Origin of the sequence: Pseudomonas sp. UBA3153 (assembly GCF_002364635.1) — a bacterium.
In the GTDB taxonomy this organism is placed as follows: Bacteria; Pseudomonadota; Gammaproteobacteria; order Pseudomonadales; family Pseudomonadaceae; genus Pseudomonas_O; species Pseudomonas_O kuykendallii.
Window position 1 is genome coordinate 1 of record NZ_DEYR01000094.1, and the last position, 103,848, is coordinate 103,848.

Here is a 103,848-nt window from a genome sequence, read left to right on the forward strand (position 1 = left end):
GGGATTGCGGGGAGTCAGCACGTCAGAATAGGTAACGGGCAGTTCGTCGAAGCCGGTCAGGAAATCCATCTGGGTAGCGGTTTCAAGGTGGTTCTCGAAGCCGGCAGCGAACTGACCCTCAAGGGCGGTGGTAGCTGGATAAAGCTGGATGCCAGTGGCATCTGCATAAACGGCGCCACGGTGAAAATGAACTCGGGCGGCGCGCCAGGACGGGGTGCTAGCATCCGTATCCTCGGCCCGTTGCTTCCAGGTGCCGCCGCCGTATCCCAGGCCGGTGAAGTGCTGAGCAAGCCCCTGTCGAACGCGCTTGCGACAGTGCTTTTCAGCAGCCCAGTTGCAGAAGAAGAGGAGGAGGAAGAAGAGCTTGAAGAGGGCGGAATAACGCTGCGCATCGGTGTGTTCTTCGACGGCACCGGCAACAACCGGTCCAACAGTGAGAGCGTCGCGGGCTGCCACGCCAGGGATGTCGAACTTGAAGGTGCGGCGGAAGATATTCGTCGGTTCTGTGCGGCCTATGGTTACGACGGGCTGGGCCGCTCCCCGAACAATAGTTATGGCAACGACACCACTAACGTGGCGCGGCTGTATGACCTGTATGTCGACCAGAGCTACGAAGAGCTGGGGCCCGCTGCTAGGCAGGCTTCTTTCGCTGTGTACATGGAAGGGATCGGTACCAGCAGCGGCGGTGATGATTCCCTCTATAGCCAGGTGACCGGTCTGGGCGAAACGGGCGTTCTGGTGAGAGTCAAGCAGGCTCCAGATACTATCCAAGAGCGTGTGGCTCGGTTTGTCGAAAAAAATCCCGATGTTCTGATCCGTCGCATCGAGTTCGACCTGTTTGGCTTCAGCCGCGGTGCTGCGGCGGCCCGGCATTTCGCCAACGATTTGTTGAAAGGTCCGGGCAGCCTGCTTGCTTCTGCTTTGCCAGCAGACTCGCCGATGCTGGCTCCGGGGTTTGCCTGGCAGCCCAAGGTCGACTTCGGCATCACCTTCGTTGGTCTGTTCGATACGGTCGCCGGCATTTTCGATCCGCTGCACGGCGATCTCACCCCGGCCAATGCACTCAATCCCGGCCTGAATCTGCGGTTGGCTCCGGGGGATATCGGCAAGGTCGTGCAGTTCGTCGCTCGCGACGAACATCGCTACAACTTTGCCTTGATCAAGACAGATAACGACATCGTCCTTCCCGGCGCTCATTCGGATATCGGTGGCGGATACCTGCCGCAGGCCCGTGAACGGCTGCTGCTGAGCAAACCGCGCCTCAGCACGGAGAAATCCTACATTTCCAATGAGCGGTCCAAGGCTTATCTGGACACCCTCCGGGCGCTCGATGCGGATCTGCTTCCACTCCAGCGCTACGGGCTGGAACTGGAGATCGTCAGTTGGGCAGTGAACAGCGAGAACAATTATAGAAAAGCCTGGCATCAGGAAGAGAAACGCGTGTACGCCGCGGTGCGCAGCGACCGCCAGGTGGCGGGTGGGCTTTCTCTGGTGTACCTGCGAGCGATGCGTGAGGCGGCGGTGAAAGCAAAGGTGCCCTTCAAGGATATCCCTCCGAGCCCGCACTTGGCTTTCCCGGTCGAGCTGGAGTCCATATTTCAGAAACTGCAGGCACTCGTCCTCGGCGAAAGTGCCACCCCAGCGCTGAGCGAGGCTGAAGAGTCCCTTCTGTATCGGCACTACATCCATCTATCCGCGCACTGGAATGCATCCCTCAGTATCGTCTTCGCCAATCGGCCGACCGATAGCGGAGTACGGGAGGAATATCCCAATGAATGAGCTGAAGCGTCTCTGCGTGCTTTGCTTCGGCCTTGTGCTCGCCGGTTGCGTCCATGGCCTTGGTCGGCCACTGCCCTATGAGTCCTGGTGGCTAGGCTTCGGGGGGCCCAGCTACATGGAAGTGTGGATCGAAACGGCGGACGCGGTGGACATCCAGGGGCATGTGTTTCGGCGAGCGATGAGTGGCATTGCGTCGGTTCAGACCCCACCTAACTTCAAGGGTAAGCCGGAGGGGTGGCCAGCTAACCCGGGAGGGGGAAAAGGCAAGAACGTCAATGGCGCCGACCTGCCCCGCTTGATCTACGTGCGCTGGCAATCCTTGGCCGAGCCGCAGACCTACGAGGCCTACATTGAAATTCCCGAGGCGACCCGCCAGCAGATGCTCAGTAGCGAGCAAGTCTACTGCCGCGGTTTGGGTAAATGGATCACCGATTACCGCAACACCCTGACTATCGGATTGGCACCTGGTGGCGTCACCAAGACCTGGATTATGGGGGTATGCCTTCCCGCCATCGAGGTCGCTCGTGTGCAGGGGGCAGTGGTGAAGATCGGACCATTCCTGGGGAGAAGTGGTGGTCAATACGCCCTGCCGCTCGAGCCGGAGTCCAAAGCCTATATCGAAAAACTCGGGATTCCCTATGGGTCCTGGTAGGCGCTGCTCGCGCTCGTACGAGCACCCCATCAAGCCGACATCAGGCCCAGGGAGGGCCGATGGAATGAACAGATTATTGCTCTGCAGCCTGTTGGCAATGGCACTGGCTGGTTGCTCCGGAAACTACCGGTTCAACGACGATCAGTATCGGCCGCTGGGTGATCCGCAGGTGACCAATCGCGGTAACTGAAGGCAAGGAGTTACATGCCATGGAACTGGTTTTCGATATGGTCGGCACGCAGCAGTTCGCCCCCGGCCTGCTCACCAGCAAGACCTTCAAGCAGGCTGGCGGGATCATTGGGCGCGCGGACAACTGCGACTGGGTCATTCCCGACCGCAAGCGCGTGCTGTCCGGCTGTCATGCTCAAGTCAGCTATCGCGACGGCGCCTTCTATCTGACCGACACCAGCAGCAACGGCATCCAGCTCAAGGATAACGGTGCCAGCCTGGGCAAGGGTCAGCCGCAACGGATCGAACATGGCGCGGTGTACTGCCTCGGCGACTATGAAATCCGCGCGCGGCTGGTTCAGGATCCCGCCTCGTTCGAAGGCGACGTTGGCCGTCCGCAGCCCGCCGGCAGCATCATTCCCGACGATGCCTTTCTCGATCTGGACCCGCTGACCGCGCTGGATCAGCAGGAGCGCATTTACGCCGAAGTCGATGAACTCGCGGCGCTGACCCGTCCGCAACCTCCCGCAACACAGCAGCGCGATTACGCGCGGATAGACACCGAAAGCCTGCCGATCCCCGCGCTGATTCCGGCGGTGGCTGCGGTTGCTGCGCCCACAACGGCGGCGCCACCAACTTTTCCGGAGAGCTTCTGGGAGCGATATGCACGAGCCCTGGGCGTCGACCTCGGCGGGCTCGACGAGGCGCAGCGGGAGGCCCTGGTGCTCAGAACCGCACGCCTGCTTCGGCAAAGCATCGCCGGGTTGCAGCAGAGCCTGAGCACGCGCCGCGAACTGAAGAAGGAGCTGCGTCTGCCGCTGACGACGGTGCAGCCCACCGGGAACAACCCTCTCAAGAACGATCCGGACGGGCAGTCGGCGCTGGCCGCCCTGTTACGTGAGTCTGGTCCGGGCCAGCTCAGCGCCGAACAGGCGATCAACCGTGGCTTTCGCGACCTGCAGGCGCATCAGGTGGCATTGCTTGCCGCGAGCCGGACGGCGCTCAAGAGCCAGCTGGAACTGCTATCGCCCGAGCAACTGGCGCTGCGCTTCGAGCGCGAGGGCAAGTTGCTGTCCACCACCGCGGGTGCGCGGTGGCGCGCCTACGGACGCCTGCACCGGGTCATTCGGCAGGACGATGAATGGAGCGAACGGCTGTTCGCCGGCGATTTCGCCAAGGCCTACGAAGAGCAGGTCAGGCTCATCGCCACCCTCAACAATGACCTTCAAGGATGATGCCCATGATTCGTTCGCTGGCCCTGCCGGCCGCCCTGTTTGTCCTGGCCGGCTGCTCCTCGTTGTCGCCGTACTCGACGCTGACCAAGCTCGATCTCGAGCTGCGCGGCAGCGACACCCTGAACCCCGACCTCAATGGGCGGCCCTCTCCGATCGTCCTGCGCCTGCTCGAGCTTAAGCATCCCGTGGCGTTCGAGAATGCCGATTTCTTTTCCCTCTATCAGCGTCCCAAGGAAGCCCTGTCGCCGGATCTGGTCGCCCTCGAGGAGCTCGAACTGCGGCCGGGCGAAGAACGGCAGCTGAAGCTGTCCGTTCAGGAGGGCAGCCGCTACGTCGGCGTCTTGGCGGCCTATCGCGACCTGCCGGAGGCCCGCTGGCGCTACGTGATCGCGCTGCAGCCGCAGGAGCGCAAGTCCATCACGCTGCTGCTGGATGAACGCAGCATCGAGGATCCGGCGAGCGTCGTGGCCCCGGTAGGTAACCGGCCATGACGACGCAGAAGGTGGTCTGGCAAGAAGGCATGCTGCTGCGTCCGCAGCACTTCCAGCAGAACGACCGGTACTACGACTACCAGTTCAAGGTTCGCACGCAGCGCCTGGACAGCTACGCGTGGGGCTTTTTCTCGCTGGAGATCGACCGCCAGTTCCTCGGGACCGGAAAACTGGTGCTCAGTCAGGCCAGCGGCATCCTGCCCGATGGGACACTGTTCGAGATCGGCGCCGAGCGCGAGCCGCTGGCGCTGGACGTTCCTCCGAACACGGGTAATACGCCGATCTACCTGGCCCTGCCGCTGGTTTCGGGCAATCACATCGAAACCCGCCGGGTCGAGCAGAAGGACGTTCTTGCGCGTTACACCGCCATCGAAACCGAGGTGACCGATTCCAATGCGGGCGACGCCACGGCGAGCCAGGTCAATTGCGCGCGGCCGGATTTCCGCCTGCTCCTCGGCGAGCAGCAGAGCGACCAGGCCTACGTCAAACTGAAGCTCTGCGATGTGCTGGATACCACGCCGGACGCGCTGGTCAGTCTCGATCCGGAGTTCATTCCGACCTTCCTGCACTTCCAGGCCTCCGCCTATCTGCAGTCGTGCCTCAAGGAAGTGATCAGCATGCTGGCTCATCGCGGCGATACGCTCGCGGAGCGGATCAGTGCCACCGGCAAGGTGGGCGGCGCCGAAGTCGGCGACTTCATGATGCTCCAGCTGATAAATCGCTACGAGCCGCTCCTGCGCCATTACCTGGGCATCGAGCAGGTACATCCGGAGCAGATTTTTCGTGAGCTGCTCGGGCTTCTCGGTGAGCTGGCGACCTTCGCCAGCGAGAGCAAGCGCCCGCGTCTGGACCGTCGCTACCAGCACAGCGATCAGGGCCTGAGTTTTCGCCGGTTGATGGATGCGATCCGTCAGGTGCTGTCGATGGTGCTCGAACAGCACGCGATCGAGTTGCTCTTGCAGCAGCGCCAGTACGGTATCCAGGTGTCACCGTTGCATGATCACACGCTGCTTGGCGCGGCATCGTTCATCCTCGCCGCCAGTGCCCAGTGCGACTCCGAAGAACTGCGCAATCGGCTGCCGGCGCATCTCAAGGTCGGCCCGGTGGAGCGCATCCGCCAGTTGGTGAACCTCCATCTGCCCGGGATCAGGGTAAAGCCGCTGCCGGTGGCGCCGCGACAGATTCCGTTCCACGCCGGCAAGACCTACTTCGCGCTCGAACTCAACTCCCAGGAGCTGGCGCAGCTGGAGCGCTCCGGTGGTTTTGCCTTCCACCTGTCCGGTGAATTCCCCGGTCTCGAGCTGAAATTCTGGGCGATCAGGAACTGAACGACATGATCAGAGAAATGGATTACGCGCAGGACGACAGGACCGTCATCCTCAACCGCCACGGCGATGCCCCGGCGCACAGCCCGCTCACCGACTTCGCCGCGCCGCCCCGATACGAGCAACTGGAAGAGCGGATGATCTACGCCGCCCGCCTGCGTCCGGCACAGGCGTTCAACCTCAGCCTGAATCCGCTGGTGGCGGCCGCCTCGGCGCTGCTCTCGGACGTGGTGCGCCTCAAGCACAGCTTCGAGGCCGAGGATATCGGCGCGTTGCAGGCCCGCCTGGCCAGCGAGATCAAGCTGTTCGAGCACCGCGCGCTGCATGACGGCGCCGAAAGCAGCCAGGTAATGGCCGCCCGATATGTGCTCTGCACGGTGCTCGACGAAGCGGTGGTGACCACGGCCTGGGGCAACGAAAGCGAGTGGTCGCAGATGAGCCTGCTCAGCACCTTCCACAACGAAACCTTCGGCGGCGAGAAGTTCTTCCAGCTGCTGGAGCGGCTTTCGCGCAACCCGGTCAAGCACCTGCCGATGCTGGAGCTGATGTACCTGGCGTTGTCCCTCGGCTTCGAAGGCAAGTTTCGTGTCCTCCCGCGCGGCATGCTGGAGCTGGAGGCGATCCGCGACAGCCTGTATCGACAGATTCGCCAGCTGCGTGGCGATGTCCCGCGGGATGTCTCGCCTCACTGGCAGGGGCTGAAGGATTCGCGACGACGCCTGGTGCGCATCGTTTCAGGGTGGATGGTGGCGCTGTTCACGCTGATTTGCCTGGCGATCACCTATGGCGGTTTTGCCTGGGCGCTCGAGGCGCAGCGCGAAGCCGTACTGCAGTCCTACCGACTGCCCGACCCGGTCGCCACCGACCGTCAGTGAATCGAGGATGGAAGAAATGAAAGGATTCTTCGCCAAACTCGGCGCCTTCATGCGTAGGACATGGGTCTGGACACTCTGTCTCGTGTTTCTGCTGGCGCTGCTCGTATGGTTTGCCGGACCCTTGCTGGCGGTGGGTGACGTCCGCTTCTGGGAATCCGCAGACAGCCGACTGCTGAGCATCAGCGTGCTGTTCCTGCTGTGGGGCCTCGGCATGGTATTCGCCAACTGGCGCGCGACGGCCCGCAAGAAACGCGAGGAAACGGACGAGGTGGCGCAGCAACGCAAGCGCCGCGACAGCCTGCTCAACGAGGAGCAGGGCGAGTTGCGCAGCCGTTACCGCGACGCCTTGCGCACCCTGCGTCGTTCGAGCCTCTACCGCGGACGTAGCGAGCACTGGCGCAACCAGTTGCCCTGGTACCTGCTGCTTGGCCCGCAAGGCAGCGGCAAAACCAGCCTGCTGGACTTTTCCGGCCTGGAGTTCCCCCTTAACCCACGCGAGGATCGTTTGACCCGCGAGGTATCCGGCACCCGAAACGTCGACTGGTACTTTGCCGAGCATGCGGTCCTCATCGATTGCGCCGGGCGTTACCTCACACAGCCGGATGCAGCAGTGGACGCGTCGGCCTGGCAGACATTGCTTGGCCTGCTGCGTCGGCGGCGTGCCCGTCCCCTCAACGGCGTGCTGGTGAATGTTCCGGTCGATTGTCTGCAGAACGAGAGCGAGCAGGCGCTGGAGGCGCTTGCCCGCCAGGTGCGTCAACGCCTGCACGAGCTGCACCAGCGACTCGGCGCGGAAGTGCCGGTCTACCTCGTGTTGAGCAAGGCCGACAAGGTGCCTGGTTTCGAGGAGTTCTTCGATACGCTTTCCCGAGAGGAAAGCGACCAGGTGCTCGGCACCAGTTTTCGCCAGGAACAGAACGGTACGGACGCCCAGATAGTCCGCCAGGAGTTCGAAGAGCTGCTGCGTCGCCTGAACAGTCAGGTGATCCAGCGCATGCACCAGGAGCGCGATACCCAGCGGCGCGGGCGGATTCTCGACTTTCCCCACCAGTTGGGACAGATCGGCGAACACCTGTGCCTGTTCATCGAACTGGCCTTCTCCGGAAACCGCTACCAACGCGCCAGCCAGTTACGGGGCTTCTACCTGACCAGTGCGCCGCAGGTACAGGACGAACTCGATCCGGACACGCGTGCCATAGGGCGCCAGCTGGGTTTGGCGAGCGGCGCCCTGCCGACGTTCCGGCGCGGACGTGCGTGGTTCATCCATCACCTGATGGATCAGGTGATCTTTCCCGAAGCCGAACTCGCCGGGCTCGATCAGCGGGAGCGGCGGCGCATCGACTGGGGGCAGCGCGGCCTGTATGTCGCCGCCTGCATCTGTCTGCTGGGCTTCGGCGCTTTGTGGGCCAATGGCTTTTCGGCGAACCAGAACCGCCTCGAGCAGTTGCGCGCATTGGCGCAAGGCCTCGGCTCTGGGCGTAGCGAAACGGCCCGACAGGGTGATGCCGGCTCCGTACTGAAGGCGCTCGATGACAGCTTTGCGGCCACCCAGGTGTTTCCGGACTCCGACGAGGTGTCGATCGTCGACAGGGCCGGGTTGTATCAGCGGCGCCAGGTGGAGCCCAGCGTCACGCAGAACTACCGGCGCGACCTGGAGCACATGCTGTTGCCGCGTATCGCCGGGCAACTGGCTGCGCAGGTCCGCGCCAGCCTGGGCGACCGCGAGCGTCTGCTCGGTAGCTTGCGCGCCTACCTCATGCTGAATCTCGAGGAGCGCCGCGACCCTGCGGTTCTACGTGAGCGGCTTGCCGCCGACTGGTCGCAGCGTTATTCCGGTAACGCACAGGTTCAGGAGGGGTTGAGCAAGCATCTCGAACACCTGCTCGGCGGGCCCTTCAGCTACGTGCTGGATGATCGACTGGTCGCGCAGGCGCGAGAAGTGCTTCGCCGCGAATCACTGGCCAACGTCGTTTATCGGATGCTGCGTGAACAGGCGCGCAGCCTGCCGGACTACCGCTTCGCCCAACAGCTGGGGCCGCAGGCCGCGCTGTTCGGAGGAAGCGATTTCGCTATTCCGGGGTTCTACACCCAGCGAGGCTACGGGCAATTCTTCGTCGGCCAGGGTCCAACGCTGGTGCGTGACCTGATGCGCGACAACTGGGTGCTAGGGGAGGGTGACGGGTTGAGCGGTGGCGATCTCAGTCGCCTGCTGGTGGACATCGAGCAGCTGTATTTTCGTGACTACGCCAACTACTGGTCCGAGGCGCTGGCGCAGCTTTCCCTGGAGCCGATCGGCGACCCCCGGCAGGGGGCCGAAGAGCTTGCCGGCCTGAGCGCGGCGAACTCGCCGTTGCTGCAACTGCTCGCCGAGGTGCGGGACAACACCCGTTTTCGCGGCCTCGCCGACGTGACCGACGAGGGCCCGGAACTCGCGGATGCCGCGAAGGCGCTTGGCGCGAAGCCCAGGCTCGTCAAGCTGGCCGGCGTCGCGGAACAGGCCCAGGCAAGCCTGGCGAAGGCGCTGCCGGATACCGCGCGCAAGGCCGTGGAGCGACGCTTCCTGCCATTGCACCAGTTGCTGGATGACAACGGCGGTCCCGCTCCGCTCCTGCTGACGACCTTGCAGGCCCTCGACGGGCTGCAGCAGCAGCTTGCCGGCCTGGCCAGCGCGAGTGCGCCCGAGCAGGCCGCCTTCGAGTTGGCCAAGGCGCGCATGGGGGGCCAACTCGATGCGATCAATCTGCTGCGCGGTAGCTCCGCCCGTCTGCCGCAACCGGTCGGCGCCTGGCTCGGTGGGCTTGCCGAGGACAGTTGGATGCTGGTGCTCAATGGGGCCCATGACTATCTGAACCAGCGCTATCGGAGCGAGCTGTATGCGGCCTATCAGGGCTCGCTGAACCGCCGCTATCCGTTCGACGCGAGCAGTGCCAGCGATGTGGCGCTTGCCGACTTCCGAGAGTTCTTCAAGAGCCAGGGGATCGCCGAGCGCTTCTTCGAGGCCTACCTGAGACCCTTCGTCAGCGGTGCTGCCGACCGTTATCAACTTCGTCGGGTCGATGGCCGCGGGCTGCCACTGTCACGCGAATTCCTCCTGCAAATGGCGCACGCGCAAATCATCCGCCAGAGCTTCTTCGCCGAGAACGCCAGCGAGCCGCAGGTGCTATTCACGCTGGAGCCCTATTCGCTGGACTCCAGCCTGGGGCGCGCGGATTTCAGCGTGGGGGAACAACAGCTGGAGTACCGCCACGGGCCCATCGTGCCGACCGCCTTCCACTGGCCGGCGGCAGCCAGCGACGGGCGGACCAGCCTGGTGGTCGAGGAGTTGGGCGGCCGGCGCGTGGGCATCGAGCGCAATACCGGGCCCTGGTCGCTGTTTCGCCTGATCGACCTGATGCAGACCGAGTACTACAGCGGCCGCGATGTACTGATGCTCAAGGCCGACCTGGGCGGGTTGCGAGCCAACTACCTGCTGCATAGCCAGCGTTCGCCGAACCCCTTCGACGTGGCGATGCTGCGTGACTTCAAGCTGCCGGAAACCCTGTGATGGGCGCGCTGGCCGAGCGCCTGCGCAGCGCGGCGCGGACCGACACCGGCAAGGTTCGCGCGCGCAACGAGGATGCCTTTCTCGACCTGCCGGAGCGCCGCCTGTGGGTCGTCGCCGATGGCATGGGCGGGCATCAGCGTGGCGCGCTGGCGAGCCGGCTGATCGTCGATCGACTGGCCGGGCTGCCCGATGAGCGCGATCTGCAGGTGCGTGTGCAGGGCCTTCGGCGCTGCCTGCACGAGATCAACCGGCGCCTGCATCAGCACCTTACCGTCACCGCCGAGCGGCCCGACCCGGTCATCGGTAGCACCGTGGTAGCGCTGCTGCTGGAGGGCGCGCGGGGGGCGTGCGTGTGGGCCGGGGACAGCCGCTGCTATCTCTGGCGGCGCGGCAGGCTCTATCAGTTGTCACGTGATCATTCCCTGGAGCAGCAACTGCTCGACCGTGGTGAACTCAGCCCGCAGCAGGCGGCGCGGCATCCTGCGGCCCAGGCGCTGACCCGCGCCATCGGCGTCGCCGAGCCGCTGAGTCTGGATATCCTAGAGTTCGATATCTTCCCGGACGACGTGTTTCTGCTTTGTAGCGACGGGCTCTATCGCGAGCTGTCCGTCGGTGCGCTGGGGGCGGCGCTCAGCCTGCCATCGCCGCAGCTGGCGATCCGGCGTCTGTTCGACGAGGTGCTGGACGGAGCGGCGCGGGACAACCTCAGCGCCGTGGTGGTACGCCCATGACCGATCCGGCGAATCCCCTCGCCGCGGAGGCAGTCGCCGACCCGGACCTGACCTATTTTGCCTTCGCTGCCGGCGCGCGTAGCGGGCCGCGCGTGCCACCGCTGACGCCGACATCGGCGGCATTGCCCGAGGTGCTCTGCGGGCGCTACCGGATAGAGCGGCTTCTGGGTGTCGGTGGCATGGGCGCCGTTTACCATGCGTGCGACCTGCTGCGCGAACAGTTCGGCGACCCGCAGCCGTATGTGGCGTTGAAGACCCTCGGCGAAGACTTCGCCGAATACCCGGACGCCAGCGCACTGCTCTACAGCGAGTTCGCACTGACCAGCCGCCTGCGCCACCCCAATGTCGTGCAACTGCATGCGTTCGATATCGACCCGCTGAGCCAGCGCGCCTTCATCACGCTCGAGCTGCTGAGCGGTTGCACGCTGGATCGCTTCATCGACGAGCACCCGGCCGGCGCGCCGTGGGGCGATGCGCGGGAGATAGGGCTGGCGCTGCTGGAAGCGTTGGCCCATGCGCATGCCGCCGGCGTGCTGCATGGCGACCTGAAACCGAGCAACGTGATGGTTGGCGATCAGGGTCTGCGGCTGTTCGATTTCGGGCTCGGCCAGGCCCAGGAGAACCGCCTGCCGGGGTTGCCGCAATTGTGCCGCAGCCGTTTCGCCGCCTGGACGTTGCGCTATGCCGCGCCGGAACTGCTGGATGGCGAGGCGCTGAGCGCCGCTGTCGACATCTACGCGCTGAGCTGCGTGCTCTACGAGCTATGTACGGGGCGGCATCCGTTCCGCCGCCTCAGCGGCAAGCAGGCGCGGGCGATGCAGTTGCAGGCAGAAGCCTCGGTCCTGGCGCCCTCGATTGCCCGTGCCTTGCAGGCCGGCTTGGCCTTCGACCCTGCGCGCCGGGCAGGCCTGGACGAACTGCTCGAGGCCTTCCGCGCCGCGCCGCAACCGTCGTCGCGGCTGATGCGCTGGCTGGGCCGGCGGCCGGCATGAGCGGGAATCCGGCGCAGCACCGTCGCGGCGCTGGCTGAAGAGGAAGCTTGTGCAGATGCCGTATCGAATGTCGTTTGACAGGCCTGGATCAGCGGCGCCTGTTTTACGGCGCTAGAAACCGCCCGCCAGGCGACGCTTTCCTTGATCCTCAGCGTTCCGCCATTTCCCCGCACAGGTCCAGCGCCAGCCAGCGTTGCGCCTCGACCTGGTCGAGGCCGGCGCCGAGGAGGGTGAAGAGTTTGCCGAGGGCGGCTTCGCGGGTCATGCCGCCGGCGGAGACGAGGCCGGCGTCGCGCAGTTGGCTGCCGGCGGCGTAAACGCCGAATTCGACGTGGCCCTGTGGGCATTGGCTGATGGCGGCGAGCACGACGCCGTCGGCGTGGGCTTCGCGCAGGGCGGCGAGCAGGTCGGCGTCGCCCGAGGGGCCCGTGCCGCTGCCGTAGCACTCCAGCAGCAGGCCGCGCACGCCGCTGGCGAGCAGGGCGCGGACATGGCTGGCCTGGATGCCGGGGAACAGCGGCAGTACCGCGAGATTCACCGGTTGGCACGGCTGGCGGTAGGCGAGTGCGGCCGGTAATGCGCCGGCTATCTCGCCCTCTCGCCGGCGCGGCAGCACGGTGAAGGCGTCGAAAGCATCGCTGCGCAGCTTGGTGACCCGCGCGCCGTGCATCAGGGCGCCGTCGAAGAACAAATGAACGCCGGTTTTCAGGCCGTCGTGCAGCGCTCGCATCGCGCCGAACAGATTGCTCCAGGCGTCGCTGCCCGGCGCTCCCGCCGGCTGCATGGAGCCTGTCAGTACCACGGGGGCGGGCAGGCCAAGCAACAGGAAGCTCAGCGCGGCGGCGCTGTAGGCCAGGGTGTCTGTTCCATGCAGCACCAGCACGGCATCGCAGTGTTGTTCGTCGACAGCCGTGCGGATGAGCGCGGCCATCTGCAGCCAGTGGCTCTGGCTCATGTTGGCGCTATCGAGCGGCGGCAGCAGCTCCTGAAAGACCCAGGGCGGCATGCCCGCAGGGTCTTCCAGGGCCTGTTGCGTGCGCAGCCGGGCTTCGAAGCCGGAGCCCGGTGCCAGGCCTTCCGTGGTCATTTGCATGCCGATGGTGCCGCCGGTGTAGAGCACCAGAAGTTTTGCGATAGCCGTCATCGGGCCGTTCCCCTCGGAGGGTGTGGGCGCGCTTGGGCGCAGGCGGATGCCGCCGACGCCCGCGTGAGCGCGCCTTGTGCCGGAAACTCTAGCGGTGGCCGGTAACGGTGGGCGGGACGCTCGCGGTGACCTGCGGCGGCGCCGCCGGCGACCAGGCGCTGGTGTCCAGGTCGAGGTCGGCGTATAGCCCGGCATCAAATACCGGCGATTCGATGCCGGCCCTGACCTGCGCGTCATAGTCCCGCATCAGGCGCAAACCGACCTTGAAGAGCAGGGCCAGGGCAATCAGGTTGCAGATCGCGAGCAAGCCCATGGTGACATCGGCGAAGGCGAAGACGGTGCCGAGGTCCTGCATCGAGCCCCAGAGCACCAGGGCGATGACCAGGACACGGTAGACCTGAACCGGCGTGCGCTTCTGGCTGAAGAAGCCCAGCGCGTTCTCGCCGAGATAGTAGTTGTAGATCAGCGTGGTGAAGACGAACAGCAGCAGCGCAACGCTGACGAATACCCGGCCCCATTCGCCGACGACGGCAGCGACAGCGGTCTGCGTCAGCACTACGCCGGACAGTTCGCTGCCGGGCTGATAGACGCCCGAAAGCAGGATGATCAGCGCGGTGCAGGTGCACAGGATGATGGTGTCTATGAACACGCTGAGCGACTGCACGATTCCCTGCGCCGCCGGATGCTTGACCTCGGCGACCGCCGCGACGTTCGGCGCGCTGCCCAGGCCGGCCTCGTTGGAGAACAGACCACGCTTGACCCCCATGATGATGGCTGCACCGAGGCCGCCGGCGAACGCCGGCTCCAGGCCAAAGGCGCTTTTGACAATCAGCGCCAGAGTCGCCGGGACCTCGCCGATGTTCAAGCCGATCACCAGCAGCGCCATGGCGATGTAGGAGAAGGCCATCACCGGCACCAGCACGTCGGCGAAACGGGCGATGCGCTTGATGCCGCCGAAGATGATCAGGCCGATGATGGCTGCCAGCACCAGACCGCTCATGTAGGTCGGCACGCCGAAGGTGTCATGCATCGAACTGGCCACGGTATAGGACTGCACGGCATTGAAGCCGAAGCCGAAGGTGATCAGCAGCAGGATCGACACCAGGATGCCCAGCCAGCGCTGGCCGAGGCCATGCTGGATGTAGAACGCGGGTCCGCCGCGGTAGCTGCCATCGGCTTCGCGACGCTTATACAACTGGGCCAGGGAACATTCGAAGTAACTGGTAGCCATGCCGACGAGGGCGACTATCCACATCCAGAACAGGGCCCCGGGCCCGCCGAGCATGACAGCCACCGAAACCCCGGCGATGTTGCCGGCACCGACGCGGCCGGCCACCGAAAGCATCAGCGCCTGGAACGAGCTGAGTTGACCGGGCTGGCGCTGGAAGGCTTCGGCGAAGATTCGGAACATGCTGCCGAAGTAGCGGAATTGCACGAAGCGCGAGGCGACGGTGAAGAACAGGCCAAGGCCGATCAGCATCACGATCAGCAGCTTGCTCCAGATAAGGTCATTCAGAAGATCGAGCATACGAGGGCGTCTCTATGTTGTTGTTCTGCGAAGGGTAAACCGCCGGAAACCAGGAATGGTTGGTGATCGGGAAGGGCCAGTCAATTTCGCGGGCTTCGCCTGCTTGGAGCGATCTGATGCTAAGGTAGCGCTATTCGCATCAATCGAACCCGCCAGATGTCTGAATCCATCGGTGTCAATCTCAAGCTGTTGTGTAGTCACTATCGCTCTATCTCCGAGGTTTGCCGCAAGCTCGCGATCAACCGCGCGCAATTCAACAAGTACCTGAACGGGCAGAGCCGGCCCACCGCCTACAACCTCAGGCGCATCGGCGATTTCTTCGGTGTCGAGGACTACGAACTGGGCCTGCCACCCGAACAGTTCGCCCGGCTGATCGGCGCGCGCGGCGGCGATACGCCGAGCACGCCCTCCGGCGACCCGCTGTACAGCCTGCTGCAGCCGCTGCGCGAGCAGTCCGCCAGCCTGGCGCGCTACTGTGGGTACTACTTCGAGTACTCCAACTGCATGTCCGTGCCGGGCAACATCCTGCTCTCGCTGGTGCACCTGCGTGAGGAGCGCGGCACCTTCCTGTTCGAGCGCCAGGAACGTCAGGAGCGCTCGGCGAGCAGCAACCTGCCGGCCGAGGACTGGGTGCGCTGCCGCTACCTGGGCGCGGCTTTCCACCTGCAGGACCGGGTGTTCCTCATCGACTACGAGTCGCTGACGCTCAACGAGATGAGCCAGACCATCCTCATTCCCAGCTACAAGAGCCGCATCACCCGCCTCAATGGCATCAAGACCGGCGTCTCCAGCGGCGACCGCCGCACCCCGGCCTGCACGCGCGTGGTGTGGGAATTCCTCGGCGAGGAGATCAACCGGGTCAGCGCCTATCGCCAGGTCATGCTCTACCGCCCGGACGACCCGCGCATCGACGACGACGTGCGCCAGCGGCTGGCGGTCGGGCCGGTCAGGGACGGTTTGTTCGAGAGCTCGTGAGCGCTCTGGCCGTCCGCTGTGCTTTCGCACGGGCGGTCGGCGTCTAGCTGAGGTTGCCCGGGAGCCTGAGCATGCACGCGCTGTTAAGTGAGATCCTCGACGAAGTTCGCCCGCTGATCGGCCAGGGCAAAGTGGCCGACTACATCCCCGCGCTGGGCGAGGTGCCCGCCGCGCAACTGGGAATCGCCGTGTATGGCCTGGATGGCGAGGTGTTCAGCGCCGGCGATGCGCAGACGCCGTTTTCCGTGCAGAGCATCTCCAAGGTGTTCAGCCTGGTGCAGGCCATCGAGCACTCGGGCGAGTCGATCTGGCAGCGCCTCGGTCACGAGCCTTCCGGGCAGCCGTTCAACTCGCTGGTGCAGCTGGAGTTCGAGCGCGGCCGACCGCGCAATCCCTTCATCAATGCCGGCGCGCCGGCGCTGTCCATGCGCGATTTCGTCCGGCGCCTGTCCGGCAATCGCGAGGTGGCGGTGGACCTGCACGTCGCCGAATCCGAATACCGCCACCGCGCGCGCAACGCGGCCATGGCCTACCTGATGCAGGCCTTCGGAAATTTTCACAACGACGTGGAAGCGGTGCTGCGCAGCTACTTCAGTCACTGCGCGTTGCGCATGAGCTGCGTGGACCTGGCGCGGGCCTTCTCCTTTCTCGCCAACGACGGTTTCTGCACGCACAGTGGCGCGCAGATTCTCAGCGAGCGGCAGACCCAGCAGGTCAACTCGATCATGGCCACCAGCGGGCTGTACGACGAAGCCGGCAACTTCGCCTACCGCGTCGGCCTGCCGGGCAAGAGCGGCGTGGGCGGAGGCATCGTCGCCATCGTGCCGGGGCGCTTCAGCGTGTGCGTGTGGTCGCCGGAGCTGAATGCGGCGGGCAACTCGCTGGCGGGAATGGCCGCGCTGGAGCTGCTCAGCCAGCGCATCGGGGCCTCGGTGTTCTAGTCGGCGGCGCTTGCTGCCCTCTCCCCCGACCCGGAATCCAACCCATGAAAAAAGGAGATACAGCTCGCGCTGTATCTCCCTGAGGGGCTTGGGGAGAGTGGTCCCAACCGTTGACGCGTCAGGGCTTAAACGCTCGCCTTCAGCGGCACCAGGCGCGGGGCGATCATGTTTTCCGGGCGCAGGATGTCGGCGAGCATGGCGTCGTCGAGCAGACCTTCGGCGCGCACCAGTTCGAGCACGCCGCGGCCGCTGTCCAGCGCCAGTTTGGCGATGCGCGTGGCGTTCTCGTAGCCGATGTAGGGGTTCAGCGCGGTGACCAGGCCGATCGAGTGCTCGACCAGTTCGCGGCAGCGCTCGACGTTGGCGCTGATGCCCACCACGCAATGCTCGCGGAGCATGTCCATGGCGCGCTGCAGCAGGCGGATCGAGTCGAAGATCTTGTAGGCGATCAGCGGCTCCATCACGTTGAGCTGCAGCTGGCCGCCCTCGGCCGCCATCGTCAGCGCCAGGTCGTTGCCGATGATCTCGAAGGCGACCATGTTCACCGCCTCGGGAATCACCGGGTTGACCTTGCCCGGCATGATCGAGCTACCCGGCTGGCGCGGCGGCAGGTTGATTTCGTTGATCCCGGTGCGTGGGCCGCTGGAGAGCAGCCGCAGGTCGTTGCAGATCTTCGACAGCTTCACCGCGGTGCGCTTGAGCATGCCGGAGAACAGCACAAACGCGCCCATGTCGGAGGTGGCCTCGATCAGGTCGGCGGCGGCTTTCAGCGGTTGGCCGCTGATCTCGGCGAGCCGGGAGACGGCGATCGCCTGGTAGCGCGGGTCGGCGTTGATGCCGGTGCCGATGGCGGTGCCGCCGAGGTTCACTTCGGTGAGCAGCTCGGGGGCCAGGCGGCGCAGGTGCTGGAGGTCTTCGCCGAGGGTGGTGGCGAAGGCGTGGAATTCCTGGCCGAGGGTCATGGGTACGGCATCCTGCAACTGCGTGCGGCCCATCTTCAGCACCTGGGCGAACGCCTCGCCCTTGGCGGCGAAGGCCTGGATCAGGCTTTCCAGGCTGGCCAGCAGGGTGTCGTGGCCAAGCAGCAGGCCGATGCGGATCGCCGTCGGGTAGGCATCGTTGGTCGACTGCGCCATGTTCACGTCATTATTCGGGTGCAGGTGCTGGTACTCGCCTTTCTGCTTGCCGAGCGCTTCCAGCGCCAGGTTGGCGATGACCTCGTTGGCGTTCATGTTGGTCGAGGTGCCGGCGCCGCCCTGGATCATGTCCACCACGAACTGCTCGTGGAATTCGCCGCGGATCAGCCGTGCGCACGCCTGGCTGATCGCCGCGTGCTTGTCCGCCGACAGATAACCTAGCTCGCGATTGGCGTCGGCGGCGGCCTGCTTGACCATCGCCAGGCCCACCACCAGCTTCGGGTAGTGCGCCAGCGGAACGCCGGACAGGCGGAAGTTGTTGAGCGCGCGCAAGGTCTGGATGCCGTAGTAGGCCTCGGCGGGGACTTCGAGGGTGCCAAGCAGGTCTTTTTCGATGCGAGGGGCGGCGACGCTGGACATGATGGTGAGCTGACTCTGGGAAAGGCGGACGATGCCGCGATGCCGTGCAGAGTAGGGCGACCTGCGAGGGGCCGGCCAATGCTGTTAAACGCTGGCCCATGCCGGAACGGCATATCCATTCGGGTGACCTTTTCCTCTGGCGGAGCGTGTCAGGCCGAACTATTCCCTCATTGCGGCGATTGCTGCCGTTTTTAGGTCTCTTCCAACGGCGAGCAGTGATGGATTTTGAGCCGCGTGATGCAGTAGAGGCATAATCCCTTCGCCGCCCTGCCGAGAACTGCAATGAACCTGGAAACCAAATGGCTGGAGGACTTCATCGCCCTGGCCGCCACGCACAGCTTTTCCCAGGCGGCGCAGAAGCGCTTCGTCACCCAGCCCGCCTTCAGCCGGCGCATTCGCAGCCTCGAGGAAGCGCTGGGGCTGACCCTGGTGAACCGGACGCGCACGCCGGTGGAGCTGACCGAAGCCGGGCAGTTGTTCCTGGTCAGCGCGCGCAGCGTGGTCGAACAGCTGGGCGAGGTGGCGCGCCATCTGCACCACCTCGAAGGCCAGCAGGGCGAGGTGTTGCAGATCGCCGCGGCGCATTCGCTGGCGCTGGGGTTCTTTCCGGTCTGGATCGCCGGCCTGCGCGAGCAGGGCCTGAACATCGCCAGCCGCCTGCTGGCGAGCAACGTAGGCGAGGCCGTGCACTCGCTGCGCGAGGGCGCCTGCGACCTGATCCTCGCCTACTACGACCCGGATGCCGCGCTGCAGATGGACCCGGAGATCTTTCCCTCGCTGCACCTGGGCGCCACCTCGATGCTGCCGGTGTGCGCGGTGGCGGCCGACGGCCAGCCGTTGTTCGATCTCGACAGCGGGCAGAGCGTGCCGCTGCTCGCCTACAGCGCCGGAGCCTTTCTCGGTCGCTCGGTGAACCTGCTGCTGCGCCAGCGTGCATTGCGCTCGACCACGGTCTACGAAACGGCGATGGCCGACAGCCTCAAGAGCATGGCGCTGCAGGGGCTGGGCGTGGCCTGGGTGCCGCGGCTGAGCGTGGAGGCAGAGCTGGCGCGCGGCGATCTGCGCGTGTGCGGCGGCGAACACTGGCAGGTGCCGCTGGAGATTCGCCTGTACCGCTGCGCGCTGTTGCGCAAGGCCACCGTGCGCCTGCTCTGGCGCAAGCTCGAAAGTGCGGCGAACAGTGCTAAGGAGTGAGGTTTCCGGGCTTTTTTCGATCGGCCTGGCAAGCTGGGAAAACGACCTATACTGCTGCTGCTTTTCGTGCTGCAGGACCGCTCCGCACCGTTCGCTACTAACAATAAAAAAAGAGGTGGCACATGATCTGGCAACAACTCTACGACCCCTTTGACAATGCGCTGTTATCGACGCTGATGGCCGCCGTCCCGGTGGTCGTGATGCTCGCGGCGCTGGCCTTCTTCCACGTCAAGGCACACCTGGCGGCCCTGATGGCGCTGGGCTCGGCGTTGGTCATCGCGATCTTCGCCTTCGGCATGCCCGCCGGCATGGCAGGTTCGGCGGCGCTCTACGGCGCGGCCAACGGTCTGCTGCCAATCGGCTGGATCGTCCTCAACATCATCTTCCTGCATCGCCTGACCACCGAGAACGGCTCGTTCAAGGTGCTGCAGGACTCCCTGGCGCGCATCACCGACGATCGGCGCCTGCAACTGCTGCTGATCGCCTTCTGCTTCGGTGCCTTCTTCGAGGGCGCGGCGGGCTTCGGTACGCCGGTGGCGGTGACCGGGGCGATCCTCATCGGCCTCGGCTTCTCGCCGCTGGCGGCCTCGGGCCTGGCGCTGATCGCCAACACCGCGCCGGTGGCGTTCGGCGCGCTGGGCACGCCGATCATCACCCTGGCCAAGGTCACCGGGCTGGACGAGATGGAGCTGTCGGCGATGGTCGGCCGGCAACTGCCGTTCTTCTCGGTGATCGTGCCGTTCTGGCTGATCTGGGCCTTCGCCGGCTGGCGCAAGATGATGGAAATCTGGCCGGCGATCCTGATCGCGGGGGTCACCTTCGCCGTGCCGCAGTTCATCGTCTCCAACTACCACGGCCCGATGCTGGTGGACGTGATCGCGGCGCTGATCTCGATGGCCTGCCTGACCGGCTTCCTCCGGGTCTGGAAACCGAAGACCGTCCACACCTCGGCGGCGCTGTCGGGCCGCGTCGACAATTCCAAGGTGGATGTCGATCCGGATGAGAAGCCCGGCGGCGCCGCGGCGTTCTCCGGCGACGGCCAGCGCGCCGTGCTGCGCGCCTGGATGCCGTGGATCATCCTCACCGTGTTCGTCTTCGCCTGGGGCACGCAGGGCTTCAAGTCGATGTTCGATACCCGTCCCGCGCTCGATCCGCAGACCGGCGCGGTGCTGCTCGACCCCACCGGCAAGCCGAAGACCGAGGCCAACCCGATCTTCTCGCCGGTGCTGACCTTCGACGCCATCCACCAGAAGATCGAGAAGGTCCCGCCGGTCGTGCCGCAGGCGAAAACCGAGGAGGCGCTGTACAAGTTCAACTGGTTCACCTCGACCGGCAGCGGCATCCTCTTGGCGGCGATCATCGGCGGTCTGCTGATGGGCTACTCGCCACTGGCCCTGGCCAGGCATTACGTGAAAACGATCTGGGTGGTGCGTTATTCGCTGATCACCATCGTGGCGATGCTCGCGCTCGGTTTCCTCACGCGCTACTCGGGGCTGGACGCGACCATGGGCCTGGCGTTCGCCGCGACGGGGATCTTCTATCCGCTGTTCGGCACGCTGCTCGGCTGGCTAGGGGTGGCGCTGACCGGCTCGGATACCGCCTCCAATGTGCTCTTCGGCGGGCTGCAGAAGGTTACCGCCGAGCAGCTCGGGCTGAGCCCGGTGCTGATGGCGGCGGCCAACAGCTCCGGCGGGGTGATGGGCAAGATGGTCGATGCGCAGTCGATCGTGGTCGCCTCCACCGCGACGCGCTGGTATGGGCACGAGGGTGAAATCCTGCGCTACGTGTTCTTCCACTCCATCGTGCTGGCCGTGCTGGTCGGCCTGCTGGTGACCTTGCAGGCGTACGTCTCGCCGTTCACCGCGATGGTGGTGGGCGGGCACTGACGCCGACGACGGGCCCGCAGCGCCCGTCACGACCGGCCATCCGCGCGGGATGGCCGCGAAGAGAATCGCGACCGGTCCTCGCCGGTCGCTATCGAAGTTTCCTGATAAGCATTATCATTTGAGTCATTTCGTCGCGCCGCCCCGGCGCACAGCCGTGACGCCGTCGTGCAATGACTCCCGATCGCTCTTCCCCCGAGCCGCCGCCGCTGGATTCCCAGGAGGATTTCCTTCGCGTGTTCCTGGCCAACCGGCAGCGCCTGGAGTCGCTGGTCAGCCGACAGGTCGGTTGCCGCGCCACCGCCGCCGATCTGGTCCAGGACCTGTTCCTGCGCTTCTGGCGCCGGCCGGTGCTGCAGGTCGAGGAAAGAGGTAAACCCGCGGCGGCTTCGTGTAGTGGTCATGCGATCAATTCGCATCAACGCCACTTCCTCTACAGAGAACGCACGATGAAACGTCGCCCTTTCCCGCCGCTGACTCCGCTCGCCGCCGTCTTGCTGTTCTTCGGCCTTGGCCTGCCGGCGCCTGCCCACGCGCAATCCACCGCGGAGCAGGTCGAAGGGCGCTTCCGGTTCTCCCTCGCCGCGCAGCCGCTGGCACAGTCGCTCGACCAGTTCAGCCGCATCACCGGTCTGGCGGTGGTCTATACCAGCGCCTTGCCGGCTACGCTCGGCGCGCCGGCGCTCGACGGCTCGATGAGTGCCGCGCAGGCACTGCAGCGGTTGCTGGCGGGCAGTGGCTACGCGTCCCGCAAGGTCGACGAACGAACCTTCACCGTCGAGCCACAGGCCGCGACGCAGGCGATGAACCTGGATGGCCTGACGGTGACCGCCGAGGACGCCAACCGTTACAGCTACCAGCCCAGCAGTACGCCCTCGATCACCCGCAGCGGCACCCCGCTGCTGGAAGTGCCGCAGACCGTCAACGTGGTTCCGGCGCAGGTGCTGCGCGACCAGAAACCCCGCAACCTCGACGACGCGCTGAACAACATCAGCGGCATCACCCAGGCCAACACCCTCGGCAGCACCCAGGACGCGGTGAGCAAGCGCGGCTTCGGCGACAACCGCGACGGCTCGATCATGCGCGACGGCCTGCCGTCGATCCTCGGGCGCAGCCTCAGCGCCAGCGCCGACCACGTCGAAGTGCTCAAGGGCCCGGCGTCGCTGCTCTACGGCATCCAGGACCCGGGCGGGATCGTCAACGTGGTCAGCAAGAAGCCGCAGCTGGAGCAGTACAACAACGTGACCCTGCGCGGCTCGACCTACGCCCACGGCAAGAGCGGCAGCGGCGGCGGGCTGGACAGCACCGGCGCGCTGGGTAACAGCGGGTTGGCCTACCGGATGATCGTCGACCACCAGGACGAGGATTACTGGCGCAATTTCGGCAACTTCCGCGAGACCCTGGTGGCGCCGTCGCTGGCCTGGTACGGCGAGGACACCACGGTCAACCTGAGCTACGAGCATCGCGAGTTCGAGACCCCGTTCGACCGCGGCACGGCGATCAATCCGGCAACCCTGAAGCCGCTGGACATCCCGCGCACCCGCCGACTGGACGAGGCCTTCAACGTCACCGAAGGGCGTTCGGACCTGACCCGGCTGGCCGTCGAGCACCGCCTCGACGAAACCTGGAAGGCCAACTTCGCCTACGGCTGGACCCGCGAGACCTACGACGACAACCAGGCGCGGGTGACGGGCGTCAACGGCAACGGCACCGTGACGCGGCGTATCGACGGCACCCACGGCGCGGTCAGCAGCGACAGTTTCGCCACCGCCAGCCTGAGTGGCGACCTGCAGATCGCCGGCTATCGCAACGAACTGGTGGTGGGCATCGACAGCGAGAAGCGCAAGATCTTCCGCGCCGACCTGATTCGTGGCGGCAACAGTCCGATGAACTACAACGATCCGGTCTATGGCACGGTCGATCCGTCCGACGTGGCCGATGCCGGATCGAGCGACCAGACCGACAAGCTGCGCACCGACTCGTTGTACCTGCAGGACTCGCTGCACCTGGACGAGCACTGGATCCTCGTCGCCGGCGGGCGTTACCTGATCTACGACCAGTACGCCGGGCGCGGTCGGCCGTTCCGGCCCAACACCGACATCGACGGCCAGGTCTGGGTGCCGCGCGGCGGCGTGGTCTACCGCTTCGACGATAGCTTCTCGCTGTATGCCAGCTACAGCGAGTCGTTCAAGCCGAACTCGACCATCGCGCCGTTGGCCAGCGACGCAGTGATCGATTCGTCCATCGCGCCGGAAGAGGGCAAGTCCTGGGAGCTGGGCGCCAAGCTGGACATCCCGGACCGGGTCACCGCCAACCTGGCGCTGTTCGACATCCACAAGCGCAACGTGCTGGTCACCGAGGAGGTGGGCGGCGCCACCGTCAGCCGCGCGGCCGGCAAGGTCCGCTCCTACGGCCTGGAACTGGACGTCAGCGGCCAGCTCAGCGAGCGCTGGAGCCTGATCGGCAGCTACGCCTGGCTGGATGCCGAGGTCACCGAGGACCCGCTCTACCAGGGTAACCGTCTGCAGAACGTGGCGCGGAACACGGCGTCGCTGTCGGCGGTGTACCAGGTCGGTTCGCTGTTCGGCGGCGACAACCTGCGCCTGGGCGCCGGCGCGCGGCACGTCGGCGAGCGCGCTGGCGACGCCAGCAACAGCTTCGACCTGCCGGCCTACACGGTGGCCGATGCCTTCGCCAGCTACGACACCCGGTTCGGCGGTCACGACGTCGGCTTCCAGTTCAACGTGAAGAACCTGTTCGACCGTCGCTACTACTCGTCCAGCGCCAGCCGCAACTACGTCTCGGTCGGCGAGCCGCGGCAATTCCTGGTGTCCACCACCGTCAGCTTCTAGGGCCGTCGGGCGAGCACCTGCGGGCGCCGCTTTCAGCGCGGCGGGGGCGATGCGCGGCAGGCTTCGGGGGCGCCGAACGGCGGGCTGTCGCCGCTTGCGCCTTGGGTTATACTGCGCGGCCTTCGCGGCCCGGCACGGTCGCTTCGCACACAAGCCACGCCTGGTCTCCAGCGTGGCTTGTTGGTTTCTGCGCCCGCGGGCGCCCGACGCAAGAGGCACGACGATGAGCGCACTGGTAGGCGTGATCATGGGCTCCAAGTCCGACTGGTCCACCCTCAGTCACACCGCCGAGATGCTGGAAAAACTCGGCATCCCGTTCGAGGTGAAGGTGGTCTCCGCGCACCGCACGCCGGACCTGCTGTTCCAGTACGCCGAGCAGGCCGAGGAGCGCGGTATCCAGGTGATCATCGCCGGCGCCGGCGGCGCCGCGCACCTGCCGGGCATGTGCGCGGCCAAGACCCATCTGCCGGTGCTGGGTGTGCCGGTGCAGTCGTCGATGCTGTCGGGCGTCGACTCGCTGCTGTCCATCGTGCAGATGCCCGCCGGCATTCCGGTCGCCACCCTCGCCATCGGCAAGGCCGGCGCGGTGAACGCGGCGCTGCTGGCGGCGAGCATCCTCGGCCACACGCACCCGCAGTTCCACGTCGCGCTCAAGCAGTTCCGCGACGAGCAGACCCAGACCGTACTGGACAACCCGGACCCGAGGGATCAGTGATGAAGATCGGCGTGATCGGTGGCGGCCAACTGGGCCGCATGCTGGCCCTGGCGGGAACTCCGCTGGGGATGGACTTCGCTTTCCTCGACCCCGCGCCGGATGCCTGCGCCGCCGCCCTCGGCGAGCACATCCGCGCCGATTACGGCGATCAGGGCCACCTGCGCCAGCTGGCCGACGAAGTGGACCTGGTGACCTTCGAGTTCGAGAGCGTGCCGGCGGAAACCGTGGCCTTCCTCTCGCAGTTCGTGCCCGTCTACCCGAACGCCGAATCCCTGCGCATCGCCCGTGATCGCTGGTTCGAGAAGTCGATGTTCAAGGAGCTGGGCATCCCCACGCCGGAATTCGCCGACCTCCATTCGCAGGCCGATCTCGACGCCGCGGTGGCCGCCATCGGCCTGCCGGCGGTGATGAAGACCCGTACCCTGGGCTACGACGGCAAGGGCCAGAAGGTCCTGCGCACCCCGGCGGACGTGGCCGGCGCCTTCGCCGAGCTGGGCGGCGTGCCCTGCATCCTCGAGGGTTTCGTGCCCTTCACCGGGGAAGTCTCGCTGATCGCGGTGCGCGCCCGTGACGGTGAAACGCGGTTCTACCCGTTGGTGCACAACACCCACGACAGCGGCATCCTGCGCCTCTCGGTGGCCAGCACCGCGCATCCGCTGCAGGCGCTCGCCGAGGATTACGTCGGCCGCGTGCTGAACAAACTCGACTACGTCGGCGTGCTGGCCTTCGAGTTCTTCGAAGTGGACGGCGGGCTGAAGGCCAACGAGATCGCCCCGCGCGTGCACAACTCCGGGCACTGGACCATCGAAGGTGCCGAGTGCAGCCAGTTCGAGAACCACCTGCGCGCGGTCGCCGGCCTGCCGCTGGGCTCCACCGCCGCCCTCGGCGCGAGCGCGATGCTTAACTTCATCGGCGAAGTGCCGCCCACCGAGCAGGTTGTGGCGCTCGCCGACTGCCACCTGCACCACTACGGCAAGGCCTTCAAGGCCGGACGCAAGGTCGGCCACGCCACCCTGCGCAGCGCCGATGCCGCGACGCTGAAACAGCGCATCGCCGCCGTCGAAGCGCTGATCGCCAGGGCCTAACCCGCGCGCCCGGCGCCTGGGAAGGCGCCGCGCGGCTCTCCCGCGGGCCTTGCGCAGTTTTTCGCGAACTTGCGTTTGTCCTCTCCGGTCCCATGCACAACGCGGCGCTTTGCCGCGTCTCTTTCATATTCAGGAGATTCGCATGGGCATCATCGGAACCATCTTCATCGGCCTGATCGTCGGCCTGATCGCACGCTTCCTCAAGCCTGGCGATGACAGCATGGGATGGATCATGACCATCCTGCTGGGCATCGGCGGTGCGCTGCTGGCCACATACGGCGGCCAGGCCGTGGGCATCTACCAGGCCGGCGAAGCGGCGGGCTTTATCGGCGCGGTCGTCGGTGCGATCATCCTGCTGGTGATCTACGGCCTGGTCAGCCGCAAACGCTGACCGATCGGGCCGCTTGCGGCCCACCCTTCTCTTCGACCGAATCCATGCGCCGACTCTCTCTGTTGCTGCTGTGCCTGCTGTCTTCCCTGGTTCATGCCGAGCTGCCCGAAACCGACTGGCTGGAACTGATGCCGCCGACGGACCGCAAGGCGCTCGAGCAGATGCCCGAGATCAGCCATGACACCCCCGAAGGCAAGGGCTTCAGCGCCAAGGGCGGGATCAAGCAGGAGAAGGGATTGCCGGCGGTGATGTATTCGGCGAAGACGGTGGCCAAGCTCGACGGCAAGGCGCTGCGCCTGGGCGGTTATCCGGTTCCGTTGGAGTCGGACGCCAAGGGGCGCAGCACGCTGTTCTTCCTCGTGCCGTATCCCGGCGCCTGCATCCACGTACCGCCACCACCGCCGAACCAGATCGTGCTGGTGCGCTATCCCAAGGGCATCTTGCTGTCCGACATCTACGCGCCGCTGTGGGTCGAGGGGCCGCTGAAGGTGGAGAAGGTCAGCAACGACATGGCCGACGCCGCCTATGCGCTGGACGCCACCCGGGTGCGCCCGGTCGAGGACGCGGACCTCTAGGGTGGCGATCAGCGCCGCGCTGCACCGTGCGTTTCGTGAGCGGGCGAAGCAGACCGACGGTATCGACCTTGCCGTCTATTCGCACTTCGGCAAGAACCCGCTGGAGCCGATCATCGGCCTCGGCGACCCGCACGCGCCTCTGGCATTCTTCGGCCGCGATCCTGGCCGCGAGGAGGTGCGCCACGGCGAGCCCTTCATCGGCAGCGGCGGGCAGATCGTGCGCAAGGTGCTCTACCGGCAGCTGCACGGCGAGTCGACGAGCGACTTCGAGGCGCTGCGCGGGGTGGGCCGGCCGTTCTTCTGGATCAACACCGTGCCGTACAAGCCGCTGGGCAACAAGGCCTGGTCGATGGCGGTGAAGAAGCGCTTCCATCCGTTGATGCGCGAGTTGTTGCTCAAGGGCTGGCAGGGGCGCGACTTGGTGACCCTCGGCCGCGAGGCATTCCTCTGGTTCGCCATCGACCAGCCGCGCGAGGTGCGCCAGGCGCTGGAAGCGTTCTGGCAGCGCGAAGACCGCTTCACGGCGCATATCGAGGTCGAGCTGTCCGAAGCGGGTGTCGCGCGGCGCCTGCGTCTGCACCCGTTGCCGCATCCCTCACCGCTGAACCAGGTCTGGTTCAAGCGCTTTCCCGAATTGCTGCGCGCCCGGCTGGAGGCGTTGCAGATCGGCGCGGATTTCCGCCCGGCGTAGGGTGGATGTCGCCTTCCACATCCACCCGCGAATCCCACACCGACCGCGGGAGGACATGAAAGGTACAGGTGTCCGCCTCAGCCCAGCGTCTTCTCCACGAGCCCGCGGCTCGCGGCCAGCACGTCTTCCTGGCACTGCGTGCTCGCCATCATGCGCGCCAGCACCAGGGCACCGACGCACTGGGCGATCAGTGCCCAGGCCAGTTGTGGGTCGCCGAGCACCTCGCTCCAGGCCTCCTGTAGCTGGAGCAGCCAGCGCTCGGCTTCTTCGCGTACGGCGGGTTCGGCGCGGGCGATTTCCGCGCCGAGGCTGGGGATCGCGCAGCCGCTGTCGGGCCGCCGGACATGGGCCATGCTCAGATAGCGCGCCAGGCAGCGGCGCAATTTGGCGCGGTTGACGTCGGCCCCCCCGGCCTGGGTGCCTCCAAGCAGTTTCAGACTATGGCTCAGTTCGCGGCGGACGATGGCGGCGAACAGCTCGTCCTTGGAGGAAAAGTGGCTGTAGAAGGCGCCGCCGGTGAGGCCGATGGCCTTCATCAGCCCGGCCACGCCGGAGGCCGAGAAGCCGCCATGCTTGGCGATGGCGCCGCTGCTTTCGAGCAGTTTCTCGCGGGTCTGATCCTTGTGATCGGCGGCGTAGCGCACGGGGCCTCCTGTGTCGCAGGCAACTTGACGATGCGGCGGATCGTAGCATAACGTCCGTTTAGTAAACGATCATTCAGTAAAGAGGCCATCCATGCATAACAACAAGAAGGTTGCCCTGATCATCGGTGCCGGCGATGCCACCGGCGGCGCCATCGCCCGGCGCTTCGCCCGCGAGGGATACGTCGCCTGCGTCACCCGGCGCAGTGCGGACAAGCTGCAGCCGCTGGTGGATTCGATCCGCGCCGAGGGCGGCGAGGCGCACGGTTTCGCCTCGGACGCCCGGCGCGAGGAGGCGGTACAGGCGCTGTTCGAGGAGATCGAGCGGGACATCGGCCCGGTCGAGGTGCTGGTGTTCAACATCGGCGCCAACGTGCCGTGCAGCATCCTCGAGGAAACCGCGCGCAAGTACTTCAAGATCTGGGAAATGGCCTGCTTCTCCGGCTTCCTCTGCGCCCGCGAAGCTGCGCTGCGGATGGTCGGCCGCGAGCGCGGGACCATCCTCTTCACCGGTGCCACCGCCGGGCTGCGCGGGGCCTCCGGATTCGCCGCCTTCGCCGGGGCCAAGCACGGCATCCGCGCGTTGGCGCAGAGCATGGCGCGTGAGCTTGGGCCGCGGAACCTGCATGTCGCCCACGTGGTGGTGGACGGCGCCATCGACACCGACTTCATCCGCGAGAACTTCCCGGAGAAGTATGCGACGAAAGACCAGGATGGCATTCTCGACCCCGAGCACATCGCCGAAAACTACTGGTTCCTGCACCGCCAGCCGCGCGATGCCTGGACCTTCGAGCTCGACCTGCGACCGTGGAGCGAGCGCTGGTAAGCGATGCCGCGGAAAAAAACCAACAACAAGAGAGCGAATCGATGAGTAAAACCGTGGAATTCCTGTTCGACGTCGGCAGCCCCGCGAGCTACCTGGCGTACACGCAGTTGCCGAAGCTTTGCGCGCAGGCCGGTGCAACGCTGGTCTATGTGCCGATGTTGCTGGGCGGTGTGTTCCAGGCCACCGGCAACGCCTCGCCGGCCACCGTGCCGGCCAAGGCCCGGCATTCCTATATCGACCTGCAGCGCTTCGCCGACCGTTACGGCGTGCCGCTGGCTTTTCCTGCCGGCTTCCCGATCAACACGCTGACCCTGATGCGCAGCGTCGTCGGCGTGCAGCTCCGTGAGCCGGAGCGTTTCGAGGCCTACCTGCAGGCAATCTTCCGCGCGCTGTGGGTGGACGCGCGCGAGCTCGGCGATCCGGTGGTGCTGGGCAAGACCTTGGTGGAGGCCGGCTTCAATCCGCAGGCGATGCTGGCGCTGGTCGGCGATCAGGAGGTGAAGGATGCGCTGAAGGCGAACACCGAGGCGGCGGTGCGGCGTGGCGTCTACGGCGCGCCGACGATGTTCGTCGGCGACGCGATGTTCTTCGGCCAGGATCGCCTCGACTTCGTTCGCGAGGCGCTGGCCTGAGCCGCGTGTTGGCTCAGGATGCCTGCGCCACCGGCAGGCGGGCGAGGGTGGCCTTGTCCAGGCCGAGCATGCGCGCGGCCTTGGTCTCGGCCAGCGCCTGCGGCGGGTCTTCCGGCGTCTGCGCGGCGAGCTGGGCGGCCAGGTTCATGATCAGCGCCTCGCGCGAGTAAACCCCGCTGCCGAGCTGGTAGGCAGCGCCGATCAGCTGGCGCAGGTCCAGCGGCAGTCGCCAGCGGGTGCGCATGGCGCCCCCGAAGCCGGCACTGTGGCGCTGCAGGCTGCTGTCGATGCTTAGCTCGTCCAGCGCACCCGCGGCGTTGCGCCAGTCCTGCAGCGAGCGCAGCACGGCGAGATCACCCAGGCGATGCAGCAGGCCGGCGGTGTAGCACAGCTCGGCGTCGACCTTGAGTCGCTCGGCCAGCCAGTGCGCGTAGTCGGCCGTGCGCTGCGAATACTCCCAGAAATGCCGGGCCAGCCCGGCGAGCGTCTCGTCCGCCAGGTTGGCGCTGCGTTGCAGGGCGACGCCGAGGGCGAGGTTCAGCGCATGCACCACGCCGACCCTGGGCAGCGCCTGGCCGAGGGTCTGGCAGTTGCCGCCCCGGGCACGCTGGGCCGAATTGGCGACGGCGATGAGCTGGGCGGTGAGGTGCGGGTCCTTGCCGAACAGCGCTTCCAGTTCGCCCAGGGCACAGTCGCGACTGTTCAGGCGCTGCAGCGCCTCACGCACGCCGTCGAGCAGTGGCGCGCCCTCGGCGTTTTCGCGCTGGTCGGCGAGAAAGGCGTCCAGGGTCATGCCCGGTGGCGCGGCGGGAGGCGTGTAGACGACCTCTTCGCCCGGCGCGACCAGCACCTGCTGCAGCCGTCGCAGCAGCTTCTCGGCCTCGAAGGGTTTGGTCAGGTAGGCCGTGGGGTGCAGCGGCAGCGCCGCGCGCACGCTGGCGGTGTCGGCGTTCGCGCCGATGAGGAAGAACGGCAGCAGCGGCCTGGATCGGTCGCGCCGTAGCTGACGCAGCAGTTCCAGGCCATCCAGCCCGCGCAATTGCGAACTGGCGATCACCAGGCTCGGCGGCCGGCGCTGGCATAGCTCAAGCACCTGCTGGCCGTCCTCGAAGCGCTGGATATTCGCGTCGCAGCGCGCGCTGCGGACCAGTTGCACGAGCAGATCGGCGGTCCAGCGATCGTCTTCGGCGATCAGGACGGTCGGCGGTGAGCGCTTGTCGGACATCGGTATTCCTGTGGTCGAACGGTTCCGGTGCGCCGACGCGATCGGTCGATCTGGCGGCGTCTGCCGCTACCGGAGGCTTTCTTGCGGACGTGTGCTTGTGGCGAGAGGTGCCTATCGCGGCACCGAGCGCGGGGATTTTACGGCAAAAAAAGACCCGCCGAAGCGGGTCTTTTCTACAGCGCGACTCAGACTCAGGCGAGTTCGTCGAAACACTCGGCGACGATCTCCAGGCCACGGTCCAGCTGGGCATCGGGAATGGTGACCGGCATGAGGAAGCGGATGACGTTGTAGTAGGTGCCGCAGGACAGCAGGATCAGGCCTTTATCGCGTGCGCGGGCGACGATCTTGCCGACCAGTTCGGCGGCCGGCTTGTGCACGTCGCCGCCCTCGAACAGCTCGATGGCGACCATCGAACCGAGACCGCGAACGTCACCGATCACCTTGTGCTTGGCCTGGACCTCGCGCAGCGCGGCCTTGACGCGTTCGCCGACGGCGTTGGAGCGATCCAGCAGCTTCTCTTCGTCGAACACCTTGAGCACGGCGAGCGCCGCGGCGCAGGCGATCGGGCTGCCGGCATAGGTGCCGCCGAGGCCGCCGGGGGCGATCACGTCCATGATCTCGGCCTTGCCGCAGACGCCGGAGATGGGGAAGCCGCCGCCGACCGATTTGGCGAAGGTGGTCAGGTCCGGCACCACGCCCAGTTGCTCGGTGGCGAAGAAGGTGCCGGTACGCCCGGCGCCGGTCTGCACTTCGTCGGCGATCAGCAGGATGCCGTGTTGGTCGCAGAGCGCGCGCAGGCGCTTCATGAACGCCGGCGAGTTGACGTAGAAGCCACCCTCGCCCTGCACCGGCTCGATGATGATCGCGGCGATGTCCTGCGGCTGGGCGTCGTTCTTGAAGATGCGCTCGATGCTGGCGATCGAGTCGTCCTCGCTCACGCCGTGCAGCGGGCAGGGCGCCAGGGCGCGGAAGATGCCGCCGGGCATCAGGCCCATGCCGGCCGAGTAGGGCACCACTTTGCCGGTCAGGCCGAGGGTCATCATGGTGCGGCCGTGGTAGGCCCCGGTGAAGGCGATCACACCGGCGCGGCCGGTGGCGGCCCGGGCGATCTTGACGGCGTTTTCCACCGCTTCCGAGCCGCTGGTGACCAGCAGGGTCTTCTTCGCGAAGTCGCCCGGCACGCGCTTATTGATCTCCTCGCAGAGCTCGACGTACGGCTCATAGGCCAGCACCTGGAAGCAGGTGTGGGACAGCTTGGTGAGCTGCTCCTGCACCGCGGCGACGACCTTGGGATGCAGGTGGCCGGTGTTGAGCACGGCGATGCCGCCGGCGAAGTCGATGAACTCGCGGCCTTCGACGTCGGTGACCGTGGCGTTCTCGGCCTTCTCGGCGAAGATCGGGTGGATCTGGCCGACACCGCGTGGAACGGCGGAATGGCGGCGCTGCATCAGTGATTCGTTGGTCTTGCTCATGATCTCCTCTTGGCCGCTCATCGTGCGGACCGGGTCAAGGATGAAACGCGCCCGGAGTCGCTGGCGGCAGCATACGATGATCGACTGCCACAGCGCTTCCGGGCGCCTTGGGGTATTCGCGGCGCACCCGACACCCGCCGGGCGCGTCACCTCGCGGCTTATACGCCGCCGAGGCAGAGGTATTTCAGTTCCAGGTAGTCTTCGATGCCGTACTTGGAGCCTTCGCGGCCCAGGCCGGAAGCTTTCACGCCGCCGAACGGCGCGACTTCGGTGGAGATCAGCCCGGTGTTGATGCCGACCATGCCGTACTCCAGCGCCTCGGCCACGCGGAACACGCGGGACAGGTCGCGGGCGTAGAAGTAGGACGCCAGGCCGAACTCGGTGTCGTTGGCCATGGCGATCACTTCGGCTTCGTCCTTGAAGCGGAACAGCGGCGCCAGCGGGCCGAAGGTCTCTTCCTTGGAAACCTTTGCATCCTTCGGCACGTTGACCAGGATGGTCGGCTCGAAGAAGCTGCCGCCGAGGCTGTGCGCCTTGCCGCCGCTGACCACCTGGGCGCCCTTGCTCAACGCGTCCTCGATGTGTTCCTTGACCTTGGCCACGGCCTTGTCGTCGATCAGCGGGCCGGTGGTCACGCCGTCGTCCATGCCGTTGCCGACCTTGAGCTTGGCCACCGCGACTTTCAGTTTCTCGACGAAGGCATCGTAGACGCCGTCCTGGATGTACAGGCGGTTGGCGCAGACGCAGGTCTGGCCGTTGTTGCGGTACTTGGAAATCAGCGCGCCCTCGACGGCGGCGTCCAGATCCGCATCATCGAAGACGATGAAGGGCGCGTTGCCGCCCAGCTCCAGGGAGACCTTCTTGATGTCCTTGGCGCATTCCGCCATCAGCTGGCGACCGATTTCGGTGGAGCCGGTGAACGACAGCTTGCGCACCACCGGGTTGCTGGTCAGCTCGCCGCCGATGTCGCCGGCGCTGCCGGTGACCACGCTGAGCACGCCTTTCGGTATGCCAGCGCGCTCCGCCAGCTCCATCAGCGCGAGGGCGGAGTAGGGCGTCTGCGAGGCGGGCTTGATCACCATGGTGCAACCGGCGGCGAGGGCCGGGCCAGCCTTGCGGGTGATCATCGCGGTGGGGAAGTTCCACGGCGTGATCGCAGCGGTGACGCCGATCGGCTGCTTGATGACGATGATGCGCTTGTCCGGCTGGTGGCCGGGAATGGTGTCGCCATAGATGCGCTTGGCTTCTTCGGCGAACCACTCGATGAACGAGGCGGCATAGGCGATCTCGCCCTTGGCTTCGGCCAGCGGCTTGCCTTGTTCCAGCGTCATCAGACGGCCCAGGTCGTCCTGGTTTTCCATCATCAGCTCGAACCAGCGGCGCAGCTTGATCGAACGCTCCTTGGCGGTCAGCGCACGCCAGGCCGGCAGCGCGCGTTCAGCGGCCTCGATGGCGCGACGGGTCTCCGCCTTGCCCATCTTGGGTACGCTGCCGATGACTTCGTTGGTGGCCGGGTTGTTCACCGAGATGGTCTGGCCGTTGTCCGCGTCCAGCCAGGCTCCGTCGATGTAGGCTTGCTGACGGAACAGCGTGGAGTCTTTGAGTTGCATGGCGGTCTCCTGCGGGCCGGATCGGAAGCGCTGATCCGGCATGGGTGGTAACGCTCCGTTCGGGGGCGGCGATTCGTGCGCGCGGCGCGCGAACACGATGAGCTTCCTCACCTTTCGAATTCAAGGAACAGACAGCGTTCGGCGATGGCGCCAGAGAATAAGGTGGCGCGTTTGAAATCTCAAACGAATGCTAGGGACAATCGTTGAAAAGAGCAACGGCGTTGAGGAGGCGAAGGCATAAATGCGACAGGATTCAACCGGCGATCAATTTTCTGTTTGATATATCGAACACTGCGAACTTTCTCGAAGAAATCGGGGTCAAGTGGTGGCAGGACTTGAACCTGCTTTTGCCCCTGTCTTCCTGCGCGGAAGCGGAGCGCCTGGCGATCCGATAGAGCTTCGAGAGCTGACCTTACTGGATGAAGCTTATGGATAAGTGCGTTGCGATGCCGGATATCGCCTGGTACCTGATTCAGTGCAAGCCACGGCAGGACGGACGGGCGCTCGAGCATCTGAGTCGTCAGGGCTTCGAGTGCTTCGGGCCTACCCTATCGGGGGAAAGCATCAAGGCGAACAAGCTCTGCCGTACCGAGCAGCCGCTGTTTCCAGGTTACCTGTTCGCGCGGATCGCCGCCGACGGCAACTGGACGGCGCTGCGCTCCACGCGTGGGGTGAGCCGGGTGATCGGGTTTTGCGGGCATCCGTGCCAGGTCGATGACGCGATCGTCGAGCAACTCAGGGCACGCTGTGCGGCGGATGAGGGGCAGGTGGTGTTCAGTCCTGGGGACAAGGTTCATATCAAGGCCGGTCCGCTGGCGGATATGGACGCGATTTTCCTGGCGATGGATGGGGATGAGCGGGTGGTTCTTCTGCTCAACATCCTGCATCGCGAGCAGCAGGTAAGAATGAAGCTTTCGCACCTGTCGGTGTGACGATATTTTGACTATGGGCATACATATTGCCTGATTAACGTCACTGTCATCGATCTCCTGTAGAATCGAGGCATTGATCAGGGATAAGGGCTGTCGACTTGTCCCACCCAGAAAGTGCTAGAGCCGCCGCCTCGTTCTCAAGGAAACGACGAACCTTGGGGCGGTAGCGTGCCTGACGGTCCCGTCGGCCACCTGGCTCCAGCTGTTGTCTTCTTCGCCCCCCAAGGGCGGCCCTGCACTGTAATGCTGCGTTTCCACCAGGGGACGTTCCAGTGAAGGGCAATCTCGCGGCACCTCTAATTCCAAGAAACCATGTAACAAAATTTTTTTATTGCCATGCGCTTGGTCGGCCCTGTCTTTCCCGGTCGTTTGGCGATGGGCCAAGTGCCAGTATCAACGATAAGGACGTTCTTCTATGCGCCATGCAGTGACCGTATGGGTTATGGCTTTGAGTGTTGCCGCAGCGAGCGCCTTCGCCGCGGATGAGCGCGCTACGGCGGTCGATATCGATTGCACCGCGCTCAGCGCGCAGCAGATCGGGCAGATGACTCGCGTAGGTAACCAGGTTCAGCTGCAGGCGATCGCCGCTCTGATCGAGGCCTGCCCGGCCAACGTGGACGCGATCATCGCCGCGGCAGTCGATGCTTCGCCCGAGGATGCGGAGCTGATCGTCGCCTATGTCACCGAGCAATTGCCCACGGCCGCTGGGGGGCCGGCGGCGGATAGTGGCAATTTGTTTACGCCGGGGAACTCAACCGGCCGGGATACGTCGAATTCGGTTCCATCGCCTGGTTCGGGTGGAGGCGGAAGGGTCGGGGGAAGCTCCGGCCCGGCAGCAAGTGCAAGCTGAGAGTCGGTCGAGGCGCGGGGACCGAGCTCGGTGCACGGAGCCGGTCAGTTTTGCCAGCGTGCTTCTTATAAAAACGTGTGAATGGAATCTCCAATCATGATGAAAACGCTAAAGGTCGTGGCTTTCGCCTCCGTCGCGTCGCTGTCGTTCAATGCTTCTGCCACCAACTTCGGTGGCATCAATCTTGGCCGGATCGATCTCGGTTCCAAGTTGATCGTCAGCAAGAGCTACAGCAGCCCGTGGGCAAGCCCCGTCGATAGTCATCTTGCGCTGAAAAGCCTCGCGGACCTCAACGCGCTCGCGCGTCTGACCCTCGCGGCTGCTTACGACAAGTTGAAAAATGCGCCCTCGTTGCCCTCGCACGGCAACTGGCACGGCCATCCTGGCACTACACCCGGTGGCTGCGCCCCGGGTGGCCCGGTAGCTAGCGCAAGTTGAGTGATGGCCGCGGTACCCGGGCCAAGACCCGGGACCGCGGTCCATCTGTATTCCAATCGTCCTTATTCCTTCGTGAGAACGGATTCGAGCAACTATGAAAATACCCAAGGTAATGGCTGCCACGTTCGCCGGTTCCATGTCGTTCAACGCCGCTGCCACCGAGCCTCAGAGCATCGATGTGGCGGGCTTCGACTTCACGCCGACCCTGTTCGTCAGCGAGAGCTACGACGACAACATTCGCGGACGCAAGACCGATGAGGAATCCTCCTGGATTACCAACATCAATCCGACCTTCCTTCTGAGCGCGGAAACCGGCAAAAGCGGCTACCAGCTCAAATACGAGCTGGACGACAAGAACTACCACTCGGATTCCCAGGTCAGCCATACCGATCACCACCTGACGCTCAAGAGCGTTCTGGAATTCACCGCACGCAATCGCCTGCGCTGGGACGTCGGCTATCACAAGGTCGAAGAGACCTCGGACACCGCCGAGATCGATGAAAACGACAAGTACACGCTGAAGAACGTAGGTGTCGGTTACACCTATGGCGCGCAGACCGCGCGCAACCAGCTGGACTTCGGGGCGAATTACCTGGAGCGTCGCTACCAGAACAGCGGCAATCTCAACGAGGACCAGGAATACGACTCCACCGCCCTGGTCGGCACCTGGTACCACCGCCTCGGTGCACGCACCCGCGTACTCGGCGAGCTGCGCCATGCGACCTTCGACTACCTGCAGCAGAACAGCGAGCGCGACAGCACTGACACGGCAGCCTTGGTCGGCGCGACCTGGGAAGCCACCAAGAAGACTTCCGGCGCGATCCGCTTCGGTGCCGAGCGCAAGAATTTCGATTCCAGCGACGTCAAGGACTACACCAGCCCGATGTGGGAAGTGGGTGTCGCCTACAAGCCTCGCACCTATTCAACCTTCAGCCTGGACGCCCGTCGCGCGTTCGATGAAGGCGACGATGGCGCCACCACCGTTCACGACACCACCACCACGCTGGGCTGGAAGCACGAGTGGACCTCGCGCATCGCCACCGACCTCAACTACCGCTATTCCGATCGCAAGTACGAGGCGGTCGACCGTACCGACAAGCGCAGCTCCTACGGCATCGGCGTGACCTACGCCATGCTGCGCTGGTTGGACATCGGGCTCGGCTACCGTCACCTGAAAAACGATTCCAGCCTCGATACCGAGGGTTACGTCCGCAACATTTACATGGTGAGTTTCGATGTCAGCCTCTGAAGCCCGGGTGGCACTCAACGCCGGAAACAGTCAGTTCGCCAAGGAAATCGCGCGCATGTCCATTCGCAATGTACTCAAATTCTTCAGTCTGATCCTGATGTTCGGCTATGGCGCCATCGCCAGCGCCGCCGACGCGGGTTATCGCCTCAGCTCCGGCGACGTGATCAAGGTGAACGTGTTCGGCGAGCCTGATCTGAGCTTCGCCGAAATCCGTCTGAACGACGCAGGCACCTTCTCCTATCCCTTCGTCGGCGAGGTCCAGGCCAAAGGCAAGACCACCGGCGAGATCGAGAAGCTGCTGACGCAGAAACTCAAGGACGGCTACCTGGTCGACCCGCGCGTTTCCGTCAGCGTGATCAACTACCGCGAGTTCTACATCAGCGGCGAAGTGAAACTGCCTGGCGGATATCCCTACCAGCCGGGCCTGACCCTCGACCGTGCGATCGCCCTGGCCGGCGGCCTCAGCGAGCGCGCATCGACCAAACGCATGACCATCATTCGCGGTGCCGACAGCACCCGCAAACCTGAAAAAGCGACGCTGGACACCCTGGTGAACCCGGGCGATACCATCAATATTGAGCAGGGATTCTTCTGATGATCTTGGAAAGCATTAGCCAGAAGGACCGAGCGTTGCCACATGCCTCCATGGAGGATGACAACGACTTCATCGACCTGCGGCGGATCTGGCGCGCCATCTGGTCGCGCAAGTGGGGCATCCTCACCCTGGTGCTGGTGGTCACGCTGCTGACCTCGCTGTTGATGATGAGCATCAAGCCGCTCTACAAGGCCTCGGCCACGGTGATGATCGAGCCCAAGGGCAACCAGCCGTTGACCTTCCAGCCGATCACCGACCAGAGTTCCGGCATCAGCGAATTCCTGCAGACTCAGTTGAGCCTGATCCAGAGCCGCGGCGTGGCGGAGAAGGTCGTTCGCGACCTGCGCCTCACCGAGCACCCGGATTTCGATCCGCGCCAGCAGCCGCAGCCGCTGATCAACATCGCCGGTCTGATCAAGCGCTTCAGCATCGACAGCCTGATTCCCGGTGCCGTCCCCAGTGGGGATAACGAAGACAAGCCGATGACCGATGCGGAAATCTTCGACGCCGTGACCCAGAACCTGATGCAGCGCACCGAGGTCTGGGCCGAGGGCAAGAGCCAGTTGGTCAACGTCGCGGTGGAAATGCCCGATAGGCTGACCGCCGCGATGGTCGCCAACGCCCTGGCGCAGAGCTACATCGAGAAGCAGCTCGAATCGCAGATGGAAATGTCGCTGGCTTCGACCAACTGGATGAACACCCGGTTGACCGAGCTGCGCGCCACCCTGCAGAGCGCCGAGGACAAGCTGCAGGCCTATCGCGAAGCGGAAGGCCTAGTGGATGTCGGTGGCGTGTCCACCATCAGCGCCAACACCCTGTCGGTCACGGGCGACCGCATGATCGACGCACGCCGGGCGCGCGCCGAAGCCGAGAGCCAGTACCGCCAGGTCGAAACCATGCGCAAGGCGGGGCTCGATCGCCTGACCAGCGTCCCTGCGGTACTCAGCAACCCGCTGATCCAGCAGTTCAAGGCGGAAGAGGCACGTGCGCGCGCCAAGGTCGAGGAACTGTCGCGCCGTTACGGGGAAAACCACCCGTCGATGATCGCCGCCCGTTCCGACCTCAGCGCGGCTAAAGCCAGCCTGCAGACCCAGGTCGACCAGGTCGTCGCCGGTATCGAGCGAAACTACCAGCTGGCCGTGGCCAACGAGAACTCACTGGACTCGTCGTTCAACAAGAACAAGGCGCAGATCCAGGACATTTCGCGCAAGGAATTCAAGCTGCGCGAGTTGCAGCGTGACGTCGACAGCAACCGCACCCTGTACGACACCTTCATGACCCGCATGCAGGAAACCGCAGCGACCTCGGACATGAACTCGTCGAACGCGCGCATCGTCGACACCGCCATCGCGCCGATCGAGCCCAGCGCGCCGAACAAGCGCCTGATCATCGTCATCGCGGCCTTCATGTCGCTGGTGGTCGGTATCGGCCTGGCCCTGCTGCTGGACGTGATCAACAACACCTTCAAGTCGCCGGAAGACGTCGAGACCAAGCTGAACCTGCCGGTACTCGGCATCGTTCCGCTGATCCCGAAGAAGAGCCGCGTGCAGATTGCCCACCAGTTCGAACAGAGCCAGGACAAGCGCTTCTGCGAGGCGATCCGGACGATTCGTACCAGCGTGATGCTCAGCGACATGAGCCAGCCGCACAAGGTCGTGGTGATCACCTCGTCCGTTCCCGGCGAGGGCAAGAGCGCTGTGGCCGCCAACCTGGCGTTCGCCATGGGCCAGCTGGAGCGCGTGCTGCTGATCGACGCCGACCTGCGTCGGCCGACTCTGGCCAAGAGCTTCGACTTCCCGGTCGGCGCGCCTGGCCTGGCCAACCTCATCGCCGGCACCGCGAAGGCCGAGGACTGCATCCAGACCGTCGGCAATGTCGACATGCTGCCGGCCGGTGTGGTGCCGCCGAACCCGCTCGAACTGCTGGCCTCGCCGCGCTTCGCGAAGTTCCTGGAAGTCACCAAGGAACGCTATGACCGCATCATCGTCGATTCGCCGCCGAGCCAGGCGGTCAGCGACGCCACCCTGCTGTCGACCTTCGCCAACGCGGTGATCTATGTGATCAAGTCGGAAAGCACGGCCATCCCGCTGGCGCAGAAAGGCATCGGCCAACTGCTGCAGAGCGGCGCGCCGCTCACCGGCGTTGTGCTCAACCAGGTGGACGTACAGAAGGCCGCGAAGCACGGCAGCTACAGCGGTTACTACGACCACTACGGTTACAGCAACGGCGAAGAGAAAGCGTAAGCAACCTCGGGCGATTCATCACGTAGCGCACTCATCATGATCGACCTGCACAGTCATCTGCTCCCCGGTATCGACGACGGCGCGCCAGACATGCCGACCGCCCTGACCCTCGCCCGCGTGGCGGTGGGAAATGGCATCACGCACATGGTCTGCACGCCGCACATGCATCCCGGTCGTTACGACAACGACGCCGGCAACATCCGGCAGGTCTGCAAGGCCTTCGCCGACGCGCTGAAAGGCGCCGGCATCGACTTGCGGGTGAGCGCCGCCGCCGAAGTCCGTTTCGGCAGCGAAATGATGAAGGGCGTCTGCGATGGCAGCATCCCGTTCCTCGGCGAATGGCAGGGCAAACGGGTCCTGCTGCTGGAATTCCCGCATGCGGAGATTCCGTTCGGCGCCGAGCGCATGACCGAGTGGCTGATCGGCAAGGGCATCGTTCCGCTGATCGCCCACCCGGAGCGCAACAAGGCACTGATGCATATGCCGTCGAAGCTCAAGCCGTTCCTGCTGCAGGGTTGCCTGCTGCAGCTGACCGCCGGATCGGTTGCCGGGAAATTCGGCGAACCGGCGCGGCGGCTGGCCCACGCGATCCTTGAGGAAAACCTGGCGACGATCATCGCCAGCGACGCCCACAACCTGCAGCACCGACCACCGGAACTGGCCTGCGGACGCGATCACGCGGCGCGCATAGTCGGTGACCGCAAGGCCGAGGCGCTGGTGCTGGATACGCCCTGGAGGATCGCGCAGGGCCATTTCGCTGCGCAGACCGCCGACCTGAAAGCCGAACTTTCCACCGCTTGATCAATCACATGGACCCCCACAGAGACAACGCCCATGACCGAGTCTCCTGTTCTGGCGCATGGTCGCGCCGCAAAGCGTAGGTCGCGCCGCTCCGAGCCGACCCAACATACACCGCTGTACCGTGCCATCTGCATCGGCATGCTGCCGCTCGCCGCGCTGGTGATCGGTCTGTCCTGGACGATGATGCGGGCCGGCATCGACAGCTATCGCGCCGAACGCTTCCTGCAGAGTTGGGAAGCCAAGGGCATGCCCGACGCCGAAACCCTGGCGGCGGGACGCCAGGCAGCAGAGCACGCCATCGAGCGCTTTCCGGCGCCCAACGGCGAGTACCTCGACCGGCTCGGCCGGGTGCTCAGCTGGGAAAACGCCGACGCGCCCTACGGTGCGGCCGAGGCCCAGGCTTCGCGCCAGGCGGCACTGGAGACCTACCGCGCGTCGCTGGCGGTTCGTCCGGGCTGGCCGTGGACCTGGCTGCGCCTGACCAGCACCAAGCTCAGCCAGCAGGCATTCGATGACGAGTTCGCCGATGCACTGTCGCGCTCCAGTGCCCTGGGCGCCAATCGCATCGAGATGGACCGCGACCTGGCCCGCATCGGCTTCGAAGGCTGGCCATCGCTGACCACCGAACAGCGCGTGCTGACGCTCAAGGCCGCCGCGCGCACCGTCGGCTACAGCTACCCCGAAGCACAGAATTTATATGGCCTTGCGCAACGCGCAGGGCTGAACGTCCCGCTCTGCTGGAGCTTGAGCGAGGACATCCGAGCAAAGCGGCAAATATGTAAAAAAGAGGGATCATCATGATCGCTGAACGTACCAACCCAGCCGTGAACCGGCGTGGTCTTACCTTCTGGGGTCAATGGCTATGCGGCATTACCCTGGCCAACCTGGTGCTCTATGTCATGGTCGACCAGCGTTACGACCAGATTCCGACGGAGTACCGCGTGCTGATGATCCTCACGGTCCTCGGCTCGGTGCCGGCGTACACGCTGTGGCGCGTCTACCACAAGCGTGACAGCTACCGTTCCGGCCTCGGCCGTCTCGCGGCGGGCTGGTTCACCCTGCTCAGCGGGCTGATGTTCATCGCCTTCGTCAGTGGCAGCACCGAGATGTTCTCCCGCGAGCTGGTGCTGCTGTGGGGCGTGCTCGGTCTGGCCGTGCAGTCGCTGAGCTTCATTCCGTTGCGCTACCTGGCCTCGCTGCACTCGCGCAAACTGCGCAACGAACGCACCTCGGTGATCATCGGCACCTGCCCGCTGGCGCTGACCCTGGCCGAGCGCCTGAGCGTCTCTAACCGCGTTCCGCTGATCGGCCTGATCGCGCCGGAAGCCGAAGCCGAGCCGCATCAGGAAGGTCAGTTCCCGGTGCTTTCCGGTCTCTCCGAGCTGCGCAACATCATCGATCGAAATGGCGTGCGTCGGGTCTACATTGCCCTGAACCTGGACAAGATCGCGCAGATCGAAAGCCTCTACATCGACCTGCTCGACATGAGCGTGGATGTGGTCTGGGTGCCTGACTTCGGCAGCATGATGCTGCTCAACCAGTCGATCTCGCAGATCGAGCAGCTGCCGGCGATCTACCTCAACGAAAGCCCGCTCAGTTCGCACCCGGCGGCCGTGTTCAGCAAGGAGCTGCTCGATCGCAGCCTGGCGCTGATGGCCATCGTGCTGCTCAGCCCGGTGCTGATCGCCGCGGCGATCGCGGTGAAACTGTCCTCCCCCGGCCCGGTGTTCTTCCTGCAGCCGCGGCACGGCTGGAACGGCGAAGTGATCAAGGTGTGGAAATTTCGCTCCATGTTCGTCCACCAGGACGACAAGGTGGTGCGCCAGGCCTCGCGTGACGATCCTCGCGTCACCCGTGTCGGCGCCTTCCTGCGGCGCACCTCCATCGACGAACTGCCGCAGCTGTTCAACGTGCTGCGCGGCGAGATGGCGCTGGTCGGTCCGCGGCCCCACGCGGTCACCCATAACCAGTACTACAGCGACAAGATCATGGCCTACATGGCGCGCCACCGAATCAAGCCGGGCATCACCGGTCTGGCGCAGGTTACCGGCCATCGCGGCGAAACCGAGACCGTCGAGAAAATGCAGCAGCGGGTCGAGAAAGACCTCGCTTACATCAATCACTGGTCGCTCTGGCTGGACATCAAGATCCTGATCAAGACGCCCTTCACGCTGTTCTCGCGGAACATCTACTGAGCCGCGGCGGTCCCAAAGGCCGCCTCGTCGCTTCGCGGCGCCGCTCAGCCGGCGCCTGCCACGACTACATCTTGTCTAAATCAGGGACCTCTCCATGAACATCACCGTCATCGGAACCGGCTATGTAGGCCTCGTCACCGGCGCCTGCATCGCCGAAATGGGTAACACCGTCGTCTGTGTCGACGTCGATCCGAAGAAGATCGAGAACCTCAAGAAAGGCATCCTGCCGATCTACGAGCCGGGCCTGGAGAACGTCGTCACCAGCAACTTCGAATCCGGTCGACTGCTGTTCACCACCTCGCTGGTCGAGGCGATGAAAAGTTCCGACGTGTTCTTCATCGCCGTCGGCACCCCACCTGGCGAGGATGGTTCCGCTGACCTGCGTTACGTACTGGAAGTGGCCAAGCAGATCGGTGCCAACCTGGCGCGCCCGGCCATCGTGGTGAACAAGTCCACCGTGCCGGTCGGCACCGGCGACAAGGTTCGCGCGGCGGTCGCCGAGCAGCTGCAGCAGCGCAGCGTGGAGATCGATTTCGAAGTGGTGTCCAACCCCGAGTTCCTCAAGGAAGGTGCGGCGGTGGACGACTTCATGCACCCCGACCGGATCATCATTGGCAGCAGCAGCGAGCACGCCAAGCGCGTCATGGGCGAGCTCTACGCGCCCTTCGTGCGTAACCACCCGCGGATCATGTACATGGGCATCCGCGATGCGGAAATGACCAAGTACGCCGCGAACGCCATGCTGGCGACGAAGATCTCCTTCATGAACGAAGTCGCCAGCCTCTGCGAGCGCCTGGACGTGGACGTGGAGAACGTGCGCCTGGGCATCGGCTCGGACCAGCGCATCGGCTATCACTTCATCTACGCCGGCTGCGGCTACGGCGGCTCGTGCTTCCCGAAGGACGTCAAGGCGCTGATCAGCATCGCCCACCAGAACGACTTCGAGCCCAAGCTGCTGCAGGCAGTGGAAGCGCGCAACGACCTGCAGAAGCAGTCGCTGTTCAACAAGATCGTCACCCACTATTCCGGCGACCTGGCCGGGCGCACCTTCGCGGTCTGGGGCCTGTCGTTCAAGCCGGGCACCGACGACATGCGCGAAGCGCCCAGCGTGGTGCTGATCAACAGCCTGATCGCCGCCGGCGCCAGGGTGAAGGCGTTCGACCCGATCGCCCATGAGACCGCCCGCGCGGAGTTCCCGGCGGAGCATTTCAGCAACGGCGATCTGGAAATCGTCGACGGCCAATACGAAGCGGCCATCGATGCCGACGCGCTGGTGCTGGTTACCGAGTGGAAGCCGTTCCGCCACCCGGATTTCCGTGCCCTGAAGAAGCTGCTGAAGAGCCCGCTGATCCTCGACGGACGCAACCAGTACGATCCGGTCCAGCTGCAACGCGAAGGCTTCGACTACTACGGCATGGGGCGCAAGGCCATCAATGCCGCTTGAGAACGAGCTGCTGATGACCGGCGTCGACCCCACCGGGGGCGCTGGAAAGCCGCGCGGCAAACTGCGCGGCTTCCTGCGCCAGAGCATGCGCAGCAAGCTGTTGCGCAACATCATCACGGTGGTTTCGGGAACCGCCGGCGCGCAGGCCATGACCATGGCCTTCATGCCGGTGATCACCCGCCTGTACGGCCCGGAAGCCTATGGCATCCTCGGCGCGTTCATGAGCCTCACGCTGATGATCATCCCGATCGCTGCGCTGACCTACCCGGTCGCCATCGTGTTGCCCAAGCGCGACGCCGATGCCCGCGGGCTGGTCAAGCTCTCGCTGATGATCGCCGTGGTGCTGGCGTCGCTGATGGCGCTGGTGCTCGGGTTGTTCGGTACGCCGATCGTGCACCTGATGGGGCTCGAGGAAATCTCGCCGTACCTGATGCTGCTGCCGGTGGTGATGTTCTTCGGCGCGGCGCTGGAAGTCGTTCAGCAGTGGCTGATTCGCCAGCAGCGCTTCAGCCTCACCGCCAGCATCGCCATCGCGCATTCCCTGCTGCACAACAGCATCCGGACGCTGGGCGGTTTCCTGATGGCGATACCGGCGGTGCTGGTGATCACCACGGCGCTGGGGCCGGCGCTGCAGGCGGTGATGCTGGCCATCGGCATTCGCCGCACCCGCGACAGGGCCGACGCGGTGGTCGATCTCGAACCGCCGATGAGCAGCGGCGAGCTGGCGCGTCGCTACAGCGATTTCCCGCTGTTCCGTTTCCCGCAGATGCTGATCAACACGGTTTCGCAGAACCTGCCCACGCTGGTGCTGGCGTCGGTCTTCGGGCCGGCGGCGGCGGGCTTCTTCACCGTCTGCAAGCAGGCGCTGAGCATGCCCACCAACCTGATCGGCAAGTCGGTCGCCGACGTGTACTACCCGCGGATCAGCCAGGCGATCCAGCGTCACGAGCCGATCACCTCGATGCTGGCCAAGGCCACCGCCGGGCTGGCGCTGGTGGGGCTGCTGCCCTTCGGTTTCGTGTTCCTCGCCGGGCCCTGGCTGTTCGCCCTGGTCTTCGGTGAGCAATGGCATACCGCGGGCGAGTTCGCGCGCTGGCTGGCCCTGTCCGAATACGTGGTGCTGATCACCCGGCCCTGCACGGTGGCGATTCCCGCATTGCAGCTGCAGGGACGCTTCCTGATCTTCGAAATGCTCAGCACCGCCCTGCGCCTCGGCGCGCTCTTCTTCGGCGCCTGGGTGATGAAAGACGCGTTGATCACCGTGATGGCCTTCGCCGGCGCCAGCGTATTGATCTACGTGGCGCTCATCGTTTCCGTCCTGATCGCCGCGAACAACCATCGGCCGTCCTCGACGGCGGCCCACTGAGCAGTATTCCTTACGAAAGAGACAGGCTCCGCCAATGACCCAGAGTGCACCCACCATCGTTGCTGTCGGCTATAACCGGCCGAAAAGCCTGGCCCGGCTGCTGACCTCCCTGAGCAAGGCGCACTACCCGTCCGAGGGCGTCCGCCTTGTCATCAGCCTGGACAATTCGGGTAATCCGGAACCGCTGAAAGTCGCCGAGGCCTTCGACTGGCCGTTCGGCGAGAAACGCATCATGGCGCGCGAGACCCGCATGGGGCTGCGCCAGCACATCCTCAGTTGCGGCGACCTGACCGAGGAGTACGGCGAGATCATCGTGCTGGAGGACGACCTGTTCGTGTCTCCGCACTTCTACGAGTACGCTCGCAAGGCGCTGGATTTCTATGCCGACGCGCCGCAGGTGGCCGGTATCAGCCTGTACGGCAACCAGCAGAACCAGACCGCCGCGCTGCCGTTCACGCCGATCGACGACGGCGGCTCGGACGTCTACTTCATGCAACTGGCGGCGTCCTGGGGGCAGGCATGGTCGCGCAAGCACTGGCAGGGTTTCCGTACCTGGCTGAACGCGCACGGCACCGACATCTCCGATGTCGCCGGCATCCCGGCCGACATCCGCGCCTGGCCCGAGTCGTCGTGGCTCAAGCTGTACAACGCCTACATCATTTCCCGCGACCTGTACTTCGTCTACCCGTACCGCTCGCTGAGCACCAACTTCGGCGATCCGGGCGAGCACTTCTACGTCGCCTCGTCGCGCTTCCAGGTGCCGATCCAGCTCAAGGCCACCGATTACCGCTTCGCCCGCCAGGAGGACAGCCTGGCGGTGTACGACGCCTACTGCGAGCTGTCGCCGTCCAGAATCAAGCGGCTGAACGGCAAGCTCGCCGCCTACGATTTCAGCGTCAACCTGTACGGCTGCAAGACCGTCACCAACGGCCTGCAGCTGACCCGGTCGAAGCAGGCAGGCCTGCATAATTTCAGTCTGTCGATGAAGCCGATGGAACTGAGCATCCTTTATGACCTCGAAGGCGAGGGCATCGCCCTCATCGAAACGGCAAGGCTGACGGCTGGCACCCGCTCCGACCCCAAAGCGGAGTACGACACCTACCGCTTCTTCTACAAGTTCCCATCGATCCGCGTGATCCTGTTCGGCGTTATCGAACGGTTGACGATGCTGATCAAGAAAGCGCGGACCGGTTGATCCGTCCGCGTGGCGAGTTACCCCTTTTACCTATCGACTTGGATGCATGAGGCTTCGAAAAATGGAAAAAAAACGCGCGTTGGTAACCGGTATCACCGGACAGGATGGTTCCTACCTGGCCGAGTTCCTTCTGGAGAAGGGCTATGAAGTACACGGCATCAAGCGCCGCGCTTCGCTGTTCAATACGCAGCGGGTCGATCACATCTATCAGGACCCGCACGTCGAGAACAAAAACTTCGTCCTCCACTACGGCGACCTCAACGACTCGTCCAACCTCACCCGCATCATCCAGGAAGTGCAGCCTGACGAGGTCTACAACCTCGGCGCGCAATCCCACGTGGCGGTGAGCTTCGAAGCCCCCGAATACACCGCCGACGTCGATGGCATGGGCACCCTGCGCATCCTCGAGGCGATCCGCCTGCTCGGCCTGGAAAAGAAAACCCGTTTCTACCAGGCCTCGACCTCCGAGCTGTACGGCCTGGTGCAGGAAATCCCGCAGAAGGAAACCACGCCCTTCTACCCGCGCTCGCCCTATGCGGTGGCCAAGCTGTACGCCTACTGGATCACGGTGAACTACCGCGAGGCCTATGGCATGTATGCCTGCAACGGCATCCTCTTCAACCACGAGTCGCCACGCCGTGGCGAGACCTTCGTGACCCGCAAGATCACCCGCGGCCTGGCGAACATCGCCCAGGGCCTGGAGTCCTGCCTGTTCATGGGCAACATGGATTCGCTGCGCGACTGGGGCCACGCCAAGGACTACGTGCGCATGCAGTGGATGATGCTGCAGCAGGAAACCCCGGATGACTTCGTCATCGCCACCGGCGTGCAGTACTCGGTACGCGAGTTCATCCGCTGGTCCGCCGCCGAGCTGGGCATCACCCTGCGCTTCGAAGGCGAGGGCGTGGACGAGCAGGCCATCGTCGAGCGCATCGAGGGCGATCTGGCGCCGGCGCTGAAGGTCGGCGACACCATCGTGCGCGTCGACCCGCGCTATTTCCGTCCCGCCGAAGTGGAAACCCTGCTCGGCGATCCGACCAAGGCCAAGCAGAAGCTCGGCTGGACCCCGGAAATCACCGTTCAGGAAATGTGCGCCGAGATGGTCCGCGAAGACCTCAAGGTCGCCCAGCGCCACGCCCTGCTGAAGCGGCACGGCCATGACGTTCCGGTCTCCGTGGAGAACTGAGCATGCAGCAGCCTCAACGCATCTTCGTCGCCGGCCATCGTGGCATGGTCGGCTCGGCGATCGTCCGGCTCCTGCGTCAGCAGGGTGACGTGGAAATCGTCACCCGCGGTCGTGACGAGCTGGACCTGGTCGACCAGGCCGCCGTGCAGGCGTTCTTCGCCGCGGAGAACATCGATCAGGTGTACCTGGCTTCGGCCAAGGTCGGCGGTATCCACGCCAACAACACCTACCCGGCCGAGTTCATCTACCAGAACCTGATGATCGAGGCGAACATCATCCACGCCGCCCACTCCAACGGCGTGCAGAAGCTGCTGTTCCTCGGTTCCTCGTGCATCTATCCCAAGCATGCCGAGCAGCCGATGAAGGAAGAGGCGCTGCTGACCGGCATTCTGGAGGCGACCAACGAGCCCTATGCGATCGCCAAGATCGCCGGGATCAAGCTCTGCGAGAGCTACAACCGCCAGTACGGCCGTGACTACCGCAGCGTGATGCCGACCAACCTGTACGGCCCGCACGACAACTACCACCCGGAAAACAGCCACGTGATCCCGGCGCTGCTGCGCCGTTTCCACGAAGCCACCCTGCGCGGCGACGAGGAAGTGGTGATCTGGGGCAGCGGTACGCCGATGCGCGAGTTCCTCCACGTCGACGACATGGCTGCGGCCAGCGTCCACGTGATGAATCTTGACGAGGCCACCTACCAGGCCAACACCCAGCCGATGCTCTCGCACATCAACGTCGGCACCGGCCAGGACTGCACCATCCGCGAGCTGGCGGAAACCCTGGCCAAGGTCACCGAGTTCCGAGGTCGCCTGGCGTTCGATGCGACCAAGCCGGACGGCACGCCGCGCAAGCTGATGGACGTTTCGCGTCTCGAAGCCCTGGGCTGGAAGTCGAAGATCGGCCTGGAAGAAGGGTTGCAGGATGCCTACCGCTGGTTCGTCGAGCACCTGGACGACGTCAGGGGTTGAGCGGATGTTTCTCGATGCCGAGGACTTCCGACGGGTAGTCGGAGCGACACCGCTCATCTCCCTGGACCTCGTCGTTCGCAGCGGCGAGGGAACCATTCTCCTGGGTGAACGTCTCAACCGACCGGCGCAAGGTTTCTGGTTCGTCCCGGGGGGACGCATCCAGAAGAACGAAACGCTCGACGCCGCCTTCCGTCGCCTCACCCTGGGCGAGCTGGGCATCCCGTTCGAGCGTTCCCAGGCGCGGTTGCTGGATATCTACGAACACTTCTACGAAGACAGCGTGTTTGGTACGGATTCATCCTCGCCGAATACGCATTACGTAGTGGCCGGCTATTTGCTGGATTTGCCGGCCGGCCTGGCGCTCGATCCGCCGCGCGAGCAGCACGGGCACTACCGCTGGTGGTCGCCGAGCGAAATGCGCGACAGCGAGCAGGTACACGAAAACACGCGGGCCTATTTGCGCGCACTGGTTTGATGCGTTCGCCGGTGAAGACGATGGCGGTGGCGGATCCACCCCTTACTTCAAGCGATCAACTGGAACACTCAAAGGGAAGTTCGTACATTGAGGAAGCTTCTTTCTTACCAGAACCTGTTGTTCGTGCTTGTGCTGGCGAACTCGGCCTGCTTCTTCCTCACGGACGACAAGAAGGCTGGCATACCCTACCTGCGTGAACTGTTTCTGCTGGCGATATTGGCGGCATCGGCACTTCTGCTGGTCACCTGGAAGCGCCTCTATCAATCCAAGGCCTGCCTATGGGTGGTCTTTATCGGCATCTGCCTGCCAGTGATGTCGTCGATCCTGGCCAAGCTCAACTTCGGCCAGCCGATCGTCTACGGCCTGCTGGAGGAACGCCGCAGTTTCTACTTCCTGATCTTCTTCCCGACGTTGTTCCTGCTGTACAAGGCTAAGCCCACGGAGCCGCAGCTCGAGCGGTTCTTTCTCGTCTCGGGTCTGTTCTGCGTGGCCGTAGGCTTCCTCTATTACTTCAAGATCATCCCGCAAAACAGCGGGTTCGCCTTCGAGGTGGACGCCAAGGAGCTGGGTAGCGAAGACAGCATGCTGCGTCCCAATCGCTACCGGATCGGCTCCGGCTATGTGAGCATCTGCGCGTTCATGATCATGTACAGCCTGCGCCGCCAGATCACCCTGGCGCGGGTGATGCTGCTGTTGCTCTTCACCGCCTACCTGTGGCTGGTCCTGCAGACCCGCTCGACGATGGTGGTCTGGGCGCTGGCCGGGCTGTGGATTTTCCGCGACCGTATCGGTTCGCTGCTGAAGCTGGGCGCCGTCGCCTCGATCATCCTGGTGGTGTCCTACTTCATGATTCCGGACTTCTACGCCACCCAGTTCGAGCGCTTCGACGCCTTGCTCAACGAGGCGACCACCGGCCCCGGCGTGCGGAACATCACCACCGGGATCATTCTTCAGGAAGTGGCGAAGAACTGGTACATCGGAATGGGCGCGCTGTCCCTGCAGTGGAATGGCGGCTTCTCGACCCTTTACAACCCCTGGTTCTACCTGTCGGACGTGGGCATCGTCGGCGTGTATTACCGCTTCGGGTTCCTAACTCCGGTCATCGCCCTGATCTTCTATGGCGGTTTCCTGAGCATCATGAGGGACTGCAAAAACAAGGGCGATCTATTGAGCGCCATGAAACTGCCTTTCGTATTTGGTTTGATCAATATGTTTCTGTCCAACTCAATTATGTATGGGGGAGATCTCCTAGGCATTTCAGCAGCCTGTTTCTTGTATTTCTCTAGAGTAAGAGCTAAGGCACCGGCACCGTCTACCACGCAGAACGAGCGGATCAGTTATGACAAGTTTCAGCATCGTTACCATTAACTGGAATAACCTCGCTGGCCTGACCAAGACCTATGAAAGTGTCGCGGCGCAGACCTACAGGAACTTCCGCTGGATCGTAATCGATGGCGCTTCCAACGATGGCAGCGTCGAATGGCTGAAGGAACTCAAGGACGATCACGCCGAAATCACTTCTGAGCGCGACAAGGGCATCTACGACGCGATGAACAAGGGCCTGGTGAAAGCCAGCGAAACCCCGGGTTACACCCTGTTCCTCAATAGCGGCGATACCTTCTATGACGAGTCGGTACTCGAAAAGGTGGCCAAGGCCGTCTCCGAGGCCGAACATCCGCCGAAGTACGTGTATGGCGATTATTACCTGCAGAACGCCGCGGGCGTGCTGCGCGCCGCCTCGGCGAAGAAGATCGACCGGTTGATGATGGGCATGCCGTCTAGTCACCAGGCGATGTACTTCGAGAACGAACACCTGCGTACGGTCCGCTTCCGCGAGAACTACAAGCTGTCTGCGGACTACTGCATGATCGTGGAATTCCTTCACGGACTGGACCTGTCCAAGGTCGTGCTGCAACTGAAGACGCCCCTGTGCGTTTTCGACACTACCGGCATCTCCCAGCAGCGCCGTTTCGATGCGCTCAAGGAAGATATGCAGATACGGCGTAATTACATGAAGTTGTCTTCCGCCAAAGCCTCTGTTCTTTACCTTCTGCACTACGTACATACCCACACCAAGTTGGTGAGGGCGGCACTCGGCCGATAAGAGGACTGCCGTTCGCACGGGTTGTGGTTGAAACCGTGTCGATAGCCTTCGGGCGTGCGTAGAAAGATCAGTTTTTGCAAGGAGGTAATATGAAAGTATTCGACATTGAATTTTATCGTGGTAACAAGGCCAGCCTGGTCAAGGAACTCACCGACGCGAGCCAGAACGACTACAGCTATATCGTCACTCCCAACGTGAACCATATCGTTCAGCTGGAGCACAACAAGGAACTGCGCCGCGCCTACAGCCATGCCAGCCTGCGCATCTGCGACAGCAAGATACTGCTGCCGGTGCTCAACCGTCTTAAGGCCAATGTCGCCGAGGCTATTCCCGGCAGCACGCTGACCGAGTCGCTGGTGGAAGTGGCCAACCGTGAAGGCTGGACCATCACGGTGATCGGCTGCGAGGACGACGTGGTCGCCACGCTGCGGCAGATGTATCCGAACATCGTCTTCAACCACCACAACCCGCCCATGGGCTTCATCGACAATCCGGTAGAAGTCGAACGCTGCGTGTCGTTCGTCGTCCAGCATCCGGCACGGCTGATCTTCTTCTCGGTCGGCTGCCCGCGTCAGGAAGCCCTCGCGCTCAAGGTCTACGAGAGCGAGCAGGCGGTGGGGGTCGGCCTGTGCGTCGGTGCTTCGCTGAATTTCCTGTCCGGGAAGATCCAGCGTGCCCCGGAATGGATGCAGCACCTCTCGCTGGAGTGGCTGCACCGCATCTGCATGGAGCCCAAACGGCTTGTAAAACGCTACGTGGTGGACGCTTACAAGGTGTTTCCGATCATCGTCAGGCAGTTCAAGAACAGACAATCGATTTTTATGGGGAGGGCTCAGCAATGATTCCAGTGATCATGTCCGGTGGTAGCGGTTCGCGCCTGTGGCCGCTTTCGCGTCAACTCAATCCGAAGCAGTTCCTCAACCTCGGTGAGGGCTCGCTGTCGATGCTGCAAGCGACCATCAAGCGCCTGGAAGGCCTGGACATGCAACTGCCACGGCTGATCTGCAACGAGGAACACCGTTTCCTCGCGGCCGAACAGCTGCGCCAGCTGGGCATGGACAACGCAGGCATCGTGCTCGAACCGGTCGGTCGCAATACCGCGCCGGCCGTTGCGCTGGTCGCCCTGCAGGCGCTCAGCGAAGCCCAGGATCCGCTGTTGCTGATCCTCGCGGCGGATCACCTGATCCAGGACACCCTAGCCTTCCATGACGGCATCCGCAAGGCGGTGCCGCTTGCCGAAGCCGGCAAGCTGGTGACGTTCGGCATCCTGCCGACGCACCCGGAAACCGGTTACGGCTATCTGGAACGTGGCGAAGCCGAAGGCGAGGGCGCCTACGTGGTCAGCCGCTTCGTCGAGAAGCCCGATCTGGAAACCGCCGGGCGCTATCTCGCCAGCGGCAATCATTTCTGGAACAGCGGCATGTTCCTGTTCCGTGCCAGCCGCTACATCGCCGAGTTGCAGGAATTCCGTCCGGACATCCTCGAAGCCTGCCGTGAAGCCATGGCCAGCAGCGAGCAGGACATGCTCTTCACACGCGTCGGTCGCGAGGCGTTCACCGCCTGCCCGGAAGACTCCATCGACTACGCCGTCATGGAAAAAACCCGTGACGCCGTGATGGTTCCGCTCGACGCCGGCTGGAGCGACATCGGTTCCTGGTCCGCGCTGTGGGATGTGAGCAGCAAGAATGGCGAAGGCAACGTGTTCCGCGGCGACGTGCTCAACCACGGCAGCAGCAACACCTACGTGCATGCGGACAACCGCCTGGTGGCTACCGTCGGCGTCGAGGATCTGGTGATCGTCGAAACCAAGGATGCGGTGCTGGTGGCGCACAAGGACGAGGCGCAGCACGTCAAGCGCATCGTCGAACAGCTGCAGCGCGAGAAGCGCAGCGAGTTCCAGAACCATCGCGAAGTCTACCGTCCGTGGGGCGTGTACGACTCCATCGACCAGGGCCCGCGCTACCAGGTCAAGCACATCACCGTGAAGCCGGGCGCGAAGCTGTCGGTGCAGATGCACCACCACCGCGCGGAACACTGGATCGTCGTCAGCGGCACCGCCAAGGTGACCAATGGCGAGGAGACCTACATGGTCACCGAGAACCAGTCGACCTATATTCCGATCGGCCAGGTGCACGCGCTGGAAAACCCAGGAGTGATTCCTCTGGAGCTCATCGAGGTGCAATCGGGTGCGTATCTGGGAGAGGACGACATCGTGCGTTTCTCCGACAAGTACGGCCGGGTGGCGCCGGTGGTGGTGGAAACCCTGGTGGCGGGCTGAGCCGCTTGGGCTCCGGTGTTGCGGGGATGTGTCTTGCGAGAAATCACCTGCCCGAGCGCGTCCGCTGCGCTCGGGTGGTGAGGCCGGTCAGTTGGGACCGGGTTTGGTGCAGTTGCCGCCGTTGATGTACTTCTTCAGGATCGCCCACTGCGCCTTATCCTGGCCGGTCTTGGTCGGCTCGACGGACAGCTTGTAGGTTCCCCACGAAGGGCCGGCAGCCCAGTAGGTCATGGTGATGCAGTTCTTCTGCAGGTAGGCCAGGGTGTTGTCCATGGCTTGCAGGTAGCGGGGGTCATCGTTCGGGATGCCGAATTCCCCGATGTGGCCTTTCTTGCCGTGCTTCTTCAGCCAGGCGACGAAGGGCTCGATGCGTTTGACGCCGATCATCGGGTCGAAGTTGGCCGGTGCGGTCTTGTACTGGCCGCTGCCGTTGTCGTCGATGTAGGCATGCGCCGAGTAGATGATGTTGTTGGCCTTCGGGTCGGTGAGTGCCGCCATCGGGTCGTTGTACCAAGGCCAGGTGTAGGCGCCGGAGTAGGAACGGCCTTCGACAAAAAGCGGTTTTTTCTTGTCATAGACCCGGATGCCATTGATGCCGGCCTGCGCCGCTTGCGGCCAGTACTTGTCGGCATCGCCGTAGGGCTCGTTCATGATGTCGTAGCCATAAACAGCAGGGTTGTTCTTGTAGCGGTTACCGATCAGTTCGCCGAGCTTGCGGAAGTCGGAAAAGGTAACCTTGGCGGAGCCGATGACTTCGTTGTTATAACGGGCGTAGTTGTGGATATCGAGGATCACCTTCACGCCGTACACGTTGGCCTGGGCGAGCATGTCGTCGAGGAGCTTGGTGTACGCGGGGTCCAGCGGGCCGTACAGCTTGGGCTGCAGGCGTTCCCACTTGAGTGGGAAGCGGACCAGGGTGATGCCGCGCTCTTTCCACTTGGCGAAATAGGTTTTGTCCGGGAAGAAGTAGTTGGTGCCGTTTTTTCCGGGGATCGCGCCGGACGAGAATTCGGCGCCAGCGATGTTGATCGAAACGAGGGGGAGCTTCTCTTGAGCCTGGACGGTCGAGCCGATCAGGAGCGCTGCCAGAGGAAGAACTCTTTTAAGCGTGTGAAACGTGTGAGTCGTGGCGTTCATGGGTGGTTTCCTAAATGGGTGGATGGGTGAGCTCCCTGGAATTAGTTATAAAATCCATGATAATTTTTTAGCGCAACAAATGGGTTAACTGGTTCACGCTTTTATTAATTGAATTAACAATAATCGAGGTAGAAGCGTAAATGAACGGTGCAATCCGGCTTCAATTCCATAACCGAGAAATCCAGAGATAATTCTTCATGAAAAATCCGATTGTTAGGAAAGAAGATTTACTCGTCCGGCGATTGATGTTGCTTGAGGAAAATGAAACTGAAGATTTCCTCAGGAATCTGCGCATGGTTAAACGGCCGAGTATTCTGGGATTCCTCAATCAACATGGATACAACATTACGCAGCAGAACCTGTCTGCCCGTAAAAGCTTTCTTAAAGTCGACTACCTCCTGCGAGATGGTATTGGCATCAAACTGGCCTGCAAGGTTAATGGTGTTGAGCCAAAGGCCAACCTGAACGGAACCGATTTCATTCCGAAGCTTCTGGACTTCTTCATCAACGATGACACCGTTGATTGCCAGTATTTCGCCATGGGTACTCAGGAACCCTGGCTCAGCAAAGGAGCGGACAAGCTTTTCAGAGGCCGGCCGTTCCATGCCATCGATGGTTTCAAAACTATCGACGAGTACGTGGAGTTCTTTAAGACCGCCTATCGGGAAGGAGCGATGCCGATCATCGTGCTGGCGATGGGCATGCCGAAGCAGGAAGCAGTGGCCGTGCGCCTCAAGAACGAGCTGGACATGCCGGCGCTGTTCGTCTGCGGCGGTGCCATCGTGGATTTCTCCGCCGAGCGTTTCGAGCGCGCGCCGGAGTTCTTCAGGAAGTTTGGCCTCGAGTGGCTGTATCGCCTGCTGATGGAACCACGCCGCCTGTTCCGTCGCTATGCCGTAGGCATTCCGCTGTTCTTCTACTACGTGGCGCGGAACAGCTTCGGTGCAAAGCCACATGACGGCGGACAAGTGCTGAAGCGCCAGTCCTGAGGGGTGGTCGCGTCGTCAGAGGTCTCCCAGACCCCTCAGGCCGGACGTTGCTTCTGGCGCCGGTCTACCAGATGATGGTTGGCCAGCACCGCTATCGCGCAGAGGACCACGAAGGTCGCTGCATTCGATGGTATCTGCAGGTTGAAGTCGGTGGTCGAATGGATGAGCAGCGCAAGAATGCCCATCCCGGCACCGAAGCCGATGCCGTTGCGGTACAGGGAATCCTTGTGGCGCATGGCTTTCAACGCGTAATACAGTGAAATCAGCACGAACAGCGCCAAGGGTATGCAGCCGATCACGCCGTACTCGATGAAGAATTGCAGGTAGTCGTTGTGGGCATGGTCGAAATGCAGGGGGAGCCCCGTGGCGTAAGGCGGGAAGACCGACTCGAAGCTTCCCGCGCCCTGCCCGATGATCGGCCGGTCCTGGGCCAGCGGCAGCGCCAGCGCATAGACATCGCCGCGTAGTTCGTTGGCTTTCTGAACCACTTCCCCTTGTTCGACGACATCGTTGAGCCTCGTGTTCACCAAACGGTCCTTGAGCTCGTCGAGCCCGAAATACTGGCTCACCACCAGCACATCGACCAGCACCAGGCTGGCGAAGATCAGCCCGTTACGCAGGCGGTTTTCCTTGTGCAGCAGCAGAAACAGCGCTCCGACCAGCATCAGGCTGCCGAAGAATGCGGTGTTGCCCATGCGCGAATGGCTCATGACCAGGCCGATGACCATGATCACCAGCGCCAGGCGCAGACGGGCCTTGGGACCCATCAGGGTTTCCAGCACGCTGACCCAGTGGAACTGCCCGCCCTGGCGCAGCGCCAGCAGCAGGCCGATGCCGATGGCCAGGGTCATCTCCAGATAGCCCGCTAGGTGATTGCGATTGACGAAGGTGCCGGTGGCATGACCGATGTGATAGTCCTTCGGCCCGAAAAGCAGGCGCTCCACGCCGGATAGCGTCATCGCCGAGCCGAAGAAGGCCTGGAAGGTTCCGCTGATCACTAGCACACCGATCAGCAGGGTCAGGCGCTTGCGAGTGCGGAAAACGCCGATCACCAGCAGATAGAGCAGGCAGTAGGTGCAGCCCAGGAGGAAATACTGGGCCGACGCGCCGGCGTCGCGGCTCAGGCCGCCCAGCCACTGGATGGCTACCCACAGCTGAACCAGCGCCAGCAGGCCGAGCGGCAGCAGCGCATGTCGGAACGACGAGCCCAGCGGGCGCTGGCGCTTGAGCTGAAGCAGCGCCCAGGAGGCGGCCAGCAACGCGGTGACGAAGCAGAAGAAGGCCATCGACCAGTCGCGGTTGCTGCCCAGGGGCAAGGGTAGCCAGACAAGCAATGACAACAGCGCGCCAAGGATGCAGCGCTCTAAGGCTTGATAGGGTTGAGGCATAAACAGGGCTTATCTCGGCAGAAAATCGTTTCATTGTGCAGGCAAGGCATTGAGCGAGCCACCTTTATATGGCCATTTGCCTTCTTTTTCGCCTGCCCGGCGACCGGTGACCGGTCGTGCTCGGCATGGACGTTGCGCGCTCGCATGCGTATCATGCGCCCCGCAACGCACCAGTAGCTCAGCTGGATAGAGTACTGCCCTCCGAAGGCAATACTCCTCGAGTTGAGAAGGGTGACAGCTAGTGGTCAAATAGGCCGCCGCAACAATTACGCACCAGTAGCTCAGCTGGATAGAGTACCGCCCTCCGAAGGCGGGGGTCGTGGGTTCGAATCCCGCCTGGTGCGCCATATCTATTTGATTTATTGGGCTTTTTTACAGAAGCCCGATCCATCACTCCGCACCAACCAATCCTAGCGCCGAAGCTAATTCTGGCGACGTTCGCAGCAGGCAATGAGTACTGCCCAAACAGACCTTTTGAGGTTGGTTTTCGGGCTGTGCCAATTCTGTGCCTAAACCGTGCCACACGGCCTGTTCACATCCCGCGCCTCTGCGGCTGCGCGAGTACTAGCTCGTCGCCCACCAGCCGCATAGCAGCATCGGTCATCGCCACCCAACCAAAAACCTGTTTATGCAGTGGCTGGCTGCAGCATCAAGCAGTGCTCTGGTGTTACATTTTGCGGAGTACCTCACGGAAGGCTTTAGCAGACAAAGGAGTAGCCGTGGCGCGTCCCCTTCGCAAGATCAAACTTGATGGAACCTTGTATCAGCGGCGTCCGGCCGTCGAAGCCGAAATTCATGATTTGACGGCCGTTAGCCCCTCCGAACTTGAGCGCAGAGCGTCCATTTGCTCCCGCACCTCCCCCGGCTTTGTCTCACCGGAAGTGTTGGTGCACTTTGTCCGGAACGTGGGAGCCGGAATGCATCGCGAAAGGCTAACTGAGCTTCTACTCCAGCGCGTTTACCTTCTCCTGCCTCGCGCCGAGAATGCAGGCGAGGCCACAGCCTCACTTACCAAGACAAACATCCGAGATGATGTCGTCGACCATTTCGTTGACCTGCTGCTCAGCGATCGAGCGTCCTATGACGACCGCTTGGATTACTACGAGATAAACTTTAACTCGGCCATCGCCAAAGACCGGAAGGATGCCAGTGATCGCCATTGGAAGCGTGATAGCCAGAGTGAAGAGCTGGGCACGGATGAGGATGGTGCTTACAACGCCCTGGACGAGGCAATTGGTGGCTACGACCCTTTTGACCCCCGCGAGCTCGACGAAAAATTTTACCGGCTACGGCTCGACGAAGAGATTGATAGTCTGCCTGAACTCCAAAGAAGAATCGTCGAAATGTGGCGCCAAGAGATTCCCATCGACTCGCAAGACCCCTCTGTCGTGACCATAAGCAAAGCACTGGGCAAGAGCGAGAAAACCATCCGTACGCACCGCGACAAGGCCTTTGCGACTCTGCGACTGCGTCTTGAACGCAAGGGGGGACTGTGATGACTAAGCGTTCGCCAATTTCTAGCGAAGACGTCATGAACGCTTTCGCGATGGATTTCGAGCCAGGGTCCGAGGTCCTCAAAAAGTATCTTGCCGACTATCCCCAGTTCGCTGCCGACCTTGTCGATCTCGCCAGAGAGCTTTCCCGGCAAGTCGACGAGGACCTTCCGCTCAGCGCCCAAGAGCTCGCCGCCGTGAGCGCTAAAATGGGCCGGCTCCGCGAGTCCGTAGTCACGGTGGAAATCCTGCAGGCCGCCTCGCCAAGGACCTTCGCTTTAGCAGCCAAAGCTCTCGGATTACCCATGCAGGTCGGCGTCGCCATTCGCGAGCGACGAATAGATGTTGCGACGTTGCCAAGCCGGTTCCTCGAGCGCTTAGCTAACGCGCTACAAACATCAGTCTCTGTTGTTCAGTCGTTTCTCCTCTTGCCTGCGCAGGCATCAGCGCTTCGTGCAAACAAGTCGGATGACAAGCCAGCCCCGGCCGAAAAAGTCCCGTTTGAACGCCTTTTAAGAGAGGCGGGGATGGATGAGGAGCGCATTTCACGGCTGCTCCACGGCGATGACTGACCATGGACCAACTAGAACTCGCTCGACAGCACGCGAAGCGCTTGCATTATGAAGCAGTCGAACACGGCAGCGATCCATGGTCTCCTTATCAGTTCGCCGAAGACATAGCGGAGACGCTGGGCATCACGGTTGAAAGGTGCCTCCCTGGCGCTTCAATCCTGGACGGGGCGCGCGCAACGTTTGATGCCGCCTTGCCGCTGATTGTTCATGAGGACTTAGGAACACCATTCGAGCAAGCCTTTCTCGTCGCGCATGAAATCGGGCACGCCGTGCTAGGCGACGGTGAGGAAGAGGAGGAGTCAGCATTTCAAATCGATCCAGCGCGAACCTCTGAGGTCGCGCCAGTTGGCATGGAGCGCGTGGTCGATTACAGCCGACGGCAGCGCCGAGAAGTCCAGATGGACCTCTTCGCGAGAGAGTTGCTGCTGCCACGGTCGAGAGTCTTTGACTTGCACGTCACTCAAGGCCAGACCTGCTCGGAGATTGCAAACCGGTTGGGTGCACCCTTCGAGGTCGTCGCACAGCAGATGCTTGATGCGCTTTTGCTCCCCCCTGTGCCAGTAGTTGCTGCAGAAGCGCCTGTCGAAATTCCACTCAACGAGAAGCAACAAACGGCAGCCTGTTGGCGCTGATGGAAAATTGACCCACCCTGCCGATTGAAATTTGACCCAGAGCGGATTGCTGATTTTGTTACCAGCAACTGTGGATAAGTCTACCAGCGCAGCTGCTTTTGAACCCACTCCTTCGTTAGCCCAGTTCAGCTGTTGAAGACCTGCCACATGCAGCCATGCAGCAGGCCATCGTCACCATGAAATCAGAACGGCTCATCGTCCTCCGGTTCCTGGCCGCCCTTACGCTTTCGCTCCCGTGATTTGATCTTGGCCTGGGCCGCCAAGCTGCTGTGTTGCAGGCGATAGGACTCGTTACCGGTTTCGACGATGTGGCAGTGGTGCGTAAGCCGATCCAGCAAGGCTGTGGTCATCTTGGCGTCGCCGAACACGCTCGACCATTCGGCAAAGCTCAGGTTGGTGGTGATCACCACGCTGGTGTGCTCGTACAGCTTGGACAGCAGGTGAAATAACAGCGCGCCACCGGCCTGACTGAAGGGCAGATACCCCAGCTCGTCGAGGATGACCAGATCCATGCGTAGCAGTGCCTGGGCGATCCGCCCGGCTTTGCCGTCGTGTTTTTCGCGCTCCAGAAGATTGACCAGATCGACCGTGGAGTAGAAGCGCACGCGCTTGCCATGCCGGGTGATGCCGGACACGGCCAGTGCGGTGGCCAGGTGGGTTTTGCCGGTGCCTGGGCCGCCGATCAGCACCACGTTCTGCGCGGTGTCGGTAAAGCTCAGATTGGCCAGCTCGCTGATCAAGCGAGCGTCGGCGCTGGAGGCGCTGAAGTCGAAGCCGGCCAGATCGCGGTGCATCGGCAGCTTGGCCATGTTCATCTGGTGGCTCACCGAGCGCATGGCGCGATCTGTGTGCTCTTGTTCCAGCAGGTGTTCGAGCAGCCACTTGGACGAGGCTGTGTTCGACTCACCCTGTGCAGTTAACTCCGCCCAGGCCGTGGCCATGCCGTGCAGGCGCAGCTCCTTGAGTTCCGCCATCAAATCACGCATGACCGACCTCCTCGGCCTGGCCACGCAGGCGGTCGTAGCGCGCCGTGTTAGCGACGGGGGCTTCCTTGAGCGACAAGTGGGTTTCGACGCTGGGTGGTGGTTCGGATGCTGTCAGCCGTGCCACGACATTGAGGATGTGTTCGGCGCTCAGGCTGCCGCTCTCCAGTACCAGCTCAACGGCTACCAGCACGGCATCGAGTCCGGCGACCGGTACGGCAGCCAGGACTTGCGCCATGATCCGGTCACCGCCGGCATGACGCCCCAGACCGTGCTTAAGCTGACGCAGCGGTGCTGGCAGATCAGCAAAGGGCGCTCCGTTGCGCAGCGCACCGGGCTTGCGTTCGATCAGCGGGAGGTAGTGCTGCCAGTCATAGCTGACCTGGTCGCGATCCAGCAAGCGGACATGGCTGGCAATCAGCGCATCATCGGCCACCACCTCGATTCGCGTCGGATACAAACGGCTGCTGACCCACTTACCCGCGTACTCACATGGCACCGAGTAGCGGTTGCGCCCGACGCTGACCAGGCAGGTGCTGGAGACCCGCGCAGGCCGCTCGACGTAACCGTCGAATGGCGCTGGCACAGGCATCAGTTCAGCGCGCTCCAACTCCAGCACTTCGGCTACACCCGCCGCGTCAGGATAGTTGTCGTGTGAGTTGATTCGATGAGTCTTGGTCGGTGGGCGGAAGTGAGAGCCGTGTGGCGCGTTATTCGATAGAGCATCGGGAGTGGGTGGTGCGGCAGATGATGCCGCCCTTGAACCGGACGGTGCCGGAGCTGGTGGAAGCGACAGGCATTACTGATGCCACCCTGTATGCTTGGCGCAAACAGGCCAGAGCAGCGGGAGCAGTGGTGCCGGGAGATGGACAGCAGGCCGACCAGTGGTCGAGCCAGGACAAGTTTCGGGTGGTGCTGGAAAGCGCCAGCCTCAATGCGGCTGAGCTGGCGGAGTACTGCCGGCGCAAAGGCCTGTATGTCGAGCAGATCAACGCCTGGCGCGAAGCCTGCGAGCAGGCCAACAGCCTGGCTCAGCCGAGCAAGACCCGGCGCGAACGCGAAGAGGAAAAGGCCGCGAAGAAGCGCATCAAGCAGCTGGAGCGTGAACTGCGGCGCAAGGATGCGGCGCTGGCAGAAACCGCGGCTCTGCTGGTGTTGCGAAAAAAAGCCGAGGCGCTCTGGGGGAAGGACGAGGACGAATGATCAGCGCCCCGGATCGCCGTGAAACGCTGCAGTTGATCGAGGACGCCGTGGCGGCGGGAGCGCGGCGGGCGCAGGCCTGCGCCGAACTGGGCCTGTCGCTGCGCAGCCTGCAGCGCTGGCAGCACTGCCCGGAGGATCGGCGTCCTTCGGCACAGCGAGCTGAGCCGGCCAACAAGCTGACCCCGCAAGAGCGCCGCCGCGTGCTGGAGGTCGCCAACCAGCCCGAGTTTGCCAGCCTGCCGCCGCAGCAGATCGTGGCGCGGCTGGCCGATCAGGGCACCTGGCTGGCCTCGGAGTCGACCTTTTACCGGTTGCTGAAGGACGCCGAACAGCAGCATCCGCGCGGCCGTAGCCGCCCACCGGTGAAACGAGCGCTGACGACCCATGTGGCCGACGGCCCGAACCAGCTGTGGTGCTGGGACATCACCTGGCTGCCGACCACGGTCAAGGGCCGTTACTTCTACTGGTACATGATCAAGGACGTCTACAGCCGGAAGCTGGTGGCCAACGAGGTGCATGAAAGTGAAAGCGCCGAGCAGGCCGCCCAGCTGCTACGCCAGGCCTGCTTACGTGAACAGCGAGCAGGCCAGCCGCTGGTACTGCACTCGGACAACGGCAGCGCGATGAAGGGCTCGACCATGCTGGCGGCCATGCAGAACCTGGGTGTGATGCCCTCGTTCAGCCGCCCGCGGGTGAGCAATGACAACGCCTATGCCGAGGCCTTGTTCCGCACGGCGAAGTACTGCCCGCTGTGGCCGGAGCGGCCCTTCGACACGCTGGAGCAGGCCAGGAACTGGGTGAACAGCTTCGTGGCCTGGTACAACCATGAACATCGCCACAGCGCCCTGAAGTTCGTGACCCCGGCGCAGCGACATACTGGCCAGGCGGAAGAGTTGCTGCGCAAGCGTATCGAGCTGTACGAGGCGGCGCGTGCACGGCACCCGGAGCGCTGGAGCGGCAACATCAGGAACTGGGTGCTGGCACCAATCGTGTGCCTGAACCCGGAGCGGGAAGCGGTACTGCAGCAAACATCAAAGGCAGCGTGACACGCTCACGCGACAACTACCTTGAAAATCGCCGGCTTCACCGGCGCTGACCGCCGACAAACTTCCGTCCTGGTAAAGCTTGCGCCAGTGAAATAGTTGATTGGCATTGACGCCGTTGCGCCGGGCCACCACCGAAACGCTGTGTCCTGGCTCAAGGCTCTCGCGAACCATCGCCAGCTTTTGCTCTGGGCTCCAGCGGCGCCGCCGCTCCTGACCCAATAGCTCACCGCTCTTGTCGTTGCTGTTAGTCATAAACATAACCGTTTGCCTATCCCTTATCGTAAGGGGGAAACGGTGTCCTGTCTTTCAGGGGGCTCGTTCATCGCTTACGCTCTCGCACCATCACTGAGGGTTTGGTACTCGCGGCGTTAGGACGCGCTACGTGACTGAGAAAGCCAGAGTGCGGAGTCGCTCTGACCCTTCGCTCGCCAAAGGGTAGAACTGCGATCAGATCACGCTGCTTGGCCCATTGGTAGAACCTCACAATTAGGTTCAGTCGCTTATTCAGTGTGCTGGGATCTAGCTCCAGCTCACCGCTCGACCAGTCTCTATATCGCGACAGGACGCTCAGGCCATCTGCCTGACTCTCCTCATTCCAGGCCAGGCCATTAGCCTCCAGGAAGGCGAAGTAGTCGAACAGACGGCGACCATAGGCCTCCCACGTCAGAACACTGAGTGCCTCACCTGACTCGACTAGGATGTGCCATAGGAATGATTGAGCCGGTTCCACAGGCCAGCCATCTGAACCAACCAAGAGCGGGAAACCTTTGAAGGATCGACCGGCTACCGTCAGGTCTTTTGTCGCGAGCACTAACCTCATTCCACAGCCTTCAAGCCCCTATTAGTGATCTCCCATCAAGAGCCGGGACAAACCTCGATCAGGGGGGGGCGGACTGTAATGGATTAGCTAACAGTTGGCACCCTTCAGATCGTTGTTGCTCAACACCACGATGGGGGTGCGCGCAAGATCAGGGCGAAACACTCGCTCGCAACTGGCGTAGAAGCTGTTGCAGTCAACAAGCGCGTAAACCGACTCAGCCATGTGTGAGGTGATTCCGCAGGCTATGCGTGACGACGCCCCAGAGCGTCAGCTCATCGTTTTCCAGGATATAGCGCGGAGAGTAGGCCGGATTCTCTGAGCGCAGGATGAACTGCCCCAGTTCCTGTGCCAGGCGCTTTACCAGGACATCGCCGTTGAGGCAGGCAACCACCACATGCCCCGGTTTTGCAGGGATGGCACGGCTGACGATTAGATGGTCGCCGTCGAAGATGCCTGCCCCTGTCATGCTGTCACCGCTCACGGCGACCACGTAGGTGTGTGGAGCTTGCAGACCCAGCAGTACATCGAGCGAAAGCTTGTGCTCCATGTGGTCAAGCGCAGGGCTTGGAAACCCGGCCGGTACGCGAGTGTCAAAAAATGGGACTGAAGAGCTGCAGGGCTGAATTTTCCCGATGATCTGGGCTTGGCTCATAATGACTTCACTGAATGCTGTGCAAATATACAGTATTCGTTGGAGGCTAGATCACGCAAGGGCTATTCATCGATGTAGCACTTTCGGGGTTACAGCTCATAGCTCAAGGTTGATCGCCAGCCGTTGCACGGCTGGGGGCGATCACCATCCGATAGCCATTTGGTGAATCTGGTCACATGCATCAGCGTACTTTTTTGATAATTAGGATAATTTAATTCCGAAATTGTATTGGTTGTTAAAGGCCCTGTAATTGCTTTGCTAAATTTATAACGCTCTTCGTGCTTGCTTGGCTTTTTGCGTATTTATTTTGCGGCGGGAGTATTATGCTTTTACTGTTAGTTATTAACTTTATCTGGAGTTAGGCTTGGATCTTATAGCTAGAGGGTGTGATAAATAATTACTGGTTGCATATGTGTTATGAGACTCAATCAACTAGAGGTCATAACCATGCTCAACGATACCGCTACTACCCGGAACTACCCACTACGTCATCCCGATAATGCCAATCTTCATTTGTATTACGGAGAGACATTCGCAGGATTCAAACTTCAAGAAGACAAAGGTCCTTACATCCGTGAGCACCTGTCTTATCTAAAGCGTACCATTGACCTGGCATTGGCTGAGTACCCGAGGGTCTTGGCCTTCAGAGTGGATCTCCGTCTACCTCTGGGCGTCGAGCTACCCGACTACGTTTATACGAACCAAGTCATCAGCCGGTTCTTTGAATCGTTTACGAAGAAGATCCAGTACCACCAGGAGCGAGTGGCTGAGCGTGGGTACTCGCGTGGTTGCAAAGTACGGTATGTTTGGTCGAGAGAGATCGGTCAGAAAGGTCGGCATCATTATCACCTGTTGATCCTTTTGAACCGAGATGCCTACTACACATTAGGCCGCATCGGGTCGGAAAGGGTCAATATGTTCAGACGGATTGAAGAGTCTTGGGCTCGTGCACTTGGATTATCAGCTAACCAAGTCAGGGGGTTGGTTCACAGGCCAGATAACTATGAGTACTTTATCAATCGAGAAATCCGTCGCGATAAAGTCGATGAACTACCCGAACTGTTCTACCGGGCTAGCTATCTCTGCAAAGTCGCTACCAAGCACTACGGGGATCGCCAGCGGAGTTTCGATACCAGTCGGGGGTAGGGAGTAGTCCGCGCAATCCGCATGGGCTCACAGCTGGATGGGAGGCTTCAGGGCAATCATGCTCCCAGATGGCGGCGGTTCAAAATTGGACACCTCGTGCCATTCGGAAGATTGCCCATGGGGATGCCTTGCTATGCTATGCACCTTAAGACCAAAATAAAGACCTAAAAAAGGAGCTATGGTATGCAGAGTGTTTTGGCTGACGTTGCAGTGAGCGTTTCTGAGCTGAAGAAAAACCCCACCGGTGTCATGGCTGGTGCTGGTGGCATGCCGGTCGCCGTTCTCAATCATAACCGCGTGATGGGGTACATGGTGCCAGCCGAGCTGTACGAGCAGATGCTGGACCGTCTGGACGATCTGGATCTGATCGATGTCGTTAATGCTCGCTCCGGTGAGAAGGGTGTGCCGGTGAACCTGGATGACCTATAAGCTCGAGTTCCTGCCCTCAGCGCTGAAGGAATGGGAGAAGCTGGGTCATACAGTGCGTGAGCAGGCAAAGAAAAAACTGCGTGAGCGGCTGGAAGCACCAAAGGTACAGGCTGATGCCCTCAGGGATCTGCCTGGGCACTACAAGATCAAGCTCCGAACAGCAGGCTATCGTTTGGTGTATCGGGTCGAAGATGATCGGGTGGTTGTGATTGTGGTCGCAGTGGGCAAGCGTGAACGAAGTGCAGCTTACAAGGCAGCAGGTAAGCGTTAGCTACCAGGGCAAAAGAAAAAAGAGGGAGCCATTGCAGGCAGTCTTTCGACTACCCACGTTGGCTCACCGTTCAAGGGTTCATTCTTACTTCCTGCTTCCGGTAGATCCAGCACGCCAACACCACTGCAATCAGCAATGGTGGAAAGCGCACCATCAGAATCACCAGCAGCAATATCGCCAGACAACCGGCCAAGATCCCGGCAAACATGAATGCTGAGGCAACAGTCCGTAACAGCAGTTTCATTGGCACCTCCTTACAGGTAGCCGCGCTCAGCCAACGAGACACAATCCTCCTGGCCTACCACAACGTGATCGAGCGTTCTGACTCCGACCAGATTCAGTGCGTCCTGCAGTTTCGTGGTGAGATTGCGATCCGCCTGGCTGGGCTCGGGATCACCTGAGGGGTGGTTATGCACCAGGATGATTGCGGCTGCGTTGTGTTCCAAGGCGATCTTCACGACTTCCCGTGGGTAGACGCTGGCGCTGTCTAGGGTCCCTCGAAACACCTCCTCAAATGCGATCACCCGGTGCCTGCTATCGAGCATGAGCAGTGCGAACACTTCATGCTCGTATCCGGCCAGCAGTGCTTGCAGGTGGCTGAACACTTCCTTCGGTGAAGTCAGTTCACGGCCTTTTCGCAGGCGCAGGCTGGCCAGTTGCTTGGCCATCTGCAGGATGTCGTTCTCCGTCACCGGCGATTCGACCAGGTAGGTGCCGGTCGTGTCACTGGCTTTCAGCTTGTGCAGGCGCATGGCGGCCTCCTTGGTTTTGGTCTGTGGGTGGGGTTTGACGACTAGCCTTTGCATCGAGCTTTTCAGCCAGGCTGGGTTTGGTGGGGTTGGGTTGGGAAATTGTTGCTGCAGCAGGAGCTTCACCTTCGGGGTAGAACTCTTCCACGATGGCGCTGACATCCTCCTCGCTGTCCTCGAACGCGCCGTTGCCAAAGCCACGTCGCGCTGCTTCTTCTAAAGCAGCCTGATTGAACCCCGCAGCCTGCCGCCGCGAATCGAGTTCACTAGCTGTCACCAGAGCTTCAGCCATGTCCATGCCGCCGCGTACCGTCAGATCGGCGTAGAAGATCGGCGTGCCATGGCTCTGGCGTGTCGACTTGCCACGCAAACGCAGTTCCAGTGGCAGGCAGGCCAGGCGGTTGCCCGAGATAGCCTGGAAGTAATGCAGGCGAGCCGCCAGAGTGCGGATGCTGTTGAAACCGGTGGTGCGGAAGACAAAGCTGCCCAGCGGATCTTCATCACCAATGACCACATTCAGTCGGCCATAGGGCTTGCAGGCACCGCTTTTGGCTAACTGACAAGCGTCCGGCGATGGACAAGGCAACGACTGCATGCCGTCCTGAGTGACCCGTTTGCAGGTCTCGCCATTGCCGACGCAAACCGGCCGCCCCGATTGCCGGTCGAACAGCGTGTAGTCGGCTCGGAAATTCAGCTCCGGTTCGTTGAACAGCAGGCGTACCGGAATGCTGCGCAGCTTGTCATCCTTGCCCTGACGTAGCTCGTCATTCAGCGGGTGCAGCAGCCAGCCGTCCTTACCCTGCACCTGTGACGTGATGGTGAACTGGTCATCCTTCTCCGGCAGTCGCTTGCCGTTCTTCTCGATGACCTTACCGATGGAAATCCGCCCGAGTACCGGTGGAGTGATAGCCAGACCTTTGAGCATGGAGAGTCTCCTGGAAATGAAAAAAGGCCAGCCACGCAGCGCGAACTGCATGGACTGGCCAAGGGGAGGGAAGGGATGAATGAGGTTGGTTTCAGCCGACCAGGAAGCGCCGTGCACCCGGCTTCAGCAGTGGGTACTTGGCCTGCAGGTGCGGCTTGTCTTTGAGCAGCTGTGCGACATCGAAGCCGATGCTGTCCTTGGCCTTGCGCCAGCTGACGTAGCCGCTGGAGAATTCCGCCCGACTGGCATCGCCCATGGCCTGCTGCAGCATCTGCTTGAGCTCAGCCTCGCGCTTTTCCTTGTCGGCAATCGACTGACGCACGGCTTTCAGCTCGACGTAAGCCGCGCTGAGCCCGGCATGCTGGCTGAAGTCGACGATCTGACCGTTGTCCTCCGGGTAGAGGCAGCGCAGTGCTGACTCTGCCGAAGCGGTGCCATCAGCCGGTGGCGGCGTATCAGTCTCCACGTAGTGCCAGAACTGGCGCTCCAGCTCGATCAGGCTAGCGATCATCTGCTCATCCCGCTCGATACGGTGGATCTCCAGCGTCTGACCACCCAGCAGTACCGCCACATCCGCCGCCTGCTTGCCGGTGACGGCGAGCTGGTGCATTACCTGCAGCTGTACATACTCCGGCACGCCCTCTTTCCAGAGGCGTGCCCCGTTTATGCCTGCTGTCTTGCATTCGAGGATCTGCACATCGTCCGCCCCGATCACCTCGCGGTCGATGTTGGCCAGCATCCAGGGCAACTCCGGATCAGGATGCTGCAGCACAGCGTTGATGCGCCGTACCCTATTCTTAGTGCGCTTGCTGTAATGCCAGGCCACGATGGGCTCCAGCACGTTGCCCCAGTACATAGGGCTTTCCTCATCCTGAGGATCAGCCTTGGGCATGCCGGCATCGCGACCGGTCTTCTCCATCCAGAGTTCCAGCTGCGACTTGTAGGGATTCAGCCCTACTGCCGCAGCAGCGTCCGAACTGCCGATACCTTGCTTGCGGATCTGCAGCCAGTCCTCGCGTGGCAGCTCCTTGGTGCTGACCAGGCGCAGAGCCGGACGGGCTTTGCTGGTGCTGCGATTCAATGAAGTAGCTTTCATAGCGTTCACCTTGCAGAAATAGAAACGCCCGACCCGCAGCGAAGCGGGTCGGGCGTTATGGGGTGGGATTAGTAAAAGGTCAGGCGACCAGTTGCAGGGCCGTATCCAGAGCGCGTTGCTTGATCTGGGCACCCTGGCCGAACCAGGCAGAGTCGAGGCGATACTCCGTGCTGCGTGCCCGTCGCTCGTGATCGACATACTCGGTCACTGCATTGAGCAGCCCCCAGGCCGTGCCGCGTGCCGAGTCCAGCTGGCTGCCACGGCCACGACCTTCGTACAGCTCCTGCACTTTGCGCAGGGCGCGCTCGTTGGGCAGCTGCTCCGGCAGTGCGCCGGTCGGGCTTGTCTCGCACATCACGTTCATGAAGAAGCCCAGTGCCTCATGCCACTGCACCTTGCGTTCAGCCAGATGGCGCATGCGGTACATGAAGTCGTCCCATTGCGAGACAGCAATGCCGAGCTGCTTCTTGACCAGATCGCCGTCGAAGCGGGTGCTGTGCGGCACCTTGATCGCACGGCTGGTGCCGTCCAGGGCGATGGTCAGCGTGTTGTTGCAGACCACGCGGATGGTGGTGGGTGTTGCAGTGGTGGCCAGGGTGCCGTCGCAGGAAGTGGCGAGCAGCAAATAGCCATTCACCTGGTCGTTGCCCTTGAGCGCAGCGCCTTGGCCGGTACGCGCCAGCGCCCAGAACTTGCGCCCGCCCTTGAGCACCCCAGCGGTTTCCAGCTCGTAGCCCGAGACCTCGGTCAGATCCCTGTAAAACTCCAGCACATCCTTGGGCTGAACGGTGTGGTAGCGCTGCGAGACCACCGACAGTGGTGCCTTGGTGTCCGAGCGATAGAGCACCTTCTGTTCCGGGAACGAATGGATCGCGCCCAGGTGGCCGATGGCGTCGGACTTGAAATGCACAGGGCTTTCCAGGATCTGCCAGTCCATCCCGGCTTCACGCTGCCAGACTTCGATGGGCTGTTTCTGGGTGAGCTGATTGCCCAGGCCATGCCACGGGGTGGCGCCGGCATAGGCCATGGTTTCGACGAGATGAGCCATTTGGATGATTCCTTTGGGTGCAAGCCGGCATAAAGCGCCGCGCCAGGCGCAGCACCGACCGGACGATTGAAATAAGAGGAGAGAAAGGGCCGGATCAGGCTGGCAGGTTGAAGCGATGACCGCAGAGCAGACAGAGGTTGTGGGCCAAAATGTGGCGGTCGAGCGACTCACCGAGCTGGGCTCCTAGTGCACAGCCACCGACACCACCTGCCAGGCCACCGAGGATGGCGCCCGACACGGAACCGAGGGTAATGCCGACAGGGCCAGCGAACGCACCGATAGCTGCGCCAGCCTGACCACCAGCCAGGGCAGCGCTGACGCCACGTGCAACACCACCGACAGTGCCGATGGCCGCGCCGGCTTTCATGGCGTGATGAAAAGAAGCGACTTTGGGGGAATGACAGCGAGGGCACTGCAATGACATGGGGCGAACCTCATTCGTGGTGATGTCATTACAGTTATGTAGCGCTGAAAAAAACTCGAATGTGCATGTTATGAGCGACCAGTGGCGAAGCTTAAAAACTCGAGGTGATGTGCACAAATAGCGGCTATTCCGGCTACGAATAGCCGGAATAGCCGCTATTTTGGGCTGTAGGAAAGAATGTGCGCCAATTCGAATCATGATTTCTGCTTGTTGTCAACTGTGGTGCTTTAAATTAAATGTTTTTTTATAAGCGTAAATATTGGCTAATAAAAAACTCTTAAAAATCAACTGCTTGATGATGTATTGGTAAAGTCAATATGGGTGCTTAAATATTTTTTATTTTATTGAGGCGTCTGTAAATCTTGTGTTGAAGGGGATGGGTAGCATTTGCCTCGTGTTCGATAACGAGGATATATCGCATGAATGGTAAAGAAGGATGTCTTCAGGGGGGCGGAGATCACTCGGTTGCGACAGTGCTCCGCTTGCGTAAGGTTGTGGAGCGATTGGGGGTTTCGCGTTCCACAATTTATGACTGGATGAATCCCCGTTCCCCTCGACATGATCCGGAGTTCCCAGTGCCGATCAGGCTATCTGGTGGAAGCGCTCATGGCGCCGTGGGTTGGTTGGAGTCGGAAATTAGTTGCTGGATAGAGTCTAGGAGCGCTCTCTCTCGAAAAGGAGATTGGAAATGAAATCATTTCGCCCTGGGCTTCCAAGAGTGGGAGACCGGTTTCCAAGCTTGACTCGCTTTCCGCGTTTGAGAGCCGCGATTGATGAGGTTGAGGGGAATGTAAAGTCTCCTCGCGAGCTTATATTTTTTAGTGCGCTGACGGCAATATCCACTGCTGTGCAGGGGATTGTTGATGTTAAGAAACCTACCGGGCAGTGCGTGCCTACCTCACTGCTATTACTGGTGGTAGCCGACTCTGGTGAGCGGAAAACTTCTTCCGAGAATATATTCCTGAATCCTATTCGCGAGTTTCAGTGTGAGCAAGATGTCAAGTGGAAAGATGCGCTAAGTGCGTGGGAGGTAAAAAAAGATATTTGGGAGTCAAAAAAGAAAGAAATAATGAGAAGTATAACTAGGAGTGCTCGAGCTGGTGAGGATACTTTACCTCTAGAGCGTGCGGCCTTTGAGCATGAGAAAGAAAAGCCTGCTCGGCCTAAACGTTTTAAGATTCTATATGATGATGTGACATCCGAAGCTCTGATGTGGGGGCTGTATCAAGATATTCCCACCGCGGGCTTGGTTTCGAGTGAGGCGAGTTTAAAAAATAGAGCGTTTAATGATATTCCTAAGCAAAACTCGTTGTGGAGTGGAGACTCCATAGTTGTTGATAGAAAGACAAAGGAGAGTTTTGAGTTGAGGAATGCTCGATTGACTGTTTCGTTTATGACTCAGCCGGTTTCATTTGAGCGTTATATTGCCACTCATGGTGCACAGCTTCGTGGTTCTGGGCTCTGGGCGCGGTTCTTAGTGTCTCAACCCATTTCTACTCAAGGTTATCGGGAGATCGATAACTCTACTGTTTCATGGCAGCACCGGCAAAGTTATTCTGATCGAATTAAAGAGCTGCTGAAAGAGAATGTTGTTTTTCTGGAAACTCCAGGGGCTATTCGGCAGGCGATAGGTTTTGCGCCAGATGCTGAGGATCTTTGGGTTGAAGTGTTCAATGAGATCGAGGGGGAGATTAGGCCTGGCGGGAGGTTTGAGGGGGCGGGGGATCTTGCTTCTAAGATGGCGGATAATATCTCTAGAGTAGCTGCGTTAATACATATTTTTGAAGGGAGGGGTGGTGAAATATCGTGGGAGGCTCTGCGTTTTGCCATTGATTTTTGCTCATGGTGCTCGGATGAGTTCTATCGAATTTTCATGCCGCCCAAAGAGAGTGAGGTGAATGCAAGGAAATTGTTAAATTGGTTTGAGGGGCTCAGGCGTGATGGGTTTTTAGAATTGGGCAAGAACGAAATTCTTATCTATGGGCCGCGCAAGGTGCGCCTCAAGGAAAAACTTGAGCCTGCATTGGCTGAGTTGATATTGGCAGGAGACGTTTCGGTTTTTAAGAGTCGAGGAATTTGGATGGTGGATATTTCCAAAGTTGGCTCTGGGTTCTGATGTTGGTTTTGGTTCAGAGGGATGATCATTTCTTGGGGGTAGTGTCTTTTTTCTGGGTTTTTGAAATAATCTCAGATATTACAAGCTCCTTCAGATCTTTTATTGTCCCTTCTGCTCCGATGCTTGAGATTAATTCAGTGAGGGCTTTGTTAGAGGCGATTTCATTGGCGGCGGAGAGTTCGCTTTTCCAGCCGCCGTCGGGAGGTGTATCTAATAATTCATGGATTTTTGCTTTTATTTGAGTCTTTTTCAGTTGTAGTTCTTTTCCGCCTTTTGAGGCGCGAGATGCTCTGAAGTCGCTTTCTTCTTTTCGGTGTTTATATCCTTCTAGGAATCCAATCAAGTTCATGGAGTGTGATAGGAAAGACCAGCTTTCTTCAATTCGTCCTTCGCTATATGATTTTTGGGCGCAGGTATGGTAAAGTTTTGCATAGAAGAAGTTTAGTTTGAATGTGCTTCTTTTTTCTTCTTTGTATGTGTTGTACCAGCACTTTGATATGTCGCTCCATTTTATCTTTTCGTGGCTGGCTAGGGCGGATATCTCGCGATCAATTTGAGCGTCCAGCTCTTTTGGCCAATTTTTGTGCAGAATACTCCTCAGTATCAAGCTGGTTTTAGTGAGTAGTTGTTTTATTGTTTTTTCTTTCAGTTCTAATGGGCTAATGGGAAAGCCTGGCATTAAGTTGTTCCTTTTTGGGCGTGATGCTCGTTTTTCTAGAAAACCTACTAGTCTGCGGCGCCGCGTGTTGGTTGCAATAAAAGTAGGCTATGCCACGCGAGTTATTTTCTCTAGATATTGGCCGAGAGTCTGCCATGCTTCGGTCATTTCTTTCGCGTAGCTATGACGCTGATAGGTGCGCTTTACCTTGTTTTCCTCTGTGTGATTAAGGCAGCGCTCCGCCACTTCTGGGATAACTCCGAGTGCCGTCATGATTGTGGCCCCTGTTCGCCTGAGGTCGTGTGGTGTCCACTTTCCCCCGGGCAGGAGCAGCGCATAAGCGTTGGCGCTTCTATTACTTAGGATTCCTTGACCTGGCAGGCGTTGCCGATCCCCAAGTTGTTTGGTCACCGTCTTTGAGCAGACTGGTCCACTATTTTGGGTGTTGGGGTAGCACCATTCACTAGCAGAGCTTAATGCCATAACAGCCTTGAACTGTTGGATGGCGAATGGTGAGAGGGCTACGCTGTGGGCCTTCCCGTTTTTGCTGTGCTCTGCAGGTATATACCAGTTGCCTTTGATGAGATCGACGTTCTCCCATCGAGCATTTAGAAGTTCGCCGATTCGGCAGCAGGTCGACAAAGCAATCCAAATTGCAGCCTCTGAGGAGGGGAGTAGACCGGCTTGTGGAGTGAGCTTGGCTAACATGCGGATTTCTTCCTCGCTCAATACGCGATCCCGCTCGACATCCTTGCCGCCAATTTTGGCCTTCCGAATGCTCGCAGTCGGGTCGTGGTCAATCAGATCCCGGTCTACAGCGAACCGGAACATCTGACGCATCAGGCTGAAGATCATTTTCGCCATCCGGTTGACGCCACGAGCGAGTAGGGCGTCCGTTACCTCGGTAATGTGGCCTTTTTTCACATCTTCGACAGCCATTTTGCCGAGGAACGGCAGGACATCTTTCTCGAACATGCGGCGCACCTCTGCGCCGCTGTCCTTGCGGTTGATCAAGTCGACCTTGGCCCAGTGGTCGAATAAATGCTGGACGTTTTTTCTGGCGGCTTGCCGAGCCTGAGCCGCCTCCAAGGCTGCTTTCTCCGCAGCGATTCGTGCACGTTCGGCGTCACGTACAGCGACACGCGCGGCTTCCTCAGCCTCAAGGTGTTCCTTTACGTCTCTGACACCTGACTTATGAAGCCCAGCGAGCTCTTTAGCTCGCTGGCCAGCTTCGGCGAGCGTCATGGTGCCTTCACTGCCATCGCGGCTATATGTGCCGATGGGGAAGGTGATGCGTTCACTGCTGCTGTTGGTGTAACGGAAATAAAAGAGGCGTTCGCCGCTTGGGGTTATACGGGCCACCAGGCTGCCATGTCCCCAGATGGCGACTTCGCTCAGCCACTTGTCGCTCGCACCAGGTTTGGCTGTCATCTGGCGGTCTGTAATGTTGGCCATATGGTCAGCTTCCTCGTTGCCAATTGGTTGCCAATTGAGATTCTCTGGTTGCCAATTCGTTGCCAATTGAGATCGGCTTTCTTCGAATCGCTTCGGGCCATTTTGGACGATAAAATGGCTGCAGGCCAGTGAAATCAAGGGGTTTAACGATATGGATTGGATTGGGTTGGATGCCCTTGGAATGGTTCTTACCTGTATGGGGTGCAAGGGGTAGAGTGTTCGAATCACTCCGTCCCGACCAAAAAACCCTAGAAAATCCAGTCATTTAGCGGTGACTGGATTTTTTTATGGGTGATTGTTTTGGTCGCAACTCAAAAAGGCTGTATCTGGTGACCGTTTGGTGACCGTTTGTGCTGGGCTTGCTCCTTCAGTCGTGGCTAAACCTCTGGCGTATCTGCTTTGGCTGCTTTCGGTCAGAAGCGGACATCTGGTGTTTACACAACAATCCAAGCTAGCTGGAGGTAGCTAGAGCGCGTACTGCCTGTCGGCCGAGCAACTGACGGAGCAACTGGCTCCGCCACTTCCTCGTGACCGGAAGCGGACTTTGGCCCAGAGGACGCTTACCAAGAAGGAGGGGTTCGCCCAATCTGTAGTTCAAGGCGGGCAGAGCTCTATCAAAAGAAGCCAGGCGGAGGCGTCCAGAAAATTTAGGGGCAATTCAGAGCTTGTGAACAGCCGTTATCGCTAGTCCAAAGCCTCCTCGTTGAACGCCTCGTCATATGCGTCATCGTCGAGGTCAGACTGCCCTATTAGCCCACTTTGGTAGAGACCTATCTCGTAGGATCTCGACTTCAGTTCATGGTGGGCACTGCGAATTGCAAGGACGGTAGCCTCGATGTGTAGCGTACCTCGTGAATGTCGCTGCACTCTATTCACGAGTAACAGGCAGCCCAGAGTGTTAATTCCCCTAAGCCAGAGGTTTCGGGCAGAACCAGAAGTCCCCTCATTTCGATCAAAGACAAAGGTGATCTCAACACCATTCGCAGATCGGACACCCTCTACGAGATCTGATCCGGAGCTATCAGGTGGAAGTGTCGAAAAGCAATAACTTCCCTGAACGAATATCAAGTCACCGTCAGTGACTAAAAATTTAAGAGTTCCTCGGTCGAGGTCGTCCGAAATATTTCTCACGCAGGCATAGCCCATCGCGGCCTGCAGCATATTCGTCATGTAGCGGGATAGGATTAATGCACTGGGACCTCTGTACATAGGCCCAGAGCTACAGCGCGGGTAACCATCCTCATCACAGAGTTGTGCATCAAATGCACGCCGGAATCCCGGAAGATCAGTGACGGCCACTCCGAGCTGCTGAGAGATTTCGAAAACTCTGAGGTGGTTGAAATACCACCACTGATTGCCTTGGAGCTGTGTCGCTTTGAGGATGGCATGTGGGTCAAGTCCCTTTACCTCCTGCTCCCAGGCGGCCTTTTCTGCCTTGAGCCGATCAGGCGTCAGCGTTAGCTCTAGTGCGTGTGTGGAGTGCGCTTCGCCATGATGTACTGAGCAAAGTACAGCAAGATTGTCTTGCGAATGGTCGCGACTTTCTGCCCATGATTTTATGTGATGGACGATAATGGGGCGGCTCTCGTCTCGGCAAACGCAACAAAGCCATCTGTTCGCAAAGAGAATTCTCACAAGCACATCGCTGGGGATTGGCGGCCTGCTATCACCGAGAATTGTAGATGCGGCTTCTTCGTCTACCCCTAAATCTACAAGCTCCTGCAAGCTCTGCGACTGAAGCTTCGCAAGCGTCCACTTTTCTTCGCGAAGTTTTCTGGCTAAAGCGCTGTCTATGCCCCGCGCGATTAATGCCATTTCAGTTCGGTTTCTGGTCAACAACTCGTCTCCTTTCTGAGTTCAGCGGCGAGCTAGATCTAATAACTGCTAATTCTCTCCGGAGCCGATGCGCTCGGTTCTGAGTGACCGCAAAACCTACTAGTTGCCATCAAATGGCGCGCATCCAATCCAGTGTATTGCGGAAAACGGGATATTCATGATCGATCATGTCTGGCTGCCAATTTCGGATGTTGTCTTCCTGTTCGATTATGGCTGACTCCCCCTTTTCCTGAATATTCAACGCATCCTCAATGCACCCCATTGGCCAGACCCACGTTGAAAGCCCTTTCATGGTCTCGTGAACAGCATTTGCAAGCGCTTGACCGTCGCGATGCCTTGCAAAGGCAGCCCAGCAGTCGGCAGCTGATCCGTTTCTAGAGTTCTGAGGCATTCCGTTCCCGCCTAGCTGGAAGCCTTCGTTTTGACTGATTTCTTGGTGTAGTGGTCTACTAATCCCGGACACCTTTTTAGGCGAAGATGATCGCCATACAGAGGTGTTTGATGAGCAGACCACGACGTACCTTCACCCCTGAGTTCAAACATGAGGCAGCCTGCCTGGTGCTTGATCAGGGTTACAGCTGTTCCGAGGCAGCCGGATCGCTTGATGTGGGTGAAACAGCACTCAGGCGCTGGGTCAGTCAATTGCAGCAGGAGCGCGGCGGTATTACCCCCGTGGCCAAGGCGCTCACGCCGGAGCAGCAGACGATCCAGGAGCTTCAGGCCCGTATCAACCGGCTGGAGCTTGAGAAGAAAATCCTAAAGGAGGCCACTGCGCTCTTGATGGCCGAGGAGCACGGGCGCAGACGTTGAACTCGATTCGGCGGTTGGCCAGGCACTACCCCGTTCAGCTGTTGTGCTGCGTGTTCGAGTTACCTCGATCTTGTTATTACACCCACTTGGCACGGCGGCGTCGTATTGATGCACGCCGAGTGAGCCTGCGTAGCCGCGTCAACGAACTGTTCAGCCAAAGCCGTAGCTCTGCCGGTAGCCGCAGTATCGTTGCCATGCTCAGGGGCGAAGGCCTTGAGGTCGGGCGCTTCAAAGTCAGAAGCTTGATGAAGGAACAGGGATTGGTCAGCAAACAGCCGGGCTCTCATGCGTACAAGAAAGCCACGGCTGAACGCCCTGACATCCCCAATGTTCTGGATCGGCAGTTCAGCGTGGCCGCACCAAACAGGGTCTGGTGCGGCGACATCACCTATATCTGGACACAGGGTCGATGGAGTTACCTGGCCGTCGTCCTGGACTTGTATAGCCGTAGAGTGGTGGGCTGGGCGATGTCCGCCAAGCCCGATGCCGACTTGGTCATCAAGGCGCTCGACAAGGCTTACGAGGTGCGTGGCAGGCCGCAGGGTATCCTGTTTCATAGCGACCAGGGTAGCCAATACGGCAGCCGTAGCTTCCGTCAGCGGCTCTGGCGTTATCGAATGACGCAAAGCATGAGCCGACGGGGAAACTGCTACGACAACGCCCCCATGGAGCGGCTGTTTCGTAGCTTGAAAACGGAATGGGTGCCGACAGCGGGCTACATGACGACAACGCTGGCCGAGCAGGACATTGGCCGCTATCTCATGCAGCGCTACAACTGGACAAGGCCGCATCAGTACAACGGTTTCATGCCGCCGGCGGTTGCAGAGGAAAAACTCAATTCTGTGTCCGGGAATTGTTGACCACTACAGGCATGACCTTCGGACACCCTTGGGAGCCGCCCTTCTGGGCGCCCAGATGTTGAGAAGGAAAACCTCCACCGATCGGGAGATGAAGATAACGGATCAGATAATTTCAAGCGTGGAGCGGGCCAATCAGATGGTCGAAAGCCTGCTCGATCTCGCCCGTGTGAACTTCGGTGGCGGTATCCCGATTCAGAAGGAAACGGGCGACCTCAAGGCCGTCTGCGGCGCGCTGGTGGCCGAGCTCCGCTCCCGTTATCCGCAATCGCGGATCGTCCACCACGAAGCGGGCGAGATGGTGGGTGATTTTGATCCTGTACGGATGGGGCAGGTTTTTTCGAACCTGATCGGGAATGCCGTGCAGCACGGCGATGCCCGGAAGGCAATCACCGTAAGCCTGGAACGTGCCGGCAGTAGCGCCCGATTCAGTGTGCATAACCATGGCGAGCCGATTCCGGCCGACGCGATGGCGCATCTGTTCTCGCCGCAGGGGCGTTACTCCAGATACGCCTCCGGCCAGCAGGACGCGTCGGGCGGGCTGGGTCTGGGGCTGTTCATCGCCAACGAGATCGTCACGGCCCATGGCGGGACCATCGAGGTCCGGTCCACCCGCGAGTCCGGCACTGTGTTTCACGCGTCCATACCGCTTGGCTAATCCCATGATGATTAGCGCAGGAAAAAGGGGCCGACGGCCCCTTTTTTTGCGTCAGGACGGCAGCGATGAGCGCTGCTCCATCGCCGCCTTCAGCGCCATTATTCCTTGTGAGCGTCGCCGCCATGGGCCGCGGAGAGGTCCTTCGCCATTTTCAGATGGCCCTCCAGCTTCGGCAGGGTGGTCTTGGCGAACGCCTTCAGATCGGCGTCTTCACCTTTTTCCGCCTGCTCGCGGAACAGCTCGATGGTCTGCTCGTGGGCAACGACCTGGTTGTTGGCGTATGCCTGGTCGAAGGACTCGCCATCGCGGAGTTTGAGGATCAGCTCCTTGGCCTTACTCATCAGTTCCGCATCGTCTGCCACTTCCAGCTTTTTCTCTGCGGCCAGTGTCTTGAGCTTCGCGTTGGCGGCGGTGTGATCGTCGATCATCTGCTGAGCGAATTTCTTCACGTCGGCGGATTGCCCTTTTTCCAGGGCGAGCTTGCCGCCTTCGATTTCGGCGATGCCTTTGGCTGAGGCGTCGTCCACGAAGTCGGAGGCATTCGAGGCGAAGGTCTGGAAGCTCATTACGGCAAGCAGTGTGCTGCAGGCTATTGCGAGCGCGCTTTTCTTCATGATCATTTGTTGTTCTCCATTGCTGGTTGCCGTGCGCGAAAGCAGCGCCGGTCTCTTACCGACTCCCGCTTTTCTATGCATGTTCCCTTGAAATGACCAAGTGTCGGAATGCGCCGCGCCGTAGGCCGGTATTGGTGTTTTCGCGACCGTTCAGCGGTGTTGATGAACATTCGTACCGCCTCGCACTTCCACTTAAGGCGGGTACTGCCCGCCTGGGAATTTAGGAGTGCTTGTGAGGGACCGCGCAAATAACCGTGTGAGGCAAAGCTATGTTCGTACACAACAAACGGCTGCAATACACCGTGCGCGTGGCCGCACCTAACCCGGGATTGGCGAATCTGCTCCTCGAGCAATTCGGCGGCCCCCAGGGCGAGTTGTCGGCAGCAATGCGTTATTTCACTCAGGGGCTCGCCGAAGACGATGCCGGGCGTAAGGATCTGCTCCTGGATATCGCGACCGAAGAGCTCAGCCACCTCGAAATCATCGGTTCGATCGTGGGCATGTTGAACAAGGGCGCCAAAGGCCAGTTGGCAGAGGCCGTGGAACAGGAAGCGGATCTTTACCGCTCGCTGACCGGCGGCGGCAACGATTCACACATCACCTCGCTGCTTTACGGCGGCGGCCCGGCGCTGGTCAACTCCGCTGGCGTGCCCTGGACCGCGGCCTACATCGACTCCATCGGCGAGCCCACGTCCGATCTGCGCTCCAACATCGCCGCCGAAGCGCGGGCCAAGATCGTCTACGAGCGACTGATCAACGTGACCGACGACCCCGGCATCAAGGACGCGCTGATGTTTCTGATGACGCGCGAACTGGCGCACCAGAAATCGTTCGAGAAAGCGCTGCATTCGATCCAGCCGAACTTCCCGCAGGGCAAGCTTCCGGGTATGCCCGCGTTCACCGACGTCTACTTCAACATGTCCCAGGGCGAAGCGGATCGCCGTGGTCCCTGGAACATGGGCGATGAGTGGGAATACGTGGAATCGCCAGAGCCGGCGGTGGACGGCGGTGACGGCGATGCCGTGGTCGATATGCCTGCTGCGGATGCGAAGGTGGTCCTGCAGATGGCACAGCGGACGATGTCCGATGCGGCCTCCGATCCTCTGACGGGCGCCGACCTCGGCTCCGGGAAAGCCGTAAAACCCCAGTAAGGCGGTACTCCGGCCCCCTTCGGCAACGTCGATCGGGGCCTTTTTTATCGAATCGAAGTCATGCAGCTCGTATCGCGCCGCGTGAGGCGTGCTGCGGAACACGCAAAAGGAGAGCGACTGTGGAGAACACAAGACCGGGTCCGGTTGTGAGCTGTTCGAGGAAGGTGCCTAGCGCGCCTCGATGAAGGCACTCGCCAGTGGGTTTCTGGCAGGCAAAACCGCTTCGGTGAAGATCCACAAGCAACATGGCACGCTCGAACAGGTGCGGACCAGCGCCGACCCCGTGAAACCGAAGGCTGAGCAGACGCACCGATGCGTGCCGCAAGCCGCATCGGGTCCGATGAACTAGCCGGTTCAGAAAAACCCTAATAAAGGCAGGCCCCAGAAACTCATACAAGAAGATCGCCATGAAACCGGCTGCCGAACAATCCCTCGAAACGCTGCGCCAGGCGCTGCAACCCCTCACTGCGGAGTTCGTCGTCAGGGGGCGCATGGTCGAGGTACGTGTGCACGACGGGCCTGATATCGAGCCCTACGTCGTGCTCCTCCCGCTGAGCAAGCTGGAGAACATGCGAGGCATCAGCCAGGTGGTGCTCGAGGCGCGTCAGCATCTGACCGTCTCGATGGCGCGGAGCAGGCAACACGCTGCCTCCGACGACTAGCCGAAGAACCGCGCGCCGACATCGGCCGCCAGGCCTGCGGAGCTCATCGAATGACCTGGACCGCGCTGGAGCTGGCGCGACTGCAGTTCGCCTTTAGCGTCTCCTTCCACATCGTACTGGCGGGCTTCACCATCGGCCTGGCGCTCTTCCTTTGCCTGATGGAAGCGCTATGGCTCTGGAAACGGCAGCAACGCTTCTGGATCACCTATCAATACTGGCTCAAGGTCTACGCACTCAACGTCGCGGTGGGAATCGTCTCGGGCGTGGTGCTGGAATACGAATTCGGCAGCAACTGGAGCGTCCTGGCGGCCCGCGCCGGCGCGGTGATCGGCCCGCTGATGTATTACGAGGTTCTCGCGGCGTTCTTCCTGGAGGCCGGCTTTCTCGGAATCATGCTGTTCGGCGCGAAAAAGGTTGGCCCGCGCCTGCATTTCTTCGCCACCTGCATGGTCGCGCTCGGTTCGCTGTTCAGCGCTTTCTGGATTCTCTCGGCGAACTCCTGGATGCATACGCCCGCCGGTTTCGCCATCGACCCGCAGGGTCGTTTCATCCCGACCGACTGGCTGGCGGTCATCTTCAACCCGTCGTTCCCGTATCGCTTCGCCCACATGTTGCTGGCGACGATCCTGGGCACCGCCTGCATGGTCGGTGCGGCTGGCGCCTGGCACCTGCTGCGCGACGCGAACAACTCCAGCGCACGGCTGATGTTTTCCTGCGGGTTGTGGGTGCTGCTGGTGGGCGGATTGCTACAGGTGATCGCCGGCGACCTGCATGGGCAGAACACGCTTCGCCACCAGCCGCAGAAGGTGGCGGCGATGGAGGGAAGCTGGCGGCGTCCGGCAGCGGGCGAGGGGCAGCCGCTGGTGTTGTTCGGCCTGCCGGACCCGGAGACCCGGAGCAACCATTATCAACTGGCGATTCCACACCTCGGCTCGTTGTACCTGCGGCACGACTGGCACGGCACCATCAAAAGCCTGGCGGAATTCCCGGCCGGCGAGATTCCCCACGTGCCCACGGTGTTCTTCGCCTTTCGCCTGATGGTCGGCATGGGACTGCTGATGATCGCGGTCGGGATCGCCGGGCTGCTGCTGCGTAGGCGCGGTCGGCTCTACCGCTCGCGACGGCTACAGTGGGCCAGCGTCGCCATCGCTCCCGCGGGTTTCGTCGCCCTCTTGGCCGGCTGGGTGGTGACCGAAAGCGGCCGCCAGCCGTACACCGTGTATGGGCTGCTGAAGACCGCCGACAGCCTCTCCCCGGTGCCCTATGAAATGGTCGCGGCGTCCACGCTGGCGCTCGTGCTTGTGTACGCCGGTGTGTTCGGCATCGGTATGTTCTACCTGTTTCGCACGCTGCGGCGTGCGCCGGAATGCGGTGAGCAGGGCCCTGCCAGCGAACTCGCGGAGCGTACCGGCCGCGGCGGGATGCCGGGGCGTTCGGCCGCCGATCTGGAAGGGCAGGGCTGATGTTCGCGGCACAAACAATGAGCCTGCTGGCGGCCGCGTCGATCGCCTTCGCCTTTCTCTGTTATGTCCTGCTGGATGGTACCGACCTCGGGGTCGGCATGTTGATCTGCTGTCCCGCCGACGAGCGCGACAGGCAGACCCTGGTCTACAGCATCCTGCCGTTATGGGATGGCAACGAAACCTGGCTGGTGCTCGGCGCGGGCGCTTTGCTCGCCATGTTTCCCCAGGCCTACGCCGGCTTTCTAAGCGCGCTCTACGCTCCGCTCTTCATCATGTTGCTGGCCCTTGTACTGCGCGGTTTCGCCCTGGAGTTCCGCGATCACTTCAGCCCGCCGCGGCGGCGTATCGCCGACCGGCTGCTGTGCGGCGCTTCTCTGGCGGTGGCCGCGAGCCAGGGCGTTTGCCTGGGAACGCTGATCCAGGGTCTGTCGCCGATCCACGCTGGCGACGAGTTATGGCGCTGGCTCGGGGCCTTTCCCCTGTGCTGCGGCCTGGCGATGGTGTGCGTCGACCTGTGGCTGGGAAGCGGCTGGCTGATCTGGCGAACCGAGGGCACGACGCGGGCGCTGGGGTGGCGTCTGGCGCGTCCGTTGGCGCTGGGCGGCATCCTTCTTTCGGCTGTCGTGCTGTGGTGGATGCTGCAGGGCGACGGTCCGGCGCGCTGGCCGGCGATGCGGGGGCTGTGCGTTTTCGGCGTGGCGTGCCTGCTGGTGACGGCTTCGGCCAGCCTGCTGTTCTTTCGGTTGCGTCGCGGCTTGGCGGACTGGGCGCCGCTGTTCGTCACGCTGCTCTGGGTGACGTCCGGCTTCCTGCTGGGGTCGTCCCTGTTCGTCGAAGCGATGATCGAGCCGGACTCGAGGTTTCAGCAGATGGCGAGCTCGCCCGTTAGCCAGGGCTTCGTCCTGCTGGGCTTCGCGCTGTTGGCACCGCTCACGCTGGCCTACAGCACCTATTCATTCTGGACCTTCCGCGGAAAGGTTCGCCGCTCTCGCCTGCCGCGCTGAGCGGGCGCCCGCCTTGATCGTGTTCCAGGCCGGCGAAGGGTGCCGGCCCGGGACGCGGGGGAGCGGAAGCCCGCGCGAGGCGTCAGCGAATGCCCATGGAGCGCAACGCCGCCGGGGTGAAATCCGAGGACTTGGCCTTGAGGCCGAACTGGTAGGCGTTCTTGGTCTGGTTGAACACGTAGTTGGCCAGGTAGCGCCCGGACAGCAGGTCGTAGGTCAGTTCGCCGGCGGAGATCTGCGTCTGCACGTCATAGAGCGGCAGCACGTGGTTTTCCGATACGCGCCAGAGGTTGCCACGGTTGTCGTAGTGGTCGGCCTCGACGATGGTCCAGCTGTCTTCGTCGATGAACAGGTGGCGCTTGGAATACACGTGTCGCTGACCTGGCTTCAGGGTGGCGATGACTTCCCAGACGCGGTGCAGCTCGTAACGGGTCTTGTCCTGGTTGATGTGGCCGGGGGTGACCAAGTCGTCGTAGCGCACGTTCGGGTCTGCAAGGCGGAAGCTGTTGTAGGGGATGTACAGCTCCTTCTTGCCGACCAGTTGCCAGTCGTAGCGATTGGGCGAACCGTTGAACATGTCGGTCTGATCGGTGGTGCGCAGATTGCCCGGGCCGGGGCTGTCGTAGGCGACCTGGGGCGCACGGCGCACGCGGCGCTGGCCGGCGTTGTACTGCCAGGCCATGCGCGGCTCCTTCACCTGGTCGAGGGTTTCGTGCACCAGCAGCACGCTGCCCACGTCGCGCGCGGGGGCGATGTTTTCCGAGGTGAAGTAGTAGAGGACGTTGCCCGCTTTCGACGGGTCGTAGTCCAGCAGCTGTTCGCTGTAGGCCAGGCGGTCGCGCTCGGTCTTCCACGAATAGGTGCCGTTCGGGGTGGTCATGAGGGCGGTGGTTTCGCGCTCGAAGCTGCCGCCGCGGTAACGCGTGATGTGGTTCCAGACCACCTCCAGGCCATTTTGCGGAATGGCGAACGCCAGCGGGCTGCGGTAGTCGGTCAGGCCGTTGCCGTCCGCAACCAGCTGGGTGCTGGCGGCATTCTTGCGGATCGTCTCGTAGGTGGACTGTGGCCAGGCGATGCTGCGATGGCTGGGGTACACCGGCATCTTGTAGGTGTCCGGGTAGCGGGCGAACAGCGCCTGCTGGCCGGGGCTGAGCTGGGCGCGGTACTGGTCGAGGTTCTTCGCGGTGATGGTGAACAGCGGCTGCTCCTTGGCGAAGGGGTCTTCGCGGAAGCCGTCGACCACTTTGCCGGCGTCCTTGGGCAGGCCACCGGTCCAGGCCGGAATGGTGCCGGCGGCGTTGCCGGCCTGTTCGGCGCCCACGGGCGTCAGGCGCTGGCCCAGTTCGGCGATCTTGGCGGCATCCACCGCGGCGAAGCAGGGTTCGGCAAGCAGTGGCAGGCTAGCCAGTGCGGCATAGAACATCGTTGTTTTTATGGGCATGGGGAAATCCTCAGAACGTGACGCCGAAACTGGCGCTCAGGAAGTCTCTGTCGACGAGGGTGTTGTAATCGCCGCCGAAGTAGTCGGTGTAACTCAGGCTGGCTTCGTAGTTGTTCAGGTACTTGGCGCTCAGGCCGATGCTGATGGCCTTGCTGCCCTCGTTGAAGTTCGGCCCGTAGCCGTCCACATCGTGGGAAAAGGCCAGGCTTGGCGTCAGGTCCAGGCCACCGATCACCCCGTTGTAGGCAAGGCTGCCGCGCAGTCGATAGCCCCAGGAGTTGCGGGTGAAGTAGCCGTTGCTGTTGCAGTACTCGGGGCGCGCGCTGAGCAGCGTGCGGCACAGGTCTTCGCCATTGTTGCCGTAGTACTCGCCGGTGCCGTACGGACTGGCGCGGCCGAAGCGCAGCGCGCCGGCCTTGCCCTCGGAGATGCCGGAGAGGTGGTTGTAGCCGGCTTCGCCGACCAGGGTCAGACGGCTGGCGCCGAGGATCTGGTCGAAGGTCTGGGCGACGCTGAGCTGTGCCTGGGTCATAGGCTTGCGCACGTAGCCGTGGATGGTGTCGCCCGGGATGCCCGAGTTGGGAATCACGCTGGGCACCACCGGGTCCAGCCGCAGGGTGGCGTAGATCAGGTCGTCGAAGGCCAGCGGCATGTTCGGGCGATAGCTCAGTTCACCTTCCACCGACGCACTGCCGATGTTGGTGTTGAAGCTCAGACCGTACAGGCGAATGTCTTCCGGGTACTCGAGGAAGTAGGTGCCCGTGGGCGCGCCGAAGGCGGGGCTGGTGAACGGGTCTGCGGTGACCATGGTGGAACTGCCCACCGGTGTGCGGCTGTGGTAATTCAGGTAGTAGGCGCTCACTTCGGTGTCGTTGAGACCGGGCAGCAGCCAGCGCAGGGCCACGCCGAACTGGCCGCTGTCGCGTGCATCGCGGTCACCGCCGCGCGGCAGGTAGAGCGTGTTGCCATTGAGGCCGGAGTTGTCCGATTCGCCTGGCGCCTGGTCGGAGCCGCTGAGCACGTAGCGGTCGTTGCAGCCGTCGGCGGCGATGTCGGAACTGGCGAAGAAGGTGCCGCAGTTGTCCGCCACCGACTGGTCCCATTCCAACTGGTAGAACGCCTCGACGCTGACCGCGTCGTTCAGCGTCTGCTGCAGGTACAGCATGTTCACCGGCAGCAGGCCTTCCTTGAGCTCCGAGCCGGGTCGGCGCAGGGCGTTGGCGTCCAGCGGGTTGATCACGTTGATGCCGCCGCCGATGAAGGTGCTGCCACCCCAGCTGACCACCTGCTTGCCGACGCGGAACGAGCCGGGCAGATCGGCGATCTGGTAGTTGTGATAGAAGAACGCGTCGAGCAGGTCGATGCCGGAGGACTGCGCGCCGCGCTTCCGGCCCTTGTCCTGGATGTCGTAGAGGTCCTGGTGCTCGTCCTTCAGTTCGAAGTCGTACCAGTACTTGCCGCGCACGAATACACCCGAGTCGCCGTACTTCAGCTCGAGGTCGTGGCTGCCCTTGAAGATCTTGGAAAAGGTGTCGTGCTTCTTGAAGTTCAGCCGGCCGTCGTCGGTGGTGCGAGATTCGCCCTTGCCGCCGTTGGCCACGCCGATGAAGTCCGGGTCCGGCGAGCGCATCGCCCAACTGGCCCCGATGGACAGCGAGGAGTCCAGCTTTCCCTCGACCTCGCCAAGATTGAAACTCACCGCCTGCGCGCCGGCCATGTAGCCTGCGGTTGCCACTGCCAGGACGGCTGCGCCCGGCAAGCCGGACCGCTTGATGGTTGCTTTCACGTCTGTTCACCTTTTCTTGTTATTGGATGCGGGCGTGAGCAATTGCTGTATCCCCTGCAACCTAGGCTTTGGTTCAATTAAACATGTACTGGTGCCGTACATGTGTATGTATTGAGCTCTCGGATACGCTATACACGCGTGGATTGGATGTAAATCTGTACGGAATTCGTACACCTATCGCGTCCGTTTGCGTGGCGTATCGAGGCAAGCGACGGGCAAGGGAAGGGCGCGCGGCGGCAGGATTGCCGCCGGTGTCTGAGGGGCGGCTTAACCGGGAAGGGCGCCGGTGTAGCGGGCGCGATGGCGAACCATCGGTTGCTGGTTGTACTGCTCGCTGGCGTGAGCGATCCAGCCTATCAGCCGGGCGACCGCGGCCAGCGCCAGTTCCTGACCGACCAGGTTGAATTTGCGCCCGACGAAACTGACCAGCAGGATGAATTCCACCGGGCGTTGCACCAGCTCTTCGGCCACGCTCATGGCCTTGAGCAGGCGACGGTATTCCGGGTCGTCGGCGAACATGTCGTCGAGTGTGGTTTTCAGGCTGATGGCGCGTGGATCGGCGATGCGGTGCACGTTGGCGCAGAAGCCCGGAATGTCGCCGCCCTGGCTGTAGTGCTGAAGAATGGGGTCGGAGGGGTCCTTCGCCGTGCACACTTCATCGACCAGGCGTCCGACCGCCTCGCTGCGGCCATAGGCCATGCGTCGCCCGCGCGACGCCGCCAGGCCGGTGATCACCGCGTAGTAAGGCGTGACGCCGGTGTTGGCTGCGGCGCGCACGCTGTACGTGGAGTGGTCCAGTTCATGGTCGATGCAAAGGATCAGCATGCGTCGGATCAGGTCGGCGTAGTGCGCGTCCACGCCGCGAGAAGCGGCGATGAACTCGTGCAGCGGCCGGGTATCCGGTGCGGCGGTGCCGACGACCAGGGCGGCGAACCAGCGCACCACGTCGGCACCGGTCCGTGCATAGCCCTCGGGGGACAGATCGAACGCCTTGGGATTCTCGCGCTCCACCAGGGGGAACAGCGCGATGGCTTTCTCGATCACCGTCGTATGGCTGTACAGCTCGAGCAGCGGCAATACGCCCGGCGGCATGTGCGGGAGCGTGCTGCCGAAGGCGCCGGGAACCTGCCAGAACATCTCCGCGACTTCTTCCACGGTCGCCGTTTCCACCAGTTCGGTGATGTCCCGCCCACGGTAGTAGAGGCCGTTTTCGGTGAGCAGGGTGAGCGAACTGGAGTCCCCGGCAACGCGCTTGCCGGCGCTGCCGTCGGGCGTCTTCACACCTTTGGTCAGGCGCTGGATGTCCGCCGCCCAATAGCGGCGCTTGCGCGAACCCTCCACCTTGATCGAGCGGATGTTCTTGCGTCCGACGTAGGCATAGAGCGTGGGCAGGTTGACGCCGAGCAGGCTGGCGGCTTCTTCGGCGGACAGGTACAGCTCGTCTTGGGTAGGCATTTGAGCCTCGCATCTGAGGTGGCTTGCTGGCAGACCCGAGAGCCTGGTAGCTGGCGGATCAATGGGAATATCGGCGCATTTTGAAACGTTGGTGGACAAAAAAAATACAGATTTACACAAAATCTATCCATGTTTATTTTTCCCGCCATTGATGCATTCGTGGCGGGGGGGCGTTCCTCGCTACAGGCGGCATCAGCAAGCAGCTTTCATAAAAACAAGGATAAGAAAATGGCTTGGGTTGGTTTCGGCATGGTGTTGGTGTTCATGGCGCTGATTCTCAGCAAACGATTGTCGGCAATCGTTGCGCTGATCCTGGTGCCGGTGGTTTTCGGGCTCGCACTCGGCCTCGGTCCGCAACTGGGCGAGATGGTGATGGGGGGCATGGTCAAGGTGGCGCCCACCGCGATGATGTTGATGTTCGCCATCCTGTTCTTCGCGGTGATGTTCGACGCCGGCCTGTTCGAGCCGGCAATCAGGCGGATCATGCGCATGGTGGGTAACGATCCGTTGCGCATCACACTGGGAACGGCCGCGCTGTCGGCGTTGATTTCCCTGGACGGCGACGGCTCCACCACGGTGCTGGTGGTGGTCAGCGCCTTTCTGCCGGTGTACCTGCGCATGGGCATGAACCCGCTGATCCTGGCGGTGATGCTGCTGCTGACCAACACCGTGATCAACGTGGTGCCCTGGGGCGGGCCCACCGCCCGGGCCGCCAGCGCGCTGCACCTGGATGCGATGGATGTGTTCACCGGCCTGCTGCCTACCGTCGTGATCGGCCTGGCCTATGCCTTCGTCGCCGCCTGGTGGCTGGGCCTGCGCGAGCGCAAGCGTCTGGGTTGGACGCCGGGGGGCGCCGGAGTGGCCAGTGCGCATCTGGTGCGCGAGCCGAAACCCAGCCATCGCCCGCGGCTGTTCTGGATAAACCTGGCATTGACCCTCGGGCTGGTGGCATCCATGGGGCTGGGGCTCGGACCGCTGCCGGTGCTGATGATGGTCGCCCTGGCGCTGGCGCTGGTGATCAACTACCCACGGCTGCAGGACCAGAAGGAGCGCATCGCCGCCCATTCGGAGAGCGTGTTGAACGTGATCGCCCTGATCTTCGCGGCCGGAGCCTTCACCGGCATCCTCAGCGGGTCGGGAATGGTCGACGGCATGTCCCAGGCGTTCCTTGGCGTGCTGCCCGAGGGCGCCGGACCGTACATGAGCGTGATCACCGCACTGGCGGGGATTCCCTTCACCTTCTTCATGTCCAACGACGCCTTCTTCTTCGGCATCCTGCCGATCCTCGGTGGCGCCGGCGCGCAATACGGGGTCGACCCGCTGCACATCGCCCGCGCCTCCGTGCTGGGCCAGCCCGTGCACGCCTTGAGCCCACTGTTGGCGGCGTCCTACCTGCTCAGCGGGCTGCTGCAACGGGAGGTCGGTGACCTGCAGCGCTACTGCCTCGGCTGGGCGCTGGGCAGTTCGGCGGTACTGATTCTTTCCGCCCTGGCGACCGGCGCCATCAGCTAGCGCCCCCGTTCCACGACTCACAGCGCCCCCTGGCGAATGCCGGGGGGACAGGCAGCGGCTTGCCGCAAAAAAGCCAGCCTCGCCGGCCCTGCAAGCGCGGGCGAGGCGGCACCCTTCGACAGAGGAACGACCATGAAAAAATCCATCAAGGTGCTCGCCCCGACCGGGGGCATGGGCTCCGGGCTACGCCAGGACATCTTCCAGCAGGCGCTGCTGGAGAAGCCGGACGTGATCGCCATGGACGCCGGCTCCACCGACTCCGGCCCCTATTACCTGGGCACCGGCAAGAGCAAGAGCTCGGCCATCGTGCTCAAGGCCGAATTGCAAACCTACATGCGTGCCCGCGCCGAACTCGGCGTGCCGCTGATCATCGGCAGCTGTGGCACCTGTGGTTCCGATGCCGGCGTGGACCTGGTGCGCGGTCTGTGCCTGGAGATCGCGGCCGAGCTGCAGCAGACCGTGAAGATCGCCGCTATCTATAGCGAACAGAACACCGCCACAGTGACCCAGGCCCTGGCGGACGGACGGATACTGCCGTTGAACCCGGTGCGGCCGATCGACCAGGCGCACATCGAGCGCTGCTCGCGGATCGTCGCGGTAATGGGAGTCGAGCCGTTCATCCATGCGCTCGAGCAGGGCGCTGACATCGTCCTCGCCGGGCGCGCCACCGACACCGCGGTGCTGGCCTGCTTCCCCATCCTGCATGGCGCACCGGCGGGCCCCGCCTGGCACGCCGGCAAGACCCTGGAGTGCGGTCCGCAGTGCACCACCACGCCAACCGAGGCGATGGTGATTGCCGAGATCGATGACGGCGGATTCACCCTGATCGCGGTGGGCGACCAGGCGCGAGCCACGCCACATTCGGTCATGGCGCACATGCTCTACGAGAACAGCAACCCCAATGTACTGGTGGAGCCGGGTGGCGTGTTGAACGTCGAGGCGGCGCGCTACCACGCGATCGACGAGAAGAGGGTGCGGGTCGAAGGTTCGCTGTGGACCACCAGCGAGCACTACACGGTGAAGCTCGAAGGCGCCGCGGTGGCGGGGTACCAATCGGTACTCCTGAGCCTGGTGCGTGGCCCGGAATACATCGCCCGCTTCGACGAATGGCTGGCCTCGCTGGACCAGGTCATGCGCAAGCGCATCGAGAAGAACCTCGACATCGGCCCGGCGGATTACGACCTGCAGTTCCGCGCCATCGGCAAGAACTCGGCGCTCGGCGATCTGGAGAGCCAGGTCGGCCAGCCGGTGGAGATCGGTGTTCTGGCCATCGTGACCACCCCGCAGGCCTCGCGGACGCAGGACATCATCGCCTTGCTCAACCCGTATCTGCTGCATTTCCCGCTGCCCGACGACAAGGAGCTGCCGTCCCACGCGTTTCCGCTGTCGCCCCCGTCCATGGATCGCGGCCCCGCCTACGAATTCATGCTCAACCACGTGATGGTGATCGAGGATCCGTTGGCGCCGTTCCGTTTCGACATCACCACTACAGGAGCTTGAGCATGAGCCATTCCCAGGGTTACGAGATCCGTTCGAAAAACGCCGGGCCTTACTGGCTCACCTTCGACATCTTCTGCGCGAATACCGAGGTTTTCCGCCAGCTGAGCCAGGAGCCGCGCCTGGCCGAGCCCGCGATGGCGGAGATGCTGCACGGCGACCCGCAGCAGGTGAGGGTGTTCCGCCTGGAGGCGCTGAACGTGATCAAGATCAGCCTGCCGCGCCCGGTAGTGCAGGGTTCGCTGCAGGACCGGGACATGCACGGCGCGCAGTGGGCCAACGTCCTTACCGAGGCGCTCGCCAGCCGGCGCGCGTGATGTCTTGAACAGCCAGTCCCTCTCTTTCTGGAAACCTTCTATGAACCTGGCAGAACAACTCAGCCACTACGCCTTGACACTTCGCTACGACGACCTGCCCGCCGCGGTGGTGCACAAGGTCAAACAACGCATGGTCGACAGCCTTGGTTGCGCCCTGGGCAGCTTCGACGAAACGGTGGTCGCCGACTTGCGCCGCTTCGCCGGCAGCGTGCTCCTCGACTCGTCGAGCGTGCTCGGCACGGCGCAGAAAACCAGCGTCGATATGGCCGCATTCGTGAATGGCGCCATGGTGCGCTATTACGATTTCAATGACGGCTACATCGCCAAGGAACTGGGCCATCCCAGCGACAACATTCCCACCTGCCTGGCGGTTGCCGAAGCCGAGGGCGCCTCGGGCCGGGAGCTGATCGTCGCCATCGTGCTGGCCTATGAAGTGCAATGCCGCCTGCAGGACGCCGCCAACCTCTATCGCCTCGGCTGGGACCACGTGAACTACGTGCTGGTCTCAGCCACGGTGGCCGCCGGGCGGCTGATGAAACTGAGCCAGGAGCAACTGGCGCACGCCATCAACATCGCGGTGAACGGGCATATCGCCCTGCGCCAGGTACGCGCGGGCGAACTGTCGGCATGGAAAGGTTGCTCGGCCGCCAATGCCGCCCGCAACGGCGTATTTTCCGCGCTGCTGGCGCGCCACGGCGTGACCGGGCCATCGCCAATCTTCGAGGGCGAGATGGGCTTCATGAAGCAGATCACCGGCGCCTTCCAGCTCGATGTCCAGCAGTTCGGCAACGCCGAGAATGGCGACTTCCGCATCCTTAATACGTTGACCAAGCTGCTGCCGATGCAGGGTGAAATGCAGACCGCGGTATGGGCCGCGCTGGAACTGCGCAGCCAGCTCGGTGACCTCGGAGTCATACGCGCCGTGCGCATCGACACCACCGAGGTGGGCTACCGGATCCTCGGCAAGGACCCGGAAAAATGGCGGCCCGCCAGCCGTGAAACGGCGGACCATAGCTTGCCCTACGCCGTGGCGAGGGCCTTGCTCGACGGGCAGATAACCGCTTCGTCCTTCGCCCCGAAAAAGCTTGGCGAACCCAGCGTGCTGGCGTTCATGGACAAGATCAGTGTGTACCCCAACGAGGAGCTGACCGCGCTGTTTCCGGCGCAGATTCCCAACCGGGTGACCATCGAGCTGACCTCGGGTGAGACCCTCACCAAACAGGTCAACGCCGCGCGGGGCTCGCTCGCTACGCCGATGGACGATGAAGACTTCGAAAACAAGTTTCGGACGCTTCTCTGTCCTCTCCTGGGCGCCGAGCGGATCGACAAGCTGCTCGAATGCATCTGGAGTATGGAGGAACAGCAGGGACTCGAAGCGCTTTTCGAGCTGGCCATCATTGAGGCGCATTGAGCGCCGGCTGACTGTGACAAGGGAGCAGGAGCCACCCCTGCCGGTGCCTTGCCCCTGTCCAATTGCCCTGGGCGGATCGCCTCGATTCGCTTCCGCGGTGCGAGCGGCGCGTAGGCGTGCCGCCTCGCCGTAGGCTTACCGCTGTGATAATCAGCTGCTTACGGCCTCTTCATCGCGCTTCACCCTTGCCAACTGTGACGCAGGGGGCAGTCTCAACATCACGCGGGGAGCCGTGGCAGTGGCCAGCGGCTGCTTCCACGCGCTCCAGCATCTCGCGGGGATCCGCTAGCCACGCCATGAGCGCTATCGGTGAATGGCGGATTCGCCTATCGGCTCGTACTTGATGTACACGGACGCCAGGCAGCGTCTGGTTGGAAATACTCATATAAACCGAGCGCCACTGTTTACGTCGCGTGTTAACGCATGACGATAATATCCGTGCGCGATACTGGCTAATTAGATGGCGGGTGCTTTCCGGGATCAGAGTTAATGTTCTGACCAGTCCCGAGAGATTGGGCGAGGAGTGTCAATCCAGGAAGAATATCCAGGTTTCCATGAATAGATTTCGAGATGCGTAGAGGATATTTACCAACTACCCAGGCGGATAAACAACCACATCCGGACCGCAAGCTGTTATTCGGCCGATGTTCCATGACTGCATAGAGCAAACCCTGCTGGAGCGACGGAAGTTCTCTCGATCTATCGTCTCGAGTCGACGGGCATGTAATACGAAATCGGGGTCCGTAGCAGTGGACGCTTCCAGTTTCGCGATATCTTTTCCAAAGTCACAAAGGCGATGCTCAGTAGTCGCTTAAAGCTCTCGGATGACCACTCCAGAAATCACTTGGATTTCCGATATCAATTTCAATGAACGATAAATCCAACCCATGTTCTGGGTGGCTTACTCGCTCGCGCATAACCTGCGCGGGTAACTCAGGTCTGTGGCGTAGGATTTGTCGCAATATGGTTTTCGTTCACGCGTGCACGAAATTGGCTATGGCCGGTCAATAGCGCGGTAAACATTGCCCTGATCTTTCCTGCAAGCGGTAGAGTAAGTTCGTTGATCCGAACGTCATCGCCATTCATCTCGTCCATCGATTGCATCGAGTCCGCAAAGCTCATGGATGTATCTCCCAATTGTCCATCGAGTGGTTTATCAAATTACAACGGCTGGCCTAAGTTCTGCTGTTGGACCGTTGCGTTGCCGAGAACCGGGTTGCGCTCGGGTTTGAACAGCGAAACGAACTTGAGCACGATGGTTTTGAACGAGGGCAGGCGAATCTCGTTGATCACGATTTCGTCGTCGTTCATGGCGTCCAGCGAGTTCATCGAATCTGCAAAGCTCATGGTAATCGTCCTTCCGTAGTTGGGATTGTCGAGGGTGATCAGGACTGCTGAACGTGGCCCAGGTGCTGGCTGGCCGGCTCTACGAGTCGCGGTGCCGGTTTGAGGGAGGCAATCATCCTTGCAAGAAGAACCTTGATCGACGGCAGGCGAATCTCGTTGATCACAACGTCGTCGTCGTTCATGGCGTCCAGCGAATTCATCGAATCTGCAAAGCTCATGGCGGTCATCCTTTTCGTGGTTAAGGGCAAGTTCAGTCTTGATCTAGAGCTGCTGGAGGCCGTGTTGCTGACGCTGGCTGGCAGACAGGTCGACGGTTTGTTCCGGTTTGAAGAGCGAAACGATTCTGGCAAAAAGAACTTTCACGGACGGCAGTCGAATGGAGTTGATTACAACTTCGTCGTCATTCATGGCGTCCAGGGAGTTCATCGAATCTGCAAAGCTCATGTTGGTCATCCTTGCTGGTTTCAAAGAAAGTCAGGAGTGCTGGCTGATGTTCGGTTGTTGGATGTACTGGGCGCGCGAGGCATCGACCGTATTGCCCGGCTTGAACAACGAGATAACTTTCAGGGCAAGGCTCTTGACCGACGGCAGGCGGATTTCATTGATCACTACTTCGTCGTCGTTCATGGCGTCCAGGGAATTCATCGAGTCTGCAAAGCTCATGGCGTTCGTCCTTTGATTTTCTGTGAGGTTATGTTATGGAACTTGATCAGGAGTTCTTGCTCTGATTCGATTCACGCCCGATGTCGGGCTTGCCAATTTTTTGCGTTTGGTTTATTTCGCGCGAAGTAGAGGTCGATACGAGTGCGACGACGCTGCGAAGAATTTTTTTGAAGGAAGTCAGCTGAACATGGTTGATTTTGGCAACGGCCGAGTTCATGGTATCAAGATCGCAAATCGAGGCGGCGAAACTCATGATGGATATCCTTTCAAAAATGGTTTATAAAAATACATACCGTCCCGGACCGATCTAGATCCCGCGACCGAGGTGCTGCTTATGACTTTGAAGTTCAAGGCGAAGACCGCTGCTCAACTTCGTGGCTGGCATGAGCGAGGCAACTTTTGCGATGATTCTGGAAAAGAACGGAATACGAATTTTATTGATTTCGACGCCGTCGGAGTTCATGGAGTCGAGGTCGATCATCGAGTCAGCGAAGCTCATGTCAGTCATCCTTAAGTTGGCTTACTTTTAGCCTGCTCAGCCAGGCGGTGTCATTCGGTTGGCGTATTGGTGCCAGGTAGTCGGTTATCTGACTGTGGCGTTCCGCCATCCCGAAAGTATCATCAAATTTGAGCATTTGCTCGAAGAAGATTCGGCCGCCTGTCGTTCCGCTTAAACGCCCGTGGGGCGGGTGCCTGCAAACGCTTCGACTGTCTCGTCGCAGAATAGCTCCACGTACTTTTTCTGCGTCTCTCGAAATAGCAAAATCTCGGGAATTTCAAGACTTCGCCGTTTCGCTTAAATCGAAGCGGTATCGGCGAAGATCACTCCTATATCTCGATTTTTTTAATAATCAGGTTGTGTTTCTGAGTTATGAATTTTTTTCTGCTCAGTCGACAATCGGTATGGCCCGTGGCCACTGCTCGAGCTTTTTTCGCTTCCTTCCAGGCTTTTTAACCGCTTAAAAATAAGGGTTTTTCGCTGGAAAAAAGTCGTCGCTCGATCCTCTTTTTTATCGAATGAACGTCAGTACGTAGCTGTTTTACGGTCCCCAAGCTGCCCCTTTGGCCGTCTTTTTTCAGTCCATCTCGAGCGAAATCCACGTCGGTGCGTGGTCACTGGTATGGGGCAGATCCCTCACCCAGCGGTCCACGCCAGCGTCTCTCAAACAGGGTGAGAGCGTGCGGCTGAGCAGCAAATGATCGATCCGCAGGCCCGAGTTCTTTTGCCAGTGCTGGCGGAAGTAATCCCAGAAGGTGTAGATCCGCTCGTCGGGAAAATGCGTGCGCAGGGCGTCGGTCCATCCCTGTTCCAGCAAGCGCTCGTAGCAGGCGCGGCTTTCCGGCTGCAAGAGCGCGTCGTTCAGCCAGGAACGCGTGTTGTAGATGTCCATGTCAGTGGGGACGACGTTGTAGTCGCCCGCCAGTACGACGGGGTGATCGCTCTCCAGCAGACCGGCGGCGTGTTCGATGAAGTGTTCGAACCAGGCCAGTTTGTAGTCGAATTTAGGGCCTGGCTGCGGGTTTCCGTTCGGCAGATACAGGCTGGCGACGATCACCCCATGGGCCGCGGCCTCGAGATAGCGGCTCTGGCCGTCGCTTTCGTTTCCCGGCAAACCACGGCGGATTTCCAGCGGATCCATTCCCTTGGCGAGAATCGCCACGCCATTCCATGAGCTCTGCCCCTGCCAGATCGCACCATAGCCAGCGGCCCTTATGTCATCGATGGGGAAGCCTTTGTCCGGCGCTTTCAACTCCTGCAGGCAGGCGATATCCGGTGCTTCCCGCTCCAGCCATTCCAGCAGGATGGGCAGCCGCGAGCGGATGCCATTGATGTTGAACGTGGCGATCTTCAAGATGGACATGAGGGTTCCTTTCTACCTGTGGAGACGATCCGCACCTGATCGGTAGAAGGGGCGCGATGCGGTTAGTTCTCCGTTTGGGGAACGACAAGGCGCATCGAGGGCTCGACATGATCATCTTTCCCAGGCAGCGAGGCGCGCATGAAACGGATCATCACGATGATGACGCTGGTTACCCTGGCGGGTTGCGGCGGCGACACCGCACCCGCAACCAGTACGGCGGTGCCCGAGCGGGCGGCGGTCGTGCCGGCCACGCAGGTGCCACCCACCGACAGCTGGATCGGTCGCTGGCTGGGCCCGGAGGGACTCTTCCTCGACATCCGTGCGAATGCCGAGGGCGGGGAAGGGCACTACGTACTGACCATCAAGAGCGATCTGGACGGCCAGGCAGAGTTCGCGGGGCAGGCCGACGGCGAGACAATCCGCTTCGTCCGTGATGGGGCGCAACAGACCATTCGGCCTGGAAAGGGCGTGGAGACTGGGTTCAAATGGCTCGCCGACAAGTCCAACTGCCTGATCGTCCGCAGCGGCCAGGAGGGTTACTGCCGCTAGCCGGGCACCGGGTCGAGCCGATTCTCGGTCGCGGTACAGTCCGCGATCGAGGCGCACGCGACGCTCCACCAGGCGGGTAGCAACGCGCGTACCTGGCGCTGGGCGAAGCGGTCGTCGATCAGATACACCACCCCGCGATCATCCTGGCCGCGGATGACCCGCCCCGCCGCCTGCACTACTTTCTGCAGGCCGGGGTAGAGGTAGGTGTAGTCGTAACCGGCGCCGAACAGCTGCTGCATACGCAGCTTGATCTGTTCGTTGACCGGGTTCAGCTGTGGCAGGCCGAGCGTGGCGATGAACGCGCCAATCAGGCGCTCGCCCGGCAGATCGATGCCCTCGCCGAACGCGCCTCCGAGCACGGCGAAGCCGATACCGCGGCCGTCCGGCGTGAAGCGCGCGAGAAACTCTGAGCGGGCGGGCTCGTCCATGCGCCGCGACTGTTGCCACTGCGGAATGTGCGGAAACCGCTCGGCCAAAAGCTGCGCCACCTGCTGCAGGTAATCGAAGCTGCTGAAGAAGGCCAGGTAGTTGCCTGCGCAGTTGGCGAACTGCTGTCCGATCAGCTCGACGATCGGGCGCAGGGACGACTGTCGATGCAGATAGCGGGTCGACAGGTCGTCCACCACCGTCACCCGGAGTTGCCGATGGTCGAACGGCGACTCCACATCGATCCAGCGGCAGGTATCGGGCAAGCCCAGCAGTTCTCGATAGTAGTGCTGCGGGCTGAGTGTCGCGGAGAACAGGACGGTCGAGCGGCTGGCCTCGAAGCGCGGCTGCAGGAAGGGCGCCGGTACCAGGTTGCGCAGGTTCAGCAGCGAAGCGCTGCGGCGCCGGCCGATGTCGCGTTTGTGCACGTCGAACAACGAATGGGCGCCGAACAGCTCGGCGATGCGCAGGAACTGCAAGCTGTCGAAGTAGAAGGCCTGCAGGGCCGGGTCGATGGACGACGGGGCTTCGCTGAAATGGTCCATCAGGGCCGAGCCTGCCTGCTGCAAGGCCTGCAGCAATTTCGTTGGGAGCGCGTCATGGCGCTGGTACGGCGCGATTTGCTCGGAATGCAGGGCGTTCCATTGGCGATGGACACGGTCCAGCGGTCGCTTCAGGGGCGCGGGTGCCTCGCGGCGTATCGAGGCCAGCTGCGACTGGTCGAGCGCGGCGCTGTACATCTGTCGAGCGCGCTCCACCAGGTTGTGCGCTTCGTCCACCAGCACGGCGATACGCCATTCGTTGGATTGGGTCAGCCCGTGCAGCAGGCCGCCAAGGTCGAAGTAGTAGCTGTAATCGCCGATCACCAGATCGACCCAGCGCGTCAGTTCCTGGCTCAGGTAATAGGGGCAGATGCGATGCTCCAGTGCCACGCACCGCAGCGCCTGCTGGTCCAGCCAGGCCACGGTCAACGCCGCTTCGCGCGCTGCCGGCAGGCGATCGTAGAAGCCCTGGGCGAGCGGGCAGGATGCACCGTTGCAGGCTTTGTCCGGGTGCTCGCAGGCTTTGTCGCGGGCCACCAGTTCGAGCACGCGCAGGGGTGGATGCTGCGTCTCGCCGCGCAGGGTTTGCAGGCTGTGCAAGGCCAACTGACGGCCAGGAGACTTCGCCGCGAGGAAGAACACCTTGTCCAGCCGCTGGCCAGGCATCGCCTTGAGCTGCGGAAACAGCGTGCCGAGGGTTTTACCGATGCCCGTTGGTGCTTGGGCGAGCAGGTGGGTGCCAGTGCAGGCGGCTTTGTAGACGGTTTCGGCCAGCGGGCGCTGTCCGCGTCGAAAGGCTTCGTGGGGAAAGCGCAGCGCGCCGAGCGCCAGGTCACGCCGTTTGCGATGCGCGACCTCCTGTTCCGCCCAGGCAATGAAGCGCTGGCACTGCAATTCGAAGAACGCGCGCAGTGCGGACGCCGCGTGCCGCTCGCCGATCAGGGTCTCACGCTGGCTGGCGATATCGAAGTACACCAGGGTCAGTTCGATTTCCTGCAGGTCCAGTTGCCGGCACAACAACCAGCCGTAGACCTTCAGCTGCGCCCAGTGCAGGGCGCGATGATTGGCCGGCTGTAGGGCCAGGTCGCCGCGATAGGTTTTCACTTCCTCCAGACGATTCGCCCGCGGGTCGTAGCCGTCGGCGCGACCGCGTACCCGAAGGTGCCGGTACTCCCCGTTCAGGGTCAGTTCGGTCTGGTAGCCCGCGCCGCGCCTCGACGCCACTGCCACATGTCCCGCCATGCCTTCGCTCGCGGTTGGCGAGGGCGTGAAGCGCAGGTCGAGATCTCCGGATTTGGCGGTGAACTCGCACAGCGCCCGCACGGCTACGACGTAGCGTTGCTCAGCATCGGGCGACAGGGAGGCGGGAATGACTGCGGTGGGCACGGGATCGGATTCGTTTGGAACTGGTTATCCGTACAGATACCAGCGGCGCCGACATTCGGCAAACGGAATGCGATCGATGGAAGGTCCGCCGGAGTGGCGGACCTCTCCCATCAGGGCTGCCAGAGCGTCGCGCGTTTATCCAGCTTGCGATCGAGGAAGGTCGCGGCGCTTATCAAGGCCAGATGGGTCAGCGCCTGGGGCATGTTGCCGAGATGGTGGGCGCGTCCGTCGAACTCTTCGGCGTAGAGACCCAACTGATTGGCGTAACTCAGCAGCTTCTCGAACTCCAGGTGCGCCTCCGCCACGCGGCCCGCGCGGGCCAGGCATTCGACGTACCAGAAAGAGCAGGCGGCGAACGCGCCTTCCTCGCCCTCGAGGGTGTCCGAGGGCGTGTCGCTGGGCAGATAGCGCTTTACCATCCCGTCCCTGACCAGCGATGCGCCGATGGCATCCAGCGTTGCCAGCCAGCGGGAATCGGTCGCGCTGACGAAGCGTACCAGCGGCATCATCAGCATCGCGCCATCCAGCGCGGTGCTGCCCAGTCGCTGAACGAAATGGCCGCGTTCCTCGTTCCAGAAATTGCTCCAGATGTCTTCGTGGATCGCCCGGCGGGTTTCATCCCATTGGCGAAACGGCGCGGGAAGCGAGCGTTTGCTGGCAAGTCGAATGGCGCGATCCACCGCGACCCAGCACATCACCCGGGAGTGCAGGAAATGCTGCGCCTCGCCGCGCATCTCCCATATCCCCACGTCGGGCTGTTGCCAGCGTTCGCAGACATGATCGACGAGGCGAGTGATGTGCTGCCACTCATCGTGCGGTACGGCCTCGCCGTACTTGTTGGCCAGGTAAATGGCATCGAGAAGTTCGCCATAGATATCCAACTGAACCTGACCGTAGGCATCGTTGCCGATCAGAACCGGAGTGGCGCCGCCGTGGCCGGCGAAGTGGGGCAGGGATTCCTCGGTGAGTTCCCGTTCCCCGTCCGCCCGATAGACGATGCGCAACTCGCCACGCTTGCATTCGCTGACGCGTTTGCCGACCCAGCGCATGAAGTCGTTGGCTTCGTCCACATAGCCCAGGCGCATGAACGCGTACACCGTGAAGGACGCATCGCGGATCCAGGTGTAGCGGTAATCCCAGTTGCGCGAGCCGCCCGGCGCTTCCGGGAGCCCGAAGGTGGCGGCGGCGAGTATCGCGCCATGTTTGCGCGACGTGAGCAGCTTGAGCGCGAGAGCGGAGCGCTCGACGGCTTCGCGCCAACGGCCGCGGTAGTTGGATCGGTGAACCCAGTTGCGCCAGAAGGAGAGGGTCTCCTGTTGGCAGCGCGAGGCATCGTCCGCATTCATCCGCTGGTGGTCCGCATCGCTCAGCACCAGTTGGACGCTCTCGCCCTCGGCGAGGACGAAGACGCTCAGCGCGGCGGCATCCTCGATCACCAGAGGGCAGCTGGCGGCAAGGCGAAGCGTCGGTTTTCCGTCGGCCAGGAAGCATACGTCCGAGCCGTCCGCCTCGGCGCGGGTTTCGGTGCGTGCATAGTCATGTCGCACGGCGCAACGTATCGTGAATCTGATCTGGCCGCGCACGGCGTTGACCTGACGGATCAGTCGCGGCGGTCCCGGCTCGTTGCCTACCGGCATGAAGTCGGTTACCTCGGCGATGGCCGTTTCACCTAGCCAGCGGGTCTGCAGAATGTTGCTGTCGGGCAGGTAGATCTGTTGGTGGCGAGGGGCGGGAATGTCCGGAATGATCTCGAAGGCGCCGGCCTTCGGACTGTCCAGCAGGGAGGCGAAGATGGTGGGGCTGTCGAAGTTCGGCCAGCAGAGGAAGTCGATACAGCCATCGTCGGCGATCAGCGCGGCGGTCTGCATGTCGCCAATGATGCCGTGAGCCTCGATAGGGCGTTGCATGAGGGCTTCATCCATTATCACGAAACTCCGGGTAGAGGCTCATGCCTCCATCGATGAACAGGCTGGCGCCGACCACGTAGTCGGAGGCGTCGGAGGCGAGCCAGACGATCGCGTTGGCTACGTCCTCGACGGCTCCGATCCGGCCGTAGGGAATCAGCTCGAGAAGCTTGTCCGCCGCATCGCCTTGGGTAACCTCTTCATTTATCGCTGTGCTGATGGCGCCAGGCGCCACGCTATTGATGCGTATGCGCTGATGGGAGACCTCCTGCGCAAGGCTTCGCATGAGCAGGTCGACACCCCCTTTGGACGCGGCGTAGTTGACATGTCCCGCCCATGGGATGCGCTCGTGTACCGAACTCATATGGATGATCTTGCCGGCCGCGCGGGATATGGAGGAATCGATGCCCTGCGCCACGAACTGGCGGATGGCCGCCCGGGCGCAGAGGAACTGACCGGTGAGGTTGACCTGGATGACGGCGTTCCAGTCCTCCAGCGTCATGTCCAGAATTGCGGCGTCGCGCTGCATGCCGGAGTTCGCCACCAGGATGTCCAGCCTGCCGAACTCGTTCAGGGTCTGCCTGAGCATCTGCTCGACGTCCGACTCGTTGGAGACATCGGCTTCCACGGCTATCGCCCTGCCGCCGGCCGCCTGGATCTCCGCGACCAGCTGCTGGGCGGGTTCGGCATGTGAGTTGTAGTTGACTACGACTGCAGCGCCGGCGTCGGCCAGCGCTTTGGCGGCAGCTTTGCCGATTCCGGAGCTGGCTCCGGTAACCAGGGCGACCTGGCCTTCCAAACTGATTTCCATCATCTGCTCCCGGGTTGGTCACCCTAGAGCTGACTACCCCCGACATGGAGAGTTCGTCCGCAGGGGCCTGGCTACGGGCTTTCCTGGTAACCGGATGCGTTTCTTCAGGCATAAAAAAAGCCCCGCGAGCGGGGCTTTTTTCAGTAGAGCTGCAGACTTAGTCTACGCGCACTTCTTCGGCTTGCATGCCTTTCTGGCCCTTAGCGGGAACGAAGGAGACCTGCTGGCCTTCTTTCAGGCTTTTGAATCCATCACTCTGAATGGCTTTGAAGTGTACGAACAGATCGGCAGAGCCATCAGTCGGGGTGATGAAGCCGAAGCCTTTTTCATCGTTGAACCACTTAACGGTACCAGTTTGGCGATTAGCCATTGTGCAACTCCAGAAAAATTTAAGGCCTATGGTGCAGTCTCGCCCACGGCTCTCATGCAGAGTATCCCAACCGAAGGCGTACCGGTAGCTTTTATTCTGTTCACGACACATATAGTTGTGGAAGCGGCTCCCAGGGCTGCTGGCAGTACCTAGCTCACTCTTCCATATAGATGTAGGCAAATCTGTCAGCCGAAACTCTTTCGAAAAAGCGGTTGACGTGAGTTTTGGGCTG

At 61.9% G+C, this 103,848-nt stretch carries 99 protein-coding genes, 1 tRNA gene and 5 pseudogenes; 64 read left to right on the forward strand and 41 right to left on the reverse strand.

What is annotated here, in order from left to right; genetic code table 11:
- From B2X67_RS19020 to B2X67_RS19065, 10 genes are all read left to right on the forward strand, one after another.
- Positions 1–1,779, forward strand: a 1,779-nt coding sequence (locus B2X67_RS19020; protein WP_286786465.1) for a T6SS phospholipase effector Tle1-like catalytic domain-containing protein, incomplete at its 5' end; no start/stop codon positions are given.
- Positions 1,772–2,431: a DUF2931 family protein gene (locus tag B2X67_RS19025; protein WP_286786466.1), complete on the forward strand. Its 660-nt coding sequence runs from the start codon at positions 1,772–1,774 to the stop codon at positions 2,429–2,431. The genes B2X67_RS19020 and B2X67_RS19025, both read left to right, overlap by 8 nt.
- A gap of 64 nt (positions 2,432–2,495) precedes the next feature.
- Positions 2,496–2,621 (forward strand): type VI secretion protein, encoded by a 126-nt coding sequence (locus tag B2X67_RS19030; RefSeq protein ID WP_282344089.1) that lies wholly within the window; start codon positions 2,496–2,498, stop codon positions 2,619–2,621.
- Positions 2,622–2,640: 19 nt separating this feature from the next.
- Positions 2,641–3,834: a type VI secretion system-associated FHA domain protein TagH gene (tagH, locus tag B2X67_RS19035; RefSeq protein WP_286786467.1), complete on the forward strand. Its 1,194-nt coding sequence runs from the start codon at positions 2,641–2,643 to the stop codon at positions 3,832–3,834.
- A complete protein-coding gene (gene tssJ / locus B2X67_RS19040; protein ID WP_286786519.1) occupies positions 3,834–4,325 on the forward strand; it encodes a type VI secretion system lipoprotein TssJ in 492 nt (163 codons plus the stop codon). Before tagH ends, tssJ begins: the two co-directional genes overlap by 1 nt.
- The gene (gene tssK / locus B2X67_RS19045) at positions 4,322–5,653 is read left to right on the forward strand and encodes a type VI secretion system baseplate subunit TssK (RefSeq protein WP_286786468.1); all 1,332 of its coding nucleotides are present in this window, start codon (positions 4,322–4,324) and stop codon (positions 5,651–5,653) included. The genes tssJ and tssK overlap by 4 nt, the downstream gene beginning before the upstream one ends.
- A gap of 5 nt (positions 5,654–5,658) precedes the next feature.
- Positions 5,659–6,525: a type IVB secretion system protein IcmH/DotU gene (gene icmH / locus B2X67_RS19050; RefSeq protein ID WP_286786469.1), complete on the forward strand. Its 867-nt coding sequence runs from the start codon at positions 5,659–5,661 to the stop codon at positions 6,523–6,525.
- Between the two features lie 16 nt (positions 6,526–6,541).
- Positions 6,542–10,069: a type VI secretion system membrane subunit TssM gene (gene tssM / locus B2X67_RS19055; RefSeq protein WP_282344083.1), complete on the forward strand. Its 3,528-nt coding sequence runs from the start codon at positions 6,542–6,544 to the stop codon at positions 10,067–10,069.
- Positions 10,069–10,800, forward strand: a complete 732-nt coding sequence (locus B2X67_RS19060) for a PP2C family protein-serine/threonine phosphatase (protein ID WP_286786470.1) — start codon at positions 10,069–10,071, stop codon at positions 10,798–10,800. The genes tssM and B2X67_RS19060 overlap by 1 nt, the downstream gene beginning before the upstream one ends.
- A complete protein-coding gene (locus B2X67_RS19065) occupies positions 10,797–11,792 on the forward strand; it encodes a serine/threonine-protein kinase (protein ID WP_286786471.1) in 996 nt (331 codons plus the stop codon). Before B2X67_RS19060 ends, B2X67_RS19065 begins: the two co-directional genes overlap by 4 nt.
- Positions 11,793–11,940: 148 nt before the next feature.
- Here B2X67_RS19065 and B2X67_RS19070 read toward each other — a convergent pair whose 3' ends face one another.
- Positions 11,941–12,936, reverse strand: a complete 996-nt coding sequence (locus tag B2X67_RS19070; RefSeq protein WP_286786472.1) for an asparaginase — start codon at positions 12,934–12,936, stop codon at positions 11,941–11,943.
- Between the two features lie 88 nt (positions 12,937–13,024).
- On the reverse strand, positions 13,025–14,464 hold the full coding sequence (locus B2X67_RS19075) for an alanine/glycine:cation symporter family protein (RefSeq protein ID WP_286786473.1): 1,440 nt from the start codon (positions 14,462–14,464) through the stop codon (positions 13,025–13,027).
- Positions 14,465–14,620: 156 nt separating this feature from the next.
- On the opposite strand from B2X67_RS19075, the gene B2X67_RS19080 reads away from it, so the two are divergent.
- Positions 14,621–15,439, forward strand: a complete 819-nt coding sequence (locus B2X67_RS19080; protein ID WP_286786474.1) for a helix-turn-helix domain-containing protein — start codon at positions 14,621–14,623, stop codon at positions 15,437–15,439.
- A 71-nt stretch (positions 15,440–15,510) separates the two neighbouring features.
- Positions 15,511–16,380: a glutaminase B gene (gene glsB, locus B2X67_RS19085; RefSeq protein ID WP_286786475.1), complete on the forward strand. Its 870-nt coding sequence runs from the start codon at positions 15,511–15,513 to the stop codon at positions 16,378–16,380.
- Positions 16,381–16,505: 125 nt separating this feature from the next.
- Here glsB and B2X67_RS19090 read toward each other — a convergent pair whose 3' ends face one another.
- Entirely contained in the window at positions 16,506–17,936 is a 1,431-nt protein-coding gene (locus B2X67_RS19090; RefSeq protein WP_286786476.1) for an aspartate ammonia-lyase, read from the reverse strand.
- A 282-nt stretch (positions 17,937–18,218) separates the two neighbouring features.
- Here B2X67_RS19090 and B2X67_RS19095 point away from each other — a divergent pair, with 282 nt between their 5' ends.
- The 9 genes and pseudogenes from B2X67_RS19095 to B2X67_RS19130 all read left to right on the forward strand — a co-directional run bounded on the left by B2X67_RS19095 (position 18,219) and on the right by B2X67_RS19130 (position 27,322).
- The gene (locus B2X67_RS19095; RefSeq protein WP_286786477.1) at positions 18,219–19,130 is read left to right on the forward strand and encodes a LysR substrate-binding domain-containing protein; all 912 of its coding nucleotides are present in this window, start codon (positions 18,219–18,221) and stop codon (positions 19,128–19,130) included.
- Between the two features lie 122 nt (positions 19,131–19,252).
- Positions 19,253–21,016 carry an L-lactate permease gene (locus tag B2X67_RS19100; protein WP_286786478.1) on the forward strand — a complete coding sequence of 588 codons (1,764 nt, stop codon included), beginning with the start codon at positions 19,253–19,255 and terminating at the stop codon, positions 21,014–21,016.
- A gap of 170 nt (positions 21,017–21,186) precedes the next feature.
- Positions 21,187–21,388: pseudogene (locus B2X67_RS20945) on the forward strand (RNA polymerase sigma factor); the annotation flags it as partial.
- Between the two features lie 74 nt (positions 21,389–21,462).
- Complete coding sequence (locus B2X67_RS19105) at positions 21,463–23,865, forward strand: TonB-dependent siderophore receptor (protein WP_349677805.1); 2,403 nt, start codon at positions 21,463–21,465, stop codon at positions 23,863–23,865.
- A gap of 223 nt (positions 23,866–24,088) precedes the next feature.
- Positions 24,089–24,580: a 5-(carboxyamino)imidazole ribonucleotide mutase gene (purE, locus tag B2X67_RS19110; protein WP_286786480.1), complete on the forward strand. Its 492-nt coding sequence runs from the start codon at positions 24,089–24,091 to the stop codon at positions 24,578–24,580.
- Positions 24,580–25,665: a 5-(carboxyamino)imidazole ribonucleotide synthase gene (locus tag B2X67_RS19115; RefSeq protein WP_286786481.1), complete on the forward strand. Its 1,086-nt coding sequence runs from the start codon at positions 24,580–24,582 to the stop codon at positions 25,663–25,665. The genes purE and B2X67_RS19115 overlap by 1 nt, the downstream gene beginning before the upstream one ends.
- Before the next feature lie 142 nt (positions 25,666–25,807).
- Complete coding sequence (locus tag B2X67_RS19120; protein ID WP_282343781.1) at positions 25,808–26,056, forward strand: GlsB/YeaQ/YmgE family stress response membrane protein; 249 nt, start codon at positions 25,808–25,810, stop codon at positions 26,054–26,056.
- A 44-nt stretch (positions 26,057–26,100) separates the two neighbouring features.
- Positions 26,101–26,631, forward strand: coding sequence for a DUF3299 domain-containing protein (locus tag B2X67_RS19125; protein ID WP_286786482.1), 531 nt, complete (start codon positions 26,101–26,103; stop codon positions 26,629–26,631).
- A 7-nt stretch (positions 26,632–26,638) separates the two neighbouring features.
- The gene (locus B2X67_RS19130) at positions 26,639–27,322 is read left to right on the forward strand and encodes a uracil-DNA glycosylase family protein (protein ID WP_376747732.1); all 684 of its coding nucleotides are present in this window, start codon (positions 26,639–26,641) and stop codon (positions 27,320–27,322) included.
- Positions 27,323–27,399: 77 nt separating this feature from the next.
- Here B2X67_RS19130 and B2X67_RS19135 read toward each other — a convergent pair whose 3' ends face one another.
- On the reverse strand, positions 27,400–27,966 hold the full coding sequence (locus tag B2X67_RS19135; protein WP_286786484.1) for a TetR/AcrR family transcriptional regulator: 567 nt from the start codon (positions 27,964–27,966) through the stop codon (positions 27,400–27,402).
- Between the two features lie 91 nt (positions 27,967–28,057).
- Between B2X67_RS19135 and B2X67_RS19140 the strand changes: the two genes are divergently transcribed.
- Both B2X67_RS19140 and B2X67_RS19145 read left to right on the forward strand, forming a co-directional pair.
- Entirely contained in the window at positions 28,058–28,789 is a 732-nt protein-coding gene (locus tag B2X67_RS19140; RefSeq protein ID WP_286786485.1) for an SDR family oxidoreductase, read from the forward strand.
- A 41-nt stretch (positions 28,790–28,830) separates the two neighbouring features.
- A complete protein-coding gene (locus tag B2X67_RS19145) occupies positions 28,831–29,421 on the forward strand; it encodes a 2-hydroxychromene-2-carboxylate isomerase (protein ID WP_286786486.1) in 591 nt (196 codons plus the stop codon).
- 13 nt (positions 29,422–29,434) lie between these two features.
- Here B2X67_RS19145 and B2X67_RS19150 read toward each other — a convergent pair whose 3' ends face one another.
- From B2X67_RS19150 to gabD, 3 genes are all read right to left on the reverse strand, one after another.
- Complete coding sequence (locus tag B2X67_RS19150) at positions 29,435–30,646, reverse strand: HDOD domain-containing protein (protein ID WP_286786487.1); 1,212 nt, start codon at positions 30,644–30,646, stop codon at positions 29,435–29,437.
- 191 nt (positions 30,647–30,837) lie between these two features.
- On the reverse strand, positions 30,838–32,118 hold the full coding sequence (gene gabT / locus B2X67_RS19155; protein WP_286786488.1) for a 4-aminobutyrate--2-oxoglutarate transaminase: 1,281 nt from the start codon (positions 32,116–32,118) through the stop codon (positions 30,838–30,840).
- Positions 32,119–32,276: 158 nt separating this feature from the next.
- Complete coding sequence (gene gabD, locus B2X67_RS19160) at positions 32,277–33,728, reverse strand: NADP-dependent succinate-semialdehyde dehydrogenase (RefSeq protein ID WP_282343769.1); 1,452 nt, start codon at positions 33,726–33,728, stop codon at positions 32,277–32,279.
- Positions 33,729–34,174: 446 nt separating this feature from the next.
- Between gabD and rfaH the strand changes: the two genes are divergently transcribed.
- The 19 genes from rfaH (at position 34,175) to B2X67_RS19255 (ending at position 54,050) form a co-directional block, all read left to right on the forward strand.
- Positions 34,175–34,660, forward strand: coding sequence for a transcription/translation regulatory transformer protein RfaH (gene rfaH / locus B2X67_RS19165; RefSeq protein ID WP_286786489.1), 486 nt, complete (start codon positions 34,175–34,177; stop codon positions 34,658–34,660).
- 415 nt (positions 34,661–35,075) lie between these two features.
- A complete protein-coding gene (locus B2X67_RS19170; RefSeq protein ID WP_286786490.1) occupies positions 35,076–35,510 on the forward strand; it encodes a hypothetical protein in 435 nt (144 codons plus the stop codon).
- A 96-nt stretch (positions 35,511–35,606) separates the two neighbouring features.
- A complete protein-coding gene (locus B2X67_RS19175; protein ID WP_286786491.1) occupies positions 35,607–35,948 on the forward strand; it encodes a hypothetical protein in 342 nt (113 codons plus the stop codon).
- A gap of 112 nt (positions 35,949–36,060) precedes the next feature.
- Positions 36,061–37,197 carry an outer membrane beta-barrel protein gene (locus B2X67_RS19180; RefSeq protein WP_286786492.1) on the forward strand — a complete coding sequence of 379 codons (1,137 nt, stop codon included), beginning with the start codon at positions 36,061–36,063 and terminating at the stop codon, positions 37,195–37,197.
- Positions 37,198–37,252: 55 nt separating this feature from the next.
- Positions 37,253–37,792, forward strand: coding sequence for a polysaccharide biosynthesis/export family protein (locus tag B2X67_RS19185; protein ID WP_286786520.1), 540 nt, complete (start codon positions 37,253–37,255; stop codon positions 37,790–37,792).
- Positions 37,792–40,035 (forward strand): GumC family protein, encoded by a 2,244-nt coding sequence (locus B2X67_RS19190; RefSeq protein ID WP_286786493.1) that lies wholly within the window; start codon positions 37,792–37,794, stop codon positions 40,033–40,035. Before B2X67_RS19185 ends, B2X67_RS19190 begins: the two co-directional genes overlap by 1 nt.
- A 36-nt stretch (positions 40,036–40,071) precedes the next feature.
- Entirely contained in the window at positions 40,072–40,836 is a 765-nt protein-coding gene (locus tag B2X67_RS19195) for a tyrosine-protein phosphatase (protein WP_286786494.1), read from the forward strand.
- 138 nt (positions 40,837–40,974) lie between these two features.
- Positions 40,975–41,637 (forward strand): hypothetical protein, encoded by a 663-nt coding sequence (locus B2X67_RS19200; protein ID WP_286786495.1) that lies wholly within the window; start codon positions 40,975–40,977, stop codon positions 41,635–41,637.
- Positions 41,634–43,031: an undecaprenyl-phosphate glucose phosphotransferase gene (locus B2X67_RS19205; protein ID WP_090224651.1), complete on the forward strand. Its 1,398-nt coding sequence runs from the start codon at positions 41,634–41,636 to the stop codon at positions 43,029–43,031. The genes B2X67_RS19200 and B2X67_RS19205 overlap by 4 nt, the downstream gene beginning before the upstream one ends.
- A 94-nt stretch (positions 43,032–43,125) precedes the next feature.
- Entirely contained in the window at positions 43,126–44,475 is a 1,350-nt protein-coding gene (locus B2X67_RS19210) for a UDP-glucose dehydrogenase family protein (protein WP_286786496.1), read from the forward strand.
- Entirely contained in the window at positions 44,465–45,841 is a 1,377-nt protein-coding gene (locus B2X67_RS19215; protein WP_286786497.1) for a lipopolysaccharide biosynthesis protein, read from the forward strand. The genes B2X67_RS19210 and B2X67_RS19215 overlap by 11 nt, the downstream gene beginning before the upstream one ends.
- Before the next feature lie 34 nt (positions 45,842–45,875).
- Positions 45,876–47,036 carry a hypothetical protein gene (locus B2X67_RS19220; protein WP_286786498.1) on the forward strand — a complete coding sequence of 387 codons (1,161 nt, stop codon included), beginning with the start codon at positions 45,876–45,878 and terminating at the stop codon, positions 47,034–47,036.
- A gap of 61 nt (positions 47,037–47,097) precedes the next feature.
- Positions 47,098–48,222, forward strand: a complete 1,125-nt coding sequence (gene gmd, locus B2X67_RS19225; protein WP_090224646.1) for a GDP-mannose 4,6-dehydratase — start codon at positions 47,098–47,100, stop codon at positions 48,220–48,222.
- Positions 48,223–48,224: 2 nt separating this feature from the next.
- The gene (fcl, locus tag B2X67_RS19230; RefSeq protein ID WP_286786499.1) at positions 48,225–49,193 is read left to right on the forward strand and encodes a GDP-L-fucose synthase; all 969 of its coding nucleotides are present in this window, start codon (positions 48,225–48,227) and stop codon (positions 49,191–49,193) included.
- A gap of 4 nt (positions 49,194–49,197) precedes the next feature.
- A complete protein-coding gene (locus B2X67_RS19235; RefSeq protein ID WP_282343746.1) occupies positions 49,198–49,668 on the forward strand; it encodes a GDP-mannose mannosyl hydrolase in 471 nt (156 codons plus the stop codon).
- Between the two features lie 87 nt (positions 49,669–49,755).
- The gene (locus tag B2X67_RS19240) at positions 49,756–51,036 is read left to right on the forward strand and encodes a hypothetical protein (RefSeq protein ID WP_282343743.1); all 1,281 of its coding nucleotides are present in this window, start codon (positions 49,756–49,758) and stop codon (positions 51,034–51,036) included.
- A complete protein-coding gene (locus tag B2X67_RS19245) occupies positions 51,008–51,772 on the forward strand; it encodes a glycosyltransferase family 2 protein (protein ID WP_090224641.1) in 765 nt (254 codons plus the stop codon). Before B2X67_RS19240 ends, B2X67_RS19245 begins: the two co-directional genes overlap by 29 nt.
- Positions 51,773–51,861: 89 nt before the next feature.
- Positions 51,862–52,614 carry a WecB/TagA/CpsF family glycosyltransferase gene (locus B2X67_RS19250; RefSeq protein WP_286786500.1) on the forward strand — a complete coding sequence of 251 codons (753 nt, stop codon included), beginning with the start codon at positions 51,862–51,864 and terminating at the stop codon, positions 52,612–52,614.
- Positions 52,611–54,050 carry a mannose-1-phosphate guanylyltransferase/mannose-6-phosphate isomerase gene (locus tag B2X67_RS19255; RefSeq protein WP_286786501.1) on the forward strand — a complete coding sequence of 480 codons (1,440 nt, stop codon included), beginning with the start codon at positions 52,611–52,613 and terminating at the stop codon, positions 54,048–54,050. Before B2X67_RS19250 ends, B2X67_RS19255 begins: the two co-directional genes overlap by 4 nt.
- 87 nt (positions 54,051–54,137) lie before the next feature.
- On the opposite strand, the gene B2X67_RS19260 is transcribed toward B2X67_RS19255, so the two are convergent.
- Positions 54,138–55,187, reverse strand: coding sequence for a glycoside hydrolase family 5 protein (locus B2X67_RS19260; protein WP_282344750.1), 1,050 nt, complete (start codon positions 55,185–55,187; stop codon positions 54,138–54,140).
- A 197-nt stretch (positions 55,188–55,384) separates the two neighbouring features.
- Between B2X67_RS19260 and B2X67_RS19265 the strand changes: the two genes are divergently transcribed.
- A complete protein-coding gene (locus B2X67_RS19265; protein WP_090224635.1) occupies positions 55,385–56,176 on the forward strand; it encodes a WecB/TagA/CpsF family glycosyltransferase in 792 nt (263 codons plus the stop codon).
- Between the two features lie 35 nt (positions 56,177–56,211).
- On the opposite strand, the gene B2X67_RS19270 is transcribed toward B2X67_RS19265, so the two are convergent.
- Entirely contained in the window at positions 56,212–57,564 is a 1,353-nt protein-coding gene (locus tag B2X67_RS19270; RefSeq protein WP_090224633.1) for an O-antigen ligase family protein, read from the reverse strand.
- A 270-nt stretch (positions 57,565–57,834) separates the two neighbouring features.
- Between B2X67_RS19270 and B2X67_RS19275 the strand changes: the two genes are divergently transcribed.
- From B2X67_RS19275 to B2X67_RS19290, 4 genes are all read left to right on the forward strand, one after another.
- Positions 57,835–57,911: transfer RNA gene (locus B2X67_RS19275), tRNA-Arg, on the forward strand.
- 372 nt (positions 57,912–58,283) lie between these two features.
- Positions 58,284–59,060 carry an RNA polymerase sigma factor gene (locus tag B2X67_RS19280; RefSeq protein WP_034021837.1) on the forward strand — a complete coding sequence of 259 codons (777 nt, stop codon included), beginning with the start codon at positions 58,284–58,286 and terminating at the stop codon, positions 59,058–59,060.
- On the forward strand, positions 59,060–59,629 hold the full coding sequence (locus B2X67_RS19285; RefSeq protein WP_150548064.1) for a hypothetical protein: 570 nt from the start codon (positions 59,060–59,062) through the stop codon (positions 59,627–59,629). Before B2X67_RS19280 ends, B2X67_RS19285 begins: the two co-directional genes overlap by 1 nt.
- 2 nt (positions 59,630–59,631) lie before the next feature.
- Entirely contained in the window at positions 59,632–60,261 is a 630-nt protein-coding gene (locus B2X67_RS19290; protein ID WP_239655519.1) for an ImmA/IrrE family metallo-endopeptidase, read from the forward strand.
- A 182-nt stretch (positions 60,262–60,443) separates the two neighbouring features.
- Here B2X67_RS19290 and istB read toward each other — a convergent pair whose 3' ends face one another.
- Entirely contained in the window at positions 60,444–61,247 is an 804-nt protein-coding gene (gene istB / locus B2X67_RS19295) for an IS21-like element ISPst3 family helper ATPase IstB (RefSeq protein ID WP_003459721.1), read from the reverse strand.
- Positions 61,240–61,872: pseudogene (gene istA, locus B2X67_RS19300) on the reverse strand (IS21-like element ISPst3 family transposase); the annotation flags it as partial. The gene istB and the pseudogene istA, both read right to left, overlap by 8 nt.
- 74 nt (positions 61,873–61,946) lie before the next feature.
- Here istA and B2X67_RS19305 point away from each other — a divergent pair.
- Positions 61,947–63,493 (forward strand): IS3 family transposase gene (locus tag B2X67_RS19305; protein ID WP_226024095.1). Its coding sequence is split into 2 segments (ribosomal slippage): positions 61,947–62,433 and positions 62,433–63,493, totalling 1,548 coding nucleotides; the frame shifts between segments, so codons are not numbered across the junction.
- A 36-nt stretch (positions 63,494–63,529) separates the two neighbouring features.
- Here the strand turns inward: B2X67_RS19305 and B2X67_RS19310 are convergent.
- The 4 genes and pseudogenes from B2X67_RS19310 to B2X67_RS19325 form a co-directional block, all read right to left on the reverse strand.
- Positions 63,530–63,745, reverse strand: a pseudogene (locus B2X67_RS19310) (transposase); the annotation flags it as partial.
- A 70-nt stretch (positions 63,746–63,815) separates the two neighbouring features.
- Positions 63,816–64,313, reverse strand: a pseudogene (locus B2X67_RS19315) (site-specific integrase); the annotation flags it as partial.
- Positions 64,314–64,421: 108 nt separating this feature from the next.
- Positions 64,422–64,535: pseudogene (locus tag B2X67_RS19320) on the reverse strand (hypothetical protein); the annotation flags it as partial.
- Positions 64,528–64,965 carry a LexA family protein gene (locus tag B2X67_RS19325; RefSeq protein WP_124086558.1) on the reverse strand — a complete coding sequence of 146 codons (438 nt, stop codon included), beginning with the start codon at positions 64,963–64,965 and terminating at the stop codon, positions 64,528–64,530. The gene B2X67_RS19325 and the pseudogene B2X67_RS19320, both read right to left, overlap by 8 nt.
- Positions 64,966–65,412: 447 nt before the next feature.
- Here B2X67_RS19325 and B2X67_RS19330 point away from each other — a divergent pair, with 447 nt between their 5' ends.
- The 3 genes from B2X67_RS19330 to B2X67_RS19340 all read left to right on the forward strand — a co-directional run bounded on the left by B2X67_RS19330 (position 65,413) and on the right by B2X67_RS19340 (position 66,811).
- A complete protein-coding gene (locus B2X67_RS19330; RefSeq protein WP_124086556.1) occupies positions 65,413–66,111 on the forward strand; it encodes an inovirus Gp2 family protein in 699 nt (232 codons plus the stop codon).
- 183 nt (positions 66,112–66,294) lie between these two features.
- Positions 66,295–66,540 carry a type II toxin-antitoxin system Phd/YefM family antitoxin gene (locus B2X67_RS19335; RefSeq protein ID WP_033942931.1) on the forward strand — a complete coding sequence of 82 codons (246 nt, stop codon included), beginning with the start codon at positions 66,295–66,297 and terminating at the stop codon, positions 66,538–66,540.
- Positions 66,530–66,811 carry a type II toxin-antitoxin system RelE family toxin gene (locus B2X67_RS19340; protein ID WP_074918669.1) on the forward strand — a complete coding sequence of 94 codons (282 nt, stop codon included), beginning with the start codon at positions 66,530–66,532 and terminating at the stop codon, positions 66,809–66,811. Before B2X67_RS19335 ends, B2X67_RS19340 begins: the two co-directional genes overlap by 11 nt.
- Before the next feature lie 70 nt (positions 66,812–66,881).
- Here the strand turns inward: B2X67_RS19340 and B2X67_RS19345 are convergent, their stop codons facing one another.
- From B2X67_RS19345 to B2X67_RS19370, 6 genes are all read right to left on the reverse strand, one after another.
- Positions 66,882–67,055 carry a hypothetical protein gene (locus tag B2X67_RS19345; protein WP_201266896.1) on the reverse strand — a complete coding sequence of 58 codons (174 nt, stop codon included), beginning with the start codon at positions 67,053–67,055 and terminating at the stop codon, positions 66,882–66,884.
- Between the two features lie 10 nt (positions 67,056–67,065).
- Complete coding sequence (gene radC / locus B2X67_RS19350) at positions 67,066–67,563, reverse strand: RadC family protein (protein ID WP_124086553.1); 498 nt, start codon at positions 67,561–67,563, stop codon at positions 67,066–67,068.
- Positions 67,535–68,485, reverse strand: a complete 951-nt coding sequence (locus tag B2X67_RS19355) for a hydrolase or metal-binding protein (protein ID WP_124086550.1) — start codon at positions 68,483–68,485, stop codon at positions 67,535–67,537. The genes radC and B2X67_RS19355 overlap by 29 nt, the downstream gene beginning before the upstream one ends.
- A 91-nt stretch (positions 68,486–68,576) precedes the next feature.
- Positions 68,577–69,581 (reverse strand): YqaJ viral recombinase family protein, encoded by a 1,005-nt coding sequence (locus B2X67_RS19360; protein ID WP_124086548.1) that lies wholly within the window; start codon positions 69,579–69,581, stop codon positions 68,577–68,579.
- A gap of 79 nt (positions 69,582–69,660) precedes the next feature.
- Positions 69,661–70,629 (reverse strand): DUF932 domain-containing protein, encoded by a 969-nt coding sequence (locus B2X67_RS19365; RefSeq protein WP_124086545.1) that lies wholly within the window; start codon positions 70,627–70,629, stop codon positions 69,661–69,663.
- Positions 70,630–70,723: 94 nt separating this feature from the next.
- A complete protein-coding gene (locus B2X67_RS19370; protein WP_124086576.1) occupies positions 70,724–71,053 on the reverse strand; it encodes a hypothetical protein in 330 nt (109 codons plus the stop codon).
- A 419-nt stretch (positions 71,054–71,472) separates the two neighbouring features.
- Between B2X67_RS19370 and B2X67_RS19375 the strand changes: the two genes are divergently transcribed.
- The gene (locus B2X67_RS19375) at positions 71,473–71,745 is read left to right on the forward strand and encodes a helix-turn-helix transcriptional regulator (protein ID WP_124086542.1); all 273 of its coding nucleotides are present in this window, start codon (positions 71,473–71,475) and stop codon (positions 71,743–71,745) included.
- Positions 71,742–73,169, forward strand: a complete 1,428-nt coding sequence (locus B2X67_RS19380) for a YfjI family protein (protein ID WP_124086539.1) — start codon at positions 71,742–71,744, stop codon at positions 73,167–73,169. The genes B2X67_RS19375 and B2X67_RS19380 overlap by 4 nt, the downstream gene beginning before the upstream one ends.
- A gap of 25 nt (positions 73,170–73,194) precedes the next feature.
- Here B2X67_RS19380 and B2X67_RS19385 read toward each other — a convergent pair whose 3' ends face one another.
- From B2X67_RS19385 to B2X67_RS19400, 4 genes are all read right to left on the reverse strand, one after another.
- On the reverse strand, positions 73,195–73,848 hold the full coding sequence (locus tag B2X67_RS19385; protein WP_124086536.1) for a hypothetical protein: 654 nt from the start codon (positions 73,846–73,848) through the stop codon (positions 73,195–73,197).
- An 87-nt stretch (positions 73,849–73,935) separates the two neighbouring features.
- Positions 73,936–75,282, reverse strand: a complete 1,347-nt coding sequence (locus B2X67_RS19390; RefSeq protein WP_124086574.1) for a site-specific integrase — start codon at positions 75,280–75,282, stop codon at positions 73,936–73,938.
- A 684-nt stretch (positions 75,283–75,966) separates the two neighbouring features.
- Positions 75,967–77,097 (reverse strand): HNH endonuclease signature motif containing protein, encoded by a 1,131-nt coding sequence (locus tag B2X67_RS19395; RefSeq protein ID WP_286786503.1) that lies wholly within the window; start codon positions 77,095–77,097, stop codon positions 75,967–75,969.
- A gap of 130 nt (positions 77,098–77,227) precedes the next feature.
- Positions 77,228–77,509 (reverse strand): hypothetical protein, encoded by a 282-nt coding sequence (locus tag B2X67_RS19400; RefSeq protein WP_286786504.1) that lies wholly within the window; start codon positions 77,507–77,509, stop codon positions 77,228–77,230.
- Between the two features lie 110 nt (positions 77,510–77,619).
- Here B2X67_RS19400 and B2X67_RS19405 point away from each other — a divergent pair.
- Both B2X67_RS19405 and B2X67_RS19410 read left to right on the forward strand, forming a co-directional pair.
- Positions 77,620–78,788, forward strand: a protein-coding gene (locus tag B2X67_RS19405; protein ID WP_286786505.1) for an IS3 family transposase whose coding sequence is annotated in 2 segments (ribosomal slippage) — positions 77,620–77,881 and positions 77,881–78,788 — 1,170 coding nt in all. Because the reading frame shifts where the segments join, the coding sequence is not laid out codon by codon here.
- Entirely contained in the window at positions 78,748–79,443 is a 696-nt protein-coding gene (locus tag B2X67_RS19410; RefSeq protein WP_286786506.1) for a sensor histidine kinase, read from the forward strand. The genes B2X67_RS19405 and B2X67_RS19410 overlap by 41 nt, the downstream gene beginning before the upstream one ends.
- A 98-nt stretch (positions 79,444–79,541) precedes the next feature.
- Here B2X67_RS19410 and B2X67_RS19415 read toward each other — a convergent pair whose 3' ends face one another.
- Complete coding sequence (locus B2X67_RS19415; RefSeq protein ID WP_286786521.1) at positions 79,542–80,009, reverse strand: DUF4142 domain-containing protein; 468 nt, start codon at positions 80,007–80,009, stop codon at positions 79,542–79,544.
- 317 nt (positions 80,010–80,326) lie between these two features.
- On the opposite strand from B2X67_RS19415, the gene B2X67_RS19420 reads away from it, so the two are divergent.
- The 4 genes from B2X67_RS19420 (at position 80,327) to B2X67_RS19440 (ending at position 84,337) form a co-directional block, all read left to right on the forward strand.
- Complete coding sequence (locus tag B2X67_RS19420; protein WP_273234375.1) at positions 80,327–81,208, forward strand: manganese catalase family protein; 882 nt, start codon at positions 80,327–80,329, stop codon at positions 81,206–81,208.
- Between the two features lie 407 nt (positions 81,209–81,615).
- Positions 81,616–81,870, forward strand: coding sequence for a hypothetical protein (locus tag B2X67_RS19430; protein ID WP_273234377.1), 255 nt, complete (start codon positions 81,616–81,618; stop codon positions 81,868–81,870).
- A gap of 50 nt (positions 81,871–81,920) precedes the next feature.
- Positions 81,921–83,333, forward strand: a complete 1,413-nt coding sequence (locus B2X67_RS19435) for a cytochrome ubiquinol oxidase subunit I (RefSeq protein WP_286786507.1) — start codon at positions 81,921–81,923, stop codon at positions 83,331–83,333.
- Between the two features lie 17 nt (positions 83,334–83,350).
- Positions 83,351–84,337 (forward strand): cytochrome d ubiquinol oxidase subunit II, encoded by a 987-nt coding sequence (locus B2X67_RS19440; protein WP_286786508.1) that lies wholly within the window; start codon positions 83,351–83,353, stop codon positions 84,335–84,337.
- Between the two features lie 82 nt (positions 84,338–84,419).
- Here B2X67_RS19440 and B2X67_RS19445 read toward each other — a convergent pair whose 3' ends face one another.
- The 3 genes from B2X67_RS19445 to B2X67_RS19455 all read right to left on the reverse strand — a co-directional run bounded on the left by B2X67_RS19445 (position 84,420) and on the right by B2X67_RS19455 (position 89,019).
- The gene (locus B2X67_RS19445; protein WP_282339969.1) at positions 84,420–85,778 is read right to left on the reverse strand and encodes a DUF1329 domain-containing protein; all 1,359 of its coding nucleotides are present in this window, start codon (positions 85,776–85,778) and stop codon (positions 84,420–84,422) included.
- A gap of 10 nt (positions 85,779–85,788) precedes the next feature.
- Positions 85,789–87,564 carry a DUF1302 domain-containing protein gene (locus B2X67_RS19450; RefSeq protein ID WP_376747813.1) on the reverse strand — a complete coding sequence of 592 codons (1,776 nt, stop codon included), beginning with the start codon at positions 87,562–87,564 and terminating at the stop codon, positions 85,789–85,791.
- Positions 87,565–87,831: 267 nt separating this feature from the next.
- On the reverse strand, positions 87,832–89,019 hold the full coding sequence (locus B2X67_RS19455) for a citrate synthase (protein ID WP_286786509.1): 1,188 nt from the start codon (positions 89,017–89,019) through the stop codon (positions 87,832–87,834).
- 228 nt (positions 89,020–89,247) lie between these two features.
- Here B2X67_RS19455 and B2X67_RS19460 point away from each other — a divergent pair, with 228 nt between their 5' ends.
- The 4 genes from B2X67_RS19460 to B2X67_RS19475 all read left to right on the forward strand — a co-directional run bounded on the left by B2X67_RS19460 (position 89,248) and on the right by B2X67_RS19475 (position 93,756).
- Positions 89,248–90,531: a CitMHS family transporter gene (locus B2X67_RS19460; protein ID WP_286786510.1), complete on the forward strand. Its 1,284-nt coding sequence runs from the start codon at positions 89,248–89,250 to the stop codon at positions 90,529–90,531.
- Positions 90,532–90,663: 132 nt separating this feature from the next.
- Positions 90,664–92,031, forward strand: coding sequence for an acyclic terpene utilization AtuA family protein (locus B2X67_RS19465; protein ID WP_286786511.1), 1,368 nt, complete (start codon positions 90,664–90,666; stop codon positions 92,029–92,031).
- Positions 92,032–92,033: 2 nt separating this feature from the next.
- Entirely contained in the window at positions 92,034–92,345 is a 312-nt protein-coding gene (locus B2X67_RS19470; protein WP_273234391.1) for a DUF4387 family protein, read from the forward strand.
- Positions 92,346–92,385: 40 nt separating this feature from the next.
- Positions 92,386–93,756, forward strand: coding sequence for an MmgE/PrpD family protein (locus B2X67_RS19475; protein WP_286786512.1), 1,371 nt, complete (start codon positions 92,386–92,388; stop codon positions 93,754–93,756).
- Between the two features lie 933 nt (positions 93,757–94,689).
- On the opposite strand, the gene B2X67_RS19480 is transcribed toward B2X67_RS19475, so the two are convergent.
- The 8 genes from B2X67_RS19480 to B2X67_RS19515 form a co-directional block, all read right to left on the reverse strand.
- On the reverse strand, positions 94,690–94,878 hold the full coding sequence (locus B2X67_RS19480) for a hypothetical protein (RefSeq protein WP_273234394.1): 189 nt from the start codon (positions 94,876–94,878) through the stop codon (positions 94,690–94,692).
- A 39-nt stretch (positions 94,879–94,917) separates the two neighbouring features.
- On the reverse strand, positions 94,918–95,103 hold the full coding sequence (locus B2X67_RS19485) for a hypothetical protein (protein WP_273234395.1): 186 nt from the start codon (positions 95,101–95,103) through the stop codon (positions 94,918–94,920).
- 38 nt (positions 95,104–95,141) lie between these two features.
- Positions 95,142–95,321, reverse strand: coding sequence for a hypothetical protein (locus tag B2X67_RS19490; RefSeq protein WP_139210745.1), 180 nt, complete (start codon positions 95,319–95,321; stop codon positions 95,142–95,144).
- A gap of 43 nt (positions 95,322–95,364) precedes the next feature.
- Positions 95,365–95,547 carry a hypothetical protein gene (locus tag B2X67_RS19495; RefSeq protein ID WP_273234397.1) on the reverse strand — a complete coding sequence of 61 codons (183 nt, stop codon included), beginning with the start codon at positions 95,545–95,547 and terminating at the stop codon, positions 95,365–95,367.
- Positions 95,548–95,577: 30 nt separating this feature from the next.
- Entirely contained in the window at positions 95,578–95,766 is a 189-nt protein-coding gene (locus tag B2X67_RS19500; RefSeq protein WP_286786513.1) for a hypothetical protein, read from the reverse strand.
- Between the two features lie 46 nt (positions 95,767–95,812).
- Positions 95,813–96,019 (reverse strand): hypothetical protein, encoded by a 207-nt coding sequence (locus B2X67_RS19505; RefSeq protein ID WP_273234401.1) that lies wholly within the window; start codon positions 96,017–96,019, stop codon positions 95,813–95,815.
- Between the two features lie 54 nt (positions 96,020–96,073).
- On the reverse strand, positions 96,074–96,265 hold the full coding sequence (locus B2X67_RS19510; protein WP_090231099.1) for a hypothetical protein: 192 nt from the start codon (positions 96,263–96,265) through the stop codon (positions 96,074–96,076).
- Between the two features lie 577 nt (positions 96,266–96,842).
- Entirely contained in the window at positions 96,843–97,628 is a 786-nt protein-coding gene (locus B2X67_RS19515) for an exodeoxyribonuclease III (protein WP_286786514.1), read from the reverse strand.
- 138 nt (positions 97,629–97,766) lie between these two features.
- Here B2X67_RS19515 and B2X67_RS19520 point away from each other — a divergent pair, with 138 nt between their 5' ends.
- On the forward strand, positions 97,767–98,177 hold the full coding sequence (locus B2X67_RS19520) for a hypothetical protein (protein WP_286786515.1): 411 nt from the start codon (positions 97,767–97,769) through the stop codon (positions 98,175–98,177).
- On the opposite strand, the gene B2X67_RS19525 is transcribed toward B2X67_RS19520, so the two are convergent.
- The 4 genes from B2X67_RS19525 to B2X67_RS19540 all read right to left on the reverse strand — a co-directional run bounded on the left by B2X67_RS19525 (position 98,174) and on the right by B2X67_RS19540 (position 103,616).
- Positions 98,174–100,531, reverse strand: a complete 2,358-nt coding sequence (locus tag B2X67_RS19525) for an ATP-dependent DNA helicase (RefSeq protein WP_286786516.1) — start codon at positions 100,529–100,531, stop codon at positions 98,174–98,176. The two genes, B2X67_RS19520 and B2X67_RS19525, sit on opposite strands and share 4 nt — an antisense overlap.
- A gap of 110 nt (positions 100,532–100,641) precedes the next feature.
- Positions 100,642–102,438 (reverse strand): glycoside hydrolase family 15 protein, encoded by a 1,797-nt coding sequence (locus B2X67_RS19530; RefSeq protein ID WP_286786517.1) that lies wholly within the window; start codon positions 102,436–102,438, stop codon positions 100,642–100,644.
- Between the two features lie 7 nt (positions 102,439–102,445).
- On the reverse strand, positions 102,446–103,246 hold the full coding sequence (locus B2X67_RS19535) for a glucose 1-dehydrogenase (RefSeq protein ID WP_286786518.1): 801 nt from the start codon (positions 103,244–103,246) through the stop codon (positions 102,446–102,448).
- Positions 103,247–103,403: 157 nt separating this feature from the next.
- Positions 103,404–103,616 (reverse strand): cold-shock protein, encoded by a 213-nt coding sequence (locus B2X67_RS19540; RefSeq protein ID WP_090231094.1) that lies wholly within the window; start codon positions 103,614–103,616, stop codon positions 103,404–103,406.
- Positions 103,617–103,848 lie beyond the last annotated feature (232 nt).

Bases quoted from the DNA above. Each gene is read 5' to 3' on its own strand.
- B2X67_RS19025 (WP_286786466.1), top strand. From the start codon at position 1,772: ATGAATGAGCTGAAGCGTCTCTGCGTGCTTTGCTTCGGCCTTGTGCTC.
- B2X67_RS19030 (WP_282344089.1), top strand. From the start codon at position 2,496: ATGAACAGATTATTGCTCTGCAGCCTGTTGGCAATGGCACTGGCTGGT.
- tagH (WP_286786467.1), top strand. From the start codon at position 2,641: ATGGAACTGGTTTTCGATATGGTCGGCACGCAGCAGTTCGCCCCCGGC.
- tssJ (WP_286786519.1), top strand. From the start codon at position 3,834: ATGCCCATGATTCGTTCGCTGGCCCTGCCGGCCGCCCTGTTTGTCCTG.
- tssK (WP_286786468.1), top strand. From the start codon at position 4,322: ATGACGACGCAGAAGGTGGTCTGGCAAGAAGGCATGCTGCTGCGTCCG.
- icmH (WP_286786469.1), top strand. From the start codon at position 5,659: ATGATCAGAGAAATGGATTACGCGCAGGACGACAGGACCGTCATCCTC.
- tssM (WP_282344083.1), top strand. From the start codon at position 6,542: ATGAAAGGATTCTTCGCCAAACTCGGCGCCTTCATGCGTAGGACATGG.
- B2X67_RS19060 (WP_286786470.1), top strand. From the start codon at position 10,069: ATGGGCGCGCTGGCCGAGCGCCTGCGCAGCGCGGCGCGGACCGACACC.
- B2X67_RS19065 (WP_286786471.1), top strand. From the start codon at position 10,797: ATGACCGATCCGGCGAATCCCCTCGCCGCGGAGGCAGTCGCCGACCCG.
- B2X67_RS19070 (WP_286786472.1), bottom strand. From the start codon at position 12,936: ATGACGGCTATCGCAAAACTTCTGGTGCTCTACACCGGCGGCACCATC.
- B2X67_RS19075 (WP_286786473.1), bottom strand. From the start codon at position 14,464: ATGCTCGATCTTCTGAATGACCTTATCTGGAGCAAGCTGCTGATCGTG.
- B2X67_RS19080 (WP_286786474.1), top strand. From the start codon at position 14,621: ATGTCTGAATCCATCGGTGTCAATCTCAAGCTGTTGTGTAGTCACTAT.
- glsB (WP_286786475.1), top strand. From the start codon at position 15,511: ATGCACGCGCTGTTAAGTGAGATCCTCGACGAAGTTCGCCCGCTGATC.
- B2X67_RS19090 (WP_286786476.1), bottom strand. From the start codon at position 17,936: ATGTCCAGCGTCGCCGCCCCTCGCATCGAAAAAGACCTGCTTGGCACC.
- B2X67_RS19095 (WP_286786477.1), top strand. From the start codon at position 18,219: ATGAACCTGGAAACCAAATGGCTGGAGGACTTCATCGCCCTGGCCGCC.
- B2X67_RS19100 (WP_286786478.1), top strand. From the start codon at position 19,253: ATGATCTGGCAACAACTCTACGACCCCTTTGACAATGCGCTGTTATCG.
- B2X67_RS19105 (WP_349677805.1), top strand. From the start codon at position 21,463: ATGAAACGTCGCCCTTTCCCGCCGCTGACTCCGCTCGCCGCCGTCTTG.
- purE (WP_286786480.1), top strand. From the start codon at position 24,089: ATGAGCGCACTGGTAGGCGTGATCATGGGCTCCAAGTCCGACTGGTCC.
- B2X67_RS19115 (WP_286786481.1), top strand. From the start codon at position 24,580: ATGAAGATCGGCGTGATCGGTGGCGGCCAACTGGGCCGCATGCTGGCC.
- B2X67_RS19120 (WP_282343781.1), top strand. From the start codon at position 25,808: ATGGGCATCATCGGAACCATCTTCATCGGCCTGATCGTCGGCCTGATC.
- B2X67_RS19125 (WP_286786482.1), top strand. From the start codon at position 26,101: ATGCGCCGACTCTCTCTGTTGCTGCTGTGCCTGCTGTCTTCCCTGGTT.
- B2X67_RS19140 (WP_286786485.1), top strand. From the start codon at position 28,058: ATGCATAACAACAAGAAGGTTGCCCTGATCATCGGTGCCGGCGATGCC.
- B2X67_RS19145 (WP_286786486.1), top strand. From the start codon at position 28,831: ATGAGTAAAACCGTGGAATTCCTGTTCGACGTCGGCAGCCCCGCGAGC.
- B2X67_RS19150 (WP_286786487.1), bottom strand. From the start codon at position 30,646: ATGTCCGACAAGCGCTCACCGCCGACCGTCCTGATCGCCGAAGACGAT.
- gabT (WP_286786488.1), bottom strand. From the start codon at position 32,118: ATGAGCAAGACCAACGAATCACTGATGCAGCGCCGCCATTCCGCCGTT.
- gabD (WP_282343769.1), bottom strand. From the start codon at position 33,728: ATGCAACTCAAAGACTCCACGCTGTTCCGTCAGCAAGCCTACATCGAC.
- rfaH (WP_286786489.1), top strand. From the start codon at position 34,175: ATGCCGGATATCGCCTGGTACCTGATTCAGTGCAAGCCACGGCAGGAC.
- B2X67_RS19170 (WP_286786490.1), top strand. From the start codon at position 35,076: ATGCGCCATGCAGTGACCGTATGGGTTATGGCTTTGAGTGTTGCCGCA.
- B2X67_RS19175 (WP_286786491.1), top strand. From the start codon at position 35,607: ATGATGAAAACGCTAAAGGTCGTGGCTTTCGCCTCCGTCGCGTCGCTG.
- B2X67_RS19180 (WP_286786492.1), top strand. From the start codon at position 36,061: ATGGCTGCCACGTTCGCCGGTTCCATGTCGTTCAACGCCGCTGCCACC.
- B2X67_RS19185 (WP_286786520.1), top strand. From the start codon at position 37,253: ATGTCCATTCGCAATGTACTCAAATTCTTCAGTCTGATCCTGATGTTC.
- B2X67_RS19190 (WP_286786493.1), top strand. From the start codon at position 37,792: ATGATCTTGGAAAGCATTAGCCAGAAGGACCGAGCGTTGCCACATGCC.
- B2X67_RS19195 (WP_286786494.1), top strand. From the start codon at position 40,072: ATGATCGACCTGCACAGTCATCTGCTCCCCGGTATCGACGACGGCGCG.
- B2X67_RS19200 (WP_286786495.1), top strand. From the start codon at position 40,975: ATGCTGCCGCTCGCCGCGCTGGTGATCGGTCTGTCCTGGACGATGATG.
- B2X67_RS19205 (WP_090224651.1), top strand. From the start codon at position 41,634: ATGATCGCTGAACGTACCAACCCAGCCGTGAACCGGCGTGGTCTTACC.
- B2X67_RS19210 (WP_286786496.1), top strand. From the start codon at position 43,126: ATGAACATCACCGTCATCGGAACCGGCTATGTAGGCCTCGTCACCGGC.
- B2X67_RS19215 (WP_286786497.1), top strand. From the start codon at position 44,465: ATGCCGCTTGAGAACGAGCTGCTGATGACCGGCGTCGACCCCACCGGG.
- B2X67_RS19220 (WP_286786498.1), top strand. From the start codon at position 45,876: ATGACCCAGAGTGCACCCACCATCGTTGCTGTCGGCTATAACCGGCCG.
- gmd (WP_090224646.1), top strand. From the start codon at position 47,098: ATGGAAAAAAAACGCGCGTTGGTAACCGGTATCACCGGACAGGATGGT.
- fcl (WP_286786499.1), top strand. From the start codon at position 48,225: ATGCAGCAGCCTCAACGCATCTTCGTCGCCGGCCATCGTGGCATGGTC.
- B2X67_RS19235 (WP_282343746.1), top strand. From the start codon at position 49,198: ATGTTTCTCGATGCCGAGGACTTCCGACGGGTAGTCGGAGCGACACCG.
- B2X67_RS19245 (WP_090224641.1), top strand. From the start codon at position 51,008: ATGACAAGTTTCAGCATCGTTACCATTAACTGGAATAACCTCGCTGGC.
- B2X67_RS19250 (WP_286786500.1), top strand. From the start codon at position 51,862: ATGAAAGTATTCGACATTGAATTTTATCGTGGTAACAAGGCCAGCCTG.
- B2X67_RS19255 (WP_286786501.1), top strand. From the start codon at position 52,611: ATGATTCCAGTGATCATGTCCGGTGGTAGCGGTTCGCGCCTGTGGCCG.
- B2X67_RS19260 (WP_282344750.1), bottom strand. From the start codon at position 55,187: ATGAACGCCACGACTCACACGTTTCACACGCTTAAAAGAGTTCTTCCT.
- B2X67_RS19265 (WP_090224635.1), top strand. From the start codon at position 55,385: ATGAAAAATCCGATTGTTAGGAAAGAAGATTTACTCGTCCGGCGATTG.
- B2X67_RS19270 (WP_090224633.1), bottom strand. From the start codon at position 57,564: ATGCCTCAACCCTATCAAGCCTTAGAGCGCTGCATCCTTGGCGCGCTG.
- B2X67_RS19285 (WP_150548064.1), top strand. From the start codon at position 59,060: ATGACTAAGCGTTCGCCAATTTCTAGCGAAGACGTCATGAACGCTTTC.
- B2X67_RS19290 (WP_239655519.1), top strand. From the start codon at position 59,632: ATGGACCAACTAGAACTCGCTCGACAGCACGCGAAGCGCTTGCATTAT.
- istB (WP_003459721.1), bottom strand. From the start codon at position 61,247: ATGCGTGATTTGATGGCGGAACTCAAGGAGCTGCGCCTGCACGGCATG.
- B2X67_RS19325 (WP_124086558.1), bottom strand. From the start codon at position 64,965: ATGAGCCAAGCCCAGATCATCGGGAAAATTCAGCCCTGCAGCTCTTCA.
- B2X67_RS19330 (WP_124086556.1), top strand. From the start codon at position 65,413: ATGCTCAACGATACCGCTACTACCCGGAACTACCCACTACGTCATCCC.
- B2X67_RS19335 (WP_033942931.1), top strand. From the start codon at position 66,295: ATGCAGAGTGTTTTGGCTGACGTTGCAGTGAGCGTTTCTGAGCTGAAG.
- B2X67_RS19340 (WP_074918669.1), top strand. From the start codon at position 66,530: ATGACCTATAAGCTCGAGTTCCTGCCCTCAGCGCTGAAGGAATGGGAG.
- B2X67_RS19345 (WP_201266896.1), bottom strand. From the start codon at position 67,055: ATGAAACTGCTGTTACGGACTGTTGCCTCAGCATTCATGTTTGCCGGG.
- radC (WP_124086553.1), bottom strand. From the start codon at position 67,563: ATGCGCCTGCACAAGCTGAAAGCCAGTGACACGACCGGCACCTACCTG.
- B2X67_RS19355 (WP_124086550.1), bottom strand. From the start codon at position 68,485: ATGCTCAAAGGTCTGGCTATCACTCCACCGGTACTCGGGCGGATTTCC.
- B2X67_RS19360 (WP_124086548.1), bottom strand. From the start codon at position 69,581: ATGAAAGCTACTTCATTGAATCGCAGCACCAGCAAAGCCCGTCCGGCT.
- B2X67_RS19365 (WP_124086545.1), bottom strand. From the start codon at position 70,629: ATGGCTCATCTCGTCGAAACCATGGCCTATGCCGGCGCCACCCCGTGG.
- B2X67_RS19370 (WP_124086576.1), bottom strand. From the start codon at position 71,053: ATGTCATTGCAGTGCCCTCGCTGTCATTCCCCCAAAGTCGCTTCTTTT.
- B2X67_RS19375 (WP_124086542.1), top strand. From the start codon at position 71,473: ATGAATGGTAAAGAAGGATGTCTTCAGGGGGGCGGAGATCACTCGGTT.
- B2X67_RS19380 (WP_124086539.1), top strand. From the start codon at position 71,742: ATGAAATCATTTCGCCCTGGGCTTCCAAGAGTGGGAGACCGGTTTCCA.
- B2X67_RS19385 (WP_124086536.1), bottom strand. From the start codon at position 73,848: ATGCCAGGCTTTCCCATTAGCCCATTAGAACTGAAAGAAAAAACAATA.
- B2X67_RS19390 (WP_124086574.1), bottom strand. From the start codon at position 75,282: ATGGCCAACATTACAGACCGCCAGATGACAGCCAAACCTGGTGCGAGC.
- B2X67_RS19395 (WP_286786503.1), bottom strand. From the start codon at position 77,097: ATGGCATTAATCGCGCGGGGCATAGACAGCGCTTTAGCCAGAAAACTT.
- B2X67_RS19400 (WP_286786504.1), bottom strand. From the start codon at position 77,509: ATGCCTCAGAACTCTAGAAACGGATCAGCTGCCGACTGCTGGGCTGCC.
- B2X67_RS19415 (WP_286786521.1), bottom strand. From the start codon at position 80,009: ATGAGCTTCCAGACCTTCGCCTCGAATGCCTCCGACTTCGTGGACGAC.
- B2X67_RS19420 (WP_273234375.1), top strand. From the start codon at position 80,327: ATGTTCGTACACAACAAACGGCTGCAATACACCGTGCGCGTGGCCGCA.
- B2X67_RS19430 (WP_273234377.1), top strand. From the start codon at position 81,616: ATGAAACCGGCTGCCGAACAATCCCTCGAAACGCTGCGCCAGGCGCTG.
- B2X67_RS19435 (WP_286786507.1), top strand. From the start codon at position 81,921: ATGACCTGGACCGCGCTGGAGCTGGCGCGACTGCAGTTCGCCTTTAGC.
- B2X67_RS19440 (WP_286786508.1), top strand. From the start codon at position 83,351: ATGAGCCTGCTGGCGGCCGCGTCGATCGCCTTCGCCTTTCTCTGTTAT.
- B2X67_RS19445 (WP_282339969.1), bottom strand. From the start codon at position 85,778: ATGCCCATAAAAACAACGATGTTCTATGCCGCACTGGCTAGCCTGCCA.
- B2X67_RS19455 (WP_286786509.1), bottom strand. From the start codon at position 89,019: ATGCCTACCCAAGACGAGCTGTACCTGTCCGCCGAAGAAGCCGCCAGC.
- B2X67_RS19460 (WP_286786510.1), top strand. From the start codon at position 89,248: ATGGCTTGGGTTGGTTTCGGCATGGTGTTGGTGTTCATGGCGCTGATT.
- B2X67_RS19465 (WP_286786511.1), top strand. From the start codon at position 90,664: ATGAAAAAATCCATCAAGGTGCTCGCCCCGACCGGGGGCATGGGCTCC.
- B2X67_RS19470 (WP_273234391.1), top strand. From the start codon at position 92,034: ATGAGCCATTCCCAGGGTTACGAGATCCGTTCGAAAAACGCCGGGCCT.
- B2X67_RS19475 (WP_286786512.1), top strand. From the start codon at position 92,386: ATGAACCTGGCAGAACAACTCAGCCACTACGCCTTGACACTTCGCTAC.
- B2X67_RS19480 (WP_273234394.1), bottom strand. From the start codon at position 94,878: ATGAGCTTTGCGGACTCGATGCAATCGATGGACGAGATGAATGGCGAT.
- B2X67_RS19485 (WP_273234395.1), bottom strand. From the start codon at position 95,103: ATGAGCTTTGCAGATTCGATGAACTCGCTGGACGCCATGAACGACGAC.
- B2X67_RS19490 (WP_139210745.1), bottom strand. From the start codon at position 95,321: ATGAGCTTTGCAGATTCGATGAATTCGCTGGACGCCATGAACGACGAC.
- B2X67_RS19495 (WP_273234397.1), bottom strand. From the start codon at position 95,547: ATGAGCTTTGCAGATTCGATGAACTCCCTGGACGCCATGAATGACGAC.
- B2X67_RS19500 (WP_286786513.1), bottom strand. From the start codon at position 95,766: ATGAGCTTTGCAGACTCGATGAATTCCCTGGACGCCATGAACGACGAC.
- B2X67_RS19505 (WP_273234401.1), bottom strand. From the start codon at position 96,019: ATGAGTTTCGCCGCCTCGATTTGCGATCTTGATACCATGAACTCGGCC.
- B2X67_RS19510 (WP_090231099.1), bottom strand. From the start codon at position 96,265: ATGAGCTTCGCTGACTCGATGATCGACCTCGACTCCATGAACTCCGAC.
- B2X67_RS19515 (WP_286786514.1), bottom strand. From the start codon at position 97,628: ATGTCCATCTTGAAGATCGCCACGTTCAACATCAATGGCATCCGCTCG.
- B2X67_RS19520 (WP_286786515.1), top strand. From the start codon at position 97,767: ATGAAACGGATCATCACGATGATGACGCTGGTTACCCTGGCGGGTTGC.
- B2X67_RS19530 (WP_286786517.1), bottom strand. From the start codon at position 102,438: ATGCAACGCCCTATCGAGGCTCACGGCATCATTGGCGACATGCAGACC.
- B2X67_RS19535 (WP_286786518.1), bottom strand. From the start codon at position 103,246: ATGGAAATCAGTTTGGAAGGCCAGGTCGCCCTGGTTACCGGAGCCAGC.
- B2X67_RS19540 (WP_090231094.1), bottom strand. From the start codon at position 103,616: ATGGCTAATCGCCAAACTGGTACCGTTAAGTGGTTCAACGATGAAAAA.